This is a genomic window from uncultured Pseudomonas sp., assembly GCF_943846705.1.
GTDB lineage: Bacteria > Pseudomonadota > Gammaproteobacteria > Pseudomonadales > Pseudomonadaceae > Aquipseudomonas.
In genome coordinates this window covers 1,177,119-1,292,461 of record NZ_OX044366.1, presented here as the reverse complement: position 1 = coordinate 1,292,461, position 115,343 = coordinate 1,177,119, and the positions used below count along the sequence as shown (strand labels likewise).

Genomic DNA, 115,343 nt, shown 5'->3' with positions numbered 1-115,343 from the left:
TCTCGCGGCGGCTCCACCCTCAATCTCGGAGTTGTAGGCATAAAACAGAGTAAGGAAGAAAAACGGCTTGTAGAAAAAATTTTAACTTTACGCCGAAAAGTCTTCGCTCACTCAGATGAAAATGAAATGCACTTCAGATCGAGTACATTCCGAGTATTCGATGGCGAAATAAATTTCCCACACATACAGTTCAAAGAATCGCTGCACTTGGAAAAATCAGAGCTTTTAGAGTTAGAAAAATTATTAAGGAAGCTCACATCAGACTTGGCCGAATTCATTTTCCATTTCGCACAGAAAAATCCTGATGCCATCGAGAAATACAAAATCCCAGTACATCTGCAGGCGAAATCGAGTAAAGCCTAACAGTGGTAGCCACTCACTTCGCTCGAGATGGGCTAAAGCCCGCCCCTTAACCAAACGTTAGACATCAATGGAAATCAAGAATGGTCTCTAATAGATTCTGTGTTTTTTGTGGAAATCCACCAGAAAAAAAGAATCGAGAGCACATACTTCCTCAGTGGCTGCTTGAGCTAACTGGAGACCCAAAACGAGTTGTAAATTTTGGCACTAATTTTAAAGACGGTCGAATGATTAGATTTGATTGGTTGAATTTCTGTGTTCCAGCGTGTGAGGTTTGCAATACGGAATACTCAAGACTTGAAGGAAGAGCTAAATTCTATGTGCTGACGCTACTTGATAGAGGAGCACTCACTAGTATTGAATATATTGACTTCATGGATTGGATGGATAAGGTTCGCATAGGGCTTTGGATTGCATATCATTTCATCCAAGGCAACCCAACTAACATCGAACCTAGATTCCATGTAAATACAAGAATTAGCCAAAAAGATCGAATGATCGCTATTTACCCAATCGCTGGTGACGGGTTAGGCTTAAATGCCCTAGGAGCAGAATCACTAATATTTCATAGCCAACCCTCTTGTATGGGGTTAAGAATAAACAATATCCTGATCATAAATATGTCCAGTGATTTTTTGTTTTCCGCTCGTTGTGGTTTCCCTTTCCCTAAAAGCTGTTTCACTATGCTTGACGGAGAAAATCCTTACATGTTGCATACAAGTGACTTTTCAATCACAAGAAAAATCAAGCACCCACTTATAAGAAAACAAATAATCAAACCCTCCATACACCTTTACCAACCAATTATGGCCAAGTCCGAAGATAAGAGATTTCAATCAGGCTTCGTCGGCGATTACAACAGCTTTGATTCATACTTGGCGAAAAATACTCTTACGCCATACCCTTCAGGAAAAGGCATATTGTATTTTCAACATTTGGATAGAGTAGAACCAATCTATAATATAAATCAGCCGATAGAGTTCGAAAATTGTACAGGAATACACTCAAAACCAATGTACAGGCTCGCACAGCAGGTATATGAATTTCAAAATTTAATCTACAAACAAGGTAAATTTTCCGCAGAAAATAGAGAGCTGGAACTGAATCATGCCAAAAGAACAAAGCTACTCTTAAAATTTAATGACAAAATTATTTCACATTACTCTGCCATGAAAAAAACTTAACAAAGCCATCAACTTTAACGCCTTATGCTACCGCTTCAAGCGGCAAATTATGGCGGTGTGAAACACCTCTGTATTTCGGCTCATATGAAATCTACACAACTATTGCAGACGCTCGCCAATTGCCCCGTCAGTAGGATGAACAGAATCGTTGCGGAAGTGGTCGTGCGGCATGGATGTCGCAAGAGCTGCGATGGGCCAGGGATGGCCCTTCGCAGCGGGCCCCTGGAGCAATAATGTCGTGAACGTACCCCGCCGCAGGCGGGGCCGGATGTCGGGGTGCCCTTCTGTTTGGTTACTTTTTCTTGGGCAAGCAAGAAAAAGTAACGTGCCTGAGAGGGGCGCAACCCAAGCCATCAGCACACACGATGGCGTGCCGAACACATCGATCAAATAGCCAAGTGATGGGTATCGCTATGCTCAACCCATCCTACGATTGCTCTCTGTGCCCTCTCCCGCAAGCCGGCTAGGAAAGCATCGCGGGCAAGCCCGCTCCTACAGGTGGCCGGTGTCACCCTGCACAACGGGCACAAAAAAGCGCGCCCGAAGGCACGCTCTTGTACTGCCTAACAACTGTGCTTAGCGCGGTTCGCTCATCAAGCCTTTGACGATCGAGATACAGCCCACCAACAACACAATGGTGAACGGCAAACCGGTCGACACCGCCATGGCCTGCAGGGCCACCAAGCCGCCGCCCAGCAGCAGGGCGATGGCGATTACGCCTTCGATAATCACCCAGAACACCCGCTGCGGCACGGGCGCGTTGACCTTGCCGCCGGCGGTGATGGTGTCGATCACCAGCGAACCGGAGTCCGACGAGGTAACGAAGAACACGATCACCAGCACAATGCCGATAAACGAGCTAATCGCTGTCCATGGCAGCTCACCCAGCATGGCGAACAGTTTCAGCTCCAGCGCAGCATCTTGCACACCGGTGAAGCCGTCGCCGACCAGCTGACTGATACCGGTGCCACCGAAGGCGGTCATCCACAATACCGACACCAAGGACGGCACCAGCAGTACGGCAATCAGGAACTCACGTACGGTGCGGCCACGGCTGACCCGCGCGATAAACATGCCGACGAACGGCGACCAGCTGATCCACCAGGCCCAGTAGAAGGCCGTCCAGCCTTGGCTGAAGTTGGCATCTTCACGGGCGACCGGGTTGGACAGCGCCGGCAGGTGTTGCAGGTAAGCGCCGAGGTTGTCAAAGAAGCCGGTGAGAATGGCCAGCGTTGGGCCGGCGATGATGACGAACAGCAACAGCAATATAGCCAGGCCCATGTTCAGCTCGGACAGGCGCTTAACGCCCTTGTCCAAACCAGCCAGCACCGACAACAGCGCGACTGCGGTGATGCCGATAATCAGCAAGACCTTGCTGAGATCTGTAGCGGCAATCCCGAACAGTTGGTCCAGACCCGCCGCTGCTTGTTCAGCGCCCAGGCCGAGCGACGTCGCCAAACCAAACAGGGTGGCGAATACCGCGAGGATATCGATTATATGCCCCGGCCAGCCCCACACCCGCTCACCGAGAATCGGGTAGAAGATCGAGCGCATCGACAGCGGCAGGCCTTTGTTGAACGAGAACAATGCCAGCGCCAGCGCAACAATCGCGTAGATCGCCCAAGGGTGCAGACCCCAGTGGAAGATGGTCGAGGCCATACCTAAGCGTGCAGCCGCCTCGGCATCACCGGCAGCACCGGCCAGGGGTGCCCAGTCGGTGCGCACACCATCGGCACCGACGCTGACACCGCCCATGGCCGACGAGAAGTGCGACATCGGCTCAGCTACACCGTAGAACATCAGACCGATGCCCATACCCGCAGCAAACAGCATGGAGAACCAGCCGATGTAGCTGTGATCGGCTGTGGCGTCCTTACCGCCGAGACGCACCTTGCCCAGTGGCGAGACGATCAGGCCGAGACAGAGCAGCACAAAGATATTTGCCGAGCCAAGGAAGAACCAGGCCAGGTTGCCGGTGATCCAGCCGCGGATGGCGCTGAACAGTGGCTCGATCTGATTTTGCAGGGCCAAGGTAAGCACGACGAACAACACTATGGTGAGTGCCGAGATGGTGAAGACCTTGCCATGGATATCCAGGGCAAACGAGAACTGCCCCTTGATGTTGTCCTGACCGATTACGTAGTCGGTATCGATCAGGTTAGCTTCGCCGGAAGGTGCCGGAATACCATCATGAGTGGCCGCTGCAGGTTGCGGGGGTATTTCCGGCGGAGAGTTTTGACCCATGGGGGACTCCTTATAACGTGTGGCGCGCGTGGCGCGCACGAGGACGGGATTGCCTTACTCGTACAGCAGTCAAACCGACCGCTGCCGGGCTACAGGGTAGCAGCACTGGCTGCCGAGTGCAGGCGCAAAGCCAGCATAGGCGGACATTCACCGGCGTTGTTGGGCGCTTAGCTGCAACTCTGGCTCGATTTACTCCGTGACAACACTGCCCATCGGCCGGGCAATTAGCTATGGTTGTTCTAAGGCCTACGGTCGCTGTAAGAGATTCCTCCATGAGACTCCTGCTGCCCTTGCTGGCAAGCCTATTACTCCAGCTGTCGTCGGCCCAGGCGGAAACCTTCAAGGTGGGCGTCGAGCTGCAGTCTTATATGCCTTACTCCGACGTACAGGATGGTCAGTACCTGGGTTATGGCCGTGACCTGCTCGACGCCTTTGCCGCGCACCAGGGCCATGTGTTTATCTACCAGCCACTGCCGGTGCGGCGCCTGCTTAGCGACCTGCTCAACGGCCGGGTGGATTTTAAATACCCGGACAACCCGCGCTGGAACGCGGATCTCAAGCAGGACTACAGGCTGTATTTAAGCCAGGCCGCCGCCATATCCATCGATGGGGTTCTGGTCAAACCGCAGTTTCTCGGTCAAGGCAAGGCGCGCTTGCACCGCCTGGGCACCCAGCGCGGCTTTACCCCGTGGCCCTATCTGGATGACATCAAGGCCGGGCGGATCATCCTGATCCAGGCCAACCAGATCGACTCGCTGCTGGCCATGGCACTGAGTGGCAGGGTCGATGGCGTGTACCTCAACCCACAAGTGGTCAGCCACCAGCTGTACAACAACGCCAAGAGTGACACGCTGGTGTTCGACCCCAGCCTGGCCTATCAGGATGATCACTACTACCTGTCGAGTATCAAACACCCTGAGGTGATTGAGCAGTTCGATGCCTTCCTTATCAGCCAGGCCAAGCTGGTAGAAAGACTCAAAGAGCGGTACGGCATCGCCAACCCATTCAACGACCAATGAGCACCTCAGCACGCTGAGACAGGCCTATGGCGCATGAGTTGTTGACGGCAACACCGCGAAAAACAGCCCATGCAAATGAACAAAACCCCCACCGGCTGAGCCAAATGGGGGTTCTCCTCTTTTCACACCAGGGCTTGTGGCCTTGGGAGCGAACGGCGCTTTAGCGGTCGTCCTGACCGGCAGCAACTGCCGGGGAGCTGAGCTCACAGCTCCAAAGTTCCAACGCCGGCTGGGTCGCTTTTGGCGGGCCGAGCCATTCACTCATCGAGTGACAACGCTGGTTGAAACACAGTTGGTAATCCCCTGCCTCGGGGGTTCGCCCCAAGCGCAGTGGTTGCAAAGGCGGTAGCTGACGCTGGTAGTGCCAGCTGCCCTCGCGCAGTTCGGCGCCGTCTGGAATCTCCATACCGGCCCCGGAACCCTTGATCCGCGCCTCGCCGAGCAACAGCCCCTCAGGCATCACGCGGTAATCCTCTTCCCAACGAATTTTCTCGATGGTGTGTGTCCAGGCCAGGGTGAAAGCGGGCGTGGGCACTTCTGCCCACAGCACGCCAGCCAAGCCCAGGCACAAGCCAATCATGCAGCGGCTACCTGTGCGTGACGGGCGCGCCAAAAGTGCTGAGCGATAAACACCGCCGCCAAGGCAAAGCCGATCTCATCACTCATCGGCGTGGCCAGAATCAGACTGGCACCAGCGGCAAAGCCCAGCGCCCGCTCCCACCACGGCATCTTGGCCTGCAGGAAGCCGGTAAAGATTGCGCCCCAGATACCGATGGCCAGCGCCGCCTTGAACACCACATACAAAGTCGCCAGCAGGCTATCGCCCTGCAGCATCAACGCCGGCTCGTACACCGCCATAAACGGCACGATAAACCCGGCCACGGCAATGCGAATGGCCCACAGGCTGATCTTCAGACCGCTCTCCTTGGCAATCGGCGCAGCAGCAAAGCAGGCCAGCGCCACCGGCGGAGTGAGGTCGGCCATGATGCCGAAGTAGAAGACGAACATGTGCGAGACGATCAACGGCACACCCAGCTCCAGCAACGCCGGCGCGGCGATCGAGCTGGTGATGATGTAGTTGGGAATGGTTGGAATGCCCATGCCCAAAACCAGGCAGGTGAGCATGGTGAGGATCAGCGAGAGGAACAGGTTGTCCTGACCAATCGCCAGGATATAACCGGCAAAGGTCGAGGCCACACCGGTCAGCGAGACCACGCCGATGATCACCCCGACCAAGGCGCAGGCAATGCCCACCGGCACCGCATGGCGCGCGCCTTCAACCAGCGCGTGCAGGCAGATCACCAAGGTGTCGCGACCGCCTTTGATAAACCAGCACACCGCCACCAGCAGCGCCACGACGCCAAACACCACGCCGATACCGAGCTGGAAGAAGCCGGCGCAGAGCACCCCGAGGGCGATCCAGAAGGCAAAGCGCATGACCTTGGACGACACCCGCAGGATGATTGCCGAACCGAGAATCACGATAGCCGTCAGGGCCAGACCGACCATCCCGGAGAACAGCGGCGTACGCCCGGAGAACAGCAGGTAAATCAGGATGAACAGTGGAATCAGCAGGTACCAGCGCTGCTTCACCGCCGCCCAAGGGTTCGGGCACTGGTCTTTCGGCAGCCCGCACAGGTTGGCACGCTTGGCTTCCAGGTGAACCATCCAGAACACCGAACCGAAGTACAGCAAGGCCGGCACCAGCGCCGCCTTGGCTACTTCAAAGAACGGCACGTTGATGGTCTCGGCCATGATAAAGGCTACCGCGCCCATGATCGGCGGCATGATCTGGCTGCCCATCGACGAGGTCGCCTCCACACCACCGGCAAACGCCGGCTTGTAGCCGAAACGCTTCATCAGCGGGATGGTGAACTGGCCGGTGGTGACCACGTTGGCCACGCCGGAACCGGTGATGGTGCCCATCAGTGCCGACGACACCACCGAGACCTTGGCCGGGCCACCGAGCTTATGGCCGAACAGGCCCATGGCAAAGTCGGTGAACAGCTTGATCATCCCGGCCTGTTCGAGGAAGGCGCCGAACAGGATAAACAGGAAGATGTAGGTGGCCGAGACGTAAGTCGGCGTGCCGTACAGACCCTCGGTGCCAAAGGACAGTTGGTTGACGATCTGGTCGATGGCGTAGCCACGGTGCATCAGGTCGCCCGGCAGGTACTGACCGAACAGGCCGTAGACCAGAAACAGCGCACAGATCAGTGGCAGGGCAATGCCCATCACACGGCGCGCGGCCTCGAATACCAGCACGATCAACAGCAAGCCAACGACCATGTCGCTGCTGGTCAGGTCACCGGAACGCTGGATCAGGTCCGCTTCGAAATACCACTGGTAGAACGCCGTGGCCATGCCGGCCAAACCAAGCAGCCAGGCCAGCGGCTGCCAAGGCTGATCCTTGCCACGGGCGGGGAAACTGAGAAACACCACCAGCAGCAAAAAGCCCACGTGCACCGCACGCAGAATCTGGCTGGACACCGGGTGAAAGGCGGCGGTGATGATCTGGAAGATCGAAAACAGCAGGGCAACATAGAACAGCGCTTTAGGCCAATCACTGGGATTGGCGGCGAGGCCTTGGTTTTGCTCACTCATGGGCGGTCACGCTCTCATTACAACGGCGATAGCACAAAAGTCGCCAACAAAACCTGCCGTGACGCGCACGGCGGTTTTATTCGCAGCTCTAAAAATAGGCGGCCTGGGTAGGATGGGTTAGCCGCGCAGCGGCGTAACCATCGAACGGTGTTGAAGCTTCTCTCCAGACTCAAGCCATGCAGCATGGGTATCGCGTTGCTCAACCCATCCTACCCAGCCAACCCTTCAACAGCCTTACAGTGCGCCGACTTCCTTGTAGAAGCGCTCAGCACCCGGATGCAACGGGATCGGCAGGCTCTTCGCAGCACCTTCCAGCTTGATGTCCTTGGCCGCCGAGTGGGCATTGCCCAGGCGCTCAAGGTTGTCGAACATCAGTTTGGTCATCTGGTAAGCGACCTCATCGGAGACGCCTTCATGGCTGACCAGGATGTTGGTGATGGCCACGGTCGGTACATCGCTGTCCTGACCGTCGTAAGTGCCAGCCGGGATCGCGGCAGCCTGGTAGGCGGCGTTGTCGATCTTCGCGGTGATATCAGCAGGAATGGCCACGAAATTGATCGGCAAGGTCGCGGCAAGGTCACGAATCGCCGCCATGCCCAGGCCCGAGGACTGCAGGGTGGCATCCAGCTGACGGTTCTTGATCAGCTCGACCGACTCGGCGTACGGCAGAAACTCGACCTTACCCATGTCTTCGTAGCTCAGGCCGGCAGCCTTGAAGATCGCGCGGGCGTTGAGTTCGGTACCGGATTTCGGCGCGCCGACGGAGATGCGCTTGCCTTTCAGGTCAGCCAGGGTGGTGATGCCGGATTCTTTATTGGCGACGATCTGGATGTAGTTCGGGTAGGTACCGGCAATCGCCCGCAGCTTTTTCAGTGGAGCCTTGAAGCCGGCGTCTTCCACGCCATTCCAGGCATCGGCGACCGAATCACCGAGGGCGAAAGCCAACTCACCACGGCCGGCTTGCAGCAGGTTGAGGTTTTCCACCGAGGCCTTGGTCGCCTGCACCGAGGTTTTCGAGCCTTCGATGCCGTTGCTGTACAGCTGCGACAGGCCCACGCCAATCGGGTAGTAGACACCGCTGGTGCCACCGGTCAGCACGTTGATAAAGGTCGGGGCGGCGAGTACCGCAGTGCTCGCGGTAAAGGCGGCGGCAGCCGCAAACAGGCTGAAACGTTTGGTCATGCGCATGGAAGAATCTCCGTCGTTGTTATGGCTTTATGCAGAGGTTTCACTGTAGACGCTACACGCCACCACGGCGGCGGTGCAGCGCCAGGGGCTAGGGTAATAACGAAAGGGAGCGAAGGCTCACGCACGACCGGAGCCGAGCGCACAAGAGATGGGCACGTGATGCAGAACGCGACAAACGCGCAGAGGGTGCAGGGCAGTACATGGGCGTCACCTCTTGTCTTTCTTATTAGTTACCAGAGCAATCGAGTGCCTGGCTAACAAGAGCTATAGCAGATGCCGTGCCAGCGAAAGAAAAGCCCGCGCTAGAGCGGTTACGTTGCGCTGCACGGTTAACCTGCCCGCGGTAATCAGCGGAAATCCGCCACTGAAAAAACCCGGATAAGCGAAATTCCGCCGAGTGCCATCGCGCCCCGACCCACCCTACATAGCTCTGGTAGCCCGGATGCAATCCGGGCTACTAGGTATCAATCGTCGTCGCTGCTGCCGGCTGGACGGTAGCTGCTGCGCAGCAGGCCGTGGCGTTGCATCTTCTCGTTTAGGGTGCGCCGCGGCAGCTGCAGCAACGCCATCACCTCGGCGATATTGCCCTGGCAATGTTGCAGGGCGCGGTGCAGGCATTGCGCCTCAAACGCCTCCATCTGCTCAGCCAGGGATTGCACCGGCAGGTCATCGGCTGGCGTCACGCCGCCACTCAAACCAAGGGCGTGACGCTCCGCAGCATTGATCAACTCGCGCACATTGCCCGGCCAGTCATGCCCCAGCAAACGGCTCAACTCAGCCGGTGCCAGGCTCGGGGTTTCACGGCCATGGCGTTGCGCCGCCTGATGGGCGAAGTGTTCGAACAGCAGCGGAATGTCCTCGCGGCGCTCGCGCAACGGCGGAATACGCAGGCTGGCGACGTTCAGGCGGTAGTATAAATCCTCGCGAAAACGTCCGGCCTTGACCTCATCGAGCAGGTCTGGCTTGACCGCACTGATCACCCGCAAATCAACCTGAATGCTGCGGTTGGAGCCCAACCGCTCCAGGGTTTTCTCCTGCAACACGCGCAGCAGTTTGACCTGCTGGGCCAGCGGCAGGCTTTCCACCTCGTCGAGAAACAACGTGCCGCCGTCGGCGTGCTCGATACGCCCGATGCGCTTGCCCTGCGCACCAGTAAAAGCGCCGCTTTCATGGCCGAACAGCTCGCTTTCAAACAAGTGCTCAGGTATCGCCGCGCAGTTCAGCGCGACAAAGGGTTTGCCAGCGCGGTTACTGAAATCGTGCAGGCAGCGCGCCACCCGTTCCTTGCCGCTGCCGGTGTCGCCACGCAGGAGAATATTCACCGAGGTGCCGGCCAGCTCGAGGATCTGCCGGCGCAGGGTTTCCATCGGCCTGGAGACGCCGAGCAGCTGCGCCTCGATATGGTCCTTGAGGGCGAATTGCTGACGCAGCTGACGGTTTTCACAGACCAGGCGGCGTTTATCCAGAGCGCGGCGCACGCTGTCGAGCAGTCGCTCGGGGGTAAACGGCTTCTCGATAAAGTCGTAGGCACCCTGGCGCAGCGCCTGCACCGCCATCGGCACGTCGCCATGGCCGGTGACCAGGATCACCGGCAAGTCGCGGTCGCGCTCCAGCACGCTGTCGAGCAGCTGCAAGCCATCGGTACCGGGCATGCGCACATCGCTGATGATGATGCCGGCAAAGTCGCGATCAACCAGGGCCAAGGCGGCCTGCGCCGTGGCGCAGCTGTGCACGCTGAAACCGGACAGCTCCAGCCATTGCTGAACCGCTTCGCGGATCGCCGCTTCATCATCGACGACTATGACCTGAGCACTCATGGCACCTCCTGTTTGAACGGCGGCAGTGTAGGGCGGGTTAGCACCGCAAACCACCCACTTGAATACAACCCGCTGCCTGGCGCGGCGCGTAACCCTTCAGATCGCAATACAACACGTAGGGTGGGTTAGCCGCCTGTCGCGATTGCCCGACTATGCACCTGGCCTGGGGGGGGGCGTAACCCACCGGCGGTGTCGCATGCTCCATCGTCTGGTGGGTTACGCGGCGCACGACCATTGCGCGCGGCTAAACGACCACTTAATCAGCGCCGCTAACCCACCCTACGGTTTTACGGGCGCCTAGGTATTCGGCGCAGCCGGCAGGCGCAGGGTAAACACCGCGCCCTGTTCGGTATTGGCCGCCTCCAGGCTGCCGCCGAGTTCGCGCACGATGCCGTAGGACACCGCCAAGCCCAGACCCAAGCCGCTGCCAACCGGCTTGGTGGTGAAAAACGGTTCAAACACATGCGCCAGCGCCTCGGCGGCAATCCCACCGCCACTGTCGGCGATGCTCAGCACACACTGCTGAGCCTGCCGCTCGATCCGGACATGCAGCTGCCGCACCTCGCTACCGGCCATGGCATCCAGGGCATTGTTGAGCAGGTTGAGCAACACCTGCTCCAGGCGAATGGCATCCCCCAGCACCCGCGCAGTGCTGTCGACCTCAGTGTGCAACTGCACCTGCTCGCTGCGTAGGCGCGGCGCCAGCAACTGCAAGGTTTGCTCCAGCACCTCACTCAGGCACAGGCGTTCGCTGAGGCCAGACGGACTCTTGCGGGCGAAGGTTTTTAAGTGCCCGGTGAGCCCGGCGATACGCTGCAACAGGCTATCGATACGCTGCAGCCCCTCACGCACATCGTCTTGCCGACCGCTGTCGAGCAGCAGGCGCAGGCTGCCCAATTGCATTTGCATGGCGGTCAGTGGCTGGTTGATTTCATGGGCCATGGCGGCCGACATCTGCCCCAGTGCGGCCATCTTCGCCGCATGCACCAGGCCGTCCTGAGCCTCACGCAACTCGGCAGTGCGCAGCGCCACCTCGCGCTCCAGGCGCTCACGAATGCCCGCCTGCAGGCGCTGGTTTTTGCGCCGTTGGGCCAGGTAGAGCAACAGAAAGGCCAGGGTCATCCACACCCCGGCGGCGGCTAAACGGTAGCTGCGCACGCTGTTGACCAGGCTTTTCGGTTCGTGCAGCAGGTGCAATGTCCAGTCTTCGTCGTCCAGTGCCTGTCGCTGCCAGAGGTAATCGTCTGGGCCGTCCGGGCCATCGACCCAGCGCCACTGGCTGTCGCTGTCGATCTGCCGGCGCAGCTTGCTGGGTAAGGGTTGCAGCGCCTGTTCGGCATACTTGCGCACCTCCACCAGTTCGGCGCGGGCCTGCTCGCTCAAAGCGTCGAGGGCGAGAAAGCGCCAGGCTGGGCGGTTACTCAGGATTACCACCGAGTAACTGTCGGCTACCAGCAGGACGCCAGGCTGAGCGGCCCACTCGCGCTGCAACTCCTCCAGCTCCAGCTTGACCACCAGCACGCCGATCACCACGCCGTGCTCATCGCGCACCGCGTGGGAGAGGAAGTAACCCGGAATCCCGGTGGTCACGCCCACCGCAAAATAGCGCCCGGAAGAGCGCCGCACGGCATCCTGAAAATACGGCCGAAAGGCGTAGTTGTTGCCGACAAAACTGCTCCAGTCACGCCAGTTACTGGCCACCAGGGTTTCGCCTTGGGTGTTGAGCAGGTAGAGCACATTGGAGCCGGCAGCGGCGTTGAGTTGCTCCAGACGCTGATTGAGCTTCTCGCGCAGCAGGCTGTCATCCGGAGCGTGCAACAGCGACTTGATATCGCTGTCCAGCGCCAGCACCTCGGGCACCGAGCGAAACCGTTCGACCAGGGTATGGATCGACTGCGCATACAGCTGCAACTGCCCGCGCGCCTCAAGGCTGCGCTCCTGCCAGGCGCGCTGCTCGGCATAGCGCCCAGCCAGCCAGATACTCGCCAGCAAGCCGAGCAAAATCAGCAGGACGATCAGCACAACGCGGTAACGCAACAGGAAGGCAGACATGCACAGCTCGGCTCAGGGCAATGCCGCATGGTAACAAAGCCGCGCCAACGGTTACTTCAGCCGGCGCGGGCGCAGCTCACTGAGGGTAGAGGTCGGCACGGCTCCAGGGCAGGTCGTGGCCACCATCGGCACGGGGTTTAACCGCCAGAACCTGGTGCAACGCCATCCAGCCATGGCTGAACCCATAGGCACAACCGGCCAGATACAAGCGCCAGATGCGCACGGCCTGCTCCGGCACTATCTGTACGGCATGCGCTAACTGCCCCTCCAGGCGCTGACTCCACAGCGCCAGGGTGCGCGCGTAGTGCAGACGCAGATTTTCCACGTCGACCACTTCCAGGCCGGCCTCGCTAAGGCAGCTGGTGACGCTGGCCAGGTGTGGAAGCTCGCCATTGGGAAATACGTAGCGCCCGATGAACTCACCGGCACCGCGCGCGACCGGCCGACCATCGGTGTGCTTAGCGGTAATGCCATGATTCATCACCAGGCCGCCCGCCTTCACCGCGCCAAACAGGCGCTGGCAATACAGGGGCAAATTGGCGTGACCGACATGCTCGAACATACCGACACTCACCACTTTGTCGAAACGACCGTCCTGCGGCAGGTCACGGTAGTCCAGCAACTCAAGCGTCACCTGCCCGCCCAGGCCCTGCTCGGTTACCCGCTGGCGCGCCCAGTGCAGTTGCTCCCGGCTAAGAGTAATGCCAAACACTTGCGCCCCGTATTCACGGGCGGCGAAACGCGCCAGACCACCCCAGCCGCAGCCAACATCGAGCAGTTTATCCCCCGCTTGCAGGCGTAACTTACGGCACAGATGACGCAGCTTGGCGGTTTGCCCCTGCTCGAGGGATTCCTCGCCGGTTTCGAAATAGGCGCAGGAATAGACCATTTCGGGATCCAGCCACAAGGCATAGAAGTCATTGGACAGGTCGTAGTGGTAGCGGATGGATTCCGCGTCGCTAGCCTTGTCATGGGCAGCCCTGGCGAGCGCCCTGGCCGGCTCATCACCCAGCAGCGCTTGGCTCAAGGCATCGCCCAACTCGATGGCGTCGATAATCGAACCTTCCAGCTCCAACCGACCCTCAACGTAGGCGCCGCCTAGTACATCAAGGCTTGGGTAGGCCAGTTGCGCCATCAGGCTGGGGTCGTTGATGACCAGAGTGACTCGCGGTTGCGGACCGAGATCCAGTTGGTAGCCATTCCATAAGCGCACCCGCAAGGGCAGTTGCAGGTCACGCAGAGCCGGCGGTAGATACGCGCGCATAGGAACCTCCACTCGTCACGGCAGTGAAAGGGTAATTCGAGTGCCTCCCTTTTCAGGCTAGCGCTTGCATCGAGAATAGCTATCCAGGCCCAGGTTGCAGCAGGCCGTCGCTCAGCCATTGGCGCAGCCAGGTCACGGCTTGCAGAGGGGCCTGCTCGCCCAACCCACTCAGCTCGCCACACAGCTCGGCGAAGCTCCAGCCGTGCGCCGTCATGCCCTGCAAGGCAGTGGCTTCATCCGCGGCCAGGCTGCGATAGCGGGTGATCAGTTGATCACGCCAGACCAGGCAGGTTTGCGCCTCAGGCAACGGCTGGCTACCGGGGAACTCCGTCTGCTCCTTGCACGCGCGCCAGATCGCCACGCTGTTATGCCGACACGTCAGCCATTGCACGCTGGGCAGCAGGCGCACCTGCAGCCCCGGCCAGTCTTCAGGTGCTAATGCGGCCATCTGCGCCAGGCTCAACGGCACGCCGTCGAGCGCATCGAAGGCCAGAGTAAAGGCCCATTCCAGGCGTGCCAGCTCACTCAAGGGTGCCGCTTGGGCCGGCACCAGATAGCCGTCGATAAAGTCCGCTAACTGCGCACCCAGCCAGCGCAGGCTGAAGTGCTGCGAGGGGTGCGCGTTGAGATAGGCCAGCGCCAGGGCCTCGAACTCTTCATCACCGAGCCAGCCATGTATCGCCGGATAATCACCGCGCAAGGCCTCCTGCAGCCGTGCGCGATAGGCGTTGTGGTAAATCGCCAGACCTTGTTCGGCGCTCAGCGCCGCGCTGCCCAGCAGGCTCGCCTGTAACGCCGGATTGGCCTCGGCAGCGGGATTCAGTAGGTAGGCTTGCACCTCAGCCTGCCAGTCACTCAAGCGCATATAGGCGAACCTTTAAGTGCTGCGGTGGCGACATTGCGCGCCTTGTTCAGCTCGCCGAGCAGATCGTCCAACTCCGGGAAATGATCATCGCGCTCAAGCAGCGTCGACACCGGCCCGAGGTGTTGCAGGGTGCGCTGATACAGCTGCCAAACCGGATCGCTGACCGGCTGATCATGGGTGTCGATCAGGTAACTGCCGTAATCGCTGTGCCCGGCCAGGTGCAGCTGACGAATACGCTGCTGGGGCAGGCTGCTGATAAATTCCCAGGGATCGAAACCATGGTTACGCGCACTGACGTAGACGTTATTGACGTCGAGCAGCAGCTCGCAACCGCTCAGTTCGCTGAGGGCCGAGAGAAACTGCCACTCGCTGAATTGGTCATCGGCGCAGCGCAGGTAGCTGGAGACGTTCTCCAGCACCAGCGGCCGCTCGATCACGTCCTGCACCTGGCGCACCCGCGCCGCCACGTGCTGCAAACTTTCTTCGGTGTAGGGCAGCGGCAGCAGGTCGTGCAGCTGGTGGGCATTGCCACGGCTCCAGCACAGGTGATCGGAGATCCACGCCGGTTGCACCCGCTCAGCCAGGTGCTTGAGCCGGCGCAGGTAATCGCGGTCCAGTTCATGCGGGCCGCCAATCGACAGCGACACGCCATGCATCACCAGCGGGTAGTGTTCGCCGATGGCATCGAGGAAGTAGAGGGCTTTTCCGCCATCCACCAGGTAATTTTCCGAGACGATTTCGAACCAGTCGACCGCCGGCCGTTGTTCGAGAATGGCTTGGTAATAGGTGCTGCGCAGGCCCAGGCCAAAACCCAGATTGCCGTGTTGCGCATTCATCGCTGACTCCTTGCTCGGTGATGCGGGGCAACCGCGTGGCGGTCGCCCCGATTCACTTACTCGCCGACAGTACCGCCCGCGGCATCACACTCGGCCTGGGTCATGGCCTTGAAGCCTTGGCCCTTGCAAGTCGCCTGGCCTTTGCAGCTGTTTTCTGCGGTTTTGCAGTCGTTCTGACCTTTGCAGGATGTCACGCCGTAGCAGTGCACCGTGGCTTCTTCAGCAACCGCGACGGTGCTGGTCATGCCAGCAAACAACGAAGCAGCAGCAAACGCGATGGCAGCACCAGCAGCGGTAGTTTTAATGGTCATGTGTGTATCCCTCAGGAATTTGATTGGCCGACGAATAAGTTTTTGCGTGCCGGCATTGCACTAGAGCGACGAGATGCGTTGACGTTACAACCGCCGGAAAAAATCCTAACCCGACACTGCGCAGTATCCACAGAAAAACCAGCGGCGATATCAGTACATCCGCACCTGCAGCGGCTAGTTAGTCTTGATCGATACGCAACTCGGGCACTGCGCGGCCGGCCACCAGGCGTTCGTCCACCAAGCGGATCACCGCCGCCTCGTCACGAATACCGAACCACTCGCCCTGTGGATAAAGGCTTGCGGTCGGGCCCAGGTCGCAGGGGAACTGGCACTGCGTGCGGGTGATATGCACACCGCCCTCGCACTCCAGCTGGCCGGCCGCCTTGAGGCGCTGGCGCAGGGTCTTCCACAGGTCCAGCGCGCCGCGGCGGGTGCAGCGCGGGCCGTTGCACAGCAGCAGCCGCTGCGCGTGCGGCGGGATCTGTGACCAGGCGTGATGCCCGGGTACGGCCTTCACCCCGACGCAGGGCAGGTGCAATTCGGGGCGCTCGAGCAGCGCACAGGCGGCGTCCACCGGCAAGCCTTCGGCCTGGCCAATCGCGCTGGCGACAAACAGCTGCTCAGGCTCGGCCTGCTGGCTCAGCTCACTGCGCAGCCAATCCAGATGTGGGCTGCTGCTCTGCGGCTCGAGGTCGATCACCAGCAACGGCCGTTCAGCCTCGGCCACCCGCTGCCAGAGCGGCGCATAGCCTGCGCTGGTATCGACGATATCGGCCAGCGCTGCCGCGCCCCGTAACTCAGCCAGGCGCTGGCGGAACAGCTCGGCAAACGAGCCGGCGGCAAGGTCTGGGCCGACAAACAGAATGCGGGCGTAGGGCGAAACGGGCGTGGTCATGGCGGCCTCCAAAGCGGGCCGGCAGTCTATCAGGGGATCCGTTTACGTAGGGTGGCTTAGCCGCATGCCGCTGCTGCCGAACAACACATCATTCGTACGCGGCGGCCAATTCGCTCTAGAGCTGCAGCGCCTCGGCAAGCGCTTCAAGGCTGACAAACTCGCGTTCCACCGCAGGTAACTCGGGCCGACGCAGCAGCAATACAGGCAAACCCAGCTCCCGCGCCACCTGCAACTTCGGCTCGGTGGACTGACTGCCGCTGTTCTTGCTGATCAGCACATCGCTGCCCAGCAGGGCGAACAGCGCGCGCTCACCGTGCAGATCAAACGGCCCGCGGGCGCCAATAACTGTCGCCCGCGGCACGGCTTCCTGCGCCGTGAGGCAACGCACGGTCCAGTGCTGGTGAGGGGGGATCTCATGCAGATGCTCAAGCGGCTCGCGGCCGAGGGTAAACAGCGGGCGGCGGAAGTCTTTTAGCGCTGCAACCAATCCAGCCCAGTCGTCAACCTCACGCCAGTCATCCCCGGTACTGGCCTGCCAACCGGGGCGGCGCAAGGCCCAGCAGCTAATACCACTCAGTGCAGCGGCGCGGGCAGCATTGGCGCTGATCTGCGCGGCATAGGGATGAGTCAGGTCGAGCAGCAGCGCAATGCCCTGCTCGCGGATAAACGTCGCCAGGCCTTCGGCACCACCAAAGCCGCCGACGCGCACCTGACACGGCAGGTCATCCGGCACCCGGCCCAAGCCCGCCAGGCTGTAAATCGCCTCGGGGCCGAGACGCCGCGCCAAGCGCAGGGCTTCGGTGGTGCCACCGAGCAGCAGAATGCGCGGGCTCACGGTTTGCGCACTTCCAGCAGGGTGATCGGCAAGGCACTGCGCCAGGTGTCAAAGCCGCCCAGCGGCTGCGCCTGCGCCACGCTGATGCGGGTCAGTTCGCCACCGACCTGCTCACGCCAGGCCACCAACGCCGCCTCGCTCTGCAGGGTGACGGCATTGGCCACCAGCCGGCCGCCCGGTTTGAGACTGGCCCAACACTGCTCCAGTACCCCGGGGATGGTGACGCCGCCGCCGATAAAGATCGCATTCGGCGCGGCCAGCCCGGCCAGTGCCTCAGGCGCACGGCCCGCCACCAGTTGCAGACCGGGTACCCCGAGCGCATCGCGGTTGTGCTGGATATGCGCCTGACGGCCGGCATCCGCCTCGATGGCGATGGCACGGCACGCGGGGTGCGCACGCATCCATTCGATGCCGATGGAGCCGCAGCCCGCGCCGACATCCCAGAGCAGCTCACCGGGTTGCGGGGCCAAACGCGCCAGGGTGATGGCGCGGACATCGCGCTTGGTCAGCTGACCGTCGTGCTGATACAGCGCATCAGGCAAACCCGGCGTGACGGGCAACAGGCGCGCATCGGCATCCGCTACGCATTCGAGCGCCAACAGATTGAGGTCGGCGGCGCGCGGCAAGGTCCAGTCGCTGGCCAGGCCATCGATGCGCCGCTCCTGAGCGCCGCCCAGGTGCTCCAGCACGGTCAACCGGCTAGGGCCGAAACCGCGCTCACGTAACAGCTCGGCCACCGCCGCCGGGCTGTCGCCGTCGTTGCTCAGCAGCAGTAAGCGCGCACCGGGGAAAATCTGCGCCTGCAGCGCCGCCAATGGCCGCGCCACCAGCGACAGCACGGTCACCTCCTGCAACGGCCAGCCCAAGCGCGCCGCCGCCAGAGACACCGACGAAGGCGACGAGAACACCCGCAGTTCATCCGCCGGCAGCTGCCGCGCCAGGCTCGCGCCTACCCCATAGAACAATGGGTCGCCACTGGCCAGCACACAGACCGGCGTACCGCGCCGCGCCAGCACCGGCTCCAGGCTAAACGGGCTGGGCCACAGCTGTTGCTGGGCCGGCAGATTATCCGGCAACAGCGCCAACTGCCGCGCTGCGCCGACGATGCACTGCGCCTGGTTTAGCGCCTGACGCGCCGCCTCACCCAGGCCGGCATAGCCGTCTTCACCGATCCCTACCAGGGTCAACCAGGCCGTCATGCGCGCTCCTCAAACGTCATAGTCGCGCCGCCCGACCAGTTGGCTGTCGTGCCTGCGCGCAAAGCGGGCATAATACAGGCTTCGTCGGTGCCCAAGAGCCTGTCTAGGATCTGCTGCGCGTCGGCCATGCTGCGTTGGAAATGGCTTCGAACTGCTCATTTACTACTTGTAAACTCCGCGTTCTCAGCCCTTTCCGCCTTGCCTGGCTCTAGCTCGCTAGCCCCTGAATAGACTCTAAACGGGCCTAAGAGGGAACACGGTTAAACCGTGGCTGCCCCCGCAACTGTAAACAGCGAGTCTGCCGCAACAATGCCACTGGGTAACCGGGAAGGCGCGGCAGATGAAGACCTGTCAGCCAGGAGACCTGCCGACGACGCTAGTCGCGAGTGCCAACATCGGGCGGGGTGTACCGATGCCATTGAGTCCCCATGCTGGGCGGGCTCTGCTGGTTCGGTCGCCGCGTCGTAGAAGCTGGTGAACCGTTTGCGCGACCGTCCGACCCTCGCTGATTTGCCCGTACCACGCCCCAGCGCGTGCCCCGGCTTGCTGCGCATCGTGCAGGCGCTGGATGGTGGCATCTGCCGAGTCAAACTGGCCGGCGGTGGATTGAGCAGCGCCCAGGCCCGCGCCATTGCCGAGGCCGCCGAGCACTGCGCCAGCGGTGTGTTGGAGCTGACCAACCGCAGCAACCTGCAAATTCGCGGCGTATTGGCAGGCCAGCACGCCGAATTGATCGAGCGCCTGCTCGCCGCCGGTCTCGGCCCGAGCAATCCGACTGCCGACGATGTGCGCAACCTGCTCCTGAGCCCCGCCGCTGGCCTCGACCCGCATGCCCTGCTGGATACCCGGCCGCTGGCCGCCGCGCTGCTCGACCTGCTGCAAGCCACCCCGGCGCTGCATGGGCTGTCGGCCAAATTCGCCATTCAGTTGGACGGTGGCGAAGCCCTGGCGATGCTGCAGCACCCTCACGATATCTGGCTCAGCGCCCTACCCGGTACGCCGTCACGCTTGGCCTTCGGCCTGGCCGGTTGCCCCAGTGACACTCCGCTGGGCAGCGTCGACGCCGAGCACGCAGCGCTGTTGATCGAACAACTGCTGTTGCTGTTTCTTGATCTGGCCGGCAGCGAGCACAGCCGCATGCGCCAGCTATTGAGCGTGATAACGCCCAGCCAGCTGCTGCAGCAACTGCAGGCGCGCCTGCCCTTTGCCATCCAATCGGCCCCGATAAACTGGCAACGCGCAACCGCTCGCCAGCACGCCGCAATAGGAACTTATCCACAGCAGCAGGCGGGCCTGTGCATGGTCGCTGCCAGCGCACGTTTGGGGCGGATCGACGCCGCGCAACTGCGTGCATTGGCCGATTTAGCCGCGCAATACGGCGATGCCAGCCTACGTCTGACGCCCTTGCAGGGTGTGCTGTTGCCGAATATCCAGGAACCATCGGCAGACACGCTGCTGCATGCGCTGCACGAACTCGGCCTGCTCACCGACCGGCAGGAACCGCTCAGCCAGCTGATCGCCTGCACCGGCTCCACCGCCTGCAGCAAAGGCCTGAGCGACAGCAAGGCCGATGCCCTGCACCTGGCCGACCGGTTGCGCGCCAGCGGCGCACGGCCGCAGGTGCACCTGAGTGCCTGCCCGCGTTCTTGCGCCGCCGCGCACACCGCGCCTTTTACCTTGCTGGCCAGCAGCGCCAGCCACTACCAGCTTTATCAACGCACGCCCGAGCTGCCCGGTTTCGGTCAGCTATTGGCGAGCGCCATGACGATCGACGAGGCCGGCGACTGGTTCGCCGCCCACTGCGCAACAGGAAATAACGATGCTTGATTACATCCGCGATGGCCAGGAAATCTACCGCCAGTCATTCGCCACCATCCGCGCCGAGGCTGACCTCAGCGCTATTCCAGCTGATCTGGAAAAACTCGCCGTGCGCGTGATTCACGCCTGCGGCATGGTCGATGTGGTGCAGGACCTGCGCTTCTCCGCCGGGGCCGGAGCTGCCGGCCGCGCCGCGCTGGCCAAGGGCGCGGCGATTCTTTGCGATGCGCGGATGGTCGCCGAAGGCATCACCCGCCCACGCCTGGCGGCGAATAACCCAGTGATCTGCACCCTGCATAACCACGGGGTGATTGAGCAGGCCCGCGAGCTGGGCAATACCCGTTCGGCAGTCGCACTGGAACATTGGCGCGAACACCTGGAAGGCAGCGTGGTGGTGATCGGCAACGCGCCCACTGCGCTGTTCTACCTGCTGGAAATGCTCGACGCCGGCGCGCCGAAACCCGCGCTGATTATCGGCATGCCGGTCGGCTTTATCGGCGCGGCGGAATCCAAAGACGCCCTGGCCGCCGACAGCCGTGGCGTGCCCTATGTGATCGTCCGTGGTCGACGTGGCGGCAGCGCCATGGCGGTGGCGGCGGTCAATGCCCTGGCCACGGAGGTGGAGTGATGAATGTAGAAAAAGGCCGCTTACTTGGCATCGGCGTCGGCCCCGGCGACCCCGAGCTGATCACCCTCAAAGCCCTGCGCCTGCTGCAATCGGCACCTGTGGTCGGCTACTTCGTGGCCAAGGCCAAAGCCAACAAAGGCCAGGGCGGCAACGCCTTTGGCATCATCGAGCAGCACCTCACCGACGCGCAGCAGCGCCTGCCACTGGTGTACCCGGTGACCACAGAAAAACTCGCCGCACCGCTGAGTTATGAAGATGTGATCAGCGATTTTTACGACACCTGCGCCGTGCAGATCGCCGCCCGCCTGGATGCCGGCCAAGACGTCGCGGTGATCTGCGAAGGCGACCCGTTTTTCTACGGTTCCTACATGTACCTGCACGACCGCCTGGCCGGCCAGTACGAGGTCGAAGTGGTGCCCGGCGTGTGCTCCATGCTCGGCTGCGCCTCGGTGCTCGGCACGCCGTTGGTGTACCGCAACCAGAGCCTAAGCGTGCTCTCCGGCGTACTGCCCGAAGACGAACTCAAGCAACGCCTGCAAGACGCCGAAGCGGCAGTGATCATGAAGCTGGGGCGCAACTTCGAGAAAGTCCGCCGCGTGCTGCAGGAGCTGGGCATCGACAGCCGCGCCCATTACGTCGAGCGCGCGACCATGGGCAACCAACGCATCGTCGCGCTGGATGAGGTGGAACCGATGTCCTCGCCGTACTTCTCGATGATCGTCATCCCCGGCGAGAAATGGCGCGGTTAACCACGCGCCGAATCGTAGGTTGGGTTGAGCTCAGCGATACCCAACACAAACCGCCTACAGCACAGATGGAACCCGCATGAACCACTCGCCCGCCATCCTTATCCTCGGCCCCTCCGCCCTGCCTTGCGCGCGGCGCATTCAGACGCTTTATCCACAGGCGCACATCCACGGCCTGAACGGTCGAGTGACGGACGTCGAGCGGGTTTATGAAGATTTCGGCAACTCCCTGCGCGCGCTATACCGCGCCGGTACGCCGCTGATCGTGCTGTGCGCCGCCGGCATCGTGATCCGCAGCCTGGCCAGCGTGCTCGGCGAGAAAGACAGCGAACCGCCGGTGCTGGCCGTGGCCGAAGACGGCAGCGCCGTGGTGCCGCTGCTCGGCGGCCTGGCCGGGGTCAACCATATGGCCCGCGAAGTTGCCGCGCACCTGGAGATCAACGCGGCTATCACCACCAGCGGCGAACTGCGCTTCGGCACCTGCCTGTTGCAGCCGCCGGCCGGCTACGTGTTGGCCGACCTCGAACAGGGCAAAGGCTTTGTCAGCGACCTGCTCGGCGGCCAGGCCGTGCGTATCGAGGGTGATGCACCCTGGCTGGCCCAGGCCAAGCTGCCAGTCGCCCACGACGCGACGCGAGTTATCCAAATCAGCCCGCACCTTAGCGACGCCAGCGCCGATAAACTGCTGATCCACCCGCAGCAAGTGGCCCTGTGGGTCGAGCAGGCCAGCGCCGACTTACTCAGCGAACTGCAGCAGGCGCTACAGGCGAGCAACCTGGCCACGCAAAGCCTGGCCTGCCTGCTCGCCGCGCCCGCGCTGATGGCCAACACCGATCTGCACGCCGCCGCTGCGCAGCTCAAGCTGCCGCTGCGCTTTATCGACGACACTACGCACCTTCCGCCACTGCACAGCCAGCACACCAACCTGCGCCTGCTGCTAGCCGCTGCGCCCATCGACCCCAGCCTGCTTGGCCGCCCGCGTGGTCGCCTGGCGGTAATTGGCCTCGGCCCCGGCGCTGCTGAATTTATGGTGCCCGCCGCACGCCAGGCGCTGGACGAGGCGCAAGACCTGCTCGGCTACGAAACCTATATCAACATGGCCGGCCCGCTGCGCCCGGAGCAGGTGCGCCATTGCACCGATAACCGCGAAGAAATGCAGCGCGCCCGCCATGCCTTTGAATTGGCCGCCAGCGGCCGGCGCGTGGTGGTGGTGTCGTCCGGCGACCCCGGCGTATTCGCCATGGCCGCCGCCGTGTTGGAAGCGCTGCATGAGTCGATTGACGCCGAATGGCAACGCGTCGACCTGCAAATATTCCCCGGTGTTTCCGCCGCACTGGCCACCGCCGCCAAGGCCGGCGCACCGCTGGGCCACGACTTCTGCCTGATCTCGCTCTCAGACAACCTCAAGCCCTGGGCCATTATCGAAAAACGCCTGGCGCATGCCGCCGCCGCCGACCTGGTGATGGCCTTCTACAACCCCATCTCCAAAGCCCGCCCCTGGCAGCTCGGCAGCGCCCTAGAGATCATCCGCCAGCAACGCGCGCCAGACACCCTGGTGGTGCTCGGCCGCGATATCGGCCGCCCCGGCGAAACCCTGCGCAACCTGACGCTTGGCGAACTGACACCAGAGATAGTCGATATGCGCACTCTGGTGATCATTGGCTCCAGCCAAACCTGCCGCTTCCCAAGAGCCGAGGGTGGGGAGTGGGTGTATACACCGAGAAGTTATCCACAGGCGTAGGGACGTAGGATGGGTTGAGCCTGCGATACCCATCAAAGGTTGTGGCGGTTCACAAATGATGGGCTGGCAGCAGCATGGGTATCGCTACGCTCAACCCATCCTACGAACTTCGATTAATCGCCATCAAACAGCTAGATGCCGTGAGCGGCACACGCCTTAGTCAAGGCTATGGTCACGCCCACTAAACGGTATGATTGATAGAGTCCTTAAAATTCATCAGATACGCACGGAGACATACGTGATCCGCTTTCTCTTGTTTATGTTGATCTTGTCACCTGTCATAGCACTTGCTGGCAACTGTAAAGTAATCGATGTAAGCGATGGCGATACCTTCACTTGCTTTACAGACGAGAATGAAAAAATAAAAGTGCGGTTGGCTGAAATAGATGCTCCCGAAATAAATCAGCCGTATGGTGACCGCTCTAAACAGTCTTTATACAACCTCATCTCCAGTGAGATGGTGAGGCTTGCTATGCAGAATATCGACAGCTATGGCCGGACTGTAGCCAGGGTCACCAGGGTTGATGGTGTGGACGTAAATGCTGAACAGATCCGCTCAGGCTCTGCTTGGGTTTACCCAAAACACCTCAAGGATAAATCGTTACTTGGCTTTGAGGCTGAGGCAAAAGACAGTCAGCGCGGTCTATGGGCACTGCCCGCCTCCGATCAAGTACCTCCATGGAAGTGGCGTAATACGAAGAAAATAGGCTCAGTTCCTGAAACTCCGGCACTAGTTAAGCCAGTACGCCAAACATCCTTCTCGCAACTTGAATCATCAGGGAACAGCTTCAACTGCAACACACTCAAGTGGTGCGGCCAAATGAGTTGCGCTGAAGCGCGATATCAACTGACCCAGTGCAGAAATCCTAATATTGACGGTGATAGAGACGGCATACCCTGTGAAAGGCAGTGCCGATAAACGCTCTCTTGTTTTGCATATTGCTAAGCAAATAGCCTAGAAATTTGCCGGTGGGAAATGCTTCGCAGTTTCCCACCCTACGCGATCTTGGGGGGGGGTAGGGTGGACAACGCTTCGCTTGTCCACTAAGTGCATCAAACACCCTAGCACCCCAACTTGCGCAGCAAATAGCTATCCATAATCCAGCCATGCTGCTCGCGTAGCTCGGCACGGCGAGTACGGATTATTTCCGCAACTTCGGCCAGCGGCCCAGCGATCAGCACTTCGTCCGGGGTGCCGATATAGGCGCCCCAGTAGATGTGCATGGCTTGATCGACAAAGCGCTGATAGGTGTCTTGGGCGTCGAGCATCACCAGTACACTGTCCACACCCTCGGGGAAGCCGCTTTCGGCCAGGCGCCGCGCTGGAGTGATCTGGAAGGCCTGGCCGATGCTGTTGAAGCAGACCTTATGCTTGGCCGCCAGGGCTTGCAGGCTGGTGATGCCGGGGATCACCTCGTACTCGATTTGCTCGCTGCTGTTGGCCACGATCTGCTCGACAATGCGCAGGGTGCTGTCGTACAGCGCCGGGTCGCCCCAGACCAGAAAAGCCCCGGTTTCACCCTCGCGCAGCTGCTCGCGGATCATGCCCTCGAACACCTGCTGCTTGTCCTGATTCAGGTCGACCACGCTGCCGTGGTAGTCCGGCACATCGCGCACCCGCTCCGGGCACTCGGCGCTGGCAAAGCGGTAGTCGCGGCCGTTAATAAAGCGTTCGCAGATAGTCTTGCGCAGGCCGATCAGGCTGTCCTTGGCGCTGCCTTTGTCCATCAGGAAGAACACGTCCGTGCGGTTCAGCGCATTGATCGCTTGCACGGTCAGGTAGTCCGGGTCTCCGGCACCGATGCCGATTATCAACAGGGTTTTCATAAGGCTGTCTCCGGGCTGCTGGCGATCACCGGCAGCGAATCAATATGGCGGTAGTCTGCGCCTAACTCCGCCGCCAATTGGCGGGCGCGGCCGAGGCGGATCGGTGCGCTTTCAATATCCACCAGCAGCGCCGGGCAGGCGCTCGGGGTTAAGGCCGGCCAATCGCGCAGGCGGCCATCGGTGATGATCAGCAATCGCTGAGTTTCAGCCGGGTGCAAACGCTGACGCCGCGCCTGCCAGTCGGCGGCCTGCTGTATAGCGGCGAGTAACGGCGTGCCACCACCTGCGCCCAACTCACTCAGCCACTGCTGCAACGCCTGAGAGGCTTTCTGCCCTTGCCACAGCCACTGCGCCTGATGGCCGGTGGCATGCAGCAAGGCTAAACGCGCACGCTGGCGGCGCGCCTGTTCGAACACTTCACTGAGCAAGCCCTTGGCTTTGCTCAGTGCGCCATGCCGGCGGGTCGAGGCTGAGGCATCGACGATTACCAGCCACAGCTCAGCGGGCTTGGCGCTGCGCGGACGCAACAGCAGATCCTGAAGGCTACGCGGGCGGCCCTTGAGCAGGCTCGCCGGCCAGTCGATACGCCCCGTCACGCCACTGCGATTGGCACCGCTGCGACCACCGCCTAGTGTGCCGGGAGCAGCCCGGGCATCCGCGCCTGTGGCTGTGCGCGGGCGGATGCCTAGGGCTTTTTTGTCCAGCGCGGCGGTTCACGCCGAATATCCGAACATTGTGCTTGCGCAGGTAACTCGCCCCACTGGCCTTCGCCTTGCGGCGCTTGTGGCTGTTCGCTGGGCGCGCTGTTATCGGGCTGCGTTTGCGGCTGCGGGGGTTGTGCGGCAGGCGGCGGACTGTTGCGCCGACGGTGACGCAGGACGAACTCCGCCACCGCGTCGATATCCTCCGCTTCGATACGTTCGACGCCACGCCAGGCGGCATGCGCCCGAGCGGCACGCAGCCAAACCAGGTCGGCGCGCAGGCCATCGACGGCAGCGGCAAAGCAGCGCTGGCTGATCTGCTCCAGGGCTGCGTCATCTAGGGGAATAGCCATCAGCCGCTCACGGGCGCTCTGACAGCGGCTGCGCAACTCGTTTTGTTGCACCTGCCAACGCTGCAGAAACGCCTGCGGGTCGGCATCGAAGGCCAGTCGACGGCGAACAATCTCGGCGCGCTGCGCCGGTTGCGGCTGGGCGTCCAGGGCCAGGTTAAGGCCGAAGCGGTCGAGCAGTTGCGGGCGCAGCTCACCCTCTTCACCGTTCATGGTGCCGATCAGCACAAAGCGTGCCGCGTGCCGATGGGAGATGCCGTCGCGCTCAATATGGTTAACCCCGCTGGCGGCGGCATCCAGCAGCAAGTCGACCAGATGATCGGGCAGCAGATTGACCTCATCCACATACAACACCCCGCCATTGGCCTTGGCCAGCAGACCGGGACTGAACTGCGCGCGGCCCTCGCCCAGCGCGGCGTCCAGATCGAGGGTGCCAACGATGCGCTCCTCACTCGCGCCCAGCGGCAGGGTGACAAAGGTGCCGCTGGCCAGCAGATCGGCCAGGCCACGGGCCAGGGTCGATTTGGCCATGCCGCGCGGCCCTTCGATCAGCACACCGCCAATCGCCGGATCAATCGCCGCCAGGCACAGCGCCAGCTTGAGGTCGTCAGCGCCAACCACGGCGGCGAGGGGGAAGTGGCTATCGATCATGGTTACAGTCCATCAAGTTACGTAGGGTGGACGACGCTTTCTCGTCCACCGTGGCGGTGTTTTGGTGGATGGATAAAGCGCCATCCATCCTACGACTCTTCGCTGTCGATCAGCAGGTTTTCCAGGGCTTCGCGGTACTCTCCTGGGTTTTCCCAAAGCCCACGCTGCTGGGCTTCGAGCAGGCGTTCGAGGATGTCCTGCAGGGCGCCGGGGTTGTGTTGCTGGATAAAGTCGCGGGTGCTTTTATCGAGCAAATAGGCATCGGTGAGCAGCGCATATTGGTGGTCGTCGACCAGTTCGCTGGTGGCGTCGAAGGCGAATAAATAGTCGATGGTCGCCGCCAACTCGAACGCGCCCTTGTAGCCGTGGCGCTTCATGCCCTCGATCCACTTGGGGTTGGCCGCGCGGGCGCGCACCACGCGGTTGAGTTCTTCCTTCAAGGTGCGGATACGCGGTGTATCCGGCTGGCTGTTGTCGCCGTGGTAACTGGCCACTTTGGCCCCGCGCAGGGTTTCCACCGCCGCGAGCATGCCGCCCTGGAACTGGTAGTAGTCGTTGGAATCGAGGATGTCGTGCTCGCGGTTGTCCTGGTTGTGCAGCACCGCCTGCATCTGCTCCAGGCGCTCGGCGAACTGCGCGCGCGCCGGGGTGCCTTCGCTGTGTTTGCCGTAGGCATAACCGCCCCAGTTCAGGTAGACCTCAGCCAGGTCTTCTCGGGTTTGCCACAGGCGTTCGTCGATAGCGTTCTGCACGCCCGCGCCATAAGCCCCCGGCTTGGAGCCGAACACCCGCCAACCGGCTTGCTTGCGCGCCTCGGCTTCGTCCAGGCCGCTGTCTTGCAGGGTCAGGGATTCACGCCAAACCCGCGCCGACAGCGGGTTCATCTCCTCCGGCTCGTCGAGATCAACCAGCGCCTGCACCGCATCATCAAACAGGCGAATCAGGTTGCTGAAGGCATCGCGGAAGAACCCGGACACGCGCAAAGTTACGTCCACTCGAGGGCGGCCGAGTTGCGTCAACGGCAGCACCTCGAAACGCTCGACGCGCTGGCTGCCGGCCTGCCACACCGGGCGCACGCCCATCAGGGCCAGGGCTTGAGCCATGTCGTCACCGCCGGTGCGCATGGTCGCGGTGCCCCACATCGACAGACCGAGCTGACGCAGGTGGTCACCGTGGTCCTGCAGATGCCGCTCCAGCAAGCGGTCCGCCGCCTGCACGCCGATGCGCCAGGCGGTCGGCGTCGGTAAGTTGCGCACATCGACGCTGTAGAAGTTACGCCCGGTGGGCAGCACATCCAGCCGCCCGCGACTGAGCGCGCCACTCGGCCCGGCCGGGACAAAGCGCCCGTCCAGGGCCGATATCAAACCGTGCATTTCTGCCGCCCCGCAGGCATCCAGCAGTGGCGCGATTTGCTCACGCAAGCGTTGCAGCACCTGGCTACTGTGCGCACCCACGGCTTGGTAATCCGCTGTATCGATCAGCTGTAAAGCCAGCAACTCCAAACGCTCGCGGGTATCGCCAGCACTGCGCCACGACTCGTCCGTGACGCTCTGTAATACGGCCGGGCGCGGCCCTTGCCAAGGTGCAGCCATATCGCAGTCGAGCGGATCGAAGGCCAATTGCAGATCGCCCGCCAGCGCACGCAGCAAACTGGCGTTGCCGCCCTGGCCGTCGCCACGGGGAATGCGCAGCAACGCCAGCAGGGTGTCGCGGCGCAAGGTGCCGGCAGGCGACTCACCGAATACGTGCAGGCCGTCGCGGATCTGTGATTCCTTCAAGTCACACAAATAGGCGTCGAGCTGCGGCAGCCAGCTGTTGGGGTCTTCGTTGAGTTGCAGGCCCAGTTCCCGATCCAGGCTGGCCTCGCGCACCTTAAGCAGAATTTCGCCACGCAGTTCGGCGGCGCGACGCAGGTCGAGCTGGCTGGCCTCGTAATATTCGTCGGCCAGGCGCTCCAGATCACGCAGCGGGCCGTAGCTTTCGGCGCGGGTGAGCGGCGGCATCAGGTGGTCGATAATCACCGCCTGGGTGCGCCGCTTGGCCTGCGCGCCTTCGCCCGGATCGTTGACGATAAAGGGGTAGATATTCGGCAGCGGGCCAAGAATTGCGCTTGGCCAGCATTGCTCGGATAAACCGACGCTCTTGCCCGGCAGCCATTCCAGGTTGCCGTGCTTGCCGACGTGGATCACGGCATCGGCAGCAAAGGTTTTGCGCAACCAGCAGTAAAACGCCAGGTAACCGTGCGGCGGCACCAGATCGGGATCGTGATAGACCGCGCTGGCATCTACTTGATAACCGCGCGCCGGCTGGATGCCGACAAAGGTCAGACCGAAGCGCAGGCCGGCAATCATCAGCCGCCCGCTGCGGAACATCGGATCACTTTGCGGTTCGCCCCAGCGTTCACGCACCGCCTGCTGGTTGGCCGCCGGCAGGCTGTGGAAAAACGCCAGATAATCGTCCAGCGCCAGGCTTTGCGCGCAGGGCCGCAGGTCGAGGCTATCCAGATCGTTGGTGACGCCGCCGAGCAGTTGGTGGATCAACGCCGTACCGCTATCGGGCAGCCCTGCCACTGGATAGCCCTGCTGTTCGAGGGCACGGAGAATATTCAGCGCTGCCGCCGGGGTGTCCAGGCCGACGCCGTTGCCGATGCGCCCGTCGCGGGTCGGGTAGTTGGCCAGCACCAAGGCAATGCGCTTATCGGCGTTGTCCTTGTCAGCCAGAGCGATCCAGTTGCGCGCCAGCTCAGCGACGAAATCCATCCCCGGTAAATGCGGCTGGTAACACACCACATCGCTCTGGCTGCGCTCGCTGTGCCAGGCCATGCCTTTAAAGCTGATGGGCTGGGTAATCAGCCGGCCATCCAGCTCGGGCAGCACAACATGCATGGCCAAGTCGCGCGAGCCCAAACCTTGAGCGCTGGCTTGCCACTGCGCATGGTTATCCAGCGCGCAGATGGCTTGCAGCACCGGGATATCGCGGAGGAAAGGCCGCGCACTCGGCGCTTCTGGGTTGGATAAGGCGAACGCGGTGGTGTTGATGATCAGCGCCGTGTCGGTCTCGTCCAGCCAGGTTTCGACCTGGGCCAAACAAGCCGCTTCCTTAAGGCTGGCGACGGCAATCGGTAGCGGATTCAACCCTTGGGCCTGCATCCGCTGGCAGAACACATCGATAAAGCCGGTGTTCGCCGCCTGCACTTGGGTACGGTAGAACAGCAGCGCCACCACGGGCGCGCCGGCCTGCCAGTGGGTTTGCCAATCGACCAAACACGCCGTGACCTGCTGCGGGTGATACAGGCCGACACGCGGCAACGGCTGCGGATCGCCCCAGGCATAGTCACGCTGCAACCAGTGGCTGGCGATGCAGTTAAACAGCTGCTGCGCATTAACCGCCCCGCCCTGACGGAGGAACTGCCACAGCCGCTCAGCGTCCGCCAGCGGCACATTGCTCAGGCCCATCAGCTCAGGGTCGGGGTTGTCGCAGCCGGGCACCATGATCACCCGCGCACCGCGCTCGGCCAACTCAACCAAACGCTCGATACCGTAACGCCAGTAACTGACGCCACCGTGCACGGCAATCAGGATGACCTTGGCGTGCTGCAGCACCTGCTCGACGTAGAGGTCCACCGAGGCGTGATTGCTCAGCTGCGCCGGGCTGGCCAGACGCAGGCTGGGGTAATCCGCCGGCAACTGCCGCGCCACCTCAGCCAGCAACGACAACTGCGAATCGCCGGTACAGAGAATCACCAGCTCAGCCGGGGTTTGGCCGAGGTCGGCAATGCTGTCGAGCGGCACTTGGCTGCCGGCTTGGGTGCGTATTAGATGCATGGGGAATGTACCTGTGGGAGGGGCTGGGCGGTATTCCGCTTTAGCCGCGAGCCGTATCGGGCCTAGTCGCGGCTAAAGCCCTCCCACACTCGGCTCAGGCCAATGCCGCTTGTAGTTCGGCTGCAATAGCCGCCTGATCAAGCTGCTGACCGATCACGATCAAACGGCTGACCCGCGCTTCATCAGCCTGCCAGGCGCGGTCGAAGTGTTTATCGAAACGCTGACCCACGCCTTGCAGCAACAAGCGCATCGGCTTGCCGGGAATCGCCGCAAAACCCTTGATACGCAAGATGCCGTGCTTGGCCACTGCATTCTTCAAGGCACCCAGCAAGCGTGCTTCCTCGGCCTCCGGCAGTTCCACCTGGAAAGAGTCGAACTCGTCGTGATCGTGGTCTTCATGGCCTTCCAGGTCATGGTGGGTTTTACGCGCGTCGATGTGCAGCTCAGTCTCACAGTTCAGACCCAGCAGCACGTCCAGCGGCAGTTCTCCACCATGGGCTTCGATGATTTTCACCGCTGGCGGCAGCTCTTCGGCAACTTCCGCACGCACTGCTGCCAGGGCGGCAGCGTCGAGCAGGTCAGCCTTGTTGAGAATCACCAAGTCGGCGCTGGCCAGTTGGTCGGCGAACAGCTCGTGCAGCGGCGATTCGTGGTCGAGATTCGGGTCGAGCTTGCGCTGCGCATCAACCTGATCGGGGAAGGCAGCGAAAGTACCGGCGGCCACGGCGGGGCTGTCGACCACGGTGATCACCGCATCGACGGTGCAGGCGTTGCGGATTTCCGGCCAGTTGAAGGCTTGTACCAACGGCTTGGGTAGAGCCAAGCCGGAGGTTTCGATAAGGATATGGTCGAGGTCGCCACGGCGTGCGACCAACTCGCGCATCACCGGGAAGAACTCTTCCTGCACGGTGCAGCACAGGCAGCCGTTGGCCAACTCGAAGACGCGGCCATTGGCTTCTTCTTCACTGCAACCGATGGAGCACTGTTTGAGGATTTCGCCGTCGATGCCCAGCTCGCCAAACTCGTTGACGATCACCGCGATACGACGACCGTCGGCGTGGCCGAGCATGTGTCGCAACAGGGTGGTTTTACCGGCGCCGAGGAAGCCGGTGACGATGGTGACGGGAAGTTTGGCGAGCGTTTTCATGGGTGGCCCTGCATAGCATCGAATAGAAAGACGAGCAGGCAGGCGGCACAGACATGACAGCCACGCAGGCGTCAGCCAACACCACCGGATCACCCCGCCCGGTTGTCGAAAACGTGACGAGGCAGGTCTCCTGGCTCACGGTCTGCGCCTTAGAACCTGTTTCCGATCTCGCGAGCTAGAGCCATGCAAGGCAAAAGCATGCGAGGACGCGGAGTTTACGAGCTGTAAATGAGCAGTCCGAGCCTGTTTTTAACGCAGCAGGGCCGACGCGCAGCAGATCGTAAGCAGGTTATTACGCGACCCTTCAACCTTCCCGCCTTACGGCAGTGGTGTATTGAAGGGCTTTGGACCGTTCACAGTTGCGGGGGCAGCCAAGGCATTAACCTTGTTCCCTCTTAGCTCCGTGGGCGCGCCCACGAAGAACCTCGAACGCAGCAAGGCTACGCAGACCAGGGCGGTGGGTCAATCGCGGTTGACCGTGGCCAGCCGCCATGGTGAGCTACGCCGCCGCACACAGCGAGCAACCTTGATGATTCCCAGCTCTGCCAATACCGCCGTGATTCAGGTGGTCGCCGGGTTAGGCTGCCGCCGCGGCTGTAACCTGGAAGACTTATCCACACTGCTGATCGACAGCCTGCAGGCGCAGGGTCTGACTGTGGATAACCTCGCGGGGCTGGCGAGCATCGCGCACAAACGCGATGAACCTGGACTGCTGGCGTTGGCTGAGCACTTCGGCCTGACGCTGACCTGCTTCAGTCCTGAAGAACTGTTGCCCTATCAACATCTCGTTCAAGCTTGCGCGCTAACCCTGGCCGCCACCGGCAGCCCGGCCGTGGCCGAACCCTGCGCCCTGGCATTGGCCGAGCGCTTGGGCGGCCAGGTTGCTCAGCTACTCGGCAGTAAAACCCGCAACGCCAGCGCCACCTGTGCCCTGGCGTCGATCTCAGCCAAGGATATTGCATGACTGTTTACTTTATCGGCGCCGGCCCCGGCGACCCCGAGCTGATCACCGTTAAGGGTCAGCGCCTGTTGCGCATCTGCCCGGTGATTCTCTACGCCGGCTCACTGGTGCCGGAAGCAGTGTTGCAGGGCCACAGTGCCGAGTTGGTGATCAACACCGCCGAATTGCACCTGGATGAAATCATCGAGCTGATTGGCCAAGCCCATAAACAAGGCCAGGACGTGGCCCGCGTGCACTCCGGCGACCCGTCACTGTATGGCGCGATTGGTGAGCAGATCCGCCACCTGCGCCGACTGGCGATTCCCTTCCAGATTATTCCCGGCGTCACCGCCACGGCCGCCTGCGCGGCCTTGCTGGAAAGCGAGCTGACCTTGCCTGAGGTGTCGCAGACGCTGATCCTCACCCGCTATGCGAGCAAGTCGCAGATGCCTGAGGGCGAAGCACTGGGTGATCTGGCACGCCACGGCGCGACCATGGCTATCCACTTGGGCGTGGTACACCTGAGCAAAATTGTCGCTGAACTGCTGCCGCATTACGGCGCGGACTGCCCGATTGCCGTGGTCCATCGCGCCAGCTGGCCGGATCAGGATTGGGTCAGCGGCACCCTGGCCACCATCGAGGAACAGGTGCGCGCCAAGGGCTTTCGCCGCACCGCGCTGATTTTAGTGGGGCGGGTGCTGCACGCTGAACAGTTCGCCGACTCGGCGCTGTACAACGCCGAGCATCGCCACCTGTTCAGGTCGTCCGACGCCTGAGAGGGTGTCGGCTATTTCAGCGGCGCAACAGACGCCGCACGAGCAACAACAGATCATCCAGCGCCGGTACGCTGGCCAGCAGCACCAGAAACAACGCCAAGGGCACAGTGGCGGTGTAGCCCAGGTAGTTGAAGCCCAATGCACCCACAACCCCGCCAAGGAAAAAGTTCAGGGCCAACAGGCTGAGTACCCACAAGCGCTGACGGTCCGCCACAACCCGGCCGACCTCTGGCCCGTGGTGGCGATTCCAATACAGCAGCTTGCCCAACTCGATACCGATATCGGTGATGACCCCGGTGATATGTGTGGTGCGAATTTCGGCGTTGGAGAGCTTGGTGATCAGCGCATTCTGCAAGCCCATGATGAAGCACAGCAGCATCACCGTCAGCGGCACGAACAGGCCAGTAATTTGCGCCAACGCCGCGCCAAGAAAGCCAAAGCACAACAGCAACAGGGCTTCGAGCAACAACGGCAAGGCATATTCGCTGTGCAGCCGCCGACGCCGCGAGTAGTTGATCATCAGCGTCGAACAAGCAGCGCCAAGCAGAAACGACAGCACCGCACCAAGACCACCCCAGAGCAGATCATGCGCGCCCAGAGCGATACTGTCGGCCATGGCCGAGACGATGCCGGTCATATGCGAGGTGTATTGCTGCACGGCGAGAAAGCCGCCGGCATTGATCGCGCCGGCGACAAACGCCAGCGCGACACCTAGGTGTCGATTGGCCGCAACACTGCGTTCACGGCCAATCAGACGTCGCGCATAACCAATGGGCATGCATGATCCTCAAAGATGGATCTCTACGCCTTTGATACCGAGCAGCCGCAGTTCCTCGACCAGGCCATTGAGGTCGGCGAAAGACTCCACCTGCTCCTGCTGATCGACCAGAAAAAAGCTGGTGCCGGCGTCTTTCTTCAACAGCACAATCCATTCACTGGTGTTGGCCGGGTTGCTGATCACGTGGGTATCGAACATCACCCCAGCAGCGTGCTTGGCCCTTATGTCTTCGCGCTTCACAAGTTCGCTCTCCTGAATAGCGTTACTCGACCGTTACGCTCTTGGCCAGGTTGCGTGGCTGGTCAACGTCGGTGCCTTTGAGCACAGCCACGTAGTAGGACAGCAGCTGCAGCGGAATGGTGTAGAGAATCGGCGCCAGAGCATCGTGAATGTGCGGCATGTTCACCACGTGGGTGCCCTCGGCATTGCGCATGCCGGCTTGCTCGTCGGCAAATACCAACAGCTCGCCGCCACGGGCGCGTACTTCCTGCAGGTTGGATTTGAGTTTTTCCAGCAGCTCGTTGTTTGGCGCGACGGTGACCACCGGCATATCGCTATCAACCAACGCCAACGGGCCGTGCTTGAGCTCGCCAGCCGGGTAGGCTTCGGCGTGGATATAGGAGATTTCCTTGAGTTTGAGTGCGCCTTCCATCGCCACCGGATACTGCGCGCCACGACCGAGGAACAGGCTGTGGTGCTTCTCGGCGAACAGTTCGGAAACCTTCTCCACCACGCTGTCCATGGCCAGGGCTTCACCCAGGCGGGTCGGCAGGCGGCGCAGTTCTTCCACCAACTCGGCTTCCAGGGCTTTATCCAGGGTGCCACGCACCTGGCCAAGCGACAGGGTCAGCAGCATCAGTGCAACCAGCTGGGTGGTGAAGGCTTTGGTTGAGGCTACACCGATTTCCGGGCCGGCCTGGGTCAGTAGGGTCAGGTCGGATTCGCGCACCAATGAGCTGATACCAACGTTACAGATCGCCAGGCTGGCCAGATAACCGCCCTGGCCCGGAGCATGTTCTTTAGCATTGCGCAGCGCGGCCAGGGTGTCGGCGGTTTCGCCGGACTGGGAGATGCTGACAAACAGGGTATCTGGCTGCACCACCACCTTGCGGTAACGGAATTCGCTGGCCACTTCGACCTGGCAAGGAATCCCGGCCAGCTCTTCCAGCCAGTAACGGGCGACCATACCAGCGTGGTAGCTGGTGCCACAGGCGACGATTTGCACGTTACGCACCTTGGTGAACAGCTCGGCGGCTTGCGGGCCGAATGCCTGCACCAGTACGTGATCGGAACCCAGGCGGCCTTCCAGGGTGCGCTGCACCACCTTGGGCTGCTCATGGATTTCTTTGAGCATAAAGTGGCGGTATTCGCCCTTGTCGGCGGCTTCGGCACCTTCGTGGTATTGCACGCTTTCGCGCTGCACGGGCAGGCCAGCCAGATCCCAGATCTGCACGCTGTCACGACGAATCTCGGCGATATCGCCTTCTTCCAGGTACATAAAACGGTCGGTGACCTGGCGCAGGGCCAGTTGGTCGGAAGCAAGGAAGTTCTCACCCAGGCCCAGGCCAATCACCAGCGGGCTGCCGCTGCGGGCGGCGAGCAGACGGTCCGGCTGCTTGGCGCTGATTACCGCCAGGCCGTAGGCACCGTGCAGCTGCTTGACCGCTTCTTTCAGCGCAGCAGTCAGGTCCGGCTGGGTTTTCAGGGTGTGATCGAGCAGGTGCACGATCACTTCGGTGTCGGTGTCCGAGCTGAACACATAACCCAGGTCTTTGAGCTGGGCGCGCAGTTCTTCGTGATTCTCAATGATACCGTTGTGCACCACGGCCAGATCGTGACCGGAGAAATGCGGATGCGCGTTGCGCTCGCTCGGCGCGCCGTGGGTGGCCCAGCGGGTATGGGCGACGCCCAGGCGACCGACCAGCGGTTCCTGACTGAGAGCGCTTTCAAGCTCACTGACCTTGCCGACACGGCGACTGCGTTGCAGCACGCCCTGATCGTTGAGCAACGCCACACCGGCGCTGTCGTAACCGCGGTATTCCAGGCGCTTGAGGCCTTCAACCAGCACGGCGGTGATGTTGCGTTCGGCGACTGCGCCTACGATGCCACACATAAACTTCTCCTTACTTAAGCGTCTACCGCCGCACAGATCAGCTTGATCCCACGCGCAGTTATTTGTTCACGAGCGTCTTCGCTTAGTCGCTCGTCGGTTATCAGGGTGTGGATGCCGCCCCAAGGCAGCTCCAGGTTGGGAATCTTGCGGCCGATCTTGTCACTCTCGACCATCACCACCACTTCACGCGCCACCTCGGCCATCACCCGCGATAGGCCGAGCAGTTCGTTAAAGGTGGTGGTGCCACGGCTCAGGTCGATGCCATCAGCACCGATAAACAGCTGGTCAAAATCATAGGAGCGCAGCACTTGTTCGGCCACTTGGCCCTGGAATGATTCCGAATGCGGGTCCCAAGTGCCGCCGGTCATCAGCAGTATCGGCTCGTGTTCTAGCTCGCTGATGGCGCGGGCAACATTCAGCGAATTGGTCATCACCACCAGGCCGGGTTTGCGCCCGAGTTGCGGGATCATCGCCGCCGTGGTGGTGCCGCTGTCGATGATGATCCGTGCATGCTCGCGGATACGCGCCACACCAGCGCGGGCGATGGCCTGCTTGTATTGTGAAATCGGTTGGCTGTCGCTGATCAGCTCCTGCGGCATCGGCACCGCACCGCCGTAACGACGCAACAGCAGGCCATTTTTCTCCAGCGCGGCGAGGTCTTTGCGGATAGTTACTTCCGAGGTAGCGAAGGCTTTCGACAGAGCATCCACGCTCACTTCACCTTGCTCGGCGAGCAGGGCAAGAATGGTATGACGACGTTGTGGCGTGTTGCGTTTCGACATTTAAGTTTCGATTCGAAAGATAGCGATGCGAATCAAAACCTAACGAAGCTTTTGCGTCAAGAGGAAAACCGATGGAAGGCGCAGGATGGGTTACTCGCGAAGCGGCGTAACCCATCGCTTTTACAGCATCACTTCTTGATCTTTACCGGGCGCTTCCAACCTTCGATATTGCGCTGCTTGGCGCGGCCAACCGCCAGGGTGTTGGCCGGTACATCGGCGGTGATCACCGAACCGGCACCCGTGGTGGCGCGGTCGCCCAAAGTAACTGGTGCCACCAATGCGCTGTTGGAGCCAATAAACACGTCTTCACCGAGCACGGTCTTAAACTTGTTAGCACCATCGTAATTACAGGTGATGGTGCCGGCACCGATATTCGTGCGCGCGCCGATTTGCGCGTCGCCCAGGTAGCTGAGGTGGCCCGCTTTCGCCCCTTCACCTAAGGTGGCGTTCTTCAGCTCCACGAAGTTACCCACATGCGCGTTGACCCCCAACACTGTGCCGGGACGCAACCGCGCAAACGGGCCGCAATCAGCACCCTCGCCAACCTCGGCACCTTCCAAGTGGCTGTTGGCTTTGATGATCGCGCCGGTGCGCAGGGTGCTGTTTTTGATCACGCAATTCGGCCCGATCTGTACACCGTCTTCGATCACTACACGGCCTTCGAGTATCACGTTGATATCGATGGTGACATCGCGGCCCACGCTGACCTCGCCACGCAGGTCAAAGCGTGCCGGGTCGATCAGGGTGACGCCCTGCACCATCAAACGCCGCGCCGCGCGGTATTGGTAGTGACGCTCCAGCTGCGCCAGTTGGATGCGGTCATTGGCACCCAACACTTCCATCTCGTCGACGGCCTGTTCGGTGGCGACGAGCAAACCATCAGCCACCGCCATGGCAATCACGTCGGTCAGGTAGTACTCGCCCTGTGCGTTGCTGTTGGACAGACGGCCCAACCAGTCGCTCAGGCGCTTGCCGGGTACGGCGAGAATGCCGGTGTTGCCCTCGTTGATCAGGCGCTGCTCAGCGCTGGCATCTTTATGCTCGACGATGGCGTTAACCACGCCACTGTCATCGCGAACGATGCGGCCGTAACCAGTTGGGTCATTCAGGTTAACCGTCAACAAGCCAAGCTGTTGCTCTGAGACCAGCTGCAACAGGCGCTCAAGGGTGGCGGTTTCGATCAGCGGCACATCGCCGTAAAGAATCAACACTCGCTCGGCGGTCAATGCTGGCAATGCTTGGGCCACGGCGTGGCCAGTACCCAGCTGCTCGGTTTGCAGCACGAAATTCAGGTCATCCGCCGCCAGCTGTTCACGCACGCGTTCCGCGCCATGGCCAATCACCACGTGAATGCCCTGTGGTTTTAGCTGCCGCGCCGTATCAATCACATGACCGAGCATGGATTTGCCGGCAATCGGGTGCAGCACTTTCGGCAAGGCCGAGCGCATGCGGGTGCCTTGGCCGGCGGCGAGAATGACGATATCGAGCGACATAGGAGGTAGTCCTGGGCAAGCGTCGGTTGTTCCCTGTGGATAAGTCCACAACACAACCCACTAAAAGATGAAATGACAGGCAAGAAAAAGGGTAGCCAAGGCTACCCTTTTACTCGTTTGCGATGAAGCGGCAGAATTAACCGCCGAACTTCTTGCGCAACTGCTGAACGGTACGCAGCTGTGCTGCAACCTCGGCCAGGTGAGCGGCTGCGGAACCGTAATCGAACTCCGCGCCCTTCTCATTCAAGGCTTTCTCAGCGGCCTGGAGGGCCAACTGAGCAGCAGCTTCATCGATATCGGCAGCACGCTGCACAGTATCGGCGAGCACTTTGATCATGCTCGGCTGGACTTCCAGGAAGCCACCGGAGATGTAAAACACCTCGGCTTCGCCACCCAGCTTGACCAGACGAATCGGACCCGGCTTGAGGTCGGTGATCAGCGGCGCGTGGCCTGGAGCGATACCAATATCACCCAGGTTGCCGTGCGCAATCACCATCTCGACCAGACCGGAGAAGATCTCGCCTTCTGCGCTGACGATGTCGCAATGGACTGTCATAGCCATGTCTAACCTCACGTATCGGTCTGCTTACACACTACTACGTATACACACAGACCGTAAGCGCCCGTTACCGGGCGCACGGGTGATTACAGTTTCTTCGCTTTCTCAACAGCTTCTTCGATGCTGCCAACCATGTAGAACGCCTGCTCTGGCAAGTGATCGTAATCACCTTTCAGAATGCCGCTGAAGCCGGCAATGGTGTCCTTCAGGGAAACGTACTTACCTGGCGAACCGGTGAAGACTTCGGCCACGAAGAACGGCTGGGACAGGAAGCGCTGGATCTTACGAGCACGGGATACCAGCTGCTTGTCTGTTTCGGACAGTTCGTCCATACCCAGAATCGCGATGATGTCCTTCAGCTCTTTGTAACGCTGCAGTACGTACTGTACGCCGCGAGCTGTGTCGTAGTGCTCCTGGCCGATAACCATCGGGTCCAGCTGGCGCGACGTCGAGTCGAGTGGATCGACCGCTGGGTAGATACCCAGGGAGGCGATGTCACGGGACAGTACAACGGTGGCGTCCAAGTGGGCGAAGGTGGTCGCCGGGCTTGGGTCAGTCAGGTCGTCCGCAGGAACGTAAACGGCCTGGATCGAGGTGATCGAACCGGTCTTGGTCGAAGTAATACGCTCTTGCAGAACGCCCATTTCTTCGGCCAGGGTCGGCTGATAACCCACTGCGGAAGGCATACGGCCCAGCAGTGCGGATACTTCAGTACCGGCCAAGGTATAACGGTAGATGTTGTCCACGAAGAACAGTACATCACGGCCTTCGTCACGGAACTTCTCGGCCATGGTCAGGCCAGTCAGTGCTACGCGCAGACGGTTTCCCGGTGGCTCGTTCATCTGACCGTAAACCAGGGCTACCTTGTCGAGAACGTTGGAGTCCTTCATCTCGTGGTAGAAGTCGTTACCCTCACGAGTACGCTCACCCACACCGGCGAACACGGAATAACCGCTGTGCTCGATGGCGATGTTACGGATCAGTTCCATCATGTTTACGGTCTTGCCGACACCGGCACCACCGAACAGACCGACTTTACCGCCCTTGGCGAACGGGCAAACCAGGTCGATAACCTTGATGCCAGTTTCCAGCAGTTCGTTGGAGCCAGCTTGCTCAGCATAGGAAGGCGCGGCACGGTGAATGCCCCAACGCTCTTCTTCGCCAATCGGGCCAGCTTCGTCAATCGGGTTGCCCAGCACGTCCATGATCCGGCCCAGGGTTTTCACCCCAACCGGTACCTGGATACCTGCGCCAGTGCTAGCGACGTTCAGGCCACGCTTGAGGCCTTCGGTCGAACCCATCGCAATGGTACGTACCACGCCGTCGCCCAGCTGCTGCTGAACTTCAAGGGTGGTTTCGGCGCCGACTACTTTCAGCGCTTCATAAACACTCGGCACTTGATCACGCGGGAATTCCACGTCGATAACGGCGCCGATGATTTGAACGATACGTCCGCTACTCATCTTTGGTTCCTCTGAATATTTGAACCGTGCTTAAACCGCGGCAGCGCCGCCGACGATTTCCGAAATTTCCTGGGTGATCGCTGCCTGACGTGCCTTGTTGTAAACCAACTGCAGGTCTTTGATGATATCGCCAGCGTTGTCGGTGGCGTTCTTCATCGCGATCATCCGGGCCGCTTGTTCAGCCGCGTTGTTCTCAACCACTGCCTGGTACACCTGCGACTCCACGTAACGCACCATCAAGCCGTCCAGCAGCTCTTTGGCGTCGGGTTCGTACAGGTAATCCCAGTGGTGCTTGAGTTCTTTATCCGGATCGGCCACCAGCGGAATCAACTGCTCCACTGTCGGCTTTTGCGTCATGGTATTGATGAACTTGTTCGAGACCACGGACAAACGATCGATACGACCTTCGAGGTACGCATCGAGCATTACCTTGACGCTACCAATCAGATCATTGATCGATGGTTCTTCGCCCAGGTGGCTGATCGCAGCAACGATGTTGCCACCAAAGTTACGGAAGAATGCCGCACCTTTGCTGCCAACGACGCAGAGATCAATCTCAACGCCTTGCTCGCGATTGCTCGCCATGTCTTTAACCAGAGCCTTGAACAGGTTGGTGTTCAGACCACCACACAGACCACGGTCCGAGCTCACCACGACATAACCCACACGCTTAACTTCGCGGTCGATCATGAACGGATGACGGTATTCCGGGTTGGCGTTGGCCAGATGACCAATCACCTGACGGATACGCTCCGCGTAGGGACGGCTAGCAGCCATGCGCATTTGTGCTCTGCGCATTTTGCTGACCGCCACCTTTTCCATGGCGCTGGTGATCTTCTGCGTGCTTTTGATGCTCGCAATCTTGCTGCGAATCTCTTTTGCGCCTGCCATTTGACACCTATCGGGTTAGCAAGCGGGGACCTTGCGGTCCCCACTGCGGCTTACCAGGTTTGGGTGGCCTTGAACTTCTCGATACCGGCTTTCAGCTGGCCATCGATGTCGTCATTGAAGTCACCCTTCTCGTTGATCTTCGCCAGCAGTGCGGCGTGATCCCGGTTGAAGTAAGCAATCAGGGCCTGTTCGAATGCGCCAACTTTGGCAACTTCGATATCGACCAGGAAACCACGCTCAGCGGCATACAGCGATACGGACATGTCAGCAATCGACATTGGCGCATATTGCTTCTGCTTCATCAGCTCGGTAACGCGCTGACCATGCTCAAGCTGCTTACGGGTGGCTTCGTCTAGGTCAGAAGCAAACTGGGCGAAGGCCGCCAGTTCACGGTACTGAGCCAGAGCGGTACGGATACCACCGGAGAGCTTCTTGATGATCTTGGTCTGTGCAGCACCACCGACGCGGGATACCGAAATACCAGCGTTGACCGCTGGACGGATGCCCGAGTTGAACATGGCCGATTCCAGGAAGATCTGACCGTCGGTGATCGAAATCACGTTGGTCGGAACGAACGCGGAAACGTCGCCAGCCTGGGTTTCAATGATCGGCAGAGCGGTCAAGGAACCGGTCTTGCCAGTCACGGCGCCATTGGTGAACTTCTCAACATACTCTTCGGAAACGCGCGATGCGCGCTCCAGCAGACGGCTGTGGAGATAGAACACGTCGCCTGGGTAAGCTTCACGACCTGGCGGACGGCGCAGCAGCAGGGAAATCTGGCGGTAAGCCACTGCTTGCTTGGACAGATCGTCATAAACGATCAGCGCGTCTTCACCGCGGTCGCGGAAGTATTCGCCCATGGTGCAACCGGCGTACGGTGCGATGAACTGCAGTGCAGCGGATTCAGAAGCGGAAGCCGCGACCACGATGGTGTTAGCCAACGCGCCGTTTTCTTCCAGCTTGCGCACCACGTTAGCGATGGTCGATTGCTTCTGACCAATGGCTACGTAAACGCACTTAATGCCGCTGTTCTTCTGGTTGATGATGGCGTCGATGGCCAGAGCGGTTTTACCGATCTGACGGTCACCGATGATCAGCTCACGCTGGCCACGGCCAACCGGGATCATGGCATCGACCGACTTGTAACCGGTTTGCACCGGCTGGTCGACCGACTTACGCCAGATCACGCCCGGCGCAACCTTCTCAACAGCGTCGGTAGCGACGTTATTGAGTGGGCCTTTGCCGTCAATTGGGTTGCCCAGTGCGTCAACGACGCGACCCAGCAGTTCCGGACCAACCGGAACTTCGAGGATGCGACCGGTGCACTTGGCGCTCATGCCTTCGGCCAGGGTGGTATACGCACCCAGGACAACTGCACCCACGGAGTCTTGCTCCAGGTTCAGTGCCATACCGTAGACACCGCCCGGGAACTCGATCATTTCACCGTACATAACGTCGGCGAGACCGTGAATACGCACAATACCGTCAGATACGCTGACGACAGTGCCTTCGTTACGGGCTTGAGAGGCGACATCGAGATTCTCGATACGCCCCTTGATGATTTCACTTATTTCGGAAGGATTGAGTTGCTGCATAGCTCTGCTGCCCCTTCAAACTCAAGATTTCAATGCTTCGGCCAGCTTCGCGATTTTGCCGCGAACTGAGCCATCGATAACCAGGTCGCCGGCGCGGATTACGACACCACCGATAAGGGTGGCATCCTCCGCGGCGTGCAGACGCACTTCTCGGCCGAGCCGTGCACTGAGAACCTTGGCGAGTTTGTCTTGCTGTTCATCGCTCAATGCGAAGGCACTGGTAACGTCCACGTCGATCGACTTTTCCTGCTCGGCTTTGTAAAGCTCGAACAGTTCAACGATCTCTGGCAACAGGGCCAGGCGATCGTTTTCAGCGACGATGTGAATGAAATTGCGTACCTGGGCGTCGAACTTGTCACCACACACCTCAACAAAGGTGGTGGCCTTGTCTGTACTCGTCAAACGCGGTGCTTTGAGCACACGCTGCATGGTGTCGTCTTGCGACACCGCTGCAGCCAGGCCGAGCATGGCTGACCAAGAGGCCAGTTGCTGGTGGGCCTGGGCGTGCTCAAAGGCAGCCTTGGCGTAAGGTCGGGCCAGCGTGGTCAGTTCTGCCATGATCGCGCCCTCGCTTAAATTTCGGCTGCCAGTTTGGAAACCAGCTCCGCATGCGCGTTTTGGTCGATAGATGCGCCCAGGATCTTCTCGGCACCGCTAACGGCCAGGCTACCCAGTTGGGCACGCAGCGCGTCTTTGACACCGTTGATTTCCTGTTCGATCTCGGCCTGAGCCTGAGCCTTCACACGGTCAGCTTCGACACGAGCCTGTTCACGGGCTTCGTCGACAATCTGAGTACCGCGTTTCTTGGCTTGCTCAATGATCTCGGCTGCTTGGCCTTTGGCTTCGCGCAGTTGCTGACCCACTTTCTCTTGGGCCAACTCCAGGTCACGAGCCGCACGGCTAGCGGCGTCCAGGCCGTCTGCGATCTTCTTCTGACGTTCTTGCAAAGCCGTAATGACCGGAGGCCATACGAACTTCATGCAGAACAGCACGAAGATGAAGAAGGCAACGGACTGACCAATCAGGGTTGCATTAATGTTCACGCCAACACCTCGCTCGTTCGTTGTCCATCACAACTAATCACTCGAAAACCGAGTGATTAGCCAGCGAGTTGACCAACGAAGGGGTTCGCGAAGGTGAAGAACAGTGCGATACCAACACCGATCATGGTCACGGCGTCGAGCAGACCGGCGACGATGAACATTTTCACTTGCAGCATTGGAACCATTTCCGGCTGACGCGCAGCGCCTTCCAGGAACTTGCCGCCCAGCAGGCCGAAACCAATGGCGGTACCCAGGGCACCCAGGCCAATCAGCAGTGCTACAGCGATAGCGGTCAGACCAACTACAGTTTCCATCTTTCCTCCCGACTTTTTATGTCGTATTGGTTAAGGTTTTCTAAGGGTAAAGCGGTAAAACAAAACCGGTGCTTCTGTGCCCTTGCGGGCGTCCACCATGAGCGCCTAAGCGCCCTTAGTGGTTGTCTTCGTGCGCCATCGACAAGTAAACGATGGTCAGCATCATGAAGATGAACGCTTGCAGGGTAATGATCAGGATGTGGAACACCGCCCACGCCCACTGCAAGACAACGCCCAAGGCACTCAGCCAGAGCAGACCGCTGCCGAACATCACAGCGATCAGAATAAACACCAACTCACCGGCATACATGTTGCCGAACAGACGCAGCGCCAGGGAAATCGGCTTGGCGATCAGGGTGACGAATTCCAGCAGGAAGTTGACCGGGATCAGCAGCGCCTGCACAAACAGGTTCTTGCTACCGAACGGGTGCAGGGTCAGCTCACCGATGAAGCCGCCAATGCCCTTGACCTTGATGCTGTAGAAAATGATCAGTGCAAACACCGACAGGGCCATACCCAGGGTCGCGTTTGGATCGGTGGTGGAGACCGCACGGAACGGAATGTGCGAGTCGCCCGAGATCAGCACGGCCAGCATCGGAATCCAGTCAACTGGGATCAGGTCGATGGCGTTCATTAGGAACACCCAGACAAAAATCGTCAGCGCCAGCGGTGCAATCACCGGGCTGCGGCCATGGAAACTGTCTTTGACGCTGCCATCGACGAAGTCGACCAGCACTTCAACGAAGTTCTGCAGGGCGCCAGGTTGACCGGAAGTTGCCTTCTTCGCCGCCATACGGAACAGCAGGATGAAAAATAGGCCGAGGGCCACGGACCAGCCGAGGGTATCGACGTGGAAAGCCCAAAAGCCCATTTCTTTGGCTTCTTGCGCGGTGTGGGCAAAGCCCCAATCACCATTAGGCAGTTGCCCGTAAGTCAGGTTCTGCAGGTGGTGCTGGATATAGCCCGAAGCTGTTTGTTCTGCCATGTGTGCCTCAAACGCCTTAAGGTCTCGAAAGTCTTTTTTTCATCAGCAAAGGTGCGAACCAATTGACCAACTGGGTCAGGAAGAACACGCCAAATACCGCCAGCGGTTCCAGAGGCTTCACACCTGCAAAGGTCAGTGCAAACAGCACTGCCGTTAAAACCAGTTTGCCCGCCTCGCCGGCATAAAATGACCGGACGATGGCTTGAGCAGCCCGCGCTCCACTGAAACGGAACGCCTTGTGGGCGAAATACACATTCGGCAGCCATGCAATCAGGCCACCACATAACCCGGAGTAACCGGCTACCGCGCCATGCCACTGCCATAACACCAGGGCTAACAGCAGCAGCAGCAAAAGCTGCGTCAGCAAGACCGGAAAAACTGCTAAGCGATGGAAGGGCAGGCGATTTGGCGTGCGAACGTCCATCTGGTTTTCCTGTAATGCGAACTCGGTCGTCGGCGCTTTAAATCAATAACTTGGCATACTTTGTGCCGACGAAATGCGCGCAGAGTATAGGGGCGCTTCCCCACCCATTCAACCGTCGGGTAGTGATTTCCGACTACTCGCTACACGTGCAATTGTTTCAACGAATGTGAGCAAGCACTCCTTGCAGCTCATCCAGCGAGCTGTAGCTGATCACCAACTGACCTTTGCCTTTCTGCCCATGCTTGATCTGCACCGGCGAGCCCAGGCGCTCGGCCAGACGCTGTTCCAGGCGGATGATGTCCGGGTCAGCTTTGACCTCGGTCACTGGTTTGTCTTTGCTGTTCAGCCACTGCCGTACCAGTGCTTCGGTTTGGCGCACGGTGAGGCCACGTGCGACAACATGTCGCGCACCTTCAGTCTGCTGTTCAGCAGGCAAACCGAGCAAGGCACGGGCATGGCCCATTTCCAGATCACCATGCGACAGGAGGATTTTGATCTCTTCCGGCAACGCGATCAGGCGCAGCAGGTTGCTGATGGTCACGCGGGATTTGCCCACCGCATCGGCGACCTGCTGTTGAGTCAGCTGGAACTCCTGCTGCAAACGCTGCAACGCCATGGCTTCTTCGATGGGGTTGAGGTCTTCGCGCTGGATGTTCTCGATCAGCGCCATGGCAATGGCCGCTTCGTCCGGCAGCTCACGGACCATGGCTGGAATCTTGTCCTGGCCGGCTTGCTGACTGGCGCGCCAGCGCCGTTCGCCAGCGACGATTTCGAAACGTCCTCCGCCTATCGGGCGCACTACAATCGGCTGCATCACCCCATGGGATTTGATCGACTGTGCCAGTTCTTCCAGGGCCGTCGGATCCATGTCGCGACGTGGCTGGTATTTGCCGCGCTGAATCAAGTCCAGTGGCACGTATTGCAGCTCACGGCTGTCGACCTGCGCCGCTTCTTCCTGCAAAGCGCTGACGCTGGAACCGCCCAGCAGGGCATCCAGACCGCGTCCCAGTCCTCGTTTTTTCACAGCCATGGGTATTTCCTTATGCGGTTGCGCTGCGAGCGTTCGCACGCTGGCGGCGGACCAATTCGCCGGCCAGTGCCAAATAGGCAATGGCCCCGCGGGAACTTTTGTCATACACCAGCGCCGGCATGCCAAAGCTCGGAGCTTCGGCCAAACGCACGTTACGCGGGATAACGGTTTGGTACAGCGTCTCGGGGAAATGCTGCTTGAGCTGCGCCGAGACGTCGTTGGTCAGGCTGATGCGCGGGTCGTACATGGTACGCAACAGCCCTTCGATTTTCAGACTTGGGTTCAACAACTCGGCAATACGCTGGATGCTGTTGACCAGGTCACTCAACCCTTCCAGCGCGTAGTACTCACACTGCATCGGGATGATCACGCCATCAGCGGCCACCAGGGCGTTGATGGTGAGCATCGACAGCGCTGGCGGGCAATCGATGAGGATGTAATCGTAATTCTCGCGGATCGGGGCCAGCGCATTACGCAGCCGGCTTTCCTTCATCTGCATTTCCAGCAAGCCGACTTCGGCAGCCGTGAGATCGCGGTTGGCCGGCAGCAGTTGATAACCGCCATGCTCGGAAAACTGCATGGCATCGCCCAGGTTGCACTCGCCGATCAACAGGTCGTAAACCGAGTGCTCCAGCGCATGCTTATCCACACCGCTGCCCATGGTGGCGTTGCCTTGTGGATCGAGGTCAATCAGCAATACACGGCGTTTGGTTGCCACCAGCGAAGCGGCCAGGTTAATGCAGGTGGTGGTTTTACCCACACCGCCTTTCTGGTTAGCGATTGCGAATACCTTAGCCATGCTGCCGTTCCCCCTAAACCGAGCGGCGCAGTATCAGCAGATGGCGCTGACCTTGGCAACCGGGAACCTTGAGTACATGGGTGGCAGTGAGACGAAAGTCCGCAGGCAAAGCCTGCAGCTCGTCGTCCGGGTGCACGCCTTTCATCGCCAGCCACTGGCTATGGCCATCACCAAGATGACGGGTCCAGTTGCTGAAGTCTTCCAGGGAGCTGAACGCTCGCGAGCAAATGCCACTGAACGGCTGCTCAGGGGTAAACGCTTCAACTCGGCTGTGGATAACTTGCAGGTTGGCCAGTTTCAGCTCCAGCTTCACTTGCGTCAGGAAGCGGGTCTTTTTGCCGTTTGAATCAAGCAGGGTGAACTGTCGTTCGGGAAACAGGATGGCCAGTGGAATACCCGGCATGCCGCCACCGCTGCCGACGTCCAGCCAGTTATCCCCAGCCTCGCGCACATGTTCAACCACGGACAGGCTGTCGAGCAGGTGGCGCGAGACCATTTCATCCGGATCGCGCACCGCGGTCAGGTTGTAGGCCTTGTTCCACTTGATCAGCAATGCCAGGTAGGCGAGCAACTGCTCGTGCTGTTCGGGGCTGAGTGCGACGCCCAGTTCAATCGCGCCTTCGCGCAGTTCTTCGGCGTGACGTGCAGTGACCAACGACATCAGACGCTGTGCTCCAACTGCTGACCGGCAGTGCGTTTTTTCAGGTAAATCAGCAAAAGGGAAATCGCTGCCGGGGTGACCCCAGGTATGCGCGAGGCCTGGCCGAGGGTTTCTGGACGGGTGTTGCCGAGTTTGTGCTGGATTTCCTTGGACAAGCCGGAAATGCCCGCGTAATCGATATCGCTCGGTAACTTGGTGTCTTCACTGGCGCGCAGACGGGCGATTTCGTCCTGTTGGCGGTCGATATAACCGGCGTATTTGGTCTTGATCTCGACCTGCTCGGCCACTTGTGGGTCCAGTGCACCGCCACCGGTGATGGCGATCAACCCGGGGTAATCGATTTCCGGCCGAGCCAGCAGGTTGAGCAAGTTGTATTCGTGGGTCAGCGGAGTGCCGAAGTGCTCGGCAATTGCATCGCCCTGGGCTGTACCTGGACGTACCCAAGTGCTTTTCAGACGTTGTTCTTCCTCGACGATGGCGTTGCGTTTGGCCTCAAACGCCGCCCAGCGTACATCATCGACCAGACCCAGCTCACGACCTTTCTCGGTCAGACGCAGGTCGGCATTGTCTTCGCGCAGGATCAGCCGGTATTCGGCGCGCGAAGTGAACATGCGGTACGGCTCTTGAGTACCGAGGGTAATCAAATCGTCGACCAGCACACCGATGTACGCCTCATCGCGACGCGGGCACCAGCTGTCCTTGCCTTGCGCACGCAGTGCGGCGTTGGCTCCGGCGAGCAAACCCTGGGCGCCGGCTTCTTCGTAACCGGTGGTGCCGTTGATCTGCCCGGCGAAGAACAGCCCGGCGATCACTTTGGTTTCCAGGCTGTACTTCAAATCTCGCGGATCGAAGTAGTCGTACTCGATGGCGTAGCCGGGCCGCACGATGTGAGCGTTCTCCATCCCACGGATGCTGCGCACGATCTGCAATTGCACGTCGAAGGGCAACGAGGTGGAAATGCCGTTGGGGTACAGCTCGTGGGTATTCAGGCCTTCGGGCTCGATAAATACCTGATGGCTGTCCTTGTCGGCAAAACGGTGAATCTTGTCTTCGATTGACGGGCAGTAGCGCGGGCCGACGCCTTCGATCACGCCGGAGTACATCGGCGAACGATCAAGGTTGGCCGCAATGATTTCGTGGGTACGCGCATTGGTGTGGGTGATCCAGCAGCTGACCTGACGCGGCTGCTGTTCGGCGCGACCGAGGAAGGACATCAGCGGCGTTGGCGTATCACCCGGCTGTTCGGTCATCTGCGAAAAATCCACAGAACGGCCATCAATGCGTGGCGGCGTTCCGGTTTTCAAGCGGCCGACGCGCAGCGGTAATTCACGTAAGCGCTGTGCCAAAGCAATCGAAGGGGGATCACCAGCACGACCGCCAGAATAGTTCTGCATGCCGATGTGGATAAGTCCGCCGAGGAAGGTGCCGGTGGTCAACACCACGGAATCCGCGAGGAAACGCAGACCCATTTGGGTGACAACGCCTTTGACTTCATCGTTTTCGACAATCAGATCATCGGCTGCCTGCTGAAATATCCACAGGTTGGCCTGGTTCTCCAGGGTTTCGCGAATCGCCGCTTTGTACAGCACCCGGTCTGCTTGAGCCCGGGTGGCTCGGACTGCCGGGCCTTTGCGGCTGTTGAGTACCCGAAACTGGATACCGCCACGGTCAGTGGCTTCTGCCATGGCGCCGCCAAGGGCGTCGATTTCCTTGACCAGATGGCTTTTGCCGATTCCGCCAATCGCGGGGTTGCAGCTCATCTGCCCGAGTGTTTCCACGTTATGGGTCAGCAGCAGGGTTTTTACCCCCATGCGTGCAGCTGCCAATGCAGCTTCAGTACCGGCATGACCGCCGCCGATGACGATCACCTGAAAACGGGAAGGGAAATCCACCACGCACCTCGTGCCTGTTGAGAAATGGGGGGCTTTTTAGATTGAAAAGCGGGAAAGGCGGCAAGTATAGGGAGTTCGCCGGTGTGAAAGAAGCCTTTTGCACAAAAAATAGCCAGCTGGTCTGAGACCTGTTTAGCCGGGTCGGTTAATAAAGATTAAAAGAATGAATTTTTATAAAGCTTTGTTTTTATGTTTATTACTTAGCAACGGCTTTTCTGTGGATAGATTGCTACAGGCCAACAATATCAATGTGTACAGCGTTTCAAAAGTTTGTGTTGATCCTGCTATCAGCCTGTTCAATTGCCGTACGCAAGCTGTGGATGAAAGTGATGGTTATCCACAGGGGCGTTTATCCTCGGTTTTATCACAGGGTTATAAGCAGGGCTTAGGCTGGGTTTTCCACAGGGCTTAGCCGATGAAATAGTTGGCGTTGTGCCTATCTTTCAGCCACGCGAATGCCTGCCTGAGAGACATGTGGGAAGTTTTAGAGGATATAGCGGCAGCAGGATGATCCCTGCTACAGGCAGGGCATCTTGCACACGGCGGCAGGTTAGAGGGGCCGTAACCCCTCAGAAATGGTTACGGCTGATGAGCAACGCGACGCCCAGGGATAGGCGTTGTTTGCTGCTTAGATGGCCTTGCTTGCTAACCTGCAAGCTGTCATTTACCGATGCAGAAGCTGGAGAAGATTCGCCCCAGCAGGTCATCAGAACTGAAAGCTCCAGTGATTTCGCCTAAGGCTTGCTGCGCCATACGCAGGTCTTCAGCGAGCAGCTCGCCAGCACCGGCGAGGGTCAGTTGGGCGTGGCCATGTCCAAGGTGAGCCGCCGCCTGGCGCAGCGCCTCTAGATGACGCCGGCGGGCGCTGAAGCTGCTCTCGGAGGTCTGTGCATAACCCATGCAGGCTTTCAGGTGCTCACGCAGCAGGTCCAGCCCTTCGCTCGACTTGGCGGACAGGCTGATGGTGACGTGGCCGTCATTGCAGACTTCTAGATCCACAGCTTCGGCAGATAGGTCGGCCTTATTGCGGATCAGGGTTACCCGGGCCGGGTCAGGACGCTGGTCGAGAAACTCTGGCCACAAGGCAAATGGATCGTCCGCTTCCGGTGCCGTGGCATCCACCACCAGGAGGATACGATCGGCTTCGCCAATCGCCTTGAGCGCGCGTTCTACACCGATCCGTTCAACCTGATCTTGGGTATCACGCAAGCCCGCGGTATCGACCACGTGCAGGGGCATGCCGTCGATGTGGATATGTTCGCGCAGAACATCACGGGTGGTCCCCGCGATCTCGGTGACAATGGCCGCTTCGCGTCCGGCCAAGGCATTTAGCAGGCTGGATTTACCGGCGTTGGGGCGCCCGGCTATCACTACCGTCATACCATCGCGCAGCAGCGCGCCTTGGCCGGCCTCACGCAGCACACCCGCGAGGTCCGTGCGCACACCATCGAGCAAGCTGAGTACATGACCGTCGGCGAGAAAGTCGATTTCCTCTTCCGGGAAATCGATGGCCGCTTCGACATAGATGCGCAGGCTGATCAGGCGTTCGGTCAGGCTGTGCACGCGCCGCGAGAATTCACCCTGCAATGAACGCAAGGCATTGCGCGCCGCCTGTTCTGAGCTGGCTTCGATCAGGTCGGCAATCGCCTCGGCCTGCGCCAGATCGAGCTTGTCATTGAGAAACGCACGCTCACTGAACTCACCGGGGCGGGCCAAGCGCGCGCCGAGTTGTACACAACGACGCAGCAGTAAATCCAGCACCACCGGTCCGCCATGCCCCTGAAGCTCCAGCACATCTTCGCCGGTAAAGGAGTTGGGGCCAGGGAAATACAGGGCCAGGCCTTCATCGAGCACCTGCTCAGCCTCCGCAAAGAACGGTCCGTAATGGGCGTAGCGCGGTTTCAACTCTCGCTGACAAATCGCCTTAGCCAGCCGGCCCGCCAAGGGCCCGGAAACACGCACGATGCCCACGCCACCACGGCCTTGGGCAGTGGCAACGGCGGCAATGGTTTCAGTAACGGTAGGCATCGGGCTCTCCTGAATACGACATAGCAAAACGCCCCTGAAAAGGGGCGTTTGTTTACAGCTTAGAAGCTATCACTGCTAGGCGTCTGCGGCCTTGGCTGCGGCTTCGATTTTGCGCGTAATGTACCACTGCTGAGCAATGGACAAGACGTTGTTGACCACCCAGTACAGCACCAGGCCGGCTGGGAACCAGAGGAAGAAGAAGGTGAAAATGATCGGCATCATCTTCAGTACCTTGGCTTGCATCGGGTCCGGCGGCGTCGGGTTGAGCTGCTGCTGAATAAACATGGTCGCGCCCATGATGATCGGCAGAATGAAGTACGGGTCTTTGATCGCCAGGTCAGTTATCCACAGCAGCCAAGGAGCCTGGCGCATTTCTACGCTTTCCAGCAAGGTCCAGTAGAGCGCAAGGAATACCGGCATCTGTACCAAAATCGGCAAGCAACCACCGAGCGGGTTGATCTTCTCCTTTTTGTACAGCTCCATCATGGCCTGGGACATTTTTTGCCGATCGTCGCCAAACTGCTCTTTTAGTGCCGCCAGCTTAGGCGCCACTGCACGCATGCGCGCCATCGACTTGTAGCTGGCCGCGGACAGCGGGAAGAAAATCAGCTTGATGATCAGCGTCAGCACGATGATCGACCAGCCCCAGTTACCCAGTAGGCTGTGGATATGTTCCAGCAGCCAGAAGATCGGCTGAGCAAGGAACCACAGGATGCCGTAGTCGACGGTCAGCTCAAGACCTGGAGACAGGGTCTTCAGGTGGCCTTGTAGCTTCGGGCCGGCATACAGAATTGCACTGGTTTCACCCTGAGTGCCGGCAGCAACCTGAATGGCCGGGCCGGTAAAGCCGACAATGTAGTTGCCTTGGCTGTCTTTGCGGGTCTGTACCTGGTTAGTGCTGTCTTTGCTTGGAATCCAGGCAGTGACGAAGTAATGCTGTAGCCAGGCAACCCAGCCTCCTTGAACTGTTTCTTTGAAGGCTTGTTTGTCGATGTCTTTCATCGACACTTTTTTGTACGGCTCTTCGGCTGTCCACAGCGCACCACCGAGGTAGGTTGCGGTACCGGTTGCAGTGGTGGAGGACGGATCGTCGCTACCATCACGCTTGAGCTGGGCAAACATGTTGCCGCTCCAGGCCTGAGCACTCTGGTTGTCGATCAGGTAGCTGACCGTCACCTGATAGGAGGACGGATCCACACAACCTGGCTTCTTCAGCAGCTGCTCTTTGGCCGAACATTCAGCGTTCAAACCACGTTTGAAGGTGAAGCGCTTGATGTAATTAACACCGCCTTCGCTGAGGGTAAGATCAACTTGCAGTTGATCCTGGCCATCGGCCAGCTCATAGTTTTTTTGCGCGCTGTTCCACAGGGCACGACCGCTGGATTTGTCCGGCGCATTGCTGCCGATCAAACCACTCTGTGCCAGGTAAGTCCGCTCGCCGCCGTTGTCGAACAGCTGGAAAGGTACATCCGGACGATCCTGACGGCGTGGATACTGCGGCAGACGCAGTTGCACCACATCACCACCGCGTGGGTCGATGGCCAGATCCAGTACATCGGTCTTGACCCGAATCAGTTCATCACTGGCTACAGTGGCAACAGCACTGATTGCGCTGGACTCAACGGCAGTCGAAGCGCTCGGAATATCGTCGCCACCCACTGAGTTTGAAGTTGCAGCGGTTGTGTCTGGCAAGCCAGGTACTGTGCTGCTAGTCGCGGCAATTTCAGTCGGCAGGGCAGTTTGACCGTAATCCTGGTTCCACTGGAGAACCATCATATAGGACACGATTGCCAGGGCGACGATCAGGATCGAGCGTTGAATATCCATGATTATTCGGCCATCGAAGAGGAACGGGAGGTTTTCGCGGGGGGAACCGGGTCGTAGCCACCGGGATTCCACGGGTGACAATGGCCCAACCGACGCAGAGTCAGCCAGCCACCGCGCATGACGCCATGGTGTTCAATGGCTTCAAGCGCGTAGCAAGAACAACTTGGGTAGAAACGACAGCGGCTGGCCATCAAGGGGCTGATGGCATAGCGGTAAAACTGGATAGGAAGCAAAACCAGTTTACGCATGGGGACTGTCGTTCCCCCCGGGTGTTACAGCGGCTTGCGGGCTGGGCTTACTGCGTTCGAGGCGTTTCCAGAGTTTGCCAAACTGACGTGCCAGTTCAGCATTCTCCAGATCACCAAGGCCTTTTCGCGCAACCACCACGATGTCCCATCCGACCAAACTCTCTTGGTTCAGACGGAACGATTCGCGGATCTGGCGTTTCAGGCGATTGCGCTCAACCGAGAGCTTGACGCTCTTCTTGCCGATCACCAACCCCAAGCGGGGATGATCAAGCTCATTGTTGCGCGCAAGCAGTAGGACATTTTTGCCCGGAGCTTTGCCGTTAGGGGAGTCGAAGACTGCCTTGAATTGTCGGGGGGTTAGCAGACGCTTTTCCCGACTGAAGTCTCGACTCACCACAATACCGAAATTTAGACGGCGAGACGCTTACGGCCCTTGGCGCGGCGACGCTGCAGAACAGCACGGCCGCTCTTGGTTGCCATGCGAGCGCGGAAACCATGGGTGCGAGCGCGTTTGATAGTGCTGGGTTGGAAAGTACGTTTCATGATGCGGTACCTGGTGGTCGTCTACGGGCCGGAATGGCCCCCGTTTTAAGAGACCGGCAATTCTAGAGAAACCCGAGGGTTAGGTCAATTTCAAACCAGGCTTTCCTGCATAAAGAAATATAAAGAAGAGAATATTTAAAGATCTTTTGTAGTGTTAGTAACTATTAGCCAGCCATTGATCTGTGCATAAGTGCCTGAAGCACAAACAATTCGGGGGGTTCAGCCAAGGGTAAGTCTGTCGAAAAGGCGTGCTGCAACTGTGTGGAAGCCGCGTACAAGCTGGGGATGGAATGCCATTTTACCCACAGAGGGGTTGTCCACTGGGTTTACCCCTGGGTTATCCCACGAGCTTGTGCAGGGTTATCCACAGTGCTTATGTGAATCTGCTCACTCGCTTCTAGCGCAGTTAACAGGTTGATTTTCCTTGTACATCAGCACGGTTACATGTGGATAACTCTTGCCTCGACGGCTACAATGACGGCTGTGTTTTTTGCCTCGCGCCTTTCGATTTAGGGGATGTCCGTGTCTGTGGAACTTTGGCAGCAGTGCGTCGAGCTTCTGCGCGATGAGCTGCCTGCTCAGCAATTCAACACCTGGATCCGTCCACTGCAGGTCGAGGCTGAAAGCGACGAGCTTCGCGTCTATGCGCCCAATCGTTTTGTTCTTGACTGGGTCAATGAGAAATACCTTGGCCGCTTGCTTGAGTTGCTCGATGAGCGGACCGACGGTATGGCCCCCGCGCTTTCCTTATTAATAGGCAGCAAGCGCAGTTCGACTCCCCGTGCGGCTGTGGTCAGTACGCCGCCAGTTGCGCCGAATACACCTGCGCCTGCAGTAAAGTCGGCGGCAACAACACCAGTGGCCGCTGCGCCGACCGAACCTTCGCGCGCCAGCTTTGATCCTATGGCCGGTGCTGCCAGTCAGCAGGCTCCTGCGCGTACCGAGCGTACGGTGCAAGTTGAAGGTGGGTTGAAGCACACCAGCTATCTGAATCGCACCTTTACCTTTGATAACTTTGTTGAAGGTAAATCCAACCAGCTGGCACGTGCAGCAGCCTGGCAGGTTGCCGACAATCCCAAGCATGGCTACAACCCGTTGTTCCTTTATGGTGGCGTAGGCTTGGGTAAGACCCACCTGATGCATGCTGTGGGTAACCATCTGCTGGCGAAGAATCCGAATGCCAAGGTGGTGTACCTGCATTCCGAGCGTTTCGTGGCGGACATGGTCAAGGCGTTGCAGTTGAATGCGATCAATGAATTCAAGCGTTTCTACCGTTCGGTAGATGCTCTGCTGATCGATGATATTCAATTCTTTGCCAAAAAAGAGCGTTCCCAGGAAGAGTTCTTTCATACCTTCAACGCCTTGCTTGAAGGTGGCCAGCAGGTGATTCTCACCAGCGATCGTTACCCGAAAGAAATCGAAGGGTTGGAAGAGCGTCTCAAATCGCGCTTCGGCTGGGGCCTTACGGTGGCCGTCGAGCCGCCTGAGCTGGAAACCCGCGTCGCCATTCTGATGAAAAAGGCTGATCAGGCCAAAGTCGACCTGCCGCATGACGCGGCCTTCTTTATCGCGCAACGCATTCGCTCCAACGTTCGCGAGCTGGAAGGTGCATTGAAGCGGGTGATTGCCCACTCGCACTTCATGGGCCGTGATATTACCATCGAGCTGATCCGTGAATCGCTCAAGGACCTGCTTGCGCTGCAAGACAAGCTGGTCAGCATCGATAATATTCAGCGTACGGTGGCTGAGTACTACAAAATCAAGATTTCCGATCTGCTGTCCAAGCGTCGTTCGCGCTCGGTTGCTCGGCCACGACAGGTCGCCATGGCCCTGTCGAAAGAGCTGACCAACCACAGCTTGCCGGAAATTGGTGATGCCTTTGGCGGCCGTGATCACACGACGGTATTGCATGCATGCCGTAAGATTGCTGAACTTAAGGAATCCGACGCGGATATCCGCGAGGACTATAAGAATCTACTGCGTACGCTGACTACCTAACTACGCAACTCCACTAGGCAAGGGACTAGACCATGCATTTCACCATTCAACGCGAAGCCTTGTTGAAACCTCTGCAACTGGTCGCCGGCGTCGTGGAACGCCGTCAGACCTTGCCGGTTCTCTCGAACGTTCTGCTGGTGGTTGAAGGCCAGCAGCTGTCATTGACTGGTACCGACCTAGAGGTCGAGCTGGTCGGACGTGTGGCTCTGGAAGAGCCTGCTGAGTCCGGTGAAATCACCGTACCGGCGCGCAAGCTGATGGACATTTGCAAGAGCCTGCCGAGCGACGCGTTGATCGATATTCGCATCGATGAGCAGAAGCTCCTGATCAAGGCGGGTCGCAGCCGCTTCAGCCTGTCCACCCTGCCCGCCAATGATTTCCCTACTGTTGAAGAAGGCCCAGGCTCGCTGACGTTCAGCCTGGTACAAAGTAAATTGCGTCGTTTGATCGAGCGCACCAGCTTTGCCATGGCCCAACAGGACGTGCGCTATTACCTCAACGGCATGCTGTTGGAGGTGCAGACAGGCATTCTCCGTGCGGTCGCTACTGATGGTCACCGTCTGGCCATGTGCTCGATGGACGCAGCTATCGAGCAGGTCGAACGCCATCAGGTCATCGTGCCGCGTAAAGGTATTCTCGAGATGGCCCGCCTGCTCACCGAGCAGGATGGCAACGTGAGCATCGTTCTCGGTCAGCACCATATCCGTGCTACCACGGGTGAATTCACCTTCACCTCGAAACTGGTCGACGGCAAGTTCCCTGATTACGAGCGTGTGTTGCCACGCGGTGGTGACAAACTGGTGGTGGCTGATCGTCAGGGCCTGCGTGAAGCGTTTAGCCGCACCGCGATTTTGTCCAACGAAAAATACCGTGGTATTCGCCTGCAACTGGAGTCCGGCTTGCTGAAAATTCAAGCCAATAACCCTGAGCAGGAAGAAGCCGAAGAAGAGATAGCCGTTGACTACAGCGGCAGTGCGCTGGAAATCGGTTTCAACGTCAGTTACTTGCTCGATGTCCTGAGCGTGATGACCACCGACCAAGTGCGTTTGATTCTTTCCGATGCCAATAGCAGTGCTCTGGTGCAGGAAGCTGATAACGACGATTCGTCTTATGTGGTCATGCCAATGCGTCTGTGACCCCCAGACCGTTGAATAACGATTATGCTCGGCTATGCCGTGTTGCGGGATATTTCGGCAAGTCGCTTGCCTCAATGTGTTAGCGCGAACCGATGGGTGGGTGATGCGAGTAATGCTTATGTACTGCTCGCACACTCCAAGCTGCTCAACACACACTGCCTGCCTGACCATCGCTCGCTACGTTCGCAACGGTCTGTTATCTAAATGTCCCTGACTCGCTTTACTGTCACTGCGGTGCGTAATCTGCACCCGGTGACCCTCTCTCCCTCCCCACGTATCAATATCCTCTCCGGCGACAATGGCAGCGGTAAAACCAGCGTACTTGAAGCTATTCATTTGCTGGGTTTGGCCCGCTCATTTCGCAGCACTCGTTTGCTCCCGGTTATTCAATACGATCAGCTTGCCTGCACCATCTATGGCCAGGTTCAGATGTCTGATGGCCGGCAGAGTAATCTAGGTATTTCGCGGAACCGCCAGGGCGAGTTTCAGATTCGTATTGATGGGCAAAATGCACGCAGCGCAGCGCAGTTGGCCGAGACCCTGCCCTTGCAGCTGATCAACCCGGACAGTTTTCGTTTACTCGAAGGTGCGCCGAAGATCAGGAGACAGTTTCTCGACTGGGGGGTGTTCCACGTGGAACCTCGATTTCTGCCTGCTTGGCAGCGCCTGCAGAAGGCCCTGCGTCAGCGAAACTCATGGCTGCGGCATGGTACACTTGACGCCGTTTCACAGGCGGCCTGGGACCGAGAATTATGCCTGGCCAGCGACGAAATAGACGGCTATCGGCGTGCCTATATTCAGGCCCTGAAACCGGTTTTCGAGCGTACCCTGAATGAGTTGGTTGAGCTGGAAGGTTTAACTCTCAGTTACTACCGCGGATGGGATAAAGACCGTGAGCTCAACACAGTGTTGGCCTCTACCCTTCCCCGCGATCAGCAATTGGGGCACACCCAGGCAGGACCTCAGCGCGCCGACTTAAGGTTGCGTCTGGGTGCGCATAATGCCGCCGAGATACTCTCGCGCGGCCAGCAAAAATTAGTTGTATGTGCCCTGCGCATTGCTCAGGGCCATTTAGTCAATCAGGCCAAGCACGGCCAATGCATCTATCTAGTGGATGACTTGCCGTCAGAACTGGATGAGCAGCACCGCCGTGCGTTGTGCCGATTGTTAGAAGACTTGCACTGCCAGGTGTTTATCACCTGTGTAGACCATGAATTGTTGAGGGAAGGCTGGCGCACGGATACGCCAGTTGCCATGTTCCACGTGGAACATGGTGGCATTACCCAGACCCACGACCACCGGGAGTGAAGGCATGAGCGAAAACCAAACGTACGACTCCAATAACATTAAGGTCCTCAAGGGCTTGGATGCCGTACGCAAGCGACCTGGTATGTACATCGGCGATACCGACGATGGCAGCGGTCTGCACCACATGGTGTTCGAGGTGGTCGACAACTCGATTGACGAGGCGTTGGCTGGGCATTGCAGTGAAATCACCATCACCATCCACCCGGATGAGTCGATCACTGTGCGCGACAACGGCCGTGGCATCCCAGTGGATATCCACAAGGATGAGGGCGTTTCAGCTGCCGAAGTAATCATGACCGTATTGCATGCGGGCGGTAAGTTCGACGATAACAGCTATAAGGTTTCCGGCGGTCTTCACGGTGTAGGTGTTTCCGTAGTGAATGCGCTGTCCAGAGAACTGGTCATGACTATTCGCCGCGCTGGCAAAGTCTGGGAGCAAACGTACGTTCACGGCGTACCACAGGCCCCCATTGCACCAGTGGGTGATAGCGACACCACCGGTACGCAAATTCACTTCAAACCGTCCGAAGATACCTTTGCCAATATCCATTTCAGCTGGGATATCTTGGCCAAGCGCCTTCGCGAATTGTCGTTTCTAAACTCCGGTGTGGGCATCTTCCTTAAAGATGAACGCAGCGGTAAGGAAGAGTTGTTCAAGTATGAAGGCGGTCTGCGCGCCTTCGTTGAATACCTCAACCACAACAAGACAGCGGTCAACCAGGTGTTCCACTTCACCATGCAGCGTGAAGACGGCATTGGCGTAGAAGTCGCACTGCAGTGGAACGACAGCTTTAACGAGAACCTGTTGTGCTTCACCAACAACATTCCCCAGCGTGACGGTGGCACCCACCTGGCGGGCTTCCGCTCGGCGCTGACGCGTAACCTGAATGCTTATATCGAGCAGGAAGGCCTGGCCAAGAAGCACAAGATTGCCACCACCGGCGATGACGCCCGTGAAGGCCTGACCGCAATTATTTCGGTTAAGGTTCCAGACCCTAAGTTCAGCTCGCAGACCAAAGACAAGCTGGTATCCAGCGAAGTGAAAACTGCAGTCGAGCAGGAAATGGGCAAGTACTTCTCTGACTTCCTGCTGGAAAATCCCAACGAAGCCAAGCTTGTGGTCGGTAAGATGATCGACGCTGCACGCGCTCGTGAAGCCGCACGTAAAGCCCGTGAAATGACCCGCCGTAAAGGTGCACTGGATATCGCCGGTCTGCCGGGCAAACTGGCTGACTGCCAGGAGAAAGACCCTGCCCTCTCCGAACTCTACATCGTGGAAGGGGACTCCGCGGGCGGTTCTGCCAAGCAGGGCCGTAACCGCAAGACTCAGGCCATCCTGCCGCTCAAGGGTAAGATCCTCAACGTCGAGAAAGCCCGTTTCGACAAGATGATTTCCTCCCAGGAAGTCGGCACTCTGATCACTGCCTTGGGCTGTGGTATCGGCCGCGATGAATACAACATCGACAAGCTGCGTTACCACAACATCATCATCATGACCGACGCCGACGTCGACGGTTCGCACATCCGTACCCTGCTGCTGACCTTCTTCTTCCGTCAGCTGCCAGAGCTGGTCGAGCGTGGTTACATCTATATCGCTCAGCCGCCGCTGTACAAGGTCAAGAAGGGCAAGCAAGAGCAGTACATCAAAGACGACGAAGCCATGGAAGAATACATGACCCAGTCGGCCCTTGAAGATGCCAGCCTTCACGTCAACGAAAGCGCACCAGGCCTATCAGGCAGTGCGCTGGAAACCTTGGTCAACGATTACCGCCTGGTGATGAAGACCCTCAATAGGTTGTCGCGTCTGTACCCGTTGGAGCTCACCGAGCACTTCGTTTACCTGCCGCGTGTTGAAGCCGAGCAACTGGCAGATAAATCGGCCATGCAGCATTGGCTCAGCCTGCTAGACACGCGCCTGAAAGTCATGGAAAAGTCGGGCTTGGTCTACAAAACCAGCCTGCACGAAGATCCAGAGCGCCACGTATGGCTGCCACAGGTTGAACTGGTGTCGCACGGGGTTTCCAGCTACATCATCTTCAACCGCGACTTCTTCGCCAGTAACGATTACAAGACCGTTACCACCCTGGGCGACCAGCTCAATAGCTTGCTGGAAGACGGTGCGTATGTGCAGCGTGGCGAGCGCAAGAAGGCGGTCACCACCTTCAAGGAAGCGCTGGCGTGGCTGATGGCCGAAAGCACCAAGCGCCACAGCATTCAGCGCTATAAGGGGCTGGGCGAAATGAACCCGAACCAACTCTGGGAAACCACCATGGACCCGGATGTGCGCCGCATGCTCCAGGTGCGTATCGAAGACGCGATTGCTGCCGATCAGATCTTCAACACCCTAATGGGCGATGCCGTAGAGCCACGTAGGGACTTTATCGAGACCAACGCACTGGCTGTATCCAACCTGGACTTCTGACTTTTTGTCGACGGGCAGGTTAATTGTCATGATTGTACGAGTTACTGTCATGACAGTTTCTGTCACTACCCCGGCCTAGCGCCGGGGTTTTTATTTGTGGTTCAAGGTATTGGCGATGGCTGTGGCGCATCCATGGCTGCGGTTATGCAGTGAAGCTACAGAGAAAAGCCGATAAAGCGCGCTTTGGGAGGTGCTAAATCTGGGAGCCTTTCAGGGCTAATAGACGCATCGCTATTTACGCCAATCTAAACAGCATCAGCCATGGCCAATCACTTCTGATGGGTAGGCCGATGTGATCGACTATGAAGGGGATCGCGATGCGGGCAATGACATTTATGGTGATCATATCGCCAGAAAATGACACTTTTTATGGCTCAAGCCTGCCAATAACCGGGTCGATTTATACCCCAAACCATTGATCCATATAGGAAGGCAATCACAGCTGTATCGCCCGCCTACAGGAAGTTAGAGATGTAACGGATGGCATCCACCTTGCAATCCCTGGCGATCAACCTAGAGGGGGCTCTAAGTAGCAACGCAGCCCACTGTTGCTCAAAGAGCGGATAGCAGAAAGCACTGAGGGGAGCCTTGGCTCCCCTCAAATTTATCGCTTCATATTTTTATTGTTGGGGCGGTCTGTTGTTATTTTTGATGACCGACTGTGTTGCGCGAGCTTTTTCTGACCCCTAAGAGGCCAAGAGAAAACGTATTTTTTTGGACGCTAGCATTGCCTTTGTCACGAGGTGATCCAACCAGTCCAGCTACCTTAAGGTAGTTTTATTGTTTTATCTGGTTGCCAGGCTCGAGGCCTGGAAAAGCCCGCTTTCTCCAAAAAAATCTGTTCGCTACCGATCTGGCCTGTTGTTTTTGTTATGTCAGAGTCGAGTCGCGGTGTAGCTGATTTTATTATTCTTGTACTTACTATAAAGCAAAGCCTGTGCCATTTATTAAATTGCTATATAAATCAACATGTTGAGAATAATAAGTGGCACGTTGAGGTCAACAAGCGCTCGGGATTGTTCCTGTGCTACCCGCTGGCGTTACCTGAAGGGCGCGGAATCAATCGCTGTTTGTTACCTGTGGGGATCAGGCTCGGGAGGTAATGCTGGCGAGTGGGCGCAAGCGCGCTTGTTAACATGCCAGTAGCTGCACTTATTTCGAATCATCGAGCCTAGACTGCGCCGACTCCTCGACTAACCACGCCCAGAACGTCTCGCCATGCGGCGACAACTGCATATGGCTCGGGCAGCTCAAGTGGAACGCCTCCGAGGCTGGGACGCGTTGTGCGAAAGGCGCTATCAAACGTCCATCAGCTAACATTTCTGCCACCAGTGACGTACGCCCCAAGGCCATGCCGTGGCCACGAACCGCCATCTCCAGTGCGGTTATCAGGGTGTCGAACTGCATTCCCTGGGACGCGTCGACGTGTTGGAAGCCGGTTTTGTTCAGCCAGTAGCCCCAGCCTTCTTCGTAGCCGATTACATGCAGCATGCTGTCGGCACTCAGTTCGCCCGGGCTGGCTGGCGGCAACTCGCCGCTCAGCAGTCGGGGGCTGCAAACGGGGAATAATTCATCATGGGTCAGTTGCACTGAGCGCAGTCCGGCCCAGTTGCCCTTGCCGTAGCGGATTTCCATGTTGGCTTCTTTGTTGCGTTCATCCAGCCAGATATTACTGGTGAAATGCAGGCCAACCTCCGGGTGTGCGGCGCGAAAGCGCCCAAGCCTGGGGGCTAACCAGGTGGTGAAGAACACCAGGTTGGCGCGCACGGTGATCGGTCGCTTGCGACCTTGGCCGAACAGTTCGTCGGTGGCGGCGGCTAAGCGTTCGATCGAGTCATGGATGACCGGCATGTAGGCTTGGCCGGCCTCGGTCAATTCCAGCCCGCGCGGCAGGCGTTTGAACAGGTTGGTTCCGAGTTGTGATTCCAGCCCTTTGACCTGCTGGCTGATCGCCGCCTGGGTCAGACTCAGTTCAGCCGCCGCCTGGGTGAAGTTGAGGTGCCGTGCAGAGGCCTCGAATGCGCGCAACCAGTTCAACGGCGGGAGTCTTTTCTTCATGAAAGTGCTTACACCTTAATTGAGTCATCGTCGGGCTGATCGATCAGCTGGCCGAGTTCGGTCGCCGCTTCGCGTAACAATGGCGCGTAGCTGAGCAGCTCGTCCAGGCTCTTGCGGATCAGCGGCGCATGCGCGAACAGGCAGGCGAAGAGCCTGCCGTGGCGATCCTTGACCGGTACGGCACAGGCTACCAGGCCGTCGACGAATTCTTCATTGTCCGTGCCGATATCGTCCGCCCTGATTTTCAGCAGTGCAGCCTCCAGTTCAGCCGGGTCGGTCAGGGTGTTACGCGCATATTGATTTAACGGCAGGTTGTTGATGATGCGTAGACGCCGCTCACGCGACAGCGAGCTGAGGTAGAGCTTGCCGCTGGAGGTACACCAGGCCGGCGTATGACTGCCCACTGGCAGGTAAACCTGCAGCGGCCGCTCGGTTTGCACACGGTCGTAGTAGATCATCTCGGTGCCGTTGGGAATGGCAATCCCGCAGGTCTCACCAATGATCGCCGTGAGGCGCTTGAGAATGGCCTGGCGCGGGGCTTTGAAGCGGCCACTGTAAAGCACGCCGAGGGCAACCTCATGCAGGCGATCACCGGGCACCAGCAGCCCACGCATATTGCTTTGCAGGTAACCGTCGCCTTCGAGCTGGGCCAGCAGGCGGTGAATGCTCGGTTTGGGAATACCCAGCTGGTCGGCCAGATCAGCGGGCGACATCGGCCGCTGCGCGCGCGCCACCGCTTCGATGATCTCCAGTACCCGGGTAATTGAGGAGCCTTTTTCACTCATCGGTCTTCTCCACGTAGCGTCTTATGCTTGGTCTGCAGAGCGCACGGCAACGCAAAAAGGCCACGTCCCGATTGGGGACGTGGCCTGTGCTTGCCGGCGGTGTTTCCGTCAGCACGGCATACCAGTTACTTCATGGTCGGCATCGAGAAGGACACACCTTCGCGCACCCCCGCCGACGGCCAGCGCTGAGTAATGGTCTTGCGCTTGGTATAGAAGCGCACGGCGTCCGGGCCGTAAGCGTGCAGGTCGCCGAACAGCGAGCGCTTCCAGCCGCCGAAGCTGTGGTACGCCACCGGCACCGGCAGCGGCACGTTGATGCCGACCATGCCGACCTTGATGTTGTCGGAGAAGTAGCGCGCCGCCTCGCCGTCACGGGTAAAGATGCAGGTGCCGTTGCCGTACTCGTGGGCATCGATCAGGTCCATCGCCTCCTGCATGCTGCCAACGCGGATCACTTGCAGCACCGGGCCGAAGATTTCTTCCTGGTAGCTGAGCATCTCCGGGTGCACGTTGTCGATCAGCGTGCCACCGACGAAGAAGCCCTGCTCATACCCGGCTACCTGTGGGTTGCGACCATCGACGACGATCGTGGCGCCCTGCTCTTCGGCGCTGTTGATGTAGCCGACCACTTTCTGCTGGTGGGCTTTGGTGATCACCGGGCCGAAGTCGTTGCTCTGCTCGGAATAAGCACCGACCTTCAACGACTGCATCGCCGCCTGCATTTTTTCGATCAGTGCATCAGCGGCGGCATCGCCCACCGCGACGGCCACCGACAGCGCCATGCAGCGCTCGCCAGAGGAACCGAAGGCCGCACCGAGCAGCTGGTTAACCGCGTTGTCCATGTCCGCATCGGGCATGATGATGGCGTGGTTCTTCGCCCCGCCGAGTGCCTGGCAGCGCTTGCCGTTGGCATTGGCGGTCTTGTAGATGTACTCGGCGATCGGCGTCGAGCCAACGAAGCTGACGGCCTGGATGCGTTCGTCGCTGAGCAGCACGTCGACCGCTTCCTTGTCGCCGTTGACCACATTCATCACGCCGTCCGGCAAACCGGCTTCCTGCAGCAGCTGGGCGATAAACAGGGTGGAGCTTGGATCACGCTCGGACGGCTTGAGGATAAAGCAGTTACCGCAGACGATGGCCATGGGGAACATCCACAGCGGCACCATCGCCGGGAAGTTGAACGGGGTGATGCCGGCAACCACGCCCAGTGGCTGGAACTCACTCCAGGAATCGATGTTCGGGCCGACGTTCTTGCTGTGCTCACCCTTGAGCAATTCAGGTGCACCACAGGCGTATTCGACGTTCTCGATGCCGCGCTGCAGCTCGCCGAGGGCGTCGTGGGAAATCTTGCCGTGCTCTTCACCAATCATCTGCGCAATGCGCTCGGCGTGCTGCTCAAGCAGCTCCTTGAAGCGGAACATCACCCGCGCACGCTTGATTGGCGGGGTGTTGCGCCATGCCGGGAAGGCCGCTGCGGCGGCGCTGATGGCCTGCTCGACGGTGGCCTTGGAGGCCAGCGCGACTTGCTTGCTGACTGCGCCAGTGGAGGGGTTGTAGACGTCCTGCAGGCGTGCGGCGTCGTTGACGATCTGGCCGTTGATCAAATGTCCTACTGTGTTCATCGCGGGTGTTCCTCAAGATAGGGGCTGGCGGTTGAGCGCCGGGCATGACTAAAAAATGGCTTACCAGAGCTGCTTGTAGATCTCGATGATCTCGTCTGCGCTTGGCACGCGTGGGTTGTTGTTCGGCGAGCCGGAGGCCAGCGCCTGCTCGGCCATAACTGGCAGTTGGGCGAAGAACTGCTCACGCTCGATACCAAACTGCGCGGGGCTGGGCACCTGCAGTTCATCGTTAAGTGCGTGCAGTTCGGCGAGCAGCTTGGCGTTGGCCACCTCATTGCTGTCGGCGGCAGTCGCTACGCCCATGGCGCGGGCGCAGTCGGCGTAGCGCTCGGCGGCGGCAGGGATGGAAAACGCGGTGACGCTGGGCAGCAGCATGGCGTTGGACAGGCCGTGGGGCACATGGAAGTGCGCACCAATCGGCCGGCTCATGCCGTGGACCAGTGCCACCGATGCGTTGGAAAACGCCACCCCGGCCAGGGTTGAACCGAGCATCATCGCTTCGCGGGCGGTCTTGTCTGCGCCATCGTGGTAGGCGCGGCGCAGGTTGGGCGCGATCAGGCGCATGGCCTGCAGGGCCTGGCAATCGCTGTACAGGCTGGCCTTCTTGCTGACGTAGGCCTCCATCGCGTGGGTCAGGGCATCGATGCCGGTGTCGGCGGTGATCCGCGGCGGCAGGCTGAGGGTCAGGCTGAAGTCGATCAGCGCCGCCACCGGCATAAAGCCGATGCCCACGCAGAGCATTTTCTCATCGGTTTGCTCGTCGGCGATGATGGTCACCCGAGTGACCTCCGAGCCGGTGCCAGCCGTGGTCGGCACAGCAATGATCGGCAAGCCGGACTCGACGACGATGCGCGGGAACTTGTAGTCGCGCATTTCGCCGCCGTGCTTGGCGAGGATGGCGATGGCCTTGGCGCTATCGATCGGGCTGCCGCCACCGAGGGCGATGATGCAGTCGTAATCGCCGCTACGGGCCTTGGCCACGCCGGCCTGGATCGAGGCCACGGTCGGCTCTGGCACGGTCTCGTCGAACACTTCCGCCTGGATGTCGTGAGCCGCCAGGCGCGCCTGGATAGCCGCGGCATAACCCAGCTTGACCATCATCTTGTCGGTGATGATCAGCGGCCGGGTGCAGCCCAGGTTGGTCATGACGACCGGAATGTCCTGACTGGCGTGCTCGCCAATCTGCATGATGCGTGGAAGGATTACTTGAGTAGACATGGCAACTCCGCTAATTCCGGGTAACTGGCAGTGGCGCGCGCAGTGCATGCTCGTCCCCTGCCGTATTTATCGTTTGAAAAACCCGCAGGCCCAAGCCCGCAGGGTGCTACCACTTATGCCGTGCCAGAGGTGGCGACCACAGGCTTGATGCTCGCCGCTGGCTGTTGGCTTTCGCTAAGCTCACGACGGGCTGCCAGATCGCACAGAGCAACATCCTGGCGCAGCGACTTGAAGAAACCATAGGTGGCCAGGATGGCGACGAAGGAGAACGGTAGCGCTGCCACAATCGAGGCCGTTTGCAAGGCTTTCAGGCCACCGGCAAGCAGCAACACCGCCGCCACTGCACCAATCGCCAGGCCCCAGAAGATCCGGTAGCGCGCCGGTGGGTGCTCGTCGCCCATGCAGATCAGGGTGCAGATCACCAGGGTTGCCGAGTCAGCCGACGTGACGAAGTAGGTCACCAGCATCAGGGTGCAGATCGCCGACATAAGGACGGTCAACCACTGACCCAGGCCCATCAGCTCAATGGTCTTGAACAGCGCCATGGTCACGTCGTCATTGACCGCTGCCACTACGCCACCGCCGCCGAACAGCTCGATAAAAATTGCACTGTTACCGAAGATAGTGATCCAGAAAGTGGCCAGAACAGTTGGCGCGATCAGCACACCGAGAACGAATTCACGCAGCGTGCGGCCCTTGGAAATACGCGCGATAAACATGCCGACAAAGGGTGCCCACGCGATCCACCAGCCCCAGTAGAAAATCGTCCACCAGCCCTGCCATTGGCCTTTTGGATCCGGATCTATCCACAGGCCCAGTTGCACCGCGTGCGCCAGATAATCACCGGTGTTGGTGACAAAAGCACCGAGCAGGTAGGCCGTTGGGCCGAAGATTACGAACAGCGCCAAGATCAGGATGGTCAGGTGCATGTTCAGCTCGCTGAGCATGCGGATGCCCTTGTTTACGCCGCTGAGCACCGACGCGGTGGCGATCACCGAAATCACCGCGATCAGCAGGATCTGGTGAGCAACCGACACTTCAAAGCCCAACAGGTAATTCAGCCCGGCGTTCATCTGCTGTGCGCCCAGCCCCAGCGAGGTGGCGATACCAAACACCGTGCCGAAGACGGCGAGCAGGTCGGCGGCATGCCCCAGTGGCCCGTAGATGCGCTCGCCGAGTAGTGGGTAGAGGCTGGAACGAATCGACAGCGGCAAGCCTTTGCGATAGGCGAAGTAGGCCAGGATCAGGCCGAACACTGCGAACAGGCCCCAGCCATGCAACCCCCAGTGGAAGATCGAGACCCGCATGGCCACCTGTGCGGCCTCGGCGGTCATCTTCTGCGCCTCGCCGATTAGCGGCGTGCCCTGGAAGTGATAGATAGGTTCGGCGATGCTCCAGAACAGGATGCCAATGCCGATACCAGCACCGAACAACATCGAAAACCAGGAGAAGTTACTGAACTCTGGCCGGTCGCTGTCCTTGCCCAGGCGAATATTTCCATAACGGCTGAAGCTCAGCCAAATAGCCAGAAACAGATATAAACTCATCAAGCCGATGTAATACCAGGCCAAGTTGGTTGAAATAAAACTCTTGGCTGCACCGTACACCCCATCGGCATATTCCGGGTCAATGACGGTAAACAGCACGAAGGCCATTACCAATAAGGCGGCACCAATCGACATGACCGGGTGTGCCCCGGTAAAGAGCCCGGACGCGGGCCATTTATTTGCTTGGCTTGTCATTGTCCGGCCCTCTGCATGTGCGTCTTTCTTATATTTATTTTCATTGTCTACCTCTTAGCTGTTGGTTAACTCTCGAAGCCGCGTCGATCACGCGGCCCATGTGAGAACCTGCTCGCTCCTGCCTGCCATGCTCCTGCGTACACCTGCACTAGCCCTCAGACCCTGTGTCGCCTGGCTGAGGGGCGCTTCTCGTACCGTGCAAACCGTAAAGGGTCTGATAGCGAGACGAATCCTATTGTTATGAAGATAAAAAACGATGAGAAGCAAAAAAATAGCGACCTTTGCCCCGTTATTTTTTATGGCTCAGCGGTTTTGCTCAGCGCCTCCCCGCCTGCCTTGCGCTCAGCCAGCCTCCTTCGTGGCCTCGCGCATCAGCGCTAATGCACGGCCCCGTTCAGCCATAAATAAAACCCGGCCTAAGGGTTATTTTTTATTGCTGGCCCCTAAATTTATTCATTCCTAGTATCGGCACTACCGAAACAAGACCACAACTCATACGCGCCACGCCAAATACAAGCTTGAATCTGGATCTGGTTAATAACCCATTTAAAAGTTTGCTTTATGCGTGTCTGTCAGCGGTTTGCTCTTCGGCAGGTATAACTCGGCACCGTGATAACGGCGCGCTGAACACTCAACACTATGTCCAGTCTGGCTATTTGATTGCCGCCTGGCGCGCTTTTAGAGGGATCAGTGAAATGAACAACAACAATCAATTGCCTTTGACCGGTGTTCGCGTTGTCGACTTCGGTCAGCAGATCGCCGCCCCGGCCGTGGCCATGACCCTCGCCGACCTAGGCGCCAGCGTGGTGCATATCGATCCGCCGCAGGGCCCGCAGTGGGACCATCCGGCCAATGCCGTGCTTAACCGCAACAAGAGCTGTCTGCGTCTGGACCTGAAATCAGCCGAAGGCCTGGCGCAAGCCTTGGCGCTGATCGAGCAGGCTGACATCGTCATTGAAAGCTTCCGCCCCGGCGTCATGCAGAAGCTCGGCATCGACTTCAACGCACTGCGTGAAGCCCGCCCGGAACTGATTACCCTGTCGGTGCCCGGCTTTGCCAGCAACGACGAACTGCGCCGCGACTGGAAAGCCACCGAAGCGGTGGTCGCTGCCACCGCCGGTGCCTTCACCGACATGGGCTTCAACCGCGTGCTGCTGGGCCTCAACCCGAGCTTCTCGCCGCTGCCGCTGGGTTCGGCCTATGCCACCACCCTGGCTGCTGCCTCCGTCGCCCTGGCCCTGCAGGCCCGCGAGCGCACCGGCCGTGGTGATGGCATCGAAGTGCCGGTGATTTCCGCCTTGATGGAAGGCCTGTCGTACAACTCCTATGTCATCGAAGGCTTGCCCGAGCGCTACAAGACCATGCGCGAGCTGGAAATTGAGCACCGCAAGGCCAACAACATCGTCATGGATCTGAGCTACGAGGACCTGCAGGAATACCTCGATCCTTTCTACCGCACCTACAAGTGTGCCGACGGGCGCATGTTCTATTGCGTCTGCCCGTCGCACCGCAACCACGCCAAGCGTGCACTGCAGGTCTTGGGTGTGTACGACGAACTGGTCGCCGATGGCCTGCCGGAAGTCAACGATCTGCACGCGCCCCTCAGCGAGTGGGACGGCGAAACCTCGATCGGCGTTTACCCGCTGCCGAAGAAATGGGCCGACCATATCTCGGCGAAGATGAAGCAGGCCTTTCTCACCAAGACCTCCGAAGAGTGGGGCACTATCTTCGGCGAAGGGCAGATTCCCGGCGCACCGCACCGCACCACGCAGGAGTGGGTCAACCATGTGCACACCAACACCGCCGGCCTGATCGTCGAGGTTAACGACCCGCAATACGGCCTGATGAAACAGCCGGGGCCGTTCGCCTGGCTGGAGGAATTCGCCGGGCAGATGGTCACCCCACGCCCGCGCAAGACTGTCAGCTTTGCTGAGGCGCTGGCCGAGCTGCGTGAAGTGGCCGCCGCGCATCCGCCGACTTATCCGGTGGGTGAGGCGGTGCAGCTGGTCAACGACGCCGGTTGGCTCGACGGCTTCCGGATCCTCGATTTGACTAACGTGATCGCCGGCCCGCACTCCACCGCGTTCCTCGCCCGCTTCGGCGCCGAGGTGATCAAGCTCGACACCGTTAAACCGATGTACGACCCGCTGATCGGCACCCTGTTTACCTTCCAGACCGGTATGGGTAAACGCAGCGCGCTGGTCGACATCATGAGCGAGGAAGGCCGCGAGGTGTTCAACCGCCTGGTGCGCTCGGTCGACATGGTGGTGATCAACGCCCCCGAGCGTCAGCTCAAAGCCTTGGGCCTGGATAACGACAGCCTGCAGGCGGTCAATCCGGGCGTGCTGTTCTGCCGTCTCGACTGCCTCGGCGGCCCGCTGCCTGGCCCGAAGAGTAACTACATTGGTTACGACGACATCATTCAGGCGCACAGCGGCATCATGAGCCGCTTCGGTGGCCCGGAGACGCCAGAGGAGCACGCGCACCTCGGCACCCTGGACGTTAACTGTGGCTTCGCCGCTGGTCTGGGCATGGCGGTGTCGATCTACCACAAGCTGAAGACCGGCCAGCCGACCCGCTCGCGCACCTCGTTGTCAGCGATCACTAACCTGGCGCAGCTGTCGTTCGCCTTCGATTACGCCGGCCGCGCGCCGTTCAACGAGCCGTCGGGCCGCGAAGTGCTGGGCCACAATGCCCTGTCGCACTTCTACAAAACCGCCGATGGCTGGCTCTACCTGGATTCCAAGGCGGCCGAGTTGCCGCAGCTGGAGCGGGTCGAAGGCCTCGCGGGGATCAGCGCCGCCGCCGATGTGGGCGCGTTCCTCAAAGCCGCTCTGCAAGCCGCACCGGCGGCCTACTGGGCTGAACAGCTGCAGGCTGCCGACATCGCCGCGGCAGAACCGCTGTCGATCGAAACCCTGCGCGAGCTGTACAGCCGTGAAGGCGATGGCACCGTCGGCATCGACCTCGGTAGCTTCGCCTTCTCGGTCCACCCCGAGCACCCGAGCGGCCATTGCCTGACCCAGATCGATCATCTGGCGATCCGCCCGAGTGAGGCCAGCATCAAGGCGGTCAGCCTGCCGGAGCGCTGGGGCCATTCCACCCGAGAAGTACTGGCGGAGATGGGTTACAGCGCAGCCGAGGTCGAGTCGATGATCGAACGCAACATCGCCAGCCTGGGCTGGGCCAAGGAGTTCCTGCCGAGCTGATCACGCTGCGCCAGCGGGCGGGCCTTTGGCCCGTCCGTTACACCCGATCGACCCGAACGGCTGCAGCGGTTTTCCCGCGCAGCCGTTCGCTTATTTCTCATCCCGAGCCTGGGCGCATTGCTCAGGCTCGACCTGTTTCAGGGGGTGTGCATGCTCCGGCAGACTGTTCGTACCGTGTGGCCATTGTTTTTCGGCCTCGGCGTCATCGGCTTGTGCATCGGTGCGCAAGGCACGCTGTTGGGGGTGCGGGCCGAGCTGGAGGGCTTTGATACCCGCGCCACCGGCCTGCTGATGTCCGCCTACTACCTGGGTTTTCTGCTTGGCTCGTTGCGCGCCCCGGCGATCATTCAGCGAGTCGGCCATGTGCGCGCCTTCGCCGCATTAACCGCACTGGCCTCGATGACCATCTTGGTCCACTCGGTGCTGGTCGACCCCTGGGTGTGGGGCTTTATGCGCCTGCTCACCGGGTTTTCCGTGTCGGCCATCTACGTGGTCGCCGAAAGCTGGCTGAACCAGGCGGCGGATAACCGCAGCCGTGGTCAGCTGCTGTCGCTGTACATGATCACCATGCTCGCCGGCCTTGCCGCCGGGCAGTTTCTGCTTAACCTGTCTGACCCGGCGGGTTTCGAGCTGTTTACCTTGATCTCGATTTTGATCAGCCTGGCAGCCATCCCTATCCTGCTCAGCGCCACGCCGATGCCGGCCTTCGAGAGTGCTCGCCCGGTGAGTATCGCCAGTCTTTATCGTGTGGCGCCGACCGGCCTGGTCGGCTCGTTTCTGATCAACGCTTGCTACGCCATGGTGCTCGGCATGGGCGCGGTGTATGCCAGTCGGCTGGGCATGCAGGTCAGTGAGGTGTCGCTGTTTATGGCGGTGCTGGTGCTCGGTGGCATGTTGCTGCAATGGCCGCTGGGCAAACTCTCGGACAGCATCGACCGGCGTACGGTGATCGCCGCTTCAGCTGGCGCGGCGCTGCTGTTCGCCTTGGCCAGTGCGCTGCTGGGCTTTACCAGCAATAACAGCCACCTGCTGCTGGCCCTGCTGTTCGGTGCGAGCTGCTTCCCGCTGCTGGCGCTCTACCTGGCGCTGAGCAACGACCAACTGGAGGCCGATCAGGCCACGGGGGCCAGCAGTACCTTGCTGCTGGTTGGCGGCATTGGCGCCAGCATTGGCCCGTTTCTGGTGTCACTGACCATGCAGCGCTGGGGCCCGGCGAGCTTTTTCTACAGCCTGATGGTGATGGTTGGGCTGATGGCCGTGCATGCGTTGTACAAGCGCATCAGCGATCCCTACCCGGCGGCGTCCGGTGAGAGCGCCAGCTTTCAAATGCAGGCACCGCTTACGGTTGGCTCCGTGCTGATGGAGTCGATGCCGCACGATGCCTCGCCAGATGCCTAGCTGCAGAATGCTCAGGCTGACGCTTGGTTTTCCAGCGGCTGGCGCTGTGCGTCCAGTGAGCTGATCTCGCCTTGCGCCTGGCTGACCCAGGCAAAGGCACGGTCGTTGAGTTCGGCGATGGCGCGTGGGCCTGTGCCTTCGGCGTACATCAGCGGGCCGATTACCACTTGGATGGTGCCCGCGGTCTTGCCCCAGCCTTGCTTCGGCCAGAACTCACCGGCGTTGTGCGCAATCGGCAGCACCGGCAGGTTGGCATTCACCGCGAGGGATGCGCCGCCACGGCTGAACTTGCCGATTTGGCCCGGCGGCATGCGTGTGCCCTCGGGGAAGATCAGTACCCAGGCACCCTGCTCCAGGCGCTCATGGCCCAGCTTGGCCAATTGCTTGAGCGCCGCTTTAGGGTTGCTGCGGTCGATGGCGATGGGCTTGAGCATGGCCATCGCCCAGCCGAAGAACGGCACATACAGCAGTTCGCGCTTAATCACCTGGCTGAGCGGTTCAAACAACGCAGAGAGGAAGAAGGTTTCCCAAGTGCTCTGGTGGTTGGCAAGAATCACACAAGGCCGTTCTGGGATGTTTTCCAGACCTTTGACTTGATAACGCATGCCGATGACCACTTTGGCCAGCCACACGGCGCAGCGGCACCAGTTTTGGTTAACAAAGCGATAGCGGGCGCGAAATGGCAGGAAGGGTGCAATAAAGAAGCTGAGCGTGCACCAGAGCAGCGAACTGGAGGCGAGCAGTAGGTAGAAAAGGAAAATTCTGAGGGTCTGCACTGTCGACATAAGAGCTTTTACCGTCGCAGGCATGGCCTGCTCTATAGGTGGAGAAGCTGATCGGCAACCGCCGCCAGGTCATCGAATACCAGGGTGCCCGCTGGCAATCCTTGCGCCAGGGTGCGTTCACCCTTGCCGGTTTTTACTAAAACAGGCAGACAGTCGACGGCTTGCGCGGCCTTCAGGTCACCGCTGCTGTCGCCGACAAACCAGACGCCCTTGAGTGCGACGCCATAATGCGCGGCAATCTGTTCGAGCATACCCGGCTTGGGCTTACGGCAGGCACAACCTTCATCCGGGCCGTGAATGCAGTGCACGATCAAGCCCAGCTCGCCGCCTTGCTCGGCGACTAATTCGCGCAAGCGAGTGTGCATGGCTTGCAGCGTGGCCAGGTCGTAATAACCGCGGGCCACCCCGGACTGATTGGTGGCCACGGCGACGGTCCAGCCGGCTTGTGACAGGCGCGCGATCGCCGCAATGGCACCGGGTAAGGGAATCCATTCGTCGAGGCTTTTGATATAGGCGTCGGAGTCGTAATTGATCACGCCGTCGCGGTCGAGAATCAGCAGTTTCATGGCAGCAGCTTGAGGCTCCGTAGGAAGGGTTAGCCGCAAGGCGGCGTAACCCATCGTATCCAGGGTGATGGGTTACGCTGCGCTCCACCTGCGCGGCCCGACCCATCCTAGGTTCTGTTAGCCCAGCACCGAGATATCGGCGACACCGAGGAACAGCCCGCGCAGCTTGGCCAGCAGTGCGTAGCGGTTAGCCCGCACGGCCGGGTCTTCGGCGTTGACCAGCACCGCCTCGAAGAACGCATCCACCGGTTCGCGCAGATTCGCCAGTTGGCTCAGGGCCAGGTTGTACTGGCGCGCCGCGGCCAGCGGTTGCACCGCTTGCTCGGCCTGCTGGATGGCGGCGTTGAGGGCGAACTCGCTGGGGTTGTCGAAGTGATGCGCTTGCACGCTCGCCGCGACTTGCCCTTCGGCCTTGCTCAGCAGGTTGGATACGCGCTTGTTCGCGGCAGCCAGTGCGGCGGCTTGCGGCAGCGCACGGAAGGCTTGCACGGCCTGTACGCGTTGATCGAAGTCCAGCGGCGAGGTCGGGCTGACCGCACGCACGGCCTGGTACACGGCCACTTCGACGCCTTCGTCTTCATAACGCGCGCGCAGACGGTCGAAGATAAAGTCCAGCACCTGAGGGGCCAGGCCTTCAGCTTTGACCTTGTCGCCGAACTGGTTAATGGCAAACGCGACGGTTTCAGTCAGATCGAGATCCAGCTGCTTGTCGATCAGGATGCGCAGCACGCCGAGGGCGGCACGGCGCAGGGCGTAGGGGTCCTTGCTGCCGGTGGGCAGCATGCCGATGCCGAAAATCCCCACCAGGGTATCCAGCTTGTCGGCCAGGGCCACGGCGGCACCGGTGAGGGTGCTCGGCAGTTCGGCACCGGCACCGCGCGGCATGTACTGCTCGTTCAGTGCCAGGGCGACGTCGTCGGCTTCGCCGTCATGCTTGGCGTAGTAGTAACCGGCGATGCCCTGCATTTCCGGGAATTCGCCGACCATCTCGCTGGCCAGGTCGCACTTGCAGAGGATGCCGGCGCGGGCTGCACGGCTGGCGTCGCCGCCAATGCGCTGGGCAATAAAACCAGCCAGGGCGGAAACCCGCTGCGCCTTGTCGAACACCGAGCCGAGCTGGGCCTGGAACACCACGTTGGCCAGGCGCTGGTTGAAGCTTTCGAGTTTCTGCTTCTTGTCCTGCTTGAAGAAGAACTCGGCGTCGGTCAGGCGTGGGCGCACCACCTTCTCGTTACCGGAAATGATCTGCACCGGGTCTTTGCTTTCGATGTTGGCCACGGTGATAAAGCGCGGCAGCAACTTGCCGTTGGCATCCAGCAGGCAGAAGTACTTCTGGTTGTCCTGCATGGTGATGATCAGGGCTTCTTGCGGCACCTCAAGGAAGCGCTCCTCGAACGAGCACACCAGCGGCACCGGCCATTCGACCAGAGCGCTGACTTCGTCGAGCAGCGCGGGCGGCACAATCGCGGTGCCCTGTTGCTCGGCAGCCAGTTGCTCGATGCGGGCGGCGATCTGCGCGCGACGCTCGGCGAAATCGGCGATCACGTAAGCGCCACGCAGGTCTTCGGCGTAGTTGGCTGGGGCGCTGATGCGCACTTCGTGGTTGGCGTGGAAACGGTGTCCACGGGACACCCGGCCGGACTGCTGGGCGAGGATTTCGCAGTCGATCACTTCGTCACCGAACAACATCACCAGCCACTGGCTTGGACGGACGAATTCTGTCTTGCGCGCGCCCCAGCGCATGCGCTTAGGAATCGGCAGTTCGTTCAGTGAGGTTTCGACGATGCCTGGCAACAGGCCGGCAGCGGCCTGGCCCGGGATGCTCTGGCTGAATTTCAGCTTAGGCCCGCTCTGGTCGATTTGGCTCAGCTCAACCCCGCACTTCTTGGCAAAGCCAAGCGCGGCTTGAGTCGGGTTGCCGTCCTTGTCGAATGCTGCCTGCACGGGCGGGCCGTCGAGGTTCTGGATGCGGTCGGCTTGTTGTTCTTCAAGCTGTTCGATCAACACCGCCAGGCGGCGCGGCGCGGCGTAATAGCGGCTGGCGCGGTAAGGCAGGCCGGAGGTTTTCAGGCCTTTTTCGATGCCGGCCAAAAAGGCCTCACCGAGGGTTTTCAGGGCTTTTGGCGGCAGCTCTTCGGTGCCCAGTTCTACCAGGAAATCACGGGTACTCATTCTGCTGCCTCCAGCTTGGCTAACACTTCATCACGCAGGTCAGGGGCGGCGAGCGGGAAGCCCAGCTTGCGCCGCGCTTGCAGGTAGCTCTGCGCCACGGCGCGGGCCAAGGCGCGCACACGCAGGATGTACTGCTGACGCGCAGTCACCGAGATCGCCCGGCGTGCATCCAGCAGGTTGAAGGTGTGCGAGGCCTTGAGCACCATTTCGTAGGTTGGCAGCGGCAGCTCCAGCTCGATCAGGCGGTTGGCTTCCGACTCATAGAAATCGAACAGCTCGAAGAGTTTTTCGACGTTGGCGTGTTCGAAGTTGTAGGTCGATTGCTCCACTTCGTTTTGATGGAACACGTCGCCGTAGGTCACTTTGCCGAACTGGCCGTCGGTCCACACCAGGTCGTACACCGAATCGACACCCTGGATGTACATGGCCAGGCGTTCCAGGCCGTAGGTGATCTCGCCGGTCACCGGGTAGCACTCGATGCCGCCGACTTGCTGGAAGTAGGTGAACTGGGTGACTTCCATGCCGTTCAGCCAGATTTCCCAGCCCAGACCCCAGGCGCCAAGGGTTGGCGATTCCCAGTTGTCTTCGACGAAACGAATGTCGTGCACCAGCGGGTCGATGCCGATGGCTTTCAGCGAGCCTAAGTACAGCTCCTGGAAGTTCTCCGGGTTCGGCTTCAACACCACTTGAAACTGGTAGTAATGCTGCAGGCGATTGGGGTTTTCGCCGTAGCGACCATCGGCCGGACGCCGTGAAGGCTGCACGTAGGCGGCGTTCCAGGTCTCGGGGCCAATGGCGCGCAGGAAGGTGGCGGTGTGGAAGGTGCCCGCACCCATTTCCATGTCGTAGGGCTGCATCACCACGCAGCCCTGCTCAGCCCAGTACTGTTGCAGGGCGAGGATCAAATCTTGGAAGGTGCGCACGGCAGGCGTAGTCTGGCTCACAAATATCACCCGTACTTTGGCGGCTTCAGAAAGTCCGCGAGTATACCGAAGCTGAGGGGCTGTTGCCGCTTCGATCGACGCGTGATGAAGCCCTGAGACCCAAGGAAACCCAGCATGCCGCGCTGTTTTTGGTGCACCGACGATCCTCTGTATATCGCCTATCACGACCACGAGTGGGGCGTGCCGCAGCGCGACCCGCAGGCGCTGTTCGAATTGCTCTTGCTGGAGGGCTTTCAGGCCGGCCTGTCGTGGATCACCGTGCTAAAGAAGCGTGAGCGCTACCGCGAGGTGCTGTTTGGCTTTGATCTGCAGCGTTTGGCGGCGCTCAGCGATGAGTACATCGACAACACCCTGATGCAGGATGCCGGGATTATCCGCAATCGCCTCAAGCTCAAAGCCGCGCGGCAGAATGCCCAGGCCTGGCTAAAACTGGAGGACCCGGTGGCGCTGCTTTGGTCGTTTGTCGGTGGCCAGCCGAAGATCAATCACTTCAGCGAACGCGCTCAGGTGCCCGCCGTGACAGCCGAAGCCGAGGCCATGAGCAAGGCACTGAAGCAGGCCGGTTTCACTTTTGTCGGCCCGACCATCTGCTATGCCTATATGCAGGCCGCCGGCATGGTGATGGACCACACCAGCGACTGTGATCGCTATGCGGCATTGCGGCGCGACTGAACACCGAGCGGCGTGGCCGGGTACAATAAGCCCCTTTTGATTGGCTGGAGTTGCCTGTGGAAACGCTCAAAGGTGCCCTGGTGGTGGGTTTTCTGCGCTTGTTCGCGTTACTGCCGTGGCGCGCCGTGCAAGCGGTGGGGGCGGCGATTGGTTGGCTGATGTGGAAGCTGCCCAATGGCTCACGCGAGGTGGCCAGCATCAACCTGCGCAAGTGCTTCCCCGAGTTGGACGAGGCCGCGCACCAGCGCCTGCTGGGTCAGTCATTGATGGATATCGGCAGAACCCTGACTGAAAGCGCCTGCGCCTGGATCTGGCCGGCGCAGAAATCCATTGGCCTGGTGCGTGAAGTCGAAGGTCTGGAGGTGCTGCAGCAGGCCTTGGCCAGCGGCAAAGGGGTGGTCGGTATCACCAGCCATCTGGGCAACTGGGAAGTGCTCAACCACTTCTATTGTGCGCAGTGCAAACCGATCATTTTCTACCGCCCGCCGAAGCTTAAGGCCGTCGATGAACTGCTCCGTCAACAGCGCGTGCAACTGGGTAACCGCGTCGCGCCGTCGACCAAGGAAGGCATTCTCAGCGTGATCAAGGAAGTGCGTAAAGGCGGTGCAGTGGGCATCCCGGCCGACCCAGAGCCAAGCCTGTCTTCCGGGGTATTTGTACCCTTTCTCGGCACCGAGGCGCTGACCAGCAAGTTCGTCGCGGGCATGCTGAGTGGCGGCAAAGCCTGCGGCGTGTTTCTGCATGCGCTGCGTCTGCCGGACGGTTCAGGCTTTAAGGTCATCCTGGAAGCGGCGCCGGAAGAGATGTACAGCAGCGACACGGCCACCGCCGTGGCGGCGATGAGCACGGTCATTGAGCGGTATGTACGCCGCTACCCGAGCCAGTATATGTGGAGCATGAAACGCTTTAAAAAACGCCCGGCCGGTGAGGCTAAGTGGTACTGATGCAAGCGCTTGCGAGCCAGACCCGCTCTCGACTAGGCTGGGCCAAATAATTCTGACGGGCACCCTATGAGTAACAGTCGAAAGAATGTCCGCACCCCTCTCAAGATGCGTCTGCGCATTGACCATCCGGTGCACGGCGAACTGCTGGTGACCACTCGGGATATTTCCGAATGCGGCGTCTATGTGCTGATGGACCAGGCGCAGAATATGCTCAGCGTGGGTGAGCAGGTGCAAGGGCAGGTACAGGGCCTGCCCATGGAGGCGCCCATTCTGAGCCTGGAAGTGGTGCGTGTTGAGCTCGTGGGTGTAGGCCTGCGCTTTTTGCACCCTGAAGCGCCCGTTGCAAGCCAAGACGACTAGTGCGGGCGCTTATCCAGGCGCTTGAGAAACACGCTGATTTCCTTGCCTGCCTGTTTGTCACCCTTCGCTTCTGCCGCCTGCAGGCCGAGCGTCCAGGCCGCCCGCGCCTCGTCGCTCAAGCCCTGCTTATTCAGCGCCTGGCCGAGTAGCTTCCAGGCGGCGGAATACTGCGGGTCGAACTGCACGCAGCGCTGCAGGTGCTGCGCCGCCAGTGAAAAATCCTCTGCATCCAGATAACCCTTGCCCAGGCCGAAGCGCAGCAGGGCGTTATCCACGCCTTTGGCGAGCATTTTTTCCAGGGCTTCAGTGCTCATCGAATACTCCCTTTACCGTTTAGAACCTGTTTCGGATCTCGCGAGCTAGAGCGAGGCCATTTCTAACGCAGTATCGCCGACGCGCAGCCGATCCGAGACCGCTTCTTAGAAGAAGGTCAGGCCGACCTGGAACAACCGCTCGGCATCACGAATGTATTTTTTGTCGACCAGGAACAGGATCACGTGGTCGCCGGACTGGATCACCGTGGCGTCATGGGCAATCAGCACTTCTTCGTTGCGGATGATCGCGCCGATGGTGCCGCCGGGCGGCAAGTCGATGTCTTTGATCGCGCGGCCGACTACTTTGCTCGATTTAGAATCGCCGTGGGCGATCGCTTCGATGGCCTCGGCAGCCCCGCGGCGCAGGGAATGCACGCTTTCGATATCGCCCCGGCGCACGTGGGTCAGCAGGGTGCCGATGGTGGCCATTTGCGGGCTGATGGCGATGTCGATTTCGCCGCCCTGAACCAGATCAACATAGGCCGGGTTGTTGATAATGGTCATCACCTTGCGCGCGCCGAGGCGCTTGGCCAGCAAGGACGACATGATGTTGGCTTCGTCATCGTTGGTCAGCGCCAGGAACAGGTCGGCGTCGCTGATGTTTTCTTCCACCAGCAAGTCGCGATCCGAGGCGCTGCCCTGCAGCACGATGGTGCTGTCGAGGGTTTCCGAGAGGTAGCGGCAACGCGCCGGGTTCATCTCGATGATCTTCACCTGATAGCGGCTCTCGATGGCTTCGGCCAGGCGCTCGCCGATATGCCCGCCACCGGCGATGACGATCTTTTTGTAGCTGTCTTCCATGCGGCGCATTTCGCTCATCACCGCGCGGATATGGGCTTTGGCGGCGATAAAGAACACTTCGTCATCGGCTTCGATCACCGTGTCGCCCTTGGGCATGATCGCCCGGTTGCGGCGGAAGATCGCCGCCACGCGGGTGTCGACATTCGGCATGTGTTCGCGCAACTGGCGCAGTTGCTGACCGACCAGTGGCCCGCCGTAGTAGGCCTTGACCGCCACCAGCTGAGCCTTGCCATCGGCAAAGTCGATGACCTGCAGCGCCCCCGGGTATTCGATCAGGCGCTTGATGTAATTGGTCACCACCTGCTCGGGGCTGATCAGCACGTCGACCGGAATCGACTCGTTGCAGAACAGGCCACTGCGGGTCAGGTAAGCCGCTTCGCGCACCCGGGCAATTTTGGTCGGGGTGTGGAACAGGCTGTAGGCCACCTGGCAGGCGATCATGTTGATCTCGTCGCTGTTGGTCACCGCCACCAGCATGTCGGCATCGTCCGCGCCGGCCTGGCGCAGCACCGTTGGGAACGAGCCGCGGCCTTGCACCGTGCGGATATCCAGGCGGTCGCCGAGGTCACGCAGGCGCTCGCCGTCAGTGTCGACCACGGTGATGTCGTTGGCTTCGCTGGCCAGGTGTTCCGCCAGCGTGCCGCCTACTTGGCCTGCACCGAGAATGATGATCTTCATGCAGTCTGTTCCTCAGCCGCGTGGGGCGGCAGCGATTTTCATCAGCTTGGCATAGTAGAAGCCATCATGGCCGTCTACTTGCGGGAATAGCTGGCGACCGTGGGCGGTCTTGTGACCGAACGTCCCGGCAATATCCAGCTCACGAGCACCAGGGGTGCGGGCGAGGAAGGCGGCGATGTTCTCGCTGTTCTCCGCCGGCATCACCGAGCAGGTGGCGTAGAGCAGGATGCCGCCGACTTCCAGGGTTTGCCACAGCGCGTCGAGCAATTCGCCCTGCAGCTGCGCCAGCGCGGCAATGTCGTCGGGCTGGCGGGTCAGTTTGATGTCGGGGTGACGGCGGATAACTCCGGTGGCCGAGCACGGTGCGTCGAGGAGGATGCGCTGGAACGGCTTGCCGTCCCACCAGGCGGCCAGATCACGGCCGTCGGCGGCGATCAGCTCGGCTTCCAGGTTCAGGCGCTTGAGGTTCTCGCGCACCCGTACCAGACGCTTTTCTTCCAGATCCACCGCGACCACGCCAGCCAGCGCTGGTTCGGCTTCGAGCAAATGACAGGTCTTGCCACCGGGGGCGGCGCAGGCGTCGAGCACGCGCTGGCCGGGCGCCAGGTCGAGCAGTTCGGCGGCCAGTTGCGCCGCCTCGTCCTGCACGCTGACGCGGCCTTCGGCAAAGCCTGGCAGCGTGGTGACATCGCAGGCTTGCAGCAGGCGAATGCCGTCGCGGCTAAAGGCACAAGGCTCGGCTTCGAAACCAACGCGGCGCAGTTCCGCCAGGTATTCATCGCGGCCACCAAGGCGGCGATTGACCCGCAGAATCAGCGGCGGATGGGCGTTATTCGCCGCGCAGATGGCTTGCCACTGCTGCGGCCACTGGGCTTTCAGGGCTTTCTGCAGCCAGCGCGGGTGCGCAGTGTGCAACACCGGGTCGCGGTCCAGGCTGGCGATAATGCTTTCGCTGTCACGCTGGGCATTGCGCAGCACGGCATTGAGCAGGCCTTTGAGCGAAGGCTTCTTCAGCTTGTCGATACAGGCCACGGTTTCGCCGATGGCCGCGTGCGCTGGAATACGGGTGTAGAACAACTGATACAGGCCGATCAGCAGCAGCGCCTCAACATCGCGGTCGACCGCCTTGAACGGTTTTTGCAGCAACTGCTCGGCAATTAATGCCAAGCGTGGCTGCCAGCGAGCGGTGCCAAAGGCCAGGTCCTGAGTCAGGCCGCGATCGCGCAACTCAACCTTATCCAGCAACGGCGGCAGGCTGCTGCCCAAAGAGGCTTTGCCATTGAGTACCACGGCAAGGGCACGGGCGGCGGCGAGACGCGGGTTCATTGGCCGAGCACCAGGCCGACAGCGAACTGCTCGCGACGGCTGTTGTACAGGTCACTGAAATTCAGCGCTTTGCCGCCCGGCAGCTGCAGGCGTGTCAGGCGCAGCGCGCCAGTACCGCAGGCCACGGTCAGCCCGGACTTATCGGCGGCAAGTATGGTCCCGGGCGCACCACTGCCCTCGCCCAGCTGCGCCGCATGCACTTTAAGGGCTTCGCCGTTTAGCGTGCTGTGGCAGATCGGCCACGGGTGGAAAGCCCGTACCAGGCGCTCTAATTCAACGGCTGGGCGGCTCCAGTCAAGCCGCGCCTCATCCTTGTTGAGCTTGTGCGCGTAGGTGGCCAGGCTGTCGTCCTGCACCTGACCTTGCAGCGAGCCCGCGGCCAGGCCGCTAATGGCGTCAATCACCGCCTGTGGACCGAGCGCAGCCAGGCGATCATGCAAGCTGCCGCCGCTGTCGTCAGCGCTGATAGGCGTGCTGACTTTCAGCAGCATCGGCCCGGTGTCCAGGCCCGCTTCCATTTGCATCACGGTGACGCCCGACTCGCCATCGCCGGCTTCGACCGCCCGCTGAATCGGCGCGGCACCGCGCCAGCGCGGCAACAAGGACGCATGACTATTAATACAACCCAGGCGCGGGATATCGAGCACCACTTGCGGCAGGATCAGGCCATAGGCGACCACCACCATCAGGTCGGGCTTGAGCGCCGCCAGCTCGGCTTGCGCCGCCGGATCACGCAGGGTCTGCGGCTGGTACACGGGGATGGCGTGTTGCAGGGCAAGTTGTTTGACTGGGCTGGGCGTGAGTTTCTGCCCGCGACCGGCCGGACGGTCTGGCTGGCTGTACACCGCAACGATCTGGTGGGGCGTGTCGAGCAGGGCTTTGAGGTGTTCGGCGGCGAATTCCGGGGTACCGGCAAAAACAATACGCAGAGCTTCAGTCATGGGGACTCACTAAAGAAAAAGGCTTGCCGCAGCAAGCCTTTGTAATGGAGCGGTTCAAGCCTGCTGGCGATGTTGCTTTTCCAGCTTCTTCTTGATGCGGTCGCGTTTGAGATTAGACAGGTAATCGACAAACAGCTTGCCGTTGAGGTGGTCGCACTCGTGCTGGATGCACACCGCCAGTAGGCCTTCGGCGATCAGCTCGTAGGGCTGGCCGTCGCGGTCCAAGGCCTTGATCTTGACCTTTTGCGGGCGGTCGACGTTCTCGTAGAAGCCCGGCACCGACAAGCAGCCTTCTTGGTACTGATCCATTTCTTCGGTCAGCGGTTCGAACTCGGGGTTGATAAACACCCGCGGCTCGGACTTGTCTTCGGACAGATCCATTACCACCACGCGTTTGTGCACGTTGACCTGGGTGGCCGCCAGGCCAATGCCGGGCGCGTCATACATGGTTTCAAACATGTCATCGATCAGCTGACGCAAGGCGTCGTCGACCACGTCCACCGGCTTGGCGATGGTGCGCAGGCGCGGATCGGGGAACTCGAGGATATTTAGAATCGCCATATGCGTTTGTGATGCACTTGTGGAATAAAGTCAAAATCCGCTGCTAAGATGATGAGCAGCATTGAAAAACGGCTTCACGCCGCAGCACGACTGGGTTTTGTCGCGGCGCTAGGGCGCTCCACGTGAAGGCACATAATAAAGGGATTCACCGCATGAGGAAATCACTACTCGCCCTGCTGCTAGTTGCGGCAAGTGGCTTGGCCCAGGCCGCCGTGCAACTCAAGGACGGTCACCCAGACCGTTATACTGTGGTCAAGGGCGATACCCTCTGGGATATTTCCGGGAAATTCCTCAGCCAACCGTGGAAGTGGCCAGAAATCTGGCACGCCAACCCACAGGTGGAAAACCCTCACCTGATCTACCCGGGCGACCTGCTTAGCCTGGTCTACGTTGATGGTCAGCCCCGACTGATGCTTAACCGCGGCGAGTCGCGCGGCACCATCAAGCTGTCGCCGCAGATCCGCAGTACGCCGATGGCCGAGGCGATTCCGGCGATTCCGCTGGAGGCGATCAACAGCTTCCTGCTGAGCAACCGCATTGTGGATAAGCCCGAGCAGTTCTTGGGCGCGCCGTATATCGTTGCCGGCAACGCCGAGCGCGTGGTCAGCGGTGCTGGTGATCGCGTGTATGCCCGTGGTGTCTTTGACGAATCAGCGCCAGCGTATGGCATCTTCCGTCAGGGCAAAACCTACACAGACCCTGAAACCAAGGAATTCCTCGGGATCAACGCCGACGATATCGGCTCCGGTCAAATTGTCGCCGAGGAAGGCGACGTCGGCACCATGCTGCTGACCCGTTCGACCCAGGAAGTACGCCTTGGCGACCGCTTGTTCGCCACCGAAGAGCGGGCGATCAACTCGACCTTTATGCCGAGTGAGCCGGAAAGCGAGATCAACGGGGTGATCCTCGATGTGCCGCGCGGCGTGACCCAGATTGGTCAGTTCGACGTGGTGACTATTAATAAGGGCGTCCGCGATGGTCTGAAAGAAGGCCATGTGTTGGCAATCTACAAGACGGGCGAAACCGTACGTGACCGCATAACCGGTGATTCGGTGAAAATCCCGGATGAGCGTTCGGGATTGATGATGGTGTTCCGTACCTATGACAAGCTCAGTTATGGCCTGGTATTGGGTGCTTCACGCTCGCTTGAGCTGATGGACAAAGTACGTAACCCGTAACACCGAAAGCCCCGCGAATGCGGGGTTTTTTATGCCGCTCCTTCCCTGGCCGCCCATGCGGCGCGACTGATCAAGGATGATCCGCATGTCGCAACCCTCCGCTATTTCCCCCGCCGAACTTGAAGCCCGTCTGCGCCTGCACTGCCTGCCGGAGCTGGGCCCCCGGCGTTTTCGCAAATTACTCAGTGCGTTCGGCAGCGCGTCTGCTGCACTCAGCGCGCCCGCCAGCGCCTGGCGTTCGCTGGGTTTGCCACAGGCGTGCAGTGACGCGCGGCGCAGCGCGGCAGTGCGTGAGCGCGCCGCGCACAGTCTGGCCTGGCTGGAGGGCCAGACGCAGCACCTGCTGATGTGGGACGAGCCGATTTATCCCGGCTTGCTGGCCGAACTGGTGGACGCACCGCCGCTGCTGTTTGTGAATGGCGATCCGACGCTACTGGAGCAGCCGCAGCTGGCCATGGTCGGCAGCCGGCGTGCTTCGCGGCCGGGTCTGGATACTGCGCAGAGTTTTGCCCGCAGCCTGGCCGGTGGCGGCTTTGTGGTTACCAGCGGCTTGGCGTTGGGCATAGATGGCGCTGCGCATCAGGGCGCACTGGAGGCAAACGGCAAGACGGTGGCGGTGCTTGGGACTGGTTTGCAGTGTCTGTATCCGGCGCGGCACAAGCAGCTGGCGACGGATATCGTGGCGCAGGGTGGCGCGTTGGTCTCGGAGTTCCCCTTGGACTGCCCGCCGCATGCCAGCAATTTTCCGCGGCGTAACCGCATTATCAGTGGCCTGTCGGTGGGCGTGCTGGTGGTAGAAGCCAGCCCGTCCAGTGGTTCGCTGATCACTGCCCGCCTGGCCGCCGAGCAGGGCCGCGAGGTGTATGCGATCCCCGGATCAATTCACCATCCTGGTGCGCGCGGTTGTCATCAGCTGATCCGTGAAGGCGCGACGCTGGTGGAAAGTATTGAGGATATCTTGCAGGCCCTGCGCGGCTGGCAGGTGCAGCCGCGCACAAGCTCCTCGTGCAAGCCTGAGCCGTCCAGTCATCCCTTACTGGCCTTGCTGCATGCGGCGCCGCATAGCAGTGAGGCGCTGGTGGCGGCCAGTGGTTTGCCATTGGCCGAGGTTCTGGTCGCGCTAACGGAACTGGAGCTGGATGGCCGCGTGGCCTGTGAAAATGGCCATTGGGTGGGCCGTGCGCCTTAAATTCGGCTCAAGGGTTACCGCAGATCGTCTGGTTCGCTAGGTACTTTGCTGCCACCGCGTTTGCGTGCTGACTAACGCAGCGCCGTAGAGAACTCTCGTTCGTCAGGCCTTGTACCGGCTCTTGGCTTGGATACACTGCCCGCCAGGCTTTAGCGGAGAGCAATCAATGGTCAGCAACTGGCAAATACAACAGGCCGCACGGGTCGTGCGCAATGGCGGGGTGATTGCCTATCCGACTGAGGCGGTATGGGGGCTGGGCTGTGACCCTTGGAATGACGAAGCCGTAGAACGCTTACTGGCGCTGAAGGACCGGCCCGTACACAAGGGGCTGATTCTGGTGGCGGCGGATATCGAGCAGTTCGACTTTCTCCTTGAGGACCTTCCGGAAATCTGGCTGGCGCGGCTGGCCGGTAGCTGGCCGGGGCCGAATACCTGGCTGGTGCCGCATCAGAACCGTTTGCCCGAGTGGATCAGCGGTCAGTTCAGCAGCGTGGCCCTGCGCGTCAGTGATCATCCACAGGTACGCGCCCTCTGCCGGTTGACCGGGCCGCTGGTTTCGACCTCGGCGAATCCGGCCGGACGGCCCTCTGCGCGTAGTCGTTTGCGCGTCGAGCAGTACTTCCCTGGGCAACTGGATCAGGTGCTCGGTGGCGCGTTGGGCGGGCGTAAGAACCCCAGCCTGATCCGCGACCTGATCACTGGGGATGTGATCAGGCCATCCTGAAGGCTGCCCGCGCCTCTGCATGGTGGGTTACGCGATGCCCGGGCACCTCACGGGATGCACGTTTTGTGGAAGCATCACTAACCCACCCTACGGATTTTTACGGCAGCAGAATGGTCGAGCCGGTGGTTTGCCGCGCGCTCAGGGCGGTTTGCGCCAGCGCCGCATCCTTGAGGGCATAGCGGTTGCTGATGTCCACCTGCAGCTGACCGCTGCTGATCATCGCAAACAGCTCGTCGGCCATGCTTTGCAGGCGCGTCGGTGTATCGGCGTAGCCCGCCAGAGTCGGCCGGGTGACGAACAGCGAGCCCTTTTGCGCAAGGATGCCCAGGTTGACCCCGCTGACTGCGCCAGAGGCATTACCGAAGCTGACCAGCAAACCACGTGGGGCGACGCAATCCAGCGAGGTTTCCCAGGTGTCCTTGCCGACGCCGTCATACACCACCGGGCACTTCTTGCCGTCAGTTAGTTCGAGTACGCGCTGGGCAACGTTCTCATGGCTGTAGTCGATGGTTGCCCAGGCACCCTGCGCTTTGGCGCGCGCGGCTTTTTCGGCGGAGCTGACGGTGCCGATTAGCTTGACCCCCAGGGCCTTGGCCCATTGGCAGGCCAGCGAGCCGACGCCGCCGGCGGCAGCATGAAACAGAATGGTTTCACCGCCTTGCAGGGCAAAGGTTTGCCGTAGCAGGTACTGCACGGTCAGGCCCTTGAGCATCACCGCTGCGGCCTGCTCGAAGCTGATCGCATCCGGCAGTTTCACCAGCTTGTCGGCCGGCAACACATGCAGTTCGCTGTACGCGCCCAATGGACCGGTGGCATATGCGACCCGGTCGCCGACCTGAAAGCCACTAACGGCCGAGCCCACGGCTTCGACGATGCCCGCCCCTTCGGTACCCAGCCCGGCCGGCAGGCTGGGTGGTGCATACAGGCCACTGCGGAAATAGGTGTCGATAAAGTTCAGGCCAATCGCCTGGTTCTGCACCCGCACTTCATGGGGGCCGGGGGCGCCTGGCTGATAGTCGAGGTAGTCGAGTACCTCGGGGCCACCGTGGTGGCTAAATTGAATACGCATGGGCATTGTCGGGCTCCTCAACGATTGAATAGTTGGATCATGCACGTGCAGGCGCAAGAGTGCCGCTATCCAATCGTCTGCATTGACTGGCGTCAACTGCGAGGTGGTGAGTGCAAATGTTATGCTTGCCGCCGATTTCGCCGCTCAGTCCCTATGTGGCTGAGCCGCTTTACCTGCTTTCAAGGTGCCGCCGTGAGTGACCGTACTGAGGCCGTCAAAGCCTATTTGCTGGACCTGCAAGACCGTATTTGTTCAGCCCTGCAAGCCGAAGACGGCGGTGCCGAATTCTTTGAAGATGCCTGGCAGCGCCCGGCTGGCGGCGGTGGGCGTACGCGGGTGATGGAGAACGGCGCGCTGATCGAAAAAGGCGGGGTAAATTTCTCCCACGTGTTTGGTGACAGCCTGCCGCCGTCGGCCAGCGCCCATCGACCCGAATTGGCCGGTCGCGGCTTTGAAGCCCTCGGCGTGTCGTTGGTGATGCACCCGGAAAACCCTTACGTGCCAACGTCTCACGCCAACGTGCGCTTCTTCAGCGCCGAGAAGGAAGGTGAAGAACCGGTGTGGTGGTTCGGCGGCGGTTTCGACCTGACGCCCTATTACGGCAATGAAGAAGATTGTGCGCATTGGCACCAGGTCGCTCATGACGCCTGCGCGCCCTTCGGTGCCGAGGTGTACCCGAAGTTCAAAGCCTGGTGTGACCGCTATTTTTACCTCAAGCACCGTGACGAGCCGCGCGGTATTGGCGGGCTGTTCTTCGACGATGTGAATCAATGGGACTTCGACACCAGCTTTGCCTTTATGCGCGCCATTGGCGATGCTTATTTGGCCGCCTACTTGCCCATCGTGCAGCGTCGCAAGCTGACCCCTTACGGTGAGCGCGAGCGTGAATTTCAGGCCTTCCGCCGCGGTCGCTATGTCGAGTTCAACCTGGTGTTCGACCGCGGCACCCTGTTTGGTTTGCAGTCCGGCGGGCGTACCGAGTCGATCCTGATGTCGTTGCCGCCGCATGTGCGTTGGGGCTACGACTGGAAGCCCGAGCCGGGCAGCGAGGAAGCGCGCTTGACCGACTTCTACCTGACCGACCGCGACTGGCTGGCACTGGCGCCCTAGACCGTAGGATGGGTTAGCCGCCGAGCCGTGCTTGCAGTCGGCACGCGGTTTGGGCGGCGGCGTAACCCATCACTGCGTTGCGCCTGCTGACGTCATGTCGGGTTACCCGGCGAGTTAAAGCATCGTCGCTGTTGCGCACGTATTCGCCGCCCAACCTACGCAGCATATTGATCAATACAAAGGATGCTCCATGGACCGTTACGGTGTATTTGGCAACCCCATCGGCCACAGCAAGTCGCCGCTGATTCATCGTCTGTTCGCCGAACAATCCGGTGAGCTGCTGAGCTACGAGGCCTTGCTCGCGCCGCTGGAGGACTTCCCTGGCTATGCCCGCGAATTCTTCGCCAGCGGTCTGGGCGCGAATGTCACCGTGCCCTTCAAGGAGCAGGCGTTTGCCCTGGCCGATAGTTTGAGCGCGCGCGCCCAGCGTGCTGGTGCGGTGAATACCTTGAAGAAGCTCGCCGACGGCAGCCTGCACGGTGACAACACCGACGGCGCTGGCCTGGTACGTGATCTGACAGTCAATGCCGCAGTGTCTCTCAAGGGCAAACGCATCTTGCTGTTGGGCGCGGGCGGCGCGGTGCGCGGGGTGCTGGAGCCGTTGCTGGCCGAGCAACCCGCCGCGCTGGTGATCGCCAACCGCACCGTGGCCAAAGCCGAACAGCTGGCCCGTGAATTCGCCGATCTGGGGCCAGTGGTCGCCAGTGGTTATGACTGGATCGATGCGCCGGTGGACCTGATCATCAATGGCACCTCGGCCAGCCTGGCGGGTGATGTGCCGCCGATTGCGCCAAGCCTGATCGAGGCACAGCACACGGTCTGCTACGACATGATGTATGGCAAAGAGCAGACCGCGTTCAACCGCTGGGCCGCTGAGCATGGCGCGCGGCAAACCCTGGATGGCCTGGGCATGCTGGTCGAGCAGGCGGCGGAAGCCTTCGCGCTGTGGCGTGATGTGCGCCCCGCCAGTGCGCCAGTGCTGGCCGAGTTGCGGCGCTTACTGGCTGAGGCTTAGCGCCATGCGATTAAGCCCAGATGAACTGGTGCAGATCAGCGCGCTGACGGTGCGCCATTATCAGGATTGCGCGGAAGACTTTCGTGCTGGCACCCGCGATCACGATGTCAGCCAGAATATCGCCGCTCTGCTGACGCACATCCAGGCGACGGCTCCTTACCAGATTCTTGATTTCGGCTGTGGTCCGGGGCGTGACCTGCGCACTTTCAGCTCGCTGGGCCATACGGCGGTTGGTCTGGACGGTTGTGCGCGCTTTGTCGAGATGGCGCGCACCGACAGCGGCTGCGAAGCCTGGCAGCAGGACTTTCTCGCCCTCGATCTGCCGCCTGCGCGCTTCGACGGGGTGTTTGCCAATGCCGTGCTGTTCCATATTCCCAGCCAGGAGTTGCCACGGGTGTTGAGGCAGTTGCATGCCACGCTCAAGCCGGGCGGGGTGTTGTTCAGTTCCAACCCGCGTGGCGACAATCAGGAGGGCTGGAATGGCGATCGCTATGCCGCCTATTACGACCTGGCCACCTGGCGTGTGCTGCTGACGGCCGCCGGCTTCAGCGAGTTGCAGCATTACTACCGCCCGGCGGGTTTGCCGCGCGAGCAGCAGCCCTGGTTGGCCAGTGTCTGGCGTAAGGCTTGAGCGTTGTAGGGTGGGTTAGCGGTGCCAAGCGCAGGGCGATTAGACACCGCCACCGTGGCGCAGCGTGTAACCACCAGGCAATCTCCCGTGTTGCGCCGATGGTGGGTTACGGCGCAACGGTTCTTGTGGGGCTACCGCTATCGGTAACGTGCGCCTAACTCACCCTACGAGAGGCCGTTTAACCGCAGGCCGACTAGTACACATCGCGCAGGTAGCGCTTTTGTTCGGCCAAGTGCCGAATATGCGCGGCGGCCTGCTCTTCGCTTAAGTGGCCGTGCTGGCGCGCGACATCACGCAACGCCTGATCAACGTCCTTGGCCATCCGGCTGGCATCCCCACACACATACACCTGGGCACCGTCCTGCAGCCAGCGCCAGAGTTCGGCGCCCTGCTCGCGGATGCGCTGCTGCACGTAAATCTTCTGCGCCTGATCGCGGGAGAAGGCCAGGCTGAGGTGGGTCAGCAGGCCGTCGTGCTGCATCGCGGTCAGCTCGTCGCGGTAATAGAAATCGCTGGCGGCGTGCTGCTCGCCAAAGAACAGCCAGTTGTTGCCGGTATCACCGCGCGCCCGGCGTTCTTGCAGGAAGCCACGAAACGGCGCCACGCCGGTGCCGGGGCCGATCATGATGATTGGCACAGCGCCGTCTTGCGGCACTCGAAAGTGTTTATTGGCCTGCACAAATACCGGCACTTCGGCGTTATCCACGCGGTCGGCGAGGAAGGTCGAGGCCACGCCCTTACGCTTGCCATAGCGCACCGCCGACACAGTCAGGTGCACTTCGTCGGCATATTCCTTGGAACTGGAAGCGATGGAGTACAGCCGTGGTTGCAGGCGCTTGAGGCTGCCCAGCAGTTCGTCGGCGCTGTAGTCGCTTGGGCAGGCTTGCAGCACGTCGGCCAGTTGCCGGCCCCACAACCAGTCCTGCAGCTCAGCCTTGCGCTCAGCGAGCAGGCTGCGCAGCTCGGCGTTACCGCTGCGCTGCGCCACCAGCGCCAAGGCTTCGTTGCTCGGCTTTGCAATTTCGTAGTGGCGGCTCAGTGCCTCGCGCAATGGCAGCTCACCGACCTTGGCCACGTTGACCAGTTGTTCGCCGTCCAGACGCGCCAGTTTGATCACCTCCTCGACCAGCTCCGGGCAATTGCGCGGCCACACGCCGAGCGCGTCACCAGCCTCATAACGCAGAGCGGATTCGCCCAGTTGCAGGGCGAGCAGGCGCGTGTCCTTGCTGGCCCCGTGGCTGTTCAGGCGCAGGTTAAGGGCCAGGCGCGCGGCATGGGGCTGCGCTTTGCTGGGCTGCGCTGAAGGGGCCGGCGGGGTCGGCGCCTGCTGTTGGCCGGCTGCTGGGCTGAGCAGCGGCAGCAACTCGGTTAGCCAGGCAGCTGCGGCATCATCGAAGTCACTGTCGCAGCTCAGGCACGGGCGTAATGGTGTGGCACCCAGTTCGCTCAGGCGTCGGTCGAGGTTATTGCCGTGTTGGCAGAACTGTTCGTAGCTGGAGTCGCCGAGCGCCAGCACGGCATAACGCAGGTTCTCCAGTGGAGCGTTATGGGTCCGTAATGCCTCCCAGAAGGTGTGGCCGTTATCCGGCGCTTCGCCGTCGCCAAAGGTGCTGCTCAGCAACAGTACGGAGCCGGCGCTGGCCAGCTGCTCCAGCGGATAATCGGCCATGCAGCTGAACGTCACGCTGAACCCGGCTGCGCCCAGATGGCTGGCAAATTGTTCGGCTAATGCTTCTGCATTGCCAGTCTGCGAGGCCCACAGCAGCGTGATGGCTTGGCCCTGAGCCGGCGCTGTGGCAAGCGGCTCGCTGCGGCTGAACAGGCCGGCGAGCATGCCGTCCAGCCACAGCCGGGTGGTATCGGCCACTGGGGCGTGGGCAGGCAGGCAGGGCACGCCGCCATCCGGGTTGTTGTGCAGCGCGCTGATAAAACCGGCCATGTAGGTGCGTTCGCGTTCACTCAGCGCCGGTGGCGCGGCGAGGTCGACGCCGAGTAACTCAGCACAGGCGGCGAGGCGTGACATCTGTGGTGCCTGGCTCGCTGGCGAGGTTTCGCCGGCCGGGCTATCGAGACGCTGGTGGGCGATCAGCTCAACCCGGCGCAGGCTGACGGCGCAGAACTTGAACTCTGGCTGCTGCGAAATCGCGTCGACGGCATCGCTGGTGACGGCGTTGATCGCCAGGTTGTCGCCGTAGACATCGTTCCAGTGAAAGGGCGCAAAGCAGCCGCCGGGCAGCACGCGGTCGCTGATTTGCACCGGCAGCACGGCATGGCCGCGACGCGAGCGGATTTCCAACGAGTCCTGCTCACCCACGCCGAGGGCTTTGGCGTCGGCCGGGTGCACCTCGATAAACGGGCCGGGGTTGAGCTTGTTCAGTGTGGCGATCTTGCCGGTCTTGGTCAGCGTGTGCCACTGGTGCTGCAGGCGCCCGGTATTGAGCACAAAGGGGTAGTCGGTATCGGGCATTTCCGCCGGATCCAGGTGCGGGCGGGCAAAGAACTGCGCCTTGCCGCTGGGCGTGGCAAAGGCGATGCGCGGCTGGCTGCCGTCGGCATGGGTTATTAAGGTTTGGCTGCGGCCGTCGTTGAGGTAGCGAAGTGGCTGACGCTCTGCCGCGTCCTCGCTTGGGCAGGGCCACTGCAGGGGCGTCTGGCGTAGACGCGGGTAGCTGGCCCCGCGAAGGTCATAACCGGTCTTGGGGTTATGGAAGCGCTTGATCTCATCGAACACCTGCTCAGCTGAGCTGTAGCTGAAGGCCTCGGCAAAACCCATGGCGCAGGCCACCTCGGCGATGATCCGCCAGTCAGCCATGGCCTCGCCGGGCGGCTCGACCGCTTGCGGCATCAGCGTCAGGTTGCGTTCGGAATTGATCATCACGCCTTCGGCTTCGGCCCACAGCGCGCCGGGCAGGAGAATGTCGGCATAGCGGTTGGTTTCGGTCTCAAGAAAGGCGTCCTGGGCGATCACCAGTTCAGCGGCCTTGAGCCCGGCGATCACGCTGGCGCGGTTGGCCATGCTCGCCACCGGGTTGGTGCAGATGATCCAGCAGGCTTTGACCTTGCCTGCCGCCATGTCCTCGAACAGCGCCACGCTGCCGCCACCCACGCGGGTGTGCAGGGTGCCGTGGGGTAGGCCCCAGATGTCCTCGACGAAGGCGCGGTCTGCTTCCACCAGCACGCTGCGCTGGCCGGGCAAGCCGGGGCCCATGTAACCCATCTCGCGGCCGCCCATGGCGTTGGGTTGGCCGGTGAGGGAAAACGGCCCGCTGCCGGGGCGGCAGATCTTGCCGGTGGCCAGGTGCAGGTTGCAGATCGCGTTGGTGTTCCAGGTGCCGTGGGTGCTCTGGTTGAGGCCCATGGTCCAGCAACTCATCCATTCGCCGGCGGTGCCGATCCACTGCGCGGCCTGACAAATGTCCGCCTCGCTCAGACCGGTGTGCGCGGCGACATAGGCGGGGGTGTATTCGGCGAGAAAGTCCGGCATGACCTCCCAGCCTTCGGTGAACTGGGCAATAAAGGCCGGATCGGTATGGCCATTTTTGTGCAGCAGGTGCAGCAGGCCGTTGAGCAGCAGCAGGTCACTGCCCGGTTTGATCTGCAGAAACAGGTCGGCCTTGTCCGCCGTGGCGTTGCGCCGTGGGTCGACCACAATCAGTTTGGCCCCGGCCTTGAGCCGATCCAGCAAGCGCAGAAACAGGATCGGGTGGCAGTCGGCCATATTGCTGCCAATCAGGAAAAACACCTCGGCGCGCTCGAAGTCCTCATAGGAGCCTGGTGGGCCGTCGGAGCCCAGCGATAACTTGTAGCCGCTGCCGGCGCTGGCCATGCACAGGCGCGAGTTGGACTCGATCTGGTTGCTGCCAATAAAGCCCTTCAGCAGTTTGTTGGCCAGGTACTGCGCCTCCAGCGACATTTGCCCGGAGACGTACATTGCGATGGCGTCCTGGCCATGTTCGTCGAGGATGGCGCGCAGCCGAGTGGCGGTGGCGTGGATGGCCGCGCTCATGTCGATTTGTCCGGGGTCGCGCTCACGCTCGCTGCGCAGGTAGGCGTGGCTCATCCGGCCTGGCGCGGTGATGGCCTGGGCGCAGGTGGTGCCTTTGGTGCACAGCCGGCCGAAGTTACTCGGGTGCTGCTTATCACCGAGCACTTTGCGCACCGCGCCATTTTCCACCTGCATGACGATGCCGCAGCCAACGCCGCAATAGGGACAGACACTCCGAACATTGTTGTTTGCCACGCCACTCTCCTGAACCGTAAACGCAAAACGCCATGGCACCCTCCGTCGTAACGGGAGTGACACGGCGTCTTTGTCGTGGATGGGCAATCGGCGTTGATTACCTGTAGAGGGCTATAGCAAGGCACGCGCCAGTCTGTCCTTTCGCCGCCGAAGCCCCCGCCGGGCTTGGCCTGAAGGATTTACCCAGGGTACTGAAGGCGCTGCGCGGGGCGATTCATAATGGGGCGTAGTGCGGCAGGCTGCCTCTTTTTGGGTCTTTATCGCACCGCTGTTCATGGCCTCTTGTGTGTCACAGCCCGCTGCTTGGCGGGCTACAGCGCACTGTACGCAAACTGGCACAAGCGCTGCATACGCTTACCCGAGCCCGCCACATGCGGGCCACCCATTCGATCAACGGCGATCGGCAGCCTTATTAGGCAATGGGCAGCAGGTGCCACTCGCAGGCACCGCATAGAACAGGCAAAGGCGCCTGAAACCGCAAGGTTTCAGGCGCCTTTTTTATTGCCGCAGAAAAACCTGATGAGCTTCGGCCGGGAAACGTCATGAACAGCACAGAGACCTCCACTGACCAGCAACGGCTGATCATCATTGGCAACGGTATGGTTGGCCATCATTGCGTCGAACAACTGATCGAGCGTGGCGCGCTGGCGCAGTACCGCGTGGATGTATTCAGCGAAGAGCCCCTGCGTGCTTACGACCGTGTGCATCTGTCCGAGTACTTCACCGGGCGTGATGCCGAGTCGCTGGCGTTGAGCGCCGCCGAGTTGTATCAGCAGCCGGGCGTAACCCTGCATCTGGGCGCAGCCGTGCTGGAGATCGACCGCGAGCGCCGTGAAGTGCTCACCGCCGAGGGCCGCTTCGCCTACGACCAACTGGTTCTGGCCACCGGCTCTTACCCCTTCGTACCGCCGATCGAGGGCGCGGCCGGTGATTCGCGTCTGGTCTACCGCACCCTGGCCGACCTCGACACCATTCAGGCCGCCGCGAATAACGCGCGCCGTGGTGTGGTGGTCGGCGGCGGTTTGCTCGGCTTGGAAGCGGCCAACGCACTGAAATCGCTGGGCCTGGAAGCCCATGTGGTGGAGTTCGCCCCACGCCTGATGCCGGTGCAGTTGGACGATCACGGCGGTCTGGCGCTGAAGGCGCAGATCGAAGCGCTGGGCGTCAGCGTGCACCTGTCGCGCGCCACGCAGTCGATCACTGCCGGCAGCGAGTACCGCTACCGGATGAACTTCGCCGCTGACGCTGAGGGTAAACACGAGTTCCTGGAAACCGACCTGATCGTGTTTTCCGCCGGCATCCGCCCGCAGGACGCCATCGCCAAGCAGTGTGGCCTGGAGCTCGGCCCGCGTGGCGGTGTGGCCATCGATAGCCAGTGCCGCACCAGTGACCCCGCCATCTTCGCCATCGGTGAATGCGCGGCGTGGAACGGCGGCATCTTCGGCTTGGTTGCGCCGGGCTACCAGATGGCCCGCAGCGTCGCCACGCAACTCAGCGGTGAGGACAGCGAGCCGTTTATGGGCGCGGACATGTCGACCAAACTCAAGCTGCTCGGCGTCGACGTCGGCTCCATCGGTGACGCCCATGGCGCCATCGCCGGCTCGCGCAGCTACCGTTTTATCGATGAAGCCAACGCCAGCTATCGCCGTCTGGTGGTCTCCGCCGACGGCAAACAGGCCATCGGCGCCGTGCTGGTGGGCGACAACAGCTACTACGACAGCTTGTTGCAGTACGTGCAGAACGGCATTCAGCTGCCGGCCGATCCGTCCTGCCTGATCCTCCCGCAAGGTGAAGGCGCGCCGACCCTGGGTGCCGATGCGTTGCCGGACACTGCGACCATCTGCTCCTGCCATAACGTCAGCAAGGGAGCGATCTGCTCAGCTATCGACGGCGGTTGCGGCGACCTCGCCGGCCTGAAAGCCTGCACCAAGGCCGCCACCGGTTGCGGTGGTTGCTCGGCGTTGCTCAAGCAAGTCTTCGAGCACGAGTTGACCGCCCGCGGCGTGGTCGTAGACAAGAGCCTGTGCGAGCACTTCGCCTACACCCGTCAGGAGCTGTACGGCATCGTGCGGGTGGAAGGCATCGAGAGTTTTGAGGCGCTGCTGGCCAAGCATGGTCGCGGTCATGTTGGCTGCGACATTTGCAAGCCGGCGGTGGGTTCGATCCTCGCCTCGTGCTGGAACCGCTCAATCAGCGACCCGTTGCTGGTGCCACTGCAGGACACCAACGACACCTTTATGGCCAACATGCAGAAGAACGGCACCTACTCGGTGGTGCCGCGTATTCCCGGTGGCGAGGTGACCCCGGACGGGCTGATTGCCATCGGTGCGGTGGCGAAGAAATATGACCTCTACACCAAGATCACTGGCGGCCAGCGCATCGACCTGTTTGGCGCGCAGCTGCACGAGCTGCCTGACATCTGGGCCGAGCTGATTGCCGCCGGCTTTGAAACTGGCCACGCCTACGGCAAATCGCTGCGTACAGTGAAGAGCTGCGTCGGTAGCACCTGGTGCCGTTATGGCGTGCAAGACAGCGTGGCCATGGCGCTGCTGTTGGAGAACCGCTACAAGGGCCTGCGCTCGCCGCACAAGATCAAGTTCGCGGTCAGCGGTTGCACCCGCGAATGCGCCGAGGCGCAGAGCAAAGACGTTGGCGTGATCGCCACCGAGAACGGCTGGAATCTGTATGTCAGCGGTAACGGCGGTATGCGCCCACGGCATGCAGAGCTGTTCGCCACCGACCTCGATGACGCCACGCTGGTGCGCTATATCGACCGCTTCCTGATGTTCTACGTGCGCACCGCCGACCGTTTGCAACGCACCTCGGTGTGGCGCGAGTCGCTGGAAGGCGGCCTGGATTACCTCAAGGCGGTGATTATCGATGACAGCCTGAATCTCGCCAGTGAGCTGGAAGCGCAGATGCAGTTGGTGGTCGATCGCTACGAGTGTGAATGGGCTAACGCCCTGCAAGACCCGGAGAAGCTCAAGCGTTTCCGCACCTTTGTGAATGACAAGCGCGGCGATCCGGATATCCAGTTTGTCGATGAGCGCGGTCAGCGCCGGCCGCTGCGAGCCGATGAACAGTCACTTATCCCCGTCTTCGAGGAGGTCGTCTGATGAGCCAGTCGAATGCAGCAGTAATTGGGGCAGCAGACCTGCAATGGCGCACCGTGTGTAGCCGTGCCGACCTGGTGGCCAACTCCGGTGTTGTAGCCTGGGTCGACGGTGCGCAAGTGGCGCTGTTCTATCTGCCCAACGAGGCGAGCGACAAGCAACTGTTCGCCCTTGATAACCGCGATCCGCTGTCCGGTGCCAACGTGATCGGGCGCGGCATCATCGGCCACCTCGCCGGTGATCTGGTGATTGCCGCGCCGTTGTACAAGCAGCATTTCCGCCTGCAGGACGGCAGCTGCCTGGAGTATCCGCAGCAGCAACTGCGCACCTGGCCGGTGCGCCTGCAGGGCGAGCGGGTGGAAATCGGTCTGAGCTAAGGCGTTTCGGCGGCGGTGCGAAGGCGCGGCCGCCGATCTTTTCGGCCTGGTTAACGGTGAGCCAGCAATGTATTGATGCCGCGGTCTTAGTACGGGTGTGCGTGACAGTGTATAAAGCGCTATATATCCCTGAACATAACGGATCGACATTGTATGGAACGTCGTCTATCAACCGTGCTGCTGGCGCTGCTCACTGGCGGACTGTGGAGCAATCACGCCTTGGCCGGGCAGGTACAGGTGGCGGTGGCCGCCAACTTCACCGCGCCGTTGCAGGCGATTGCTGCCGAGTTTGAACGGGATAGCGGACACCACGTGCTTGCCTCGTTTGGTGCCACTGGTCAGCTGTACGCGCAGATTGTGCATGGCGCGCCGTTTGAGGTGTTCCTCAGTGCCGATGCCAGCACCCCGGCCAAGCTGGACAGCGAGGGTTTGGGCGTCAGCGGTACGCGCTTCACCTATGCGGTCGGCAGTCTGGTGCTGTGGTCAGCCGCCCCGGGTTATCTCGACGGCAGCCCGGCTGTGCTCAAGGCCAATCAGTACCAGCATCTGGCCATGGCTAACCCCAAGGCTGCGCCCTATGGCCTGGCCGCCAGCGAAGTGCTGGAAAAACTGGGCCTGAGCGCGGTGGTTAAGGACAAACTGGTCGAGGGGCAGAGCATCACCCAGACCCACCAATTTATTGCCACGGGTAACGCCGAGCTGGGCTTTGTCGCCCTGTCGCAGGTGTACCAAGACGGCCAGCTCAGCAGCGGTTCGGCCTGGCGGGTGCCGGCCGAGCTGCACACGCCGATCAAGCAGGATGGGTTGCTTCTCAAGACGGGTGAACACAACCCTGCGGCGGCGGCCTTTACCGCGTACCTGAAAGGCGCGAAAGCGGCCGCGATTATCAAGTCTTACGGCTACCAGCTTTAACGAGATGTTCTGATGCCACTGACGCATGCTGATGTTGCTGCCGTTCTGCTGACCCTGGAGTTGGCCGCGCTGACCACCGTGGTGCTGCTGCTGCTCGGTACGCCGATTGCCTGGTGGCTGGCGCGCACTGACTCGCGCTGGAAGCAGCCGATAGGCGCGGTGGTGGCCCTGCCGCTGGTGCTGCCGCCGACGGTGATTGGTTTTTACCTGCTGGTGAGCATGGGCCCGCATGGTGTTATCGGTCAGCTGACGCAGAGTCTCGGCCTGGGCACCTTGACCTTTACCTTCAGCGGCCTGGTGATCGGCTCGGTGTTTTATTCCCTGCCCTTTGTTGTGCAGCCGCTGCAAAACGCCTTCGAGGCCATTGGCCGTGGCCCGCTGGAGGCGGCGGCCACCTTGCGGGCTGGGCCGTGGGATGCGTTTTTTACGGTGGTGCTGCCGTTGGCCAAGCCGGGTTTTGTCACCGCCGCAGTGCTCGGTTTTGCCCATACCGTCGGTGAGTTCGGCGTGGTGCTGATGATCGGCGGCAATATCCCCGGCAAGACCCAGGTGGCCTCCGTGCAGATCTACAACCATGTCGAAACCATGCAGTACGCCCAAGCCCACTGGCTGGCCGGCGGCATGCTGCTGTTCTCCTTTATCGTGTTGCTGGCGTTGTATTCCGGGCGCAGCAGCAAGCGGATTTGGCAATGATCTGGCCACTGCAGCGCCGCCCGGCGGCTATTCGTACGGTCGCAGGGCTGGGTGAAATCCAGGCGCGGTTCAAGGTTGAGCACCCCGGCTTCAGCCTGGATGTCGACTTGCACCTGCCCGGTCGTGGCGTCAGCGCGTTGTTCGGCCATTCCGGTTCGGGCAAAACCAGCTGCCTGCGCTGTTTCGCCGGCTTGGATCGACCCACCGAGGGCTACCTGCAGGTCAATGGTGAGCTGTGGCAGGACAGTCAGCGTGGCATCTTCGTGCCGGCGCACCAGCGGGCCGTGGGTTACGTGTTTCAGCATGCCAACCTGTTTAGCCACCTGTCGGTGCAGCGCAATCTGGACTACGGGTTGAAGCGCATTCCAATCGGCCAGCGGCGCATTGCCCTGGAACAGGCGGTTGACCTGCTGGGGATTGGCCATCTGCTGCAGCGTCTACCGGGCAAGCTCTCTGGCGGTGAACAGCAGCGCGTCGGCATTGCCCGCGCGTTGCTGACCAGCCCACGGTTACTGCTGCTGGACGAGCCGCTGGCCTCGCTTGATCTCAAGCGCAAACAGGAAGTACTTCCCTATCTGGAGCGGCTGCATGGCGAGCTGCAGATTCCAATTATTTACGTCAGCCATTCGCCGGATGAAGTCGCGCGCCTGGCCGAGCATCTGGTGTTGCTCGAAGAGGGTAGCGCCAGTGCCAGCGGCCCGCTCAAGGAAACCCTGCTGCGCGCCGATCTGCCATTTGTCTTCGAGGACGACGCCGAAGCGGTGGTGGATGCGCAGGTCATGGCGCATGACGCGGCTTACGGTTTGCTCGCGGTGCAGCTAGCCGGCAGCCGCATCAGCTTGCAGTTGCCGCATGGGCCGCTGCCGTTGGACGCGTCGGTGCGGGTCAAGATCAAGGCGCGGGATATCAGCCTGAGTCTGCAACAGGCGCAAGACAGCAGCGTGCTCAACCTGCTGCCCGCGCGGGTGCTCGATTGGATCAACGTGGCCGAGCAGGCGCATGTGCTGGTGCGGTTGCAAGTGGGTGGCGAGCAACTGATGGCGCGCATCACCCGCTACTCCTTCGACCGCCTGGATATTCAGCCTGGCCAGCAACTCTGGGCGCAGATCAAATCGGTGTCACTGCTAAGCGCCAGTTGAGGGGCTGTCAGCGTGCAGACGCGGCATTACTCGGCTGAACGGCGCATTTTTCCGACGAAATCACTCTTTAGGCTGCTTTTATCGCGTATTCAGTGCAGTACCCTGTGGCGCGCAAATGTACCCGCTGATTCGTTTAGCACTGCTCACAAAAATAATAAGGAGCACCCTCGTATGCGTTCCACCATGCTGTCTCGCTGGCTATTGCTGGCACTTATCGGGCTGTTTTCCGGCCTCTCGCCGTTGACCTTTGCTCAAGCCGTTACCCCTCAGGAACAGGTGCAGGTGCAGGCCAGCCGGGTTACCAGCAGCCTCATGCTGTTACGCGGCGAGGGTTTCCAAAAGAAACACCAAGACGCCCTGGAAGCTGACCTGCAAGCCCTGGCGGCCGCGGTGCAAAGCCTGCCGCAAAGTAGCGATGCCTTGCGCAGTGCACACCAGGAGTTGGTGGTGCAGGTGCGCCGTGGCGTGGCCTTTGGCCCGAACGAAGAAGACATGCCCTGGCGCTACCCGGAAGACCTCAGCAAAGCCTTGCTCGGGGTACTGGAGCAAACCCGTACGTTCTCGGCGGCGGGCGACAATGAACTGTCGGCCAAGCTCGAATATCTCTCCGTGCAGTACCTCAGCCGTTCCTACTTCGGCAACTTCGAGATCGCCCGCGAGCAGACCGATACCTACCTCGGTCAGGACGAACGCAAGATCGTGCCCTCGGTTGATCAACAACTGGCCGCACTCAACGTCAAGAACGACCCGCAGATCAGCAAGCTGAAAACCCGCTGGGATTATCTCAAGGCCGCGCTGGTCGACCTCAACAGCCAGAGCAGCGCCCTGCAGAGTGCCTCGGGCCGGCCGTTTGCGCCGATCACCGTGTATCGCCACACCCGTTCATTGACCAATCAGTGGATGGCGATGTATTGAGCTGAGCCGCCGCTGGCGGCTCAGTAATTATCAGGTGCGGGCTGGCTTTGCGTGGATGCAGGTCGGCCCGGCACGTTCGACGATGGCCTGCTCAAGCGCCTTGCGCAGGCCTAGCAGGAAGGCGGCTTCGGCGACGACGAACAGCGGGCCGATCACCAAACCCATCACATCATCGACGAAGGCCGGCTTGCGGCCTTCGTAATAATGCCCCACAAACTGAATTATCCAGCCGAGCACAAACAGGCCAATGCCGCTGCTCAACCAGATGGTTGTCGACTGCAGCGCCAGGTTTGCCGCCGCCCACAGGCAGAGCCCTAACAGCAATGCCATCAACAGGCCGAAGCGCAGGTCTAGGCGCAGGTAGAATGCGCCCGCTGCCAGGGCCACTAACACGGCCGGGGATAGCCACAGGCCGAGCACCTCGAAACCCGGGCGCGCGAGCAACACCGCCACCGCCAGAACGATCAGAGGAATGCCGATAAAGTGGCTGAGAATATTGCGTGGATCGCGGTGATACGCCGCGTATTGAGCCAGATGGTCGACCAGGGTTTTCATGCTTATGTTCCTCACGCAAGACAGGTGCCCAGCATGAACCCGGGACCACGCGGCGCTCTGTCAGTTAGCCGACAAACCGAGGGTCAGCGATGAACGCCGCCCACAGCTATCAGACCCGCTTGCGCCAGGGTCATTGGTTCAACGCCCTGCCTACCGGGTTGCAAGACACCCTGCTCGCGGCTGCTCAGGTGCAGCAGTTGGCGGCGGGACAAGTGTTGTTTCGTCGCGGCGATCCGCCTTGCGGTTTGTATGCGGTGGTTGCCGGGGGTATGCGCATTGGCGCGGTCAACGCCGCCGGCAAGGAAGCGCTGCTGACCCTGGTCGAGCCGCCCTACTGGTTCGGCGAGATTTCCCTGTTCGACGGCCAGCCGCGCACCCACGATGCCTTTGCCGAAGGTGCCACCACCCTGCTACTGGTACCGCAGGCGCCGTTGCTGGCGCTGCTCGAGCAACAACCGCAGTACTGGCGCGACTTCGCCCTGCTGATGAGCCAGAAACTGCGCCTGGCGTTTATTGCCCTGGAAGAAATGAGCCTGCTGCCGGCGGCCCCGCGCCTGGCCCGGCGGCTGCTGCTGATGGCCGAAAATTACGGCGAAGGTGAGCCGCGCCGGGTCATTCATTTGCCTCAGGAGCAGCTGGCGCTGATGCTGTCGATCTCCCGGCAGACCACCAACCAGATCCTCAAGGAACTGCAAGGCCAGGGCATTGTGCGGCTGACCTATGGCGAGATTGAAATCCTCGATCTGCCGGGGCTGCGCCAGGCCGCACAATGAGCTAAACAGACTTGGCCGGCTGCAAAGACTGAACCTGTGGCGCAAAATGGCGTTCTATTGCCCTTGCGCATGTCACCTGAGCCCAATGCCCTGATGCCGATACCCACCGCTGCTGTCCATGATGACCTCCCCCTGGTGCTGGCCGGTCCGCTGCTGCGGCGCATGCAGCCGCAGTGCCTGGTGCTCTGGTTGGTCGGCAGTCGGCCGCTGAGCCTAAGTCTGCAGCTGGCCCATGGCGACGCTGCAGCGCCGCAGCGCTATCCGCTGCAGGGCGACAGCTGTCAGGTTGTCCAGATCGGTGAGCATGCCTTTATCCACCTGATCGAACTTGCCTTGGATACGCCGCTGCCCTGCGATGTGCAGATCGACTATGACCTGTTGATCGAGCAACCCGATCAGGCGGCGCAGGGCATTGCCGAGTGGGCACCGCACTTGTTGTATGACGGTGTGGCGCAGCCTAACTTCGTCCTGCGTGAACGGCTTGACCACCTGCTTCACGGTTCCTGCCGCAAGCCGCATCATCCCTCGGCCGATGGCCTGCTCTGCGCCGACCGGCTGTTGGCCGAAGCGCACGCCCCTGAACAGCGGCCGGCGTTGCTGCTGATGAGCGGCGACCAGGTGTACGCCGATGATGTCAGCGGGCCGATGTTGCGCGCGATTCATCAGGTTATCGCCCGCCTCGGGCTGTTCGGTGAGCACCTGGAGGGCGCGGTGGTCGATGACAGCACGGCGCTGTATGAGCACCCGGCCAGCTACTACCAGCGTGCCGAATTGCTGCCGGAACTGAAAAGCAACGAAACCCTGCGCGAACGTTTCTTTGGCGGGGTGGAAAAACCGATATTCACCACCAGCAGCGCCGACAACCACCTGGTGACCTGCGCCGAAGTGCTGGCCATGTACCTGCTGGTCTGGTCACCTGTGCCCTGGACCTTGCTGGATGCCGAGATGCCGGCGTTGAGTGACGACGAAGTGCCGCGCTATCAGGCCGAGCGTGAGCACATCGAAGCGTTTCGCGGCGGCCTGGCGCAGGTTGCCCGGGCCCTCGCCCACCTGCCCACGTTGATGATCTTCGATGACCACGACGTCACCGATGACTGGAACCTCTCTGCGCAGTGGGAGCAGACGGCCTATGGTCATCCGTTTTCCAAGCGCATTCTCGGCAATGCGCTGATTGCCTACCTGCTGTGCCAAGGTTGGGGCAATAACCCGCAGGTGTTCGCCAAGCCGTTGCAGGCTGTCCAGGCCATGACGGCGGAGCGTGATGCGGACAACCATATGCACAGCCAGCAGCAGGATGCGTTGATCGACACGCTACTCGGCTTTCACCAGTGGCATTTCGTCTTGCCGACCAGCCCGACACTGGTGGTGCTGGATACCCGTACCCGGCGCTGGCGCAGTGAACGCAAGCGCAAGCGCCCCTCTGGCCTGATGGACTGGGAAGCACTCTGCGAATTTCAGCAGGCACTGCTGGATCAGCCGTCAGCGATCATCGTTTCGGCTGCGCCTATGTTCGGCGTCAAGCTGATCGAAAGCGTGCAGAAGGTGTTCAGCTGGGCGGGTCATCCGTTGATGGTCGATGCCGAGAACTGGATGGCCCACCGCGGCGCGGCGAAGGTGATGCTGAATATCTTCCGCCACTCGCGCACGCCGGGTAACTACGTGATCCTCTCCGGCGACGTGCATTACTCCTTCGTCTACAAGGTGCTGATTCGTCAGCGCAAGCAGGGGCCGCAGCTCTGGCAGATCACCAGCAGCGGTTTGAAAAACGATTTTCCGCAGCGCCTGCTCGACTGGTTCGACCGCCTCAACCGCTGGCTATACGCGCCCTGGTCACCGCTTAACTGGCTGACCAAGCGCCGGCGCATGCAGGTTACGCCGCGCATCCCCTCGCGCAGCAAAGCTGGCGAGCGGCTGTGGAATGGCGCGGGGCTGGGCCAGGTGTTCTTCAATGAGCAGGGCCAGCCGAGCGCGGTGTATCAACACAACGCCGATGGTTCGCCGGCAGTGGCCTTTGTTGATGAGCGCGATGAAGTCCCGGCTACCCAAGCCGCTCTGTCGTGTAATCGAGTGGACTAACGGAGTTTTTCCAGCATCTGGTAGTACCACATGCCTGCCGCCAGCATCGGGTTGCCGAACACATCACCGAGCGGCACCTTGATGTGTTTGCAGGCGGCGAAGGTGTCGTAGTGGCCCATCGTGCCGGTCAGGGCGTTGGCCATGATCTCGCCCATGATGTGGGTGGTGGCGATGCCGTGGCCGGAATAACCCTGGCAATACCAGACGTTGTCCGAGAGCTTGCCCAGCTGTGGGATGCGGTTGATCACGATGCCCATGGCGCAGCTCCACTGAAAATCAATGGCCACCCCCTTGAGCTGCGGGAAGGTCTGCTCGATGCCAGGGCGCAGCTCGGCGGCAATGTCGCGTGAATCGCGGCCGGAGTAGTTGCAGCCACCGCCGAACAGCAGGCGCTTGTCGGCGGTGAGGCGGTAGTAGTCGAGGACGAAACGGCAGTCGTACACGGCGAGGTCCTGCGGGTTGATCTGCTCGGCCAACTCCCCCAGCGGCTCGGTGGTGACGATGCCGCCCATGGCCGGGAAGATCATGCCCTTGAGCTTTTTTGGCTCCAGTTTGTGATAAACGTCGCCTGCCAACAGCACCTGCTTGGCGTTGATCCGCCCTTGCGCGGTGACCACCGCCGGCTTGGCCCCATGAACAATCTCCAGCACCTCGGAGTGCTCGAAAATCAACGCGCCCAAACTGGCGGCGGCGCGGGCTTCACCGATGCACAGATTCAGCGGGTGCAGGTGCATGTTGCGGGTGTTCTTCAGCGCGCCGTTGTACAGGTCGCTGGCCAGGTGGCTGCGCACGCCGTCACGGTCGAGCAAGGTCACGTCAGCGGCCATGCCTCGGCGCACGGCTTCGGCATGGGTGGCTTCCAATTCCTGCATATGCACCGGCTTCATCGCCGCGTGCAGGTGGCCGTGTTTGAGGTCGCACTGAATGCCGTACTTTTCCACCCGATCCTTGATGATCGCGTGGCCACGCCAGCGCAGGTGCCAGATAAAGTCCTCGACCTCCTCGCCCAACGTGTTGCGCATCTGTTTGCTCATGGCCGCATCGCCGGAGAGGCTGCCGGTGACCTGGCCGCCATTGCGCCCGGTGGCGCCCCAGCCAATTTTGTTGGCTTCGACTATGGCGACTTTGAGGCCGCGTTCGGCCAGCTCCACGGCGGATGCGACGCCGGTAAAGCCGCCGCCGATGATCACCACATCGACGCTGACCTCACCCTGCAGGGTCGGGTAATCGGTTTCCTCATTGAGGCTGGCGCTGTAATAGGACGGGCAACGTTCGGCAGCGGGTATTACGGGCTGGGTGGCGGCATTCATAAGCAGCTTCCTGGGTACGGCTGGCAGGTGCTTGAGCGGACAGGGCTCAGCGTCGGCAATCAGAGGGCGGTGCGCCGCGCGTCCGGCGGGCGCGCGTGGCGGCAATGCCAGAGTGCCCAGAAGGCTAGGGTTTTTGGCAGCGTGGCGTTGCTCTGCTGCACGGCGCAATAGTGCCGTTTAGACAGCTGCGCGATGCAGGCGGGGGTGAGCGAAAAGGTGCTGGACGTACACATGGCCAGCAGATTCACACAGGCTAAAGCATGGGTTAAATCTGATTTTTCACATGCTTGGTTGTGGCATGGCTAAACAATCAAGGAGGTGTTCGATCGGTTTAACCATCACCTCGCCCGGCCAGCCGTCGTTCGGCATGCCGTGCGCAGGTTCGCGATTGCGCGCCTGCGGCGGGTGCCACTCAAGGCGGCATGACGGCCCACGCGTATCCGTGCTGTTAATCGCCCAAGTGCCCGGTTTTTACCCAGATCAGGCAGCCCTGTTCGCTGAACGGGGTGTGCTCTGACAGGTGTGGGCTGCGCAGCCAGCTGCCCGCTGGGTAATCACCGAACTCATCCTGAAAGGTGCCCTCCAGCACCAGAATCTCCTCGCCGCCCCAATGCCGATGGCGGCTGAAACGGGTGCCGGGCGCCCAACGTACCAGCGCCACATGCTCAGTGCCGTGCTGGTGCAGCGGTAGTACGCGCAGCCCAGGTACCAGGCCGGGCAGCCATTCGGCGTGGGTGCTGTCGATCACCACGTGCTGCTCATCGGCCGGGTCAAACTGCATAAGTTTGACGAAGATCGTGCAGCCGTCGCGGCTGAACGGCGCGTGCTGGCTGCCAATCGGGTTACGCACATAGGTGCCGGCGGGGTAGTCGCCGCGCTCATCGGAAAACACCCCTTCAAGCACCAGGAACTCCTCGCCGCCTGGATGCTGATGGGCGCTGAAATGCGAGTTTGCCGCATAACGCACGATTGAGGTCGCCCGTGCCACTTCCTCGCCAATCCGGTCGAGCATGCGCCGTTCCACCCCGGGCATGGGTGATGCCAGCCAGGGACTGTCGTCAGGGCGCACCAGCGCCCGTTGGCTGAAATCGGCGTTGAGTTGCATGGTCAAGGTTACCTCTGGCGGCGTTCAGGTGGCGTGGCGGCCTATTTACGGCAACGGCCGCCTGAGCGCCAGTGTGTTTAGCGTTTAGGGCTGTTCAGCAGTGTCATCAGCGCTTCGGCGGTGGCGTCCGAGGAGGCCGGGTTTTGCCCGGTGATCAACAGCCCGTCGACTTTTACATGGCTCTGCCAGTCGTTGACGCTGGAGTAGTGACCGCCGTTGACGATGAGCATGTCTTGCACCAAAAACGGCACCACCTCAGTCAGTTGCACCGCGGCTTCCTCGCTGTTGCTGAAGCCGGTGACCTTTTTGCCGCTGACCAGGGGCTGGCCGTTGGCCGCTTTGACATGACGCAACACGCCCGGCGCGTGGCATACCGCCGCCACTGGCTTGTTTTGCGCATGGAAGCGTTCGATCAGGGCGATGGAGTGGCGGTCTTCGGCCAAATCCCACAGTGGGCCGTGGCCACCTGGATAGAACACCGCGTCGAAATCATCGGCCTTTACTTGGCTCAGCGGCACCGTGTTGGCCAGCACTTGCTGCGCCGCAGGGTCTGCCTTGAAGCGCTCGGTGGCGGCGGTTTGGGCGTCTTTGGCGTCGCTACTCGGGTCGAGCGGTGGTTGACCGCCCTTAGGTGAGGCGAGGGTCAACTGCGCGCCGGCGTCCTTGAACAGGTAATAAGGCGAGGCGAACTCTTCCAGCCAGAAACCGGTCTTCTGCCCAGTGTCGCCGAGTTGGTCGTGGGAAGTCAGAACCAGCAAAATCTTCATAACTTGCTCCTTGTGGGCAAATGCTCATGAGTCGCGTGAGTGGCGTACAGCATAGGAGTCCTGCGGTGATTCGATAATTCAAAAATTTCCATTTTGACTATCGATCAAATGAATACCCCCCCGCCGATCTATACGCGGCGAGCGGTATTCATCAGTGCATCAGAAAGGCTGCGCTGCGGCAGCGCGTACAAAGCCGGTAGCTCTAAGGGTAACTATGCCTCTGGCTTATAACCCAGGCGCAACCCGCCCCAGTGGCGACCTTGCACCATGATGGGCACGGACAGGTCGTGCATCAGCTCACCGGTGTCGCGCATATAGGTCTGCAGCAACAGAGGTTGCTCATGGCTTCCACAGCGGATGCCGGTGCGGTCGTTAAACAGGCGTTTGCTGCGGCTTTTCAGGGTGTCCACCGCCCGATCCCCGCAGGACGGATGGTTGAAGGCGTTGTTGTGGGTCGGCACATAGCCTTCTGGGGTGCAGGCGATGGCGAACACTAGACCTTCGTGCTGACTCAGCAACGGCTCCTGAATGGCCGGCAGCACTTGGTCGGCATAACGGTCGAAGCGGGTGCTGTACTTGGCCGGGAAGCTGCCGGCAATAGGCTGGTAATGGCGGTCGAACAGGTCGCTTGCGCTGATGCGCCCTGCCTGCAGATCCGCTTCGAACTGCGCGGCAATCTGCGCCGCGGCGTGGCGGGCGAGATCAAAAATACGCTGGTGGTAGTCATCCAAACCGACGCCGGCGAGTTGTTCGCTGATGCTTTCTGCCAGACCGACCAAACGCCCGGCGGCGCTGCTGAGCTGGCGCGTCTGCCCTTCGCTGCCGTCGACATCGCTGCGCAATTGACCGACCGCCACCGACAGTTCAGCTAGGCGCTCGTGGTTGTGCCGGGTGCCACTGCCGATCTGCCCGACCTGGCTCTCAACCTCTTCGGCTAGGCTGGCGATGCCCTGCAATTGCTCGCCGGTTTGTTCGACCTGTGTTGCCGCCAGGGTCAGCTGCTCAGCTTGTTGCTGCATATGGCTGACCACCGCCGCACTTTGCTGGCGGATGTCGCTGATCATTTGCGTGACTTCCTCGGTGGCGCTGCTGGTGCGTCCGGCCAGGTTACGCACCTCGTCGGCGACCACGGCAAAACCACGGCCCATTTCGCCGGCACGGGCGGCCTCGATGGCGGCATTCAGCGCCAGCAGGTTGGTCTGGTTGGCTATTGATTGGATCACCTGGGTAACTTTTCCGATCTGTTCGGTGCGGTTGCTGAGGCCATCAATCAGTTCACGGCTGGTGCTGGTCTGCGCGCTGAGTTGCTGCATGGTGGTGATGGTTTCACGCAGTTGCTGTTGCCCGCTGTTGCTGCTCTGTCGCGCGCCCTGCGCTGCCAGCAGGGTCTGTTCGGCGCGCTGGGCGTTGTCGTGTTCAGTGTGGGTGATGGCGTCGGCGGCTTGGTTGATCTGTTCGGTGGCGCTCAGTTGCGACTGCAGTTTGCCGGCCAATTGCTGCGCAGCATGGGCCACCTCAGCGGCCGCCAGGGCGTTATGACAGGTCTGCCGTGACAGATTTTGACTGAGGCGGTTGAACGACTCGTCGTGGCTACTGGGGTGCGCGGGCTGCTCTTCATCCTGGCGCTGCCAGGGACCCAGCCAGGGCCACAGGGCCAACAGCAGAAAGGACGGAATGCTGATAAACCAAGGCAGTTGCATCTGCTGGTAGGCCGCCATCAACCCGGCCAAACCGATTGCGTGCAGCAGACAGGCCTTGGGGTAGGTAATAAAAGCAGAGCGCATGACAAACCTCATTATTTTTATTATGAGCCCAGCGGCAGAGGGTCGCTGTGGCGCGCCATTAAGCCCTGCGTAGGCCATGCTGGCGGACGCCTGAGTGCGTGCAGTTGGATAGGCTTGGCTAGGCAATCGGCTGTTGTCGGCGAATCTGTAGACCATGGCGGCTGATACACCCAGTGAGTAACCGTTAACGGGCGCCTGATTCGAGCAGCCCCGGGCGTATTCAGCTATGGCACTTTGGTCGCAGGCGGGTTAATTCCTTAGCCCTGCTTCTGGCCATGAGTTCGGTTAACGCCGCTAAAAACGATGGCGCTGGATAAAGCCCTTATCCAGCCAGTCCTTCCAGCGGCCGTAGCATTGGCCGCCGGCGCTGTAGCCGTGCCAATCCAGCAGCGCGCCACCATCGCCGGTGGCCAACAACGCCAGGCTCTGCCGTTGCGGGCGGTAGCGCTTGAGCGGCAGACCGCGCAGCGCGGCATTCAGATTGGCGGCGAGCACCGGGCCTTGGCGCACCGCGTAGACCCCGCTTTTGCGCGCTCCGGGCAGGCTGGCGCAGTCGCCCACGGCGAAAATGGTCGGATGGGTGTAGCTCTGTAGCGTTGGTGCAATCAACACAAAGCCGCGCTCATCGCAGCCCAGGCCGCTGTGTGCTGGCCAGGCAAACGCCTCGGCCCCGCTGGCCAGTAACAGCCGTTGACCGCGCCAGACCGGCGCATTACCGCTGAGCAGGCGGTCGTTGTCGATGCGGCTGATCGGGCAGTCTTCGCGGACTTCCACGGCGTGTTGGCGCAGATGGCCCAGCGCCCGCAGGCGTACCCCAGGCGACAAACCATCGAGCAGGTGGCCGGCGCAGAACAGCGACAACTGCGGCACCTTGTCGGCCAACGCCAGCGCCAACTCGACCCCCGCCGCACCGCCTCCGAGAATCGCCATGGGCTGGGGGGTGGCCTGCCATTGCTGCCAGCCGCGGATAAACCGATCGAAGGGTTTTACTGCCAGCAGCTGCATGGCCTCGCCTTGTTGCGGTGGTGCGCTGACTTGCGCGCCGACATTCAGCGATAGCCAGCTCGCATCTAAGGTGCGGCCATCAGCCAGCTGCACCTGCTGCTGGGCGGCGGAGAGGCTTTCTAGCGGGCTGATGAGCAGCTCGACCTTGGCCGCGCGACACAGCGTCTGCAGTTCCACCTGACAGTCTGCGGCGCTGTGCCGGCCGGCCAGCAGCCCCGGCAACATGCCGGAATACCAGGCCACCGGGCCAGGGCTTATCAGGCCAATACGCCCCGGTGGCCGCTCGACCAAGGCCCAGCGGCGCAAGACGCCGAGGTGGGCATGGCCAGCACCGATCAACAGCAGGTCATAGTGATTGCTCAAACGCGCGCATCCATGAGTCAAACGATGAGGGGCTATGGTACGGGCTGTGGCTGCACCTGTCAGGGCTTGCCGTGCAACAGCGGCTGGGCAAAGTAGCTGGTCAGTGACTCGCCGGTGTTGTCGCTGTCGGCGGCAAACACTACGCCGAGAATCTTGCGCGGCGCGCTGCCGAAAGCGGCGATGGCGTCAGCGCGTAGATCACGTGACTCCTCCAGCCACTCACCCAATGGCGCTTCCGGGCCGCGCAGCACGTGCATTTCCACCGTTTCGGTGTAGGCGCTGCGCGCATGCGTGCCGGGTGCTTTGCGGTTATCCCAAACGTAGCTCAAGGTCGCGGCCGGCAGATCGGGGTCGAAGAAGGTGCGTGCCAGGCGCAGCTTCTGCCGGGTGACGAAGCTCAGCGAGTCCAGCGGATAGTCGAGCAGCACATACACCCGCGCGGCGTAGTCGTCGCCTTCGCGGGTGGCGAAACGGGCCTTGTCCAGCTTTTGCTCAGTGCGCCACTGCCAGCTCAGTTGCCAGGCTTGCTCACCGGGCAAGCTCAAGGGATGCACCAGCCCGCCAGCGGCGGCATCGGCTTTGATTTGCAACACGCGCTGACCATCTAACTCGACCAGTGAACGCTCAGACGGCCTGAGCTTGGGAATGTCCGCCAGCTTCCACGGCGTCGACCATGCAGCAGCGGGCGGGCCGGCAGTCCAGGGCGTCAGCCGGTTCTCTGCCTGGGCCAAGGGGGCGGCGAGCAGCAGGCCCAGCACTAAGGCGCGCATCAGCTGCGCCGCCAAGTGTGGAAGCGCTCAACCAGCCGCAGCAACCCTTGCGGGGCATGCGCACGTTTCCACTCGCCGGCGGCGTACTTGTTCGCTTCACTCATGGTCGGGTAGCTGTGGATGGTGCCGAGAATCTTGTTCAGGCCCATGTTGTACTTCATCGCCAGCACGTATTCGGTGAGCAGTTCACCGGCGTGTTCGCCGACTATGGTCACCCCGAGAATGCGGTCCTTGCCGGGCTCGGTGAGCACCTGCACATAGCCATGGGCGGCTTCGTCGGCGATGGCGCGGTCGAGGTCATCAATGCCGTAGCGGGTGACTTCATAGGCGGTGTTTTGCGCCTGGGCTTCGTTCTCACTGAGGCCGACCCGCGCGACTTCCGGGTCGGTGAAGGTGCAGTGCGGAATCACCCGGTAATCGGCCTTAAAGCGTTTGAAGCCGGAAAACAGCGCGTTGACCGCCGCGTACCAAGCCTGGTGGGCGGACACATGGGTGAACTGATACGGCCCGGTGACATCGCCCACGGCATAGATATTGGGGTAGCGCGTGGCCAGGTAGTCGTCGGTTTCCAGGGTGCCGTTGTCGCGCACGCTCAGGCCCAGCTCTTCGGCGCCGTAGCCGCTGACATTGGCCTTGCGGCCGAGGGCCAGCAGCAGGCAGTCGAAGGCGATGGTCACCGGCTCGCCGGTGTCGAGGTTGCGGGCAATCATCCGGGTTTCGCCGTCGATCACCTCAAAGCGCTCGGCCTGATGGCGCAGGCGTAAGTCGACGCCATCGGCGCGCAGGCTGCTCATCACCGCCTCGCTGGCATTGGCGTCTTCGCGGGGCAGCAGACGAGCGCCGCGTTCTACTTGAATCACCTGGCTGCCGAGGCGCTGGAAGGCTTGCGACAGTTCGCAGCCGATCGGCCCGCCGCCCAGCACCAGCAGCCAGCGCGGTTGCTCACGCAGGGTCCAGATGCTGTCCGAGGTATAGGCACGCATTTGCTCGAGGCCGGGAATATCCGGCACGAACGGCCGTGCGCCGGCGGCGATGATCAGGCTGCGGCTGCTCAGGGTCTGGCCATTGACCTCGACCGTCCAGGGCGTGAGGATTTTTGCTTCACCTTGAATCACTTCGACGCCCAGGCCGGTGTAGCGCTCCACCGAGTCATGCGGCTCGATGTCGGCGATCACCCGCTGGATGCGCTGCATCACCGCCGGGAAATCCACCGTGCCCTGCACTCCGGTGAAGCCCAGGGCTTCGCCTTTCTTCAACTCATTGGCCAGCTTGGCCGAGCG

General features: G+C 60.7%; 99 protein-coding genes and 2 riboswitches (2 of these 101 cut by a window edge). Of the genes, 34 read left to right on the top strand and 65 right to left on the bottom strand.

Annotation, left to right across the window (positions count from 1 at the left end; translation table 11 throughout):
• A protein-coding gene (locus tag Q0V31_RS06190; RefSeq protein WP_298185703.1) for a hypothetical protein crosses the window boundary here: on the top strand, positions 1 to 363 show its 3' portion. The gene continues 186 nt to the left of window position 1, outside the view; 363 of the gene's 549 nt are visible here — the last part of the coding sequence; its start codon lies beyond the left edge, outside the window; its stop codon occupies positions 361 to 363.
• Between the two features lie 80 nt (positions 364 to 443).
• Positions 444 to 1,544 carry a hypothetical protein gene (locus Q0V31_RS06185; RefSeq protein WP_298185701.1) on the top strand — a complete coding sequence of 367 codons (1,101 nt, stop codon included), beginning with the start codon at positions 444 to 446 and terminating at the stop codon, positions 1,542 to 1,544.
• A 576-nt stretch (positions 1,545 to 2,120) separates the two neighbouring features.
• Here Q0V31_RS06185 and Q0V31_RS06180 read toward each other — a convergent pair.
• Positions 2,121 to 3,788, bottom strand: coding sequence for a BCCT family transporter (locus Q0V31_RS06180; RefSeq protein WP_298185699.1), 1,668 nt, complete (start codon positions 3,786 to 3,788; stop codon positions 2,121 to 2,123).
• Positions 3,789 to 4,060: 272 nt separating this feature from the next.
• On the opposite strand from Q0V31_RS06180, the gene Q0V31_RS06175 reads away from it, so the two are divergent.
• Entirely contained in the window at positions 4,061 to 4,807 is a 747-nt protein-coding gene (locus Q0V31_RS06175; protein WP_298185696.1) for a transporter substrate-binding domain-containing protein, read from the top strand.
• A gap of 160 nt (positions 4,808 to 4,967) precedes the next feature.
• Here Q0V31_RS06175 and Q0V31_RS06170 read toward each other — a convergent pair whose 3' ends face one another.
• From Q0V31_RS06170 to cbiE, 12 genes are all read right to left on the bottom strand, one after another.
• Positions 4,968 to 5,387: a DUF1850 domain-containing protein gene (locus tag Q0V31_RS06170; RefSeq protein ID WP_298185694.1), complete on the bottom strand. Its 420-nt coding sequence runs from the start codon at positions 5,385 to 5,387 to the stop codon at positions 4,968 to 4,970.
• Complete coding sequence (locus Q0V31_RS06165; protein WP_298185691.1) at positions 5,384 to 7,411, bottom strand: TRAP transporter permease; 2,028 nt, start codon at positions 7,409 to 7,411, stop codon at positions 5,384 to 5,386. Before Q0V31_RS06165 ends, Q0V31_RS06170 begins: the two co-directional genes overlap by 4 nt.
• A gap of 234 nt (positions 7,412 to 7,645) precedes the next feature.
• Positions 7,646 to 8,599 (bottom strand): TAXI family TRAP transporter solute-binding subunit, encoded by a 954-nt coding sequence (locus Q0V31_RS06160; RefSeq protein WP_298185689.1) that lies wholly within the window; start codon positions 8,597 to 8,599, stop codon positions 7,646 to 7,648.
• A gap of 464 nt (positions 8,600 to 9,063) precedes the next feature.
• A complete protein-coding gene (locus Q0V31_RS06155; protein ID WP_298185687.1) occupies positions 9,064 to 10,416 on the bottom strand; it encodes a sigma-54 dependent transcriptional regulator in 1,353 nt (450 codons plus the stop codon).
• 297 nt (positions 10,417 to 10,713) lie between these two features.
• Positions 10,714 to 12,468, bottom strand: a complete 1,755-nt coding sequence (locus Q0V31_RS06150; protein ID WP_298185685.1) for an ATP-binding protein — start codon at positions 12,466 to 12,468, stop codon at positions 10,714 to 10,716.
• 76 nt (positions 12,469 to 12,544) lie between these two features.
• Positions 12,545 to 13,732 (bottom strand): C17 cyclopropane fatty acid synthase CfaB, encoded by a 1,188-nt coding sequence (gene cfaB / locus Q0V31_RS06145; protein WP_298185682.1) that lies wholly within the window; start codon positions 13,730 to 13,732, stop codon positions 12,545 to 12,547.
• Positions 13,733 to 13,811: 79 nt separating this feature from the next.
• On the bottom strand, positions 13,812 to 14,597 hold the full coding sequence (locus tag Q0V31_RS06140) for a DUF2063 domain-containing protein (RefSeq protein ID WP_298185679.1): 786 nt from the start codon (positions 14,595 to 14,597) through the stop codon (positions 13,812 to 13,814).
• A complete protein-coding gene (locus Q0V31_RS06135) occupies positions 14,588 to 15,433 on the bottom strand; it encodes a DUF692 domain-containing protein (protein WP_298185677.1) in 846 nt (281 codons plus the stop codon). The genes Q0V31_RS06140 and Q0V31_RS06135 overlap by 10 nt, the downstream gene beginning before the upstream one ends.
• Positions 15,434 to 15,489: 56 nt before the next feature.
• Positions 15,490 to 15,744 carry a hypothetical protein gene (locus Q0V31_RS06130; protein WP_298185675.1) on the bottom strand — a complete coding sequence of 85 codons (255 nt, stop codon included), beginning with the start codon at positions 15,742 to 15,744 and terminating at the stop codon, positions 15,490 to 15,492.
• A gap of 178 nt (positions 15,745 to 15,922) precedes the next feature.
• On the bottom strand, positions 15,923 to 16,639 hold the full coding sequence (locus tag Q0V31_RS06125) for a (2Fe-2S) ferredoxin domain-containing protein (RefSeq protein WP_298185672.1): 717 nt from the start codon (positions 16,637 to 16,639) through the stop codon (positions 15,923 to 15,925).
• A gap of 115 nt (positions 16,640 to 16,754) precedes the next feature.
• Positions 16,755 to 17,474: a cobalt-precorrin-6A reductase gene (locus tag Q0V31_RS06120; RefSeq protein ID WP_298185670.1), complete on the bottom strand. Its 720-nt coding sequence runs from the start codon at positions 17,472 to 17,474 to the stop codon at positions 16,755 to 16,757.
• On the bottom strand, positions 17,471 to 18,673 hold the full coding sequence (gene cbiE, locus Q0V31_RS06115; RefSeq protein ID WP_298185668.1) for a precorrin-6y C5,15-methyltransferase (decarboxylating) subunit CbiE: 1,203 nt from the start codon (positions 18,671 to 18,673) through the stop codon (positions 17,471 to 17,473). Before cbiE ends, Q0V31_RS06120 begins: the two co-directional genes overlap by 4 nt.
• Positions 18,674 to 18,870: 197 nt before the next feature.
• Positions 18,871 to 19,060: riboswitch (cobalamin riboswitch) on the top strand.
• 96 nt (positions 19,061 to 19,156) lie between these two features.
• Between cbiE and cobG the strand changes: the two genes are divergently transcribed.
• From cobG to Q0V31_RS06090, 5 genes are all read left to right on the top strand, one after another.
• Entirely contained in the window at positions 19,157 to 20,500 is a 1,344-nt protein-coding gene (gene cobG, locus Q0V31_RS06110) for a precorrin-3B synthase (protein WP_298190933.1), read from the top strand.
• Entirely contained in the window at positions 20,493 to 21,119 is a 627-nt protein-coding gene (locus tag Q0V31_RS06105) for a precorrin-8X methylmutase (RefSeq protein WP_298185666.1), read from the top strand. The genes cobG and Q0V31_RS06105 overlap by 8 nt, the downstream gene beginning before the upstream one ends.
• A complete protein-coding gene (locus Q0V31_RS06100) occupies positions 21,116 to 21,868 on the top strand; it encodes a precorrin-2 C(20)-methyltransferase (protein ID WP_298185664.1) in 753 nt (250 codons plus the stop codon). The genes Q0V31_RS06105 and Q0V31_RS06100 overlap by 4 nt, the downstream gene beginning before the upstream one ends.
• A 76-nt stretch (positions 21,869 to 21,944) precedes the next feature.
• Entirely contained in the window at positions 21,945 to 23,606 is a 1,662-nt protein-coding gene (gene cobJ, locus Q0V31_RS06095) for a precorrin-3B C(17)-methyltransferase (RefSeq protein ID WP_298185662.1), read from the top strand.
• A 238-nt stretch (positions 23,607 to 23,844) separates the two neighbouring features.
• Positions 23,845 to 24,525: a thermonuclease family protein gene (locus tag Q0V31_RS06090; protein WP_298185658.1), complete on the top strand. Its 681-nt coding sequence runs from the start codon at positions 23,845 to 23,847 to the stop codon at positions 24,523 to 24,525.
• 143 nt (positions 24,526 to 24,668) lie between these two features.
• On the opposite strand, the gene cobF is transcribed toward Q0V31_RS06090, so the two are convergent.
• The 5 genes from cobF to cobW all read right to left on the bottom strand — a co-directional run bounded on the left by cobF (position 24,669) and on the right by cobW (position 32,106).
• Positions 24,669 to 25,433: a precorrin-6A synthase (deacetylating) gene (gene cobF / locus Q0V31_RS06085; protein ID WP_298185656.1), complete on the bottom strand. Its 765-nt coding sequence runs from the start codon at positions 25,431 to 25,433 to the stop codon at positions 24,669 to 24,671.
• On the bottom strand, positions 25,430 to 26,116 hold the full coding sequence (locus tag Q0V31_RS06080) for a VWA domain-containing protein (protein ID WP_298190932.1): 687 nt from the start codon (positions 26,114 to 26,116) through the stop codon (positions 25,430 to 25,432). Before Q0V31_RS06080 ends, cobF begins: the two co-directional genes overlap by 4 nt.
• Positions 26,117 to 26,118: 2 nt before the next feature.
• The gene (locus Q0V31_RS06075) at positions 26,119 to 27,135 is read right to left on the bottom strand and encodes an AAA family ATPase (RefSeq protein ID WP_298185654.1); all 1,017 of its coding nucleotides are present in this window, start codon (positions 27,133 to 27,135) and stop codon (positions 26,119 to 26,121) included.
• Between the two features lie 89 nt (positions 27,136 to 27,224).
• Positions 27,225 to 30,959, bottom strand: coding sequence for a cobaltochelatase subunit CobN (gene cobN, locus Q0V31_RS06070; RefSeq protein WP_298185650.1), 3,735 nt, complete (start codon positions 30,957 to 30,959; stop codon positions 27,225 to 27,227).
• A 94-nt stretch (positions 30,960 to 31,053) separates the two neighbouring features.
• Complete coding sequence (cobW, locus tag Q0V31_RS06065; RefSeq protein WP_298185645.1) at positions 31,054 to 32,106, bottom strand: cobalamin biosynthesis protein CobW; 1,053 nt, start codon at positions 32,104 to 32,106, stop codon at positions 31,054 to 31,056.
• Between the two features lie 102 nt (positions 32,107 to 32,208).
• Positions 32,209 to 32,549, bottom strand: a riboswitch (cobalamin riboswitch).
• 86 nt (positions 32,550 to 32,635) lie between these two features.
• Here cobW and Q0V31_RS06060 point away from each other — a divergent pair.
• Complete coding sequence (locus Q0V31_RS06060; RefSeq protein ID WP_298185642.1) at positions 32,636 to 33,070, top strand: cobalamin biosynthesis protein; 435 nt, start codon at positions 32,636 to 32,638, stop codon at positions 33,068 to 33,070.
• Positions 33,067 to 33,822: a precorrin-4 C(11)-methyltransferase gene (cobM, locus tag Q0V31_RS06055; RefSeq protein ID WP_298185637.1), complete on the top strand. Its 756-nt coding sequence runs from the start codon at positions 33,067 to 33,069 to the stop codon at positions 33,820 to 33,822. Before Q0V31_RS06060 ends, cobM begins: the two co-directional genes overlap by 4 nt.
• A 16-nt stretch (positions 33,823 to 33,838) precedes the next feature.
• Here cobM and Q0V31_RS06050 read toward each other — a convergent pair whose 3' ends face one another.
• The 18 genes from Q0V31_RS06050 to mnmG all read right to left on the bottom strand — a co-directional run bounded on the left by Q0V31_RS06050 (position 33,839) and on the right by mnmG (position 50,644).
• Positions 33,839 to 34,600 (bottom strand): YoaK family protein, encoded by a 762-nt coding sequence (locus Q0V31_RS06050; RefSeq protein WP_298185635.1) that lies wholly within the window; start codon positions 34,598 to 34,600, stop codon positions 33,839 to 33,841.
• 9 nt (positions 34,601 to 34,609) lie between these two features.
• Positions 34,610 to 34,840, bottom strand: coding sequence for a hypothetical protein (locus Q0V31_RS06045; protein ID WP_298185632.1), 231 nt, complete (start codon positions 34,838 to 34,840; stop codon positions 34,610 to 34,612).
• A gap of 22 nt (positions 34,841 to 34,862) precedes the next feature.
• Positions 34,863 to 36,713: a glutamine--fructose-6-phosphate transaminase (isomerizing) gene (gene glmS / locus Q0V31_RS06040; RefSeq protein WP_298185630.1), complete on the bottom strand. Its 1,851-nt coding sequence runs from the start codon at positions 36,711 to 36,713 to the stop codon at positions 34,863 to 34,865.
• Positions 36,714 to 36,727: 14 nt separating this feature from the next.
• Positions 36,728 to 37,495, bottom strand: a complete 768-nt coding sequence (locus tag Q0V31_RS06035) for a DeoR family transcriptional regulator (protein WP_298185627.1) — start codon at positions 37,493 to 37,495, stop codon at positions 36,728 to 36,730.
• Positions 37,496 to 37,623: 128 nt separating this feature from the next.
• A complete protein-coding gene (glmU, locus tag Q0V31_RS06030; protein ID WP_298185624.1) occupies positions 37,624 to 38,988 on the bottom strand; it encodes a bifunctional UDP-N-acetylglucosamine diphosphorylase/glucosamine-1-phosphate N-acetyltransferase GlmU in 1,365 nt (454 codons plus the stop codon).
• Positions 38,989 to 39,124: 136 nt separating this feature from the next.
• On the bottom strand, positions 39,125 to 39,550 hold the full coding sequence (locus Q0V31_RS06025; RefSeq protein WP_298185622.1) for a F0F1 ATP synthase subunit epsilon: 426 nt from the start codon (positions 39,548 to 39,550) through the stop codon (positions 39,125 to 39,127).
• A gap of 83 nt (positions 39,551 to 39,633) precedes the next feature.
• Positions 39,634 to 41,010, bottom strand: a complete 1,377-nt coding sequence (gene atpD / locus Q0V31_RS06020) for a F0F1 ATP synthase subunit beta (protein WP_090240978.1) — start codon at positions 41,008 to 41,010, stop codon at positions 39,634 to 39,636.
• A 30-nt stretch (positions 41,011 to 41,040) separates the two neighbouring features.
• Positions 41,041 to 41,901: a F0F1 ATP synthase subunit gamma gene (gene atpG / locus Q0V31_RS06015; protein ID WP_298185617.1), complete on the bottom strand. Its 861-nt coding sequence runs from the start codon at positions 41,899 to 41,901 to the stop codon at positions 41,041 to 41,043.
• Between the two features lie 50 nt (positions 41,902 to 41,951).
• Positions 41,952 to 43,496: a F0F1 ATP synthase subunit alpha gene (atpA, locus tag Q0V31_RS06010; protein ID WP_298185615.1), complete on the bottom strand. Its 1,545-nt coding sequence runs from the start codon at positions 43,494 to 43,496 to the stop codon at positions 41,952 to 41,954.
• A gap of 21 nt (positions 43,497 to 43,517) precedes the next feature.
• Positions 43,518 to 44,054, bottom strand: a complete 537-nt coding sequence (locus Q0V31_RS06005) for a F0F1 ATP synthase subunit delta (RefSeq protein ID WP_298185613.1) — start codon at positions 44,052 to 44,054, stop codon at positions 43,518 to 43,520.
• 14 nt (positions 44,055 to 44,068) lie between these two features.
• Entirely contained in the window at positions 44,069 to 44,539 is a 471-nt protein-coding gene (locus Q0V31_RS06000) for a F0F1 ATP synthase subunit B (RefSeq protein WP_298185611.1), read from the bottom strand.
• Positions 44,540 to 44,595: 56 nt separating this feature from the next.
• Positions 44,596 to 44,853, bottom strand: a complete 258-nt coding sequence (atpE, locus tag Q0V31_RS05995) for a F0F1 ATP synthase subunit C (RefSeq protein WP_002555987.1) — start codon at positions 44,851 to 44,853, stop codon at positions 44,596 to 44,598.
• A 115-nt stretch (positions 44,854 to 44,968) separates the two neighbouring features.
• A complete protein-coding gene (atpB, locus tag Q0V31_RS05990) occupies positions 44,969 to 45,838 on the bottom strand; it encodes a F0F1 ATP synthase subunit A (protein ID WP_298185609.1) in 870 nt (289 codons plus the stop codon).
• A gap of 16 nt (positions 45,839 to 45,854) precedes the next feature.
• The gene (locus tag Q0V31_RS05985; protein ID WP_298185607.1) at positions 45,855 to 46,262 is read right to left on the bottom strand and encodes a F0F1 ATP synthase subunit I; all 408 of its coding nucleotides are present in this window, start codon (positions 46,260 to 46,262) and stop codon (positions 45,855 to 45,857) included.
• Positions 46,263 to 46,419: 157 nt separating this feature from the next.
• Positions 46,420 to 47,292 carry a ParB/RepB/Spo0J family partition protein gene (locus Q0V31_RS05980; protein WP_298185604.1) on the bottom strand — a complete coding sequence of 291 codons (873 nt, stop codon included), beginning with the start codon at positions 47,290 to 47,292 and terminating at the stop codon, positions 46,420 to 46,422.
• A gap of 10 nt (positions 47,293 to 47,302) precedes the next feature.
• The gene (locus Q0V31_RS05975; protein WP_298185602.1) at positions 47,303 to 48,091 is read right to left on the bottom strand and encodes a ParA family protein; all 789 of its coding nucleotides are present in this window, start codon (positions 48,089 to 48,091) and stop codon (positions 47,303 to 47,305) included.
• A 13-nt stretch (positions 48,092 to 48,104) separates the two neighbouring features.
• On the bottom strand, positions 48,105 to 48,752 hold the full coding sequence (rsmG, locus tag Q0V31_RS05970; protein ID WP_298185600.1) for a 16S rRNA (guanine(527)-N(7))-methyltransferase RsmG: 648 nt from the start codon (positions 48,750 to 48,752) through the stop codon (positions 48,105 to 48,107).
• Entirely contained in the window at positions 48,752 to 50,644 is a 1,893-nt protein-coding gene (gene mnmG, locus Q0V31_RS05965; protein WP_298185598.1) for a tRNA uridine-5-carboxymethylaminomethyl(34) synthesis enzyme MnmG, read from the bottom strand. Before mnmG ends, rsmG begins: the two co-directional genes overlap by 1 nt.
• Positions 50,645 to 50,807: 163 nt before the next feature.
• Between mnmG and Q0V31_RS05960 the strand changes: the two genes are divergently transcribed.
• A complete protein-coding gene (locus tag Q0V31_RS05960; protein ID WP_298185595.1) occupies positions 50,808 to 51,056 on the top strand; it encodes a hypothetical protein in 249 nt (82 codons plus the stop codon).
• A 248-nt stretch (positions 51,057 to 51,304) separates the two neighbouring features.
• Here the strand turns inward: Q0V31_RS05960 and mnmE are convergent, their stop codons facing one another.
• The 5 genes from mnmE to rpmH all read right to left on the bottom strand — a co-directional run bounded on the left by mnmE (position 51,305) and on the right by rpmH (position 55,290).
• Positions 51,305 to 52,672: a tRNA uridine-5-carboxymethylaminomethyl(34) synthesis GTPase MnmE gene (gene mnmE, locus Q0V31_RS05955; protein WP_298185594.1), complete on the bottom strand. Its 1,368-nt coding sequence runs from the start codon at positions 52,670 to 52,672 to the stop codon at positions 51,305 to 51,307.
• Positions 52,673 to 52,747: 75 nt separating this feature from the next.
• Complete coding sequence (gene yidC / locus Q0V31_RS05950) at positions 52,748 to 54,499, bottom strand: membrane protein insertase YidC (protein WP_298185593.1); 1,752 nt, start codon at positions 54,497 to 54,499, stop codon at positions 52,748 to 52,750.
• Positions 54,500 to 54,501: 2 nt separating this feature from the next.
• Positions 54,502 to 54,747, bottom strand: coding sequence for a membrane protein insertion efficiency factor YidD (gene yidD, locus Q0V31_RS05945; RefSeq protein WP_298185591.1), 246 nt, complete (start codon positions 54,745 to 54,747; stop codon positions 54,502 to 54,504).
• Positions 54,740 to 55,141: a ribonuclease P protein component gene (gene rnpA / locus Q0V31_RS05940; protein ID WP_298185589.1), complete on the bottom strand. Its 402-nt coding sequence runs from the start codon at positions 55,139 to 55,141 to the stop codon at positions 54,740 to 54,742. The genes yidD and rnpA overlap by 8 nt, the downstream gene beginning before the upstream one ends.
• A gap of 14 nt (positions 55,142 to 55,155) precedes the next feature.
• Positions 55,156 to 55,290 carry a 50S ribosomal protein L34 gene (gene rpmH / locus Q0V31_RS05935; protein WP_090240950.1) on the bottom strand — a complete coding sequence of 45 codons (135 nt, stop codon included), beginning with the start codon at positions 55,288 to 55,290 and terminating at the stop codon, positions 55,156 to 55,158.
• A gap of 522 nt (positions 55,291 to 55,812) precedes the next feature.
• Here rpmH and dnaA point away from each other — a divergent pair.
• From dnaA to gyrB, 4 genes are all read left to right on the top strand, one after another.
• The gene (gene dnaA, locus Q0V31_RS05930; protein WP_298185585.1) at positions 55,813 to 57,288 is read left to right on the top strand and encodes a chromosomal replication initiator protein DnaA; all 1,476 of its coding nucleotides are present in this window, start codon (positions 55,813 to 55,815) and stop codon (positions 57,286 to 57,288) included.
• A 32-nt stretch (positions 57,289 to 57,320) separates the two neighbouring features.
• Positions 57,321 to 58,424, top strand: coding sequence for a DNA polymerase III subunit beta (dnaN, locus tag Q0V31_RS05925; RefSeq protein ID WP_298185582.1), 1,104 nt, complete (start codon positions 57,321 to 57,323; stop codon positions 58,422 to 58,424).
• A gap of 204 nt (positions 58,425 to 58,628) precedes the next feature.
• The gene (gene recF, locus Q0V31_RS05920; protein ID WP_298185580.1) at positions 58,629 to 59,732 is read left to right on the top strand and encodes a DNA replication/repair protein RecF; all 1,104 of its coding nucleotides are present in this window, start codon (positions 58,629 to 58,631) and stop codon (positions 59,730 to 59,732) included.
• Between the two features lie 4 nt (positions 59,733 to 59,736).
• Complete coding sequence (gyrB, locus tag Q0V31_RS05915) at positions 59,737 to 62,154, top strand: DNA topoisomerase (ATP-hydrolyzing) subunit B (protein WP_298185578.1); 2,418 nt, start codon at positions 59,737 to 59,739, stop codon at positions 62,152 to 62,154.
• A gap of 1,152 nt (positions 62,155 to 63,306) precedes the next feature.
• Here the strand turns inward: gyrB and Q0V31_RS05910 are convergent.
• The 5 genes from Q0V31_RS05910 to Q0V31_RS05890 form a co-directional block, all read right to left on the bottom strand.
• Complete coding sequence (locus tag Q0V31_RS05910; RefSeq protein WP_298185576.1) at positions 63,307 to 64,212, bottom strand: LysR substrate-binding domain-containing protein; 906 nt, start codon at positions 64,210 to 64,212, stop codon at positions 63,307 to 63,309.
• Positions 64,213 to 64,220: 8 nt separating this feature from the next.
• Positions 64,221 to 64,997 (bottom strand): IclR family transcriptional regulator, encoded by a 777-nt coding sequence (locus tag Q0V31_RS05905; RefSeq protein WP_298185574.1) that lies wholly within the window; start codon positions 64,995 to 64,997, stop codon positions 64,221 to 64,223.
• Positions 64,998 to 65,122: 125 nt separating this feature from the next.
• Entirely contained in the window at positions 65,123 to 66,619 is a 1,497-nt protein-coding gene (locus Q0V31_RS05900) for a CoA-acylating methylmalonate-semialdehyde dehydrogenase (RefSeq protein WP_298185571.1), read from the bottom strand.
• 60 nt (positions 66,620 to 66,679) lie between these two features.
• Positions 66,680 to 67,837: an iron-containing alcohol dehydrogenase gene (locus tag Q0V31_RS05895; protein WP_298185569.1), complete on the bottom strand. Its 1,158-nt coding sequence runs from the start codon at positions 67,835 to 67,837 to the stop codon at positions 66,680 to 66,682.
• A gap of 113 nt (positions 67,838 to 67,950) precedes the next feature.
• Complete coding sequence (locus Q0V31_RS05890) at positions 67,951 to 69,519, bottom strand: BCCT family transporter (RefSeq protein ID WP_298185566.1); 1,569 nt, start codon at positions 69,517 to 69,519, stop codon at positions 67,951 to 67,953.
• A gap of 755 nt (positions 69,520 to 70,274) precedes the next feature.
• Between Q0V31_RS05890 and Q0V31_RS05885 the strand changes: the two genes are divergently transcribed.
• Together Q0V31_RS05885 and Q0V31_RS05880 are read left to right on the top strand one after the other, a co-directional pair.
• Entirely contained in the window at positions 70,275 to 72,788 is a 2,514-nt protein-coding gene (locus Q0V31_RS05885) for a CoA transferase (protein ID WP_298185564.1), read from the top strand.
• 150 nt (positions 72,789 to 72,938) lie between these two features.
• Positions 72,939 to 74,186 carry an MFS transporter gene (locus Q0V31_RS05880; RefSeq protein ID WP_298185562.1) on the top strand — a complete coding sequence of 416 codons (1,248 nt, stop codon included), beginning with the start codon at positions 72,939 to 72,941 and terminating at the stop codon, positions 74,184 to 74,186.
• 11 nt (positions 74,187 to 74,197) lie between these two features.
• Here the strand turns inward: Q0V31_RS05880 and Q0V31_RS05875 are convergent, their stop codons facing one another.
• The 4 genes from Q0V31_RS05875 to glyQ form a co-directional block, all read right to left on the bottom strand.
• Positions 74,198 to 74,971: a lysophospholipid acyltransferase family protein gene (locus Q0V31_RS05875; RefSeq protein WP_298185560.1), complete on the bottom strand. Its 774-nt coding sequence runs from the start codon at positions 74,969 to 74,971 to the stop codon at positions 74,198 to 74,200.
• A 32-nt stretch (positions 74,972 to 75,003) separates the two neighbouring features.
• The gene (gene gmhB, locus Q0V31_RS05870) at positions 75,004 to 75,537 is read right to left on the bottom strand and encodes a D-glycero-beta-D-manno-heptose 1,7-bisphosphate 7-phosphatase (protein ID WP_298185558.1); all 534 of its coding nucleotides are present in this window, start codon (positions 75,535 to 75,537) and stop codon (positions 75,004 to 75,006) included.
• Between the two features lie 117 nt (positions 75,538 to 75,654).
• Entirely contained in the window at positions 75,655 to 77,709 is a 2,055-nt protein-coding gene (gene glyS, locus Q0V31_RS05865; RefSeq protein ID WP_298185555.1) for a glycine--tRNA ligase subunit beta, read from the bottom strand.
• Positions 77,706 to 78,653 carry a glycine--tRNA ligase subunit alpha gene (glyQ, locus tag Q0V31_RS05860; RefSeq protein ID WP_298185550.1) on the bottom strand — a complete coding sequence of 316 codons (948 nt, stop codon included), beginning with the start codon at positions 78,651 to 78,653 and terminating at the stop codon, positions 77,706 to 77,708. Before glyQ ends, glyS begins: the two co-directional genes overlap by 4 nt.
• 114 nt (positions 78,654 to 78,767) lie before the next feature.
• Here glyQ and Q0V31_RS05855 point away from each other — a divergent pair, with 114 nt between their 5' ends.
• The 3 genes from Q0V31_RS05855 to Q0V31_RS05845 all read left to right on the top strand — a co-directional run bounded on the left by Q0V31_RS05855 (position 78,768) and on the right by Q0V31_RS05845 (position 80,629).
• Positions 78,768 to 79,325 (top strand): DNA-3-methyladenine glycosylase I, encoded by a 558-nt coding sequence (locus Q0V31_RS05855; RefSeq protein ID WP_298185548.1) that lies wholly within the window; start codon positions 78,768 to 78,770, stop codon positions 79,323 to 79,325.
• A 56-nt stretch (positions 79,326 to 79,381) separates the two neighbouring features.
• The gene (locus Q0V31_RS05850) at positions 79,382 to 80,269 is read left to right on the top strand and encodes a lysophospholipid acyltransferase (RefSeq protein WP_298185545.1); all 888 of its coding nucleotides are present in this window, start codon (positions 79,382 to 79,384) and stop codon (positions 80,267 to 80,269) included.
• Positions 80,270 to 80,335: 66 nt separating this feature from the next.
• A complete protein-coding gene (locus tag Q0V31_RS05845; RefSeq protein WP_298185543.1) occupies positions 80,336 to 80,629 on the top strand; it encodes a PilZ domain-containing protein in 294 nt (97 codons plus the stop codon).
• On the opposite strand, the gene Q0V31_RS05840 is transcribed toward Q0V31_RS05845, so the two are convergent.
• The 5 genes from Q0V31_RS05840 to def form a co-directional block, all read right to left on the bottom strand.
• Positions 80,626 to 80,943 (bottom strand): tetratricopeptide repeat protein, encoded by a 318-nt coding sequence (locus Q0V31_RS05840; protein WP_298185540.1) that lies wholly within the window; start codon positions 80,941 to 80,943, stop codon positions 80,626 to 80,628. The genes Q0V31_RS05845 and Q0V31_RS05840 overlap by 4 nt on opposite strands.
• A gap of 105 nt (positions 80,944 to 81,048) precedes the next feature.
• Positions 81,049 to 82,422: a Trk system potassium transporter TrkA gene (trkA, locus tag Q0V31_RS05835; RefSeq protein ID WP_298185538.1), complete on the bottom strand. Its 1,374-nt coding sequence runs from the start codon at positions 82,420 to 82,422 to the stop codon at positions 81,049 to 81,051.
• Between the two features lie 12 nt (positions 82,423 to 82,434).
• Positions 82,435 to 83,748: a 16S rRNA (cytosine(967)-C(5))-methyltransferase RsmB gene (rsmB, locus tag Q0V31_RS05830; protein ID WP_298185534.1), complete on the bottom strand. Its 1,314-nt coding sequence runs from the start codon at positions 83,746 to 83,748 to the stop codon at positions 82,435 to 82,437.
• Positions 83,745 to 84,689, bottom strand: coding sequence for a methionyl-tRNA formyltransferase (fmt, locus tag Q0V31_RS05825; RefSeq protein ID WP_298185531.1), 945 nt, complete (start codon positions 84,687 to 84,689; stop codon positions 83,745 to 83,747). The genes rsmB and fmt overlap by 4 nt, the downstream gene beginning before the upstream one ends.
• Positions 84,690 to 84,743: 54 nt before the next feature.
• Complete coding sequence (gene def / locus Q0V31_RS05820; RefSeq protein ID WP_170050285.1) at positions 84,744 to 85,250, bottom strand: peptide deformylase; 507 nt, start codon at positions 85,248 to 85,250, stop codon at positions 84,744 to 84,746.
• Between the two features lie 152 nt (positions 85,251 to 85,402).
• Between def and Q0V31_RS05815 the strand changes: the two genes are divergently transcribed.
• From Q0V31_RS05815 to Q0V31_RS05805, 3 genes are all read left to right on the top strand, one after another.
• A complete protein-coding gene (locus tag Q0V31_RS05815) occupies positions 85,403 to 86,428 on the top strand; it encodes a LysM peptidoglycan-binding domain-containing protein (RefSeq protein WP_298185528.1) in 1,026 nt (341 codons plus the stop codon).
• 85 nt (positions 86,429 to 86,513) lie between these two features.
• Positions 86,514 to 87,617: a DNA-processing protein DprA gene (gene dprA, locus Q0V31_RS05810; protein WP_298185526.1), complete on the top strand. Its 1,104-nt coding sequence runs from the start codon at positions 86,514 to 86,516 to the stop codon at positions 87,615 to 87,617.
• Positions 87,618 to 87,783: 166 nt separating this feature from the next.
• Complete coding sequence (locus Q0V31_RS05805; protein WP_298185523.1) at positions 87,784 to 88,341, top strand: L-threonylcarbamoyladenylate synthase; 558 nt, start codon at positions 87,784 to 87,786, stop codon at positions 88,339 to 88,341.
• A 97-nt stretch (positions 88,342 to 88,438) separates the two neighbouring features.
• Here Q0V31_RS05805 and Q0V31_RS05800 read toward each other — a convergent pair whose 3' ends face one another.
• Positions 88,439 to 89,416, bottom strand: coding sequence for an NADPH:quinone reductase (locus tag Q0V31_RS05800; protein ID WP_298185520.1), 978 nt, complete (start codon positions 89,414 to 89,416; stop codon positions 88,439 to 88,441).
• Positions 89,417 to 89,602: 186 nt separating this feature from the next.
• On the opposite strand from Q0V31_RS05800, the gene hemF reads away from it, so the two are divergent.
• The 3 genes from hemF to Q0V31_RS05785 all read left to right on the top strand — a co-directional run bounded on the left by hemF (position 89,603) and on the right by Q0V31_RS05785 (position 92,166).
• A complete protein-coding gene (gene hemF, locus Q0V31_RS05795; protein WP_298185517.1) occupies positions 89,603 to 90,520 on the top strand; it encodes an oxygen-dependent coproporphyrinogen oxidase in 918 nt (305 codons plus the stop codon).
• 190 nt (positions 90,521 to 90,710) lie between these two features.
• The gene (aroE, locus tag Q0V31_RS05790) at positions 90,711 to 91,535 is read left to right on the top strand and encodes a shikimate dehydrogenase (RefSeq protein WP_298185514.1); all 825 of its coding nucleotides are present in this window, start codon (positions 90,711 to 90,713) and stop codon (positions 91,533 to 91,535) included.
• A 4-nt stretch (positions 91,536 to 91,539) separates the two neighbouring features.
• Positions 91,540 to 92,166 carry a class I SAM-dependent methyltransferase gene (locus tag Q0V31_RS05785; protein ID WP_298185512.1) on the top strand — a complete coding sequence of 209 codons (627 nt, stop codon included), beginning with the start codon at positions 91,540 to 91,542 and terminating at the stop codon, positions 92,164 to 92,166.
• 193 nt (positions 92,167 to 92,359) lie between these two features.
• Here the strand turns inward: Q0V31_RS05785 and Q0V31_RS05780 are convergent, their stop codons facing one another.
• Positions 92,360 to 96,406 (bottom strand): bifunctional nitrate reductase/sulfite reductase flavoprotein subunit alpha, encoded by a 4,047-nt coding sequence (locus Q0V31_RS05780; RefSeq protein WP_298185509.1) that lies wholly within the window; start codon positions 96,404 to 96,406, stop codon positions 92,360 to 92,362.
• A 542-nt stretch (positions 96,407 to 96,948) separates the two neighbouring features.
• Between Q0V31_RS05780 and nirB the strand changes: the two genes are divergently transcribed.
• The 6 genes from nirB (at position 96,949) to Q0V31_RS05750 (ending at position 103,555) form a co-directional block, all read left to right on the top strand.
• Positions 96,949 to 99,522: a nitrite reductase large subunit NirB gene (gene nirB, locus Q0V31_RS05775; protein ID WP_298185506.1), complete on the top strand. Its 2,574-nt coding sequence runs from the start codon at positions 96,949 to 96,951 to the stop codon at positions 99,520 to 99,522.
• Positions 99,522 to 99,896 carry a nitrite reductase small subunit NirD gene (gene nirD / locus Q0V31_RS05770; protein ID WP_298185504.1) on the top strand — a complete coding sequence of 125 codons (375 nt, stop codon included), beginning with the start codon at positions 99,522 to 99,524 and terminating at the stop codon, positions 99,894 to 99,896. The genes nirB and nirD overlap by 1 nt, the downstream gene beginning before the upstream one ends.
• Positions 99,897 to 100,049: 153 nt before the next feature.
• On the top strand, positions 100,050 to 100,808 hold the full coding sequence (modA, locus tag Q0V31_RS05765) for a molybdate ABC transporter substrate-binding protein (RefSeq protein WP_298185501.1): 759 nt from the start codon (positions 100,050 to 100,052) through the stop codon (positions 100,806 to 100,808).
• Between the two features lie 12 nt (positions 100,809 to 100,820).
• On the top strand, positions 100,821 to 101,501 hold the full coding sequence (gene modB / locus Q0V31_RS05760; RefSeq protein WP_298185499.1) for a molybdate ABC transporter permease subunit: 681 nt from the start codon (positions 100,821 to 100,823) through the stop codon (positions 101,499 to 101,501).
• Entirely contained in the window at positions 101,498 to 102,640 is a 1,143-nt protein-coding gene (modC, locus tag Q0V31_RS05755; protein ID WP_298185496.1) for a molybdenum ABC transporter ATP-binding protein, read from the top strand. The genes modB and modC overlap by 4 nt, the downstream gene beginning before the upstream one ends.
• Positions 102,641 to 102,811: 171 nt before the next feature.
• Positions 102,812 to 103,555 (top strand): hypothetical protein, encoded by a 744-nt coding sequence (locus Q0V31_RS05750; RefSeq protein WP_298185493.1) that lies wholly within the window; start codon positions 102,812 to 102,814, stop codon positions 103,553 to 103,555.
• A gap of 30 nt (positions 103,556 to 103,585) precedes the next feature.
• On the opposite strand, the gene Q0V31_RS05745 is transcribed toward Q0V31_RS05750, so the two are convergent.
• On the bottom strand, positions 103,586 to 104,110 hold the full coding sequence (locus Q0V31_RS05745; RefSeq protein WP_298185491.1) for an Mpo1-like protein: 525 nt from the start codon (positions 104,108 to 104,110) through the stop codon (positions 103,586 to 103,588).
• Positions 104,111 to 104,199: 89 nt separating this feature from the next.
• Here Q0V31_RS05745 and Q0V31_RS05740 point away from each other — a divergent pair, with 89 nt between their 5' ends.
• Together Q0V31_RS05740 and Q0V31_RS05735 are read left to right on the top strand one after the other, a co-directional pair.
• Positions 104,200 to 104,883: a Crp/Fnr family transcriptional regulator gene (locus Q0V31_RS05740; protein ID WP_298185487.1), complete on the top strand. Its 684-nt coding sequence runs from the start codon at positions 104,200 to 104,202 to the stop codon at positions 104,881 to 104,883.
• Positions 104,884 to 104,952: 69 nt separating this feature from the next.
• Entirely contained in the window at positions 104,953 to 106,959 is a 2,007-nt protein-coding gene (locus tag Q0V31_RS05735) for an alkaline phosphatase D family protein (RefSeq protein ID WP_298185484.1), read from the top strand.
• Here Q0V31_RS05735 and Q0V31_RS05730 read toward each other — a convergent pair.
• From Q0V31_RS05730 to Q0V31_RS05700, 7 genes are all read right to left on the bottom strand, one after another.
• The gene (locus Q0V31_RS05730; protein WP_298185481.1) at positions 106,956 to 108,269 is read right to left on the bottom strand and encodes an FAD-binding oxidoreductase; all 1,314 of its coding nucleotides are present in this window, start codon (positions 108,267 to 108,269) and stop codon (positions 106,956 to 106,958) included. The genes Q0V31_RS05735 and Q0V31_RS05730 overlap by 4 nt on opposite strands.
• A gap of 448 nt (positions 108,270 to 108,717) precedes the next feature.
• On the bottom strand, positions 108,718 to 109,374 hold the full coding sequence (locus Q0V31_RS05725; protein WP_298185478.1) for a cupin domain-containing protein: 657 nt from the start codon (positions 109,372 to 109,374) through the stop codon (positions 108,718 to 108,720).
• Positions 109,375 to 109,451: 77 nt separating this feature from the next.
• Positions 109,452 to 110,141, bottom strand: coding sequence for a type 1 glutamine amidotransferase domain-containing protein (locus tag Q0V31_RS05720; RefSeq protein ID WP_298185475.1), 690 nt, complete (start codon positions 110,139 to 110,141; stop codon positions 109,452 to 109,454).
• A 212-nt stretch (positions 110,142 to 110,353) separates the two neighbouring features.
• Positions 110,354 to 111,925 carry a methyl-accepting chemotaxis protein gene (locus tag Q0V31_RS05715; RefSeq protein ID WP_298185472.1) on the bottom strand — a complete coding sequence of 524 codons (1,572 nt, stop codon included), beginning with the start codon at positions 111,923 to 111,925 and terminating at the stop codon, positions 110,354 to 110,356.
• Positions 111,926 to 112,219: 294 nt separating this feature from the next.
• Positions 112,220 to 113,293, bottom strand: a complete 1,074-nt coding sequence (locus Q0V31_RS05710; RefSeq protein ID WP_298185469.1) for an FAD-dependent oxidoreductase — start codon at positions 113,291 to 113,293, stop codon at positions 112,220 to 112,222.
• Between the two features lie 59 nt (positions 113,294 to 113,352).
• Complete coding sequence (locus Q0V31_RS05705) at positions 113,353 to 114,063, bottom strand: DUF3047 domain-containing protein (RefSeq protein ID WP_298185467.1); 711 nt, start codon at positions 114,061 to 114,063, stop codon at positions 113,353 to 113,355.
• Positions 114,063 to 115,343: the 3' portion of an FAD-dependent oxidoreductase gene (locus Q0V31_RS05700; RefSeq protein WP_298185464.1), read on the bottom strand. Its footprint extends 861 nt past the window's final position; only the last 1,281 of its 2,142 coding nucleotides appear in the window; the start codon falls outside the window, past its right edge; it ends in the stop codon at positions 114,063 to 114,065. Before Q0V31_RS05700 ends, Q0V31_RS05705 begins: the two co-directional genes overlap by 1 nt.

Coding starts and splice junctions, on each gene's coding strand:
- dnaN (WP_298185582.1), top strand. CDS start 57,321: ATGCATTTCACCATTCAACGCGAAGCCTTGTTGAAACCTCTGCAACTG.
- Q0V31_RS06150 (WP_298185685.1), bottom strand. CDS start 12,468: ATGTCTGCCTTCCTGTTGCGTTACCGCGTTGTGCTGATCGTCCTGCTG.
- Q0V31_RS06060 (WP_298185642.1), top strand. CDS start 32,636: ATGATTCCCAGCTCTGCCAATACCGCCGTGATTCAGGTGGTCGCCGGG.
- Q0V31_RS05705 (WP_298185467.1), bottom strand. CDS start 114,063: ATGCGCGCCTTAGTGCTGGGCCTGCTGCTCGCCGCCCCCTTGGCCCAG.
- Q0V31_RS06025 (WP_298185622.1), bottom strand. CDS start 39,550: ATGGCTATGACAGTCCATTGCGACATCGTCAGCGCAGAAGGCGAGATC.
- Q0V31_RS05985 (WP_298185607.1), bottom strand. CDS start 46,262: ATGGACGTTCGCACGCCAAATCGCCTGCCCTTCCATCGCTTAGCAGTT.
- cobJ (WP_298185662.1), top strand. CDS start 21,945: ATGAACCACTCGCCCGCCATCCTTATCCTCGGCCCCTCCGCCCTGCCT.
- Q0V31_RS05895 (WP_298185569.1), bottom strand. CDS start 67,837: ATGTCTACTCAAGTAATCCTTCCACGCATCATGCAGATTGGCGAGCAC.
- modB (WP_298185499.1), top strand. CDS start 100,821: ATGCCACTGACGCATGCTGATGTTGCTGCCGTTCTGCTGACCCTGGAG.
- Q0V31_RS06180 (WP_298185699.1), bottom strand. CDS start 3,788: ATGGGTCAAAACTCTCCGCCGGAAATACCCCCGCAACCTGCAGCGGCC.
- Q0V31_RS05740 (WP_298185487.1), top strand. CDS start 104,200: ATGAACGCCGCCCACAGCTATCAGACCCGCTTGCGCCAGGGTCATTGG.
- Q0V31_RS05745 (WP_298185491.1), bottom strand. CDS start 104,110: ATGAAAACCCTGGTCGACCATCTGGCTCAATACGCGGCGTATCACCGC.
- glmS (WP_298185630.1), bottom strand. CDS start 36,713: ATGTGTGGCATCGTAGGCGCAGTCGCCGAACGCAACATCACCGCCGTG.
- atpB (WP_298185609.1), bottom strand. CDS start 45,838: ATGGCAGAACAAACAGCTTCGGGCTATATCCAGCACCACCTGCAGAAC.
- Q0V31_RS06165 (WP_298185691.1), bottom strand. CDS start 7,411: ATGAGTGAGCAAAACCAAGGCCTCGCCGCCAATCCCAGTGATTGGCCT.
- Q0V31_RS06185 (WP_298185701.1), top strand. CDS start 444: ATGGTCTCTAATAGATTCTGTGTTTTTTGTGGAAATCCACCAGAAAAA.
- Q0V31_RS06140 (WP_298185679.1), bottom strand. CDS start 14,597: ATGCGCTTGAGTGACTGGCAGGCTGAGGTGCAAGCCTACCTACTGAAT.
- Q0V31_RS05725 (WP_298185478.1), bottom strand. CDS start 109,374: ATGCAACTCAACGCCGATTTCAGCCAACGGGCGCTGGTGCGCCCTGAC.
- mnmE (WP_298185594.1), bottom strand. CDS start 52,672: ATGCCTACCGTTACTGAAACCATTGCCGCCGTTGCCACTGCCCAAGGC.
- Q0V31_RS05980 (WP_298185604.1), bottom strand. CDS start 47,292: ATGGCTGTGAAAAAACGAGGACTGGGACGCGGTCTGGATGCCCTGCTG.
- aroE (WP_298185514.1), top strand. CDS start 90,711: ATGGACCGTTACGGTGTATTTGGCAACCCCATCGGCCACAGCAAGTCG.
- cobM (WP_298185637.1), top strand. CDS start 33,067: ATGACTGTTTACTTTATCGGCGCCGGCCCCGGCGACCCCGAGCTGATC.
- Q0V31_RS06050 (WP_298185635.1), bottom strand. CDS start 34,600: ATGCCCATTGGTTATGCGCGACGTCTGATTGGCCGTGAACGCAGTGTT.
- Q0V31_RS05910 (WP_298185576.1), bottom strand. CDS start 64,212: ATGAAGAAAAGACTCCCGCCGTTGAACTGGTTGCGCGCATTCGAGGCC.
- dprA (WP_298185526.1), top strand. CDS start 86,514: ATGTCGCAACCCTCCGCTATTTCCCCCGCCGAACTTGAAGCCCGTCTG.
- Q0V31_RS05890 (WP_298185566.1), bottom strand. CDS start 69,519: ATGTCGATTGGTGCCGCCTTATTGGTAATGGCCTTCGTGCTGTTTACC.
- gmhB (WP_298185558.1), bottom strand. CDS start 75,537: ATGAAACTGCTGATTCTCGACCGCGACGGCGTGATCAATTACGACTCC.
- Q0V31_RS05720 (WP_298185475.1), bottom strand. CDS start 110,141: ATGAAGATTTTGCTGGTTCTGACTTCCCACGACCAACTCGGCGACACT.
- Q0V31_RS05875 (WP_298185560.1), bottom strand. CDS start 74,971: ATGTCGACAGTGCAGACCCTCAGAATTTTCCTTTTCTACCTACTGCTC.
- Q0V31_RS06170 (WP_298185694.1), bottom strand. CDS start 5,387: ATGATTGGCTTGTGCCTGGGCTTGGCTGGCGTGCTGTGGGCAGAAGTG.
- rpmH (WP_090240950.1), bottom strand. CDS start 55,290: ATGAAACGTACTTTCCAACCCAGCACTATCAAACGCGCTCGCACCCAT.
- cobN (WP_298185650.1), bottom strand. CDS start 30,959: ATGCATCTAATACGCACCCAAGCCGGCAGCCAAGTGCCGCTCGACAGC.
- Q0V31_RS06035 (WP_298185627.1), bottom strand. CDS start 37,495: ATGTCGAAACGCAACACGCCACAACGTCGTCATACCATTCTTGCCCTG.
- rsmB (WP_298185534.1), bottom strand. CDS start 83,748: ATGAACCCGCGTCTCGCCGCCGCCCGTGCCCTTGCCGTGGTACTCAAT.
- cfaB (WP_298185682.1), bottom strand. CDS start 13,732: ATGCGCGCGTATCTACCGCCGGCTCTGCGTGACCTGCAACTGCCCTTG.
- Q0V31_RS06005 (WP_298185613.1), bottom strand. CDS start 44,054: ATGGCAGAACTGACCACGCTGGCCCGACCTTACGCCAAGGCTGCCTTT.
- cobW (WP_298185645.1), bottom strand. CDS start 32,106: ATGAAAACGCTCGCCAAACTTCCCGTCACCATCGTCACCGGCTTCCTC.
- Q0V31_RS05885 (WP_298185564.1), top strand. CDS start 70,275: ATGAACAACAACAATCAATTGCCTTTGACCGGTGTTCGCGTTGTCGAC.
- Q0V31_RS05855 (WP_298185548.1), top strand. CDS start 78,768: ATGCCGCGCTGTTTTTGGTGCACCGACGATCCTCTGTATATCGCCTAT.
- Q0V31_RS05960 (WP_298185595.1), top strand. CDS start 50,808: ATGAATTTTTATAAAGCTTTGTTTTTATGTTTATTACTTAGCAACGGC.
- recF (WP_298185580.1), top strand. CDS start 58,629: ATGTCCCTGACTCGCTTTACTGTCACTGCGGTGCGTAATCTGCACCCG.
- gyrB (WP_298185578.1), top strand. CDS start 59,737: ATGAGCGAAAACCAAACGTACGACTCCAATAACATTAAGGTCCTCAAG.
- Q0V31_RS05815 (WP_298185528.1), top strand. CDS start 85,403: ATGAGGAAATCACTACTCGCCCTGCTGCTAGTTGCGGCAAGTGGCTTG.
- modA (WP_298185501.1), top strand. CDS start 100,050: ATGGAACGTCGTCTATCAACCGTGCTGCTGGCGCTGCTCACTGGCGGA.
- atpD (WP_090240978.1), bottom strand. CDS start 41,010: ATGAGTAGCGGACGTATCGTTCAAATCATCGGCGCCGTTATCGACGTG.
- atpE (WP_002555987.1), bottom strand. CDS start 44,853: ATGGAAACTGTAGTTGGTCTGACCGCTATCGCTGTAGCACTGCTGATT.
- atpA (WP_298185615.1), bottom strand. CDS start 43,496: ATGCAGCAACTCAATCCTTCCGAAATAAGTGAAATCATCAAGGGGCGT.
- yidC (WP_298185593.1), bottom strand. CDS start 54,499: ATGGATATTCAACGCTCGATCCTGATCGTCGCCCTGGCAATCGTGTCC.
- Q0V31_RS06125 (WP_298185672.1), bottom strand. CDS start 16,639: ATGACCACGCCCGTTTCGCCCTACGCCCGCATTCTGTTTGTCGGCCCA.
- Q0V31_RS05975 (WP_298185602.1), bottom strand. CDS start 48,091: ATGGCTAAGGTATTCGCAATCGCTAACCAGAAAGGCGGTGTGGGTAAA.
- cbiE (WP_298185668.1), bottom strand. CDS start 18,673: ATGACGGCCTGGTTGACCCTGGTAGGGATCGGTGAAGACGGCTATGCC.
- Q0V31_RS05805 (WP_298185523.1), top strand. CDS start 87,784: ATGGTCAGCAACTGGCAAATACAACAGGCCGCACGGGTCGTGCGCAAT.
- Q0V31_RS06130 (WP_298185675.1), bottom strand. CDS start 15,744: ATGACCATTAAAACTACCGCTGCTGGTGCTGCCATCGCGTTTGCTGCT.
- trkA (WP_298185538.1), bottom strand. CDS start 82,422: ATGAAGATCATCATTCTCGGTGCAGGCCAAGTAGGCGGCACGCTGGCG.
- Q0V31_RS06135 (WP_298185677.1), bottom strand. CDS start 15,433: ATGAATGCGCAACACGGCAATCTGGGTTTTGGCCTGGGCCTGCGCAGC.
- atpG (WP_298185617.1), bottom strand. CDS start 41,901: ATGGCAGGCGCAAAAGAGATTCGCAGCAAGATTGCGAGCATCAAAAGC.
- Q0V31_RS05840 (WP_298185540.1), bottom strand. CDS start 80,943: ATGAGCACTGAAGCCCTGGAAAAAATGCTCGCCAAAGGCGTGGATAAC.
- Q0V31_RS06075 (WP_298185654.1), bottom strand. CDS start 27,135: ATGATCGATAGCCACTTCCCCCTCGCCGCCGTGGTTGGCGCTGACGAC.
- Q0V31_RS05750 (WP_298185493.1), top strand. CDS start 102,812: ATGCGTTCCACCATGCTGTCTCGCTGGCTATTGCTGGCACTTATCGGG.
- nirB (WP_298185506.1), top strand. CDS start 96,949: ATGAACAGCACAGAGACCTCCACTGACCAGCAACGGCTGATCATCATT.
- def (WP_170050285.1), bottom strand. CDS start 85,250: ATGGCGATTCTAAATATCCTCGAGTTCCCCGATCCGCGCCTGCGCACC.
- fmt (WP_298185531.1), bottom strand. CDS start 84,689: ATGACTGAAGCTCTGCGTATTGTTTTTGCCGGTACCCCGGAATTCGCC.
- Q0V31_RS05735 (WP_298185484.1), top strand. CDS start 104,953: ATGTCACCTGAGCCCAATGCCCTGATGCCGATACCCACCGCTGCTGTC.
- Q0V31_RS06105 (WP_298185666.1), top strand. CDS start 20,493: ATGCTTGATTACATCCGCGATGGCCAGGAAATCTACCGCCAGTCATTC.
- Q0V31_RS05905 (WP_298185574.1), bottom strand. CDS start 64,997: ATGAGTGAAAAAGGCTCCTCAATTACCCGGGTACTGGAGATCATCGAA.
- Q0V31_RS05845 (WP_298185543.1), top strand. CDS start 80,336: ATGAGTAACAGTCGAAAGAATGTCCGCACCCCTCTCAAGATGCGTCTG.
- Q0V31_RS05785 (WP_298185512.1), top strand. CDS start 91,540: ATGCGATTAAGCCCAGATGAACTGGTGCAGATCAGCGCGCTGACGGTG.
- glyS (WP_298185555.1), bottom strand. CDS start 77,709: ATGAGTACCCGTGATTTCCTGGTAGAACTGGGCACCGAAGAGCTGCCG.
- modC (WP_298185496.1), top strand. CDS start 101,498: ATGATCTGGCCACTGCAGCGCCGCCCGGCGGCTATTCGTACGGTCGCA.
- Q0V31_RS06175 (WP_298185696.1), top strand. CDS start 4,061: ATGAGACTCCTGCTGCCCTTGCTGGCAAGCCTATTACTCCAGCTGTCG.
- glmU (WP_298185624.1), bottom strand. CDS start 38,988: ATGTCGCTCGATATCGTCATTCTCGCCGCCGGCCAAGGCACCCGCATG.
- Q0V31_RS05900 (WP_298185571.1), bottom strand. CDS start 66,619: ATGAACACAGTAGGACATTTGATCAACGGCCAGATCGTCAACGACGCC.
- Q0V31_RS06155 (WP_298185687.1), bottom strand. CDS start 10,416: ATGAGTGCTCAGGTCATAGTCGTCGATGATGAAGCGGCGATCCGCGAA.
- Q0V31_RS05800 (WP_298185520.1), bottom strand. CDS start 89,416: ATGCCCATGCGTATTCAATTTAGCCACCACGGTGGCCCCGAGGTACTC.
- Q0V31_RS05715 (WP_298185472.1), bottom strand. CDS start 111,925: ATGCGCTCTGCTTTTATTACCTACCCCAAGGCCTGTCTGCTGCACGCA.
- cobF (WP_298185656.1), bottom strand. CDS start 25,433: ATGAAAACCCTGTTGATAATCGGCATCGGTGCCGGAGACCCGGACTAC.
- rsmG (WP_298185600.1), bottom strand. CDS start 48,752: ATGTCGTTGGTCACTGCACGTCACGCCGAAGAACTGCGCGAAGGCGCG.
- Q0V31_RS06160 (WP_298185689.1), bottom strand. CDS start 8,599: ATGCGCATGACCAAACGTTTCAGCCTGTTTGCGGCTGCCGCCGCCTTT.
- nirD (WP_298185504.1), top strand. CDS start 99,522: ATGAGCCAGTCGAATGCAGCAGTAATTGGGGCAGCAGACCTGCAATGG.
- yidD (WP_298185591.1), bottom strand. CDS start 54,747: ATGCGTAAACTGGTTTTGCTTCCTATCCAGTTTTACCGCTATGCCATC.
- Q0V31_RS05880 (WP_298185562.1), top strand. CDS start 72,939: ATGCTCCGGCAGACTGTTCGTACCGTGTGGCCATTGTTTTTCGGCCTC.
- Q0V31_RS05730 (WP_298185481.1), bottom strand. CDS start 108,269: ATGAATGCCGCCACCCAGCCCGTAATACCCGCTGCCGAACGTTGCCCG.